Raw genomic sequence first — 115,343 nt, 5'->3', positions numbered from 1 at the left:
AAATATTTTGTGGTTGTAATGGTATTATTCTTAATTCAAATCTTATTAGGTGAATTAATGGCCCATTATTATGTAGAAAATGAATTCTTTGGCATTCCGCTTCAAAAATTATTCCCATTCAACATTGCGAAGACTTGGCACTTACAGCTGGTAATTTTCTGGGTCGCAACAACATGGCTTGCGACAGGTATTTATATTGTACCGAGGGTACTGGGCAAAGAGCCTAAACATCAAGGCAAATTAGTCGATATCTTATTCGTCGCATTATTAATTGTTGCTGGCGGCAGTATGATAGGTGAATGGGGCAATATTCTAGGCTGGATCAACGATAAATGGTGGCTGTTTGGTCACTTTGGCTGGGAATATATCGAACTTGGTAAATTCTGGCAAATCCTATTTATCGTAGGTATGGTACTGTGGATGTTTATATTAGCTAGAGGCTTTATCCCTGCGATTAAAGACGGAAGTGAACAGCATCGTAAACGTTTAATCTTACTATTGTTTATTGGCGCAATCGCAATTCCGATGTTCTATTTAGCATCACTATTTATTATGCCTAACTCACATGTCACTTTTGCTGATTACTGGCGTTGGTGGATAGTACACTTATGGGTGGAAGGTATTTTTGAAGCATTTGCGGTTATATTAATTGGTTTCTTGATGGTAGATATGAAATTAACCACAATACAATCTACAATCCGTGCATTGTACTTCCAAATCATTTTATTGCTTGGTACAGGTATTGTAGGAATGGGACATCATTATTACTGGCAAGGTGACCATTCAATTTGGTTAGCGTTAGGTTCAAGTTTCTCTGCTTTAGAAGTTGTACCGTTATGTTTATTAATCTGGGAAGCTTACACACATTATCGTGTTTACAAATTCAGCAAAATTGAATTCCCATACAAAGGTACATTTATCTTCTTAGCTTCTACAGGCTTATGGAATGCAATTGGTGCAGGTACATTAGGATTCTTGATTAATGCCCCGGCTATTAACTACTTTGAACATGGGACACAATGGACATCTGCACATGCACATGGTTCAATGGCTGGTGTGTATGGTATGTTTTCAATTGCGATTATGTTATATGTATTAAGAAGTATTACTAAAACTGAATTTTGGACGAAGAAAGTTGAAAAATGGATTTCTATTTCATGCTGGTTATTAAATATCGGCTTGGCAGGAATGGTCTTTGTGACATTACTTCCAGTAGGCTATATTCAATTGGCAGATGCAATAAAAAATGGATACTGGCATGCAAGATTGACAGAGTTTTATCATAATGACTCAGTATTTTGGTTGTTATGGGGCAGATTGCCTTGGGACTTAATCTTCACAGCTGGTGTCATTATTTTACTTGTGATCACTATTCGTGCGGTCATGCATCTTAAAAAGGTTAAAAATAATGAGTATCGAAACAAAAATTGATAGACAATAATTGGTCTTTATATAAGTGAAATGAAAAAAACAAGGACAGTACAGAGGATTTGCACTCTGCACTGTCCTTTCGTTAGCTATGAACTTGAATAAAGTTATTTTAATGTACCGATACGTACTTCATCAGGATGTTTTCCTTGTCTTAAATCTTTGTTTAAGGCATCGATTTTCTTCACGTCTTTCTTACGCAATTCGAAAGAAAGGGCTTCGAAGTTTTCCGCAATACGTGAAGGTGTTTGTGATTTTGGAATCACGATTCTATTGTGCATCAAATGCCAGTTTAAAATGATTTGTGCAGGTGTTTTCTCATACTTTTTGGCTAGTTTAGCGATAACCGGATCTTCAAATAAACCTCGGCCGCGCATTAAAGGCATCCAAGCTGTGACTTTAATGTCGTGTTTATCGCAGAAATCTTGCAAGTCTTGTTGATTTAAGTAAGGGTGGAATTCAACCTGATTAACTGCAGGTACGATTTCAGTGTTTTCCATCAGTTTTTCTAAATGATGTTGTTGGAAGTTGCACACACCGATAGCTTTGACACGGCCTTCTTTGTACAATTCTTCCATGGCTTTATAGGTTTCGATAAATAAACCATCTTCTTCGCATGGCCAGTGAATTAAGAACATATCTAAGTAATCTGTGCCAAGATTTTTTAGCGATTTTTCAAAGTATTCTTTTGTGCTGTCATAACCTTGATAGTCATTCCATAGTTTTGTTGTGATGAATAACTTTTCTCTAGGTACTTTGCCGCTTTTAAGTGCTGCACCTAATTCTTTTTCATTATGATAGAAATAAGCTGTATCAAAGGCACGATAACCAGCTTTTTCAGCTGCTTTTACAGCAGGCTTCATATGTTCTTCATCAATTTTGTAAACGCCTAAACCAAGTCGGGGAATCTTAATTTTGTTGTTTAACTTTGTGTTTTTCTTCAAGGGTAGTTCGCTCTCCTTCTACTTTGTCTTCACTGTTATTGTATCAAACAATAGTTTGGCAATACTATTAAAGAGAATCTAAAGTAGGATTAAATTGAATGACGTATAATATAATCCAATGAAAAAAGCAGTACCACTCAACTAATTGAGTGGTACTGCTTCAGCGTTAATGCTTATTTTCTTTTGTTCTTGTGAATTGCACCAAAGATGAATGATACAATCAAGATTAAAAGAATTGTACCGATTAATGCTGGGAAGATTGCTAGGCCGCCTAATGATGGACCCCAATCACCAAAGATTGCTGAACCTAACCAAGCACCTACGATACCTGCGATAATGTTTCCTAAAATTCCTCCAGGAATATCTTTACCTAAAATAGCGCCGGCTAACCAACCGATTAGGCCCCCGACGATTAACATTACTATTAATCCCATAATAATAGCCTCCTCATAAAATACTAACAATACTTTCTATTGTGTTTGTTAGTATTTACCACTATTACTGAAGAGATAATCATATTTAATCAAATTTCATACAAAAAGGTTTCGTCCATAATACAAATAATAATAAAATAGAATACACGATTAAGAAAATATACCAGAATGGTGTTAAAAGTGTAATTACTAAGAATGAAAGAATAATGAGCACTGTTCCGATTGTCAGAGACTTTGCGATATCATTCCAAAAGTGTTTGGGATGATGTTGTTGATCAGTATTATGAAAAACAGCTAAGAAAATCAAGGATGCGCCGAATAAAAAGAAGACAGGTGATAGATATGGAATCGACATATAATATGATTTCTCGCTGGTATTAAAGATGATAAGCATCGAAAGACTCATGATTGTAAAGACTACAAAGGCTATGAATTTTTGCGTTTCAAAGATAATCGGCTTTAATTTCCAATCTGTAAGTAAAGCGAGAAGTGTCCAAATTGAAATAAAAGCAACGATAGAATATGTAATAAAATCGTACTTTCCAATGATAATCATATTAGTAATACTATTCAATGTAACTGCGATTAAAATAGAACTTAAGCGCACTTGGTGAATAGAATTGAAAAACATATCAATAAAGATTGAAGCTAAAATCATCACTATGTTAATAACTATGTATATGAGCATAAGGTGTGTCTCCTGACTTCTATTATTCACTGGAATATTATATCAATTTCGGTAAATTTAAGCATTTGAAAACACTTTCGAATAAAAAAAGCTCGGGCAAGTTTGCCCGAGACTTAAACACCTTTCATATTGCTCCAAAGTAAAGTATGCAATTGCGGTAAAACATAGACTTGATTCATATCGCTGCTTTTCATCACTGTTTCAACGAGGTCTTCATAACGTTTAAGCAAACGTTGTGTATGATTTTCTACTTCATCATCTAAATAAGGATTGCCCACTTGTAAATAGAAAGGAATATCCGGATAGCGATGGTGCATAGCTTTCGCAAAATCATAATCCTTATCATCAAAGACAACGACTTTTAAATTGAGTGATTCTTTGACACATTGTTCTATGACTTCATCTAAAATCTGCAAGTTCGGCTTCATACCTGAACTTGGCGGTTTCGGACTAATTGTTAAATCGTTGATTTGGCGCATCCATGGCTGGAAGCGGCTGCCTTGTGTTTCGAGTGCGCTTTCTATACCTTTAGTTTCAAACAAATCTACCAAGTCCTGAATACCTTTGATTAAAGCAGGGTTGCCGCCTGAGATAGTGACATGGTTGAAACAATCGCCGCCGATTTCATATAAACGTTCATAAATTTCTTCTGCGGTCATCATTTGAATCTCATCTTTCATACTGCCGTCCCATGTAAAACTAGAATCACACCAGCTGCATCGGTAATCACAGCCTGCTGTGCGCACAAACATAGTTTTACGTCCGATGACACGGCCTTCACCTTGTATAGTAGGGCCGAAGATTTCTAATACAGGAATTTTAGCCATTGCGAAACGCCTTTGGTCGGTAGACTACGTAGCTTGAAGGTGTTTCTCTTAAATAGACTTGTGCGCATTTTGGCTGATTCGGCTGTTTTTCTAAAATTTGTTCTGTGATGTCGCAAATCGTTTGTGCTACGACTTCTGTAGATGGCATTTTGTCTTTGAATTGCGGTAAATCATTCAATAAATAATGATCGAATTGTTCATGAATTTCTTTCTTTAGAGCCGCAAAGTTGATTAAGAAACCGCTGTGATCAAGTTCATCTCCGACGATTGTCAGATTTACAAAGTATGTGTGACCATGCGTACGTACACATTTTCCTGCATCATCGCAAGGAATATAATGTGCAGCCGCAAAGTGGAAATCTTTATTAAGTTCGAATGCGTATGGATGGGCGACAGTTGGATAAATTTGCTGTAACAAATTATTTCACTCCTTTTTCTGCTAAATAAGCATCTAAACCGCGTTTGCGTAATTTACAAGCAGGGCATTCACCGCAGCCGTCTGCGATAACCCCGTTATAGCAAGTTAATGTTTCGTTTCTGACATAATCTAAAACGCCAAGTTGATCGCTTAAGGCCCAAGTTTCTTTCTTATCTAACCACATTAAAGGTGTATGGATAACAAAGTTTTTATCCATAGATAGGTTTAATGTGACGTTCATCGATTTGACAAAGTCGTCTCGGCAATCCGGATAGCCGGAGAAGTCTGTTTCGCAAACACCTGTTATGATGTGGCGTGCTTTAATTTGATAAGCCAGTGCACCTGCAAATGATAAGAATAATAGGTTGCGTGCCGGCACAAAAGTATTTGGAACACCATCATCTGTGTCTTCGATTTTCAGTTCATGTTGTGTAAGTGCATTAGGTGTCAGTTGAGATAATAAAGACATGTCTAAAACATGGTGTTTAAGGCCTTGTTCTTGTGCGATTTTCTTCGCTACTTCGATTTCAGTATCATGTCTTTGACCGTACTGAAATGTGACAAGTTCGACTTCATCAAATTTTTCTTTCGCGTAAAATAAACAAGTTGTACTGTCTTGTCCGCCGCTGAAGACGACTAATGCCTTTTTATCGTCAAGGGTATGGGGTGCCATAAGTCATTCTCTCCTTTAATTTATGGCCTAGCCAAATCAATAAAAAAACTCGGACGCTAAAGGGAGCAAGCAAATTGTGAGACAATATTGCTTTAGCTCTTTTAGGTCCGAGTTGACGTAGACAATTGATTAATCTATTGACTATCTCTATAAAAGATAGACGATTGGAAGTAAAAGTCTAGTTTTTTATAGAGGGTATCAGCTAGGAACCTCTGTGTTATTTATGTCGATAGATAGAATAATATATTTCTGCACTAAAATCAAGATGTGGTCATTGCTATTACAAAATCTGCCGACATCTTGTAAAATGGATAGTAAAAGAACGTTGAGTAAGGGGACAAGTTAAAAATGATCATAATGATAGATAACAAAGATTCATTTACATACAATTTGGTAGATTATTTGGCGACTGAAAGCAAAGAAGAGATTCAAGTCATTGATGTTGATGCAGTGGATATCGCATCCATGCGTGCCATGCAGCCCACAGCCATTGTTATATCCCCAGGACCTGGACGTCCGAGCGACTATCCGATTTTGCATCAAGTAGTAGAAAACTTCAGTACAACGACACCGATTTTAGGTGTTTGTTTAGGTTTTCAGCTTTTGATTGAACATTACGGCGGTGAGATTATTCATAATGATCGGCCGGTACACGGACATACGACAAAGATAACGCACAATGACAAAGGGATATTTCATGGACTGCCGAAACAATTTCATGTTATGCGCTATCATTCATTATGCGCAGATGCTGCGCGTATACCTGAATGTCTGGAGGTTACTGCACAAAATGATGCAGGTATCATTATGGCAGTAGCGCATCAAAACTATCTGGTATTTGGTGTGCAGTACCATCCGGAATCCATTTTAAGCGAATATGGACATGAACAGATCCGACTATTTTTACAACAGGCAGGTGAGTCACTTGTTAGCTCAATTTAACTTTCGTTATTACACTAATGAAACAGAGTACAAGCAATATCAATATGCGTTTGATCAGTTGAAAGAGAAGCGGATTGCTTATCGCTTAGAAGAGGTTAAAGATGTCATCGACTTTGCGGAACAAGCACAGCAAGCAGGCAACTTTGTAGGTGTTTACCTACCTTATGAAGCAGCACCTGCCTTCAATGCACAAATGGAAGTCCATACACCAAAGCAATCACCGTATGTATATGCGGCTGCTTATGTATTCGAAGCACCTGTTGATAGAGAACAGACAGTAAAAGCAGAACAGCCAGAACACCTGCAATTTCAATTTTATCTGCCTGAATCGACGATGATTGCACATATTCAACATGTTCAAGCTATGATTGTGGAAGGGAATACGTACCAAGTTAATTACACGACACGTATGTTTGATGATATCCGTATGCCTATAGCGGCTATGTATCGTTATCTTACAAGAAGCAGCCATGGAAATTATACGGCACTCATTGATACAGATGAATTAGAAGTGGCTTCAATTTCACCGGAATTGTTCTTTCAACACGGCAGCTTTAAGTCGATGCAAGATGTTGTCTTAAGCAAACCGATGAAAGGTACGATGCCGAGAGGCAAGGATGAAACAGAAGATCAATATTATTATCAGCAACTGAAACAATCGGAAAAGGACCAAGCCGAGAATGTGATGATTGTTGATCTGTTGCGCAATGATATTGCACGTATCGCTGAGCCGGGCAGTGTCAAAGTATATCAGCCGTTTCATATTGAAAAGTACCAAACGGTCTTTCAAATGACGAGCATGGTCACTGGGCAATTGCCAAGCAATACTTCCTTGCATCGTATATTTACAGCACTTTTCCCATGCGGTTCCATTACAGGAGCACCGAAACTAAATACCATGCGCTATATCAAAGCACTAGAAAGTACACCTAGACATGTGTATTGCGGTACTATCGGTTTAATGCTTCCTAAAGGGCCTTCGATTTTCAATGTGCCGATTCGTACGGTGCAGTATATCGGAGGCAAGGCTGTCTATGGTGTCGGTGCCGGTATTACGATTGATTCAGATCCAAAAGCAGAAGTGGCAGAATTCAAAGCGAAAACTAAAATATTGGAGCAGTGATTATGTATTTATTTGAGACGATGCGTTTAGAAGCAGGCAAAATACCAAGATATACTTATCATCAAGCACGTTTATTCAACTCAGCTGAACAATTAGATTATCCATTAACTAAAGAGACGTTCGAACGCTTTATTCAATCCATTCAACAAGCACATCCGACAGGAACACACCGTTTGAAAGTGATGTTAGAACCTTCAGGCACACTGACATATCAATGTGTCGCATTGCCGAATAAATCGCACTTTACAGCGAAAGCACAGCAGATAAACACCGACTATCCGAAGTGGCAATATATTAATAAAACTTCGCATAGGGAGCATGTAGAACATAATCACGAAACCGATGTGGTGTTGTATTATGATAATAAAGGCAAAGTGTTGGAATTTGATATCGGCAATGTATTGATTAAAGAAAATGAACATTATTATACACCATCCTTTGAAAATGATTTCTTGCGCGGGTGTATGCGCGCGCAATTATTAGATGAAGGCAAAGCAAAAGAAAAGGATTATGACATCTCTGAACTTAAGCGTAAGCTGGAAGCAGGGGAAGCGGAAATTTTTCTTGTAAATAGTTTGCGAGAGGTTGCCGAGATTGAGATAAATCTTTAGAATTAAGAATGATTAGAACATTATAAGTTTCAGAAGGGTATAAATTAAGGTGGCAGCATGATTTGGATAATCATAATATTGATAGTTGCTGTAACGATGATTGCTAAGCGCATGATGAAACATTACATTCAGCAGCACCAGCTGATAAAAGCCAAAGTTGTTGTAGGTGTAATGTTATTGATACAAATTGTACTCGTATATTATTTTATGAACATGTTGATAACGTATATTTTGAGGTTGTTAAATATATTCTATAATCAATGAAGACCAGAGGTGCATTATGAAAATATATAGTCAAGGTGACCAAGCCATCGTGGTTTCTGTGGAAAAAGAAGTCACACAACATACAACAGAAGATTTGTTAGCATTGCGTAAATACTTATTAGATCAAAATTATCCGTTTATTACTGAAATTGTGCCGACAGAATCGGATATGATGATTGTTTATAATGCGCGAGATATGATTAAGCATCACCATATCGTGTCTCCATTTCAATACATGACGGATTTGCTGCACTCTATTAAAATTGAAGTCAAACACGGGGATGCAGTGAATATGCCGACAGAATTACCAGTGTATTACGGCGGAGAATACGGGCCGGATTTAGCTGAACTCGCAGCGTATTTCAAAATGACTGAAGAAGAATTCATTCAATTGCATGCGCATAAAACGTATTTCGTTTCAATGATGGGCTATTCACCTGGTTTTCCATATTTAACAGGATTGAATGAACGTATTTATGTCAATCATACGGGCAGCGAACAAAAATTCATTCCTGCAGGATCCGTTATTTTAGAAGGTAAGAAATGCGGTGTAGTGACAACAGATACATATGGCGACTGGCTTGTGATCGGTTATACACCTGTGCGTTTATTCAACCCAGAGAAAGAAGACTTTACTTTATTGAAATTAGGAGATACGGTGCGTTTTAAACCGGCAGATCCTGAAAATGCAGCAGTAGGAGGCAATGAGCATGTCAATCATAATTGAAAATCCAGGGCTGTTTTCTAGTTTCCAAGATTTTGGACGCCAAGGTTATGAACATGATGGCGTGATTCCCGGCGGTGCCCTTGATTTCCTAGCACATGAAATCGCAAACCGTCTAGTCGCAAATGATAAAAATGAAGCGACATTAGAAATGACGACAAAAATGGCGCGTATCCGTTTTACAGAGCCTACATTAATTGCACTTTCCGGCGGCAATTTTAAAGCGTGGACACAAAATATGCGTATTTTGCCGAATAAATTGTATTTAGTCGAAAAAGGCGATGTATTGCAGTTTTCTGAATCTAACCGTACTTCACGCGTTTACTTAGCAATCGGCGGCGGTGTGGAATTAGAAGAGTGGCTCGGCTCAACTTCTACTGACTTTTTATCTAAAATCGGCGGCTATCAAGGACGTGCATTGCAGACAGGCGATGCAATTAATATGAAACGCAACTACACAAAACGCCATTTGAAGTTATTCGATAACTTGAAAGTCACACACAAGACAGACTGGGGTATTGACGGTTATGCGTTATCTTTCAACTACATGTCTGATATGTTCCATGTTGTCTTAAACAAAGGTGCAGAGGACTTTGACGAAGAGACACTTAACCGATTTACTTACGGAGAATACAAAGTAACCAGCAAAGCGAATCGTGCCGGTATGATTTTAGAAGGCGATCCGGTGAAAGCATTCTATGAAGATATGCCGCCGCATCAATCAGTTAAACGCGGTACGATTCAAGTGAAACGTGACGGTTCACCGATTATTTTATTAAATGACCATTATACATTAGGCAGTTATCCGCAGCTTGGAACGATTGCAAGCTATCATTTAACAAAACTTGCACAAAAGCCGCAAGGTGCACGTTTGAAATTCCAATATATTGATGTGTACACAGCTGAAAGCAACTTAATGAAATACAGCAGCTGGCTGCAACAGTTGTTCCATGGTATTGAGTACCGTATGCTGCAGGAAATGCAGAAATAATAATTGAAACATCTGACTGAATAATCCGAGAGAAGCGACATGCTTTTCTCGGATTTTTTGCTGCTTTAAAATAACACCAGCTACTAGGGCTGCGGACTGATTCAAAATTGAGGCAGCTGCTGTATAATTTTACTTTATCAACACTTATTCATTACGAAATTGATAAGGCTTAACACGCACTATGAACGGTTTTCAAATTGCCTTATTAATAAATTAACATAGAAAAAATAAAGTGTAATAAGTCATCTTTGCGTAAGATATTACTTGAAATGTAGTGTGAAATGTTCTATATTTAATTACTGTACTACGTGATTTTTGTTACAAGTATGTTACAAAAAGTAGTGTTTGTAAATTTTTAGTGAATATGAAATTGAAAAATGAAACGAAAAAAAGATGTAACGATTGAAAATATAGACTGATAAAGCAGTTTTAACTGCTTTGCTTTTTATTGATTGGCCATTGAGCAGGAAGCCTTTCTAAGAGATACGATATAAAACGGGGAATGGTGCTGTTTGATGATTGATTGAATACTAAAATAACAAATAACGGGGGAGACACACATGAGTCTGCAGAAAAAGAAAATAAGCATATTTGTCTTCTTCTTGCTTACCGTACTAACCGTAAGTTTGAAGACGTATTTTGCTTATTATGTTGATTTTTCTTTAGGAGTTAAGGGATTAGTCCAAAATTTGATTTTGTTAATGAATCCATACAGCTTACTCGCATTAATACTTAGCGTATTCTTGTTCTTTAAAGGTAAGAAAGCGTTCTGGTTTATGCTTATCGGCGGATTCTTATTAACTTTCTTGCTTTACGCGAACGTTGTTTACTTTAGATTCTTCTCAGACTTTTTAACATTCAGTACTTTAAATCAAGCGGGCAACGTTGAATCTATGGGCGGTGCAGTATCTGCGTCGTTCAAATGGTATGACTTCGTATATTTCATTGATACGATTGTTTACCTGTTTATCTTAATCTTTAAATCAAGCTGGTTAAATACACGTACTTTCAGCAAGAAGTTCGTACCAGTTGTAATGGCAGTTTCAGTTGCTTTATTCTTCTTGAACTTAGCATTTGCGGAAACTGACCGTCCTGAATTATTAACTCGTACATTCGACCATAAGTATCTAGTTAAATATCTTGGACCATACAACTTCACAGTTTATGATGGTGTGAAATCTATTCAAAACCATCAAGAAAAAGCAATGGCATCTGAAGATGATTTAACAAAAGTACTTAACTATACAAAACAAAGACAATCAGAAGTAAAACCTAATCCAGAATACTTTGGTGCAGGTAAAAAGAAAAATGTTATTAAAATCCATTTAGAAAGTTTCCAAACTTTCTTGATCAACAAAAAAGTCAATGGTAAAGAAGTAACGCCTTTCCTTAACAAATTGTCATCAGGACAAGAAGGCTACAGATATTATCCGAACTTCTTCCACCAAACTGGACAAGGTAAAACATCTGATGCGGAATTTACAATGGATAACAGCTTATACGGTTTACCGCAAGGTTCAGCTTATTCATTGAAAGGTTCTAACACGTATCAATCATTACCTGCCATTCTTGATCAAAAACGCGGTTATACAAGCAATGTAATGCATGGTGACTACAAAACTTTCTGGAACCGTGACCAAGTCTACAAACATTTCGGTATCGATAAATTCTACGATGCAACATATTATGACATGAGTCCGGAAAACATCGAAAACTTAGGATTGAAAGATAAACCGTTCTTCAAAGAATCAGCGGAATATCAATCTAAGATGAAGAAACCATTCTACTCACACTTGATTACATTGACAAACCATTACCCATTCACTTTATCTCCGGATGAAGCGGGAATTGAAAAACCAAACACTGGTGATTCAACAGTAGATGGTTATGTTCAAACTGCGAACTATATGGATAGTGCATTAGAAGAATATATTAATGAATTGAAGAAAAAAGGTCTTTATGATGACTCTGTGATCATCATTTATGGTGACCACTACGGTATTTCTGAAAACCATAATAAAGCAATGGAAAAACTTTTAGGCGAAGAAATTACACCAGCGAAATTCATGGACTTGAACCGTACTGGTTTATGGATGAAAGTTCCTGGTAAAGAAGGCGGCGTAGACAATACTTACGGCGGACAAATCGACGTAATGCCTACATTGCTTAACTTAGAAGGTATCAATACAGATAACTTCTTAATGCTGGGTACAGATTTATTATCTAAAAACCATAAAGAAGTTGTACCATTCAGAAACGGTGATTTCATCACTCCTGAATACAAATATGTAAATGGTAAAGCATACGATAATAAAACGAACCAACCATTGCCTAAAGAACCTGCAGACTTGCAGAAAAATAAACAACAAGTCGAAAAAGACTTGGAAATGAGCGACAGCGTTCTTAATGGTGATTTATTCAGATTCTATAAAAACCCAGACTTCAAAAAAATTGATCCATCTAAATATCAATATAAAGCAGGACCAAAAGGTTCTGAGAAAAAATAATCAATGATAAACAGGTCATTGAATTGAACGGGCAAATCCGAAAAGGGTTTGCCCGTTTTCTTTTTTGTATTCGAAAATCTTTACAAAAGCTTAATATTTAACTCGCTTAGAAGAACCTGTAAGAGTATCTTTTGAGCCTCAAAAGATGTATAATATATAGAACTGAAAATTGAGATGTGCAGAGGACTACCTCAATTGATATGAACGGATTGAACAAAGCGGAGGCATGACATGGAAGCATATAAAATTGAACATTTACATAAATCATACGCAGATAAGATTATTTTTGATGACTTGCACTTATCTGTCTCAGAGCATGAACGTATTGGACTCGTAGGTATTAATGGGACAGGGAAGAGTACATTGTTAAAAGTGATTGCAGGACTAGATGATGACTTTGAAGCAGAAGTCAATTGTCCGAATGCTTATCGCATACGCTATTCTTCGCAAAAACAAGACTTGAATCAAGACCATACAGTGCTTGAAGAAGTATTAAGTGCAGATACAGATGCTGTAAAGCTCATTAAAAATTACGAAACAGCTGTACAGCGCTACAGCGAAACACAAAGCGATAAAGACTTCCAGCAAATGATGAACGCACAAGAAGCAATGGATCAAGCTGAGGCATGGGATTACAGTGCTGAAGTGAAAACGATTCTATCTAAACTCGGCATTCATGATACATCTAAACCAGTAAGTGCGTTATCTGGCGGTCAGCAAAAGCGTGTGGTTTTAGCAAAAACTTTAATTGAACAACCGGATTTATTGCTTTTAGACGAACCGACCAACCATTTAGATTTTGATTCGATTAAATGGCTGATTAATTATGTGAAGCAATATCCGCACACTGTCTTGTTTGTGACGCACGATCGTTATTTCTTAAATGAAGTATCGACACGCATTGTGGAACTGGATAGAGGCAAATTAACTACCTATCCCGGCAATTATGAAGACTATATTGCGATGCGTGCAGAAAATGAACAAATCGAACAGCAGCAAAATCAAAAAGCACGTCAATTGTATAAACAAGAACTTGCATGGATGCGTGCGGGTGCTAAAGCCAGAACGACTAAGCAGCAAGCACGTATTAATCGTTTCGGCGACTTAGAAGCACAAGTGAAGAATCAAACAACAAGAGAAAGCGGACAATTGAATTTAGCGCATTCAAGATTAGGCAAGCAAGTCTTTGAATTAGATGATGTATCAAAACGTATCGGAGATAAGACGTTATTTGAGCATGTGACGCAAATTATTCAAAACGGCCAGCAAATCGGTATTGTAGGACCGAATGGTGCAGGTAAAACGACGTTATTGAATATATTAGCTGGGGAAGATACAGATTTTGACGGTGATTTGAAAATCGGATTAACTGTAAAAACAGCTTATTTCAAACAAACTGATGAGCGTTTAGACAGAGATATACGTGTCATTGATTTCTTGCGTGAAGAAAGCGAAGTCGCAAAAGAAAAAGACGGCACAACTGTTTCAGTCACACAGTTGTTAGAACGTTTCTTATTCCCAAGCGCAACACACGGCAAGAAAGTCTATAAATTATCCGGCGGAGAACAAAAGCGTTTGTATTTGCTGAGATTGTTGGTGCATCAACCGAATGTGCTGCTGCTTGATGAGCCGACCAATGACTTGGATACTGAAACATTAACAATCCTTGAAGACTATATTGCGACGTTCGGCGGTACAGTCATCACTGTCAGCCATGATCGCTACTTCTTAAATAAAGTGGCACAAGAATATTGGTATGTACATGATGGTAAAATCGAACGTGTTATCGGAAGCTTTGAGGATTATGAAAATTATAAACAAGAACAAGAAAAACAAAAGGAAACTGTGAAAACACAGCCGAAAGCACCGAAAGAAAGACAAAGAAAAGGGTTGTCTTATAAAGAAAAACGTGAATACGAAACTGTTATGGAGCGTATTGAACAAACAGAAACGCGTCTAGAGAAAATAGAACAAGAGATGATAGACGCAAGCGACGACTACGGTAAAATTCAAGAATTAAACACAGAGAAAGAAGCGCTAGAGACACAGTATGAAGCTGACATCACACGATGGAGCGAGCTTGAAGAATTAAAAGAACAATAAGGGGTCAAGATTATGGAAACGACATTATCGCATTATTTTGGATATAAAGATTTCCGTCCAGGGCAGAAGGAAATTATATCTAAAATTTTAGACAAACAAAATGTCCTGGGGGTTTTACCTACAGGCGGCGGTAAATCATTATGTTATCAAGTACCGGGACTCATTATGGGTGGCGTCACGGTAGTCATCAGTCCATTGATTTCATTGATGAAAGACCAAGTGGATCAGTTGAAAGCAATGGGTATTCGCGCTGCTTATCTGAACAGCAGCTTGTCTCAAAAGGAGCAGCGAGCAATTGAAGCAGAATTAAAACGCGGCGATATTCAGTTCTTGTATGTCGCGCCAGAGCGTTTTGACAATGGTCAATTTATGAAGCTGATGTTCGGATTAGATATTCATTTAATCGCTTTTGATGAAGCACACTGTATTTCTAAATGGGGGCACGATTTCAGACCGAGTTATCAGCAAGTGATTGATAAAGTTATGAGTCTGCCTCAAGACTTTGCGATTGCGGCATTGACAGCTACAGCAACTGTTGAAGTTCAAAAAGACATTATGGAACGTTTGCACATTGCTTTTTACAATCGTGTAAAAACAAGTGTTAAACGTCCGAACCTGGTCTTCAAAGTAAATTCAACGTATCAAAGACAGAAGTTCGTCTTAGAGTATGTGAAAGAACATGACCACCAAGCAGGCATTATTTATTGTTCGACGCGCAAACAAGTCGAAGAGCTGCAGCAAGTGTTTGAAGATCAGAAAATCAACAGTACGATTTATCATGCAGGTTTAACGAATAAAGAGCGTGAAGAAGCACAAAACGACTTTGTCTTCGACCGTACGAAAGTAGTCATTGCGACCAACGCATTCGGTATGGGAATCGATAAATCGAATGTCAGATATGTCATCCATTACAATATGCCGGGTGATTTAGAATCTTATTATCAAGAAGCTGGGCGTGCCGGACGTGACGGCTTAACAAGTGAATGTATTCTATTGTACAGCGATCGTGATATCAGCTTGCATCAATTCTTTATTTCATCTTCTAAAGGGGATGATGATTATAAAGAGAAAATGGGTGAAAAGCTGAATAAAATGATTCAATATACCAAGACAAAGAAATGTCTGGAAGCTACTTTAGTCCATTACTTTGAACCGAATGAGAAGCTTGAAGAATGCGGACGCTGCAGCAACTGCAGAAATGAAAACAAAACATACGATATGACGAATGAAGCGAAGAAAATCATCAGTTGTATTGTACGCATGAAGCAGCAAGAAACGTACGGCGTAATCATTCAAGTGTTAAGAGGGGAAACGTCAGACTATGTGAAGTACAACCAGTATGACAAACTTTCAACGTTCGGTATTATGAAAGAATATACTACATCAGAATGCAGTCATTTGATTGATGAATTACGCTTTAAAGGTTTCTTAAATGAAAATGATGAAGTTTTAACTTGTGATAAAAAGGTTAAGAAAGTATTAAATGAAGGATTAAAAATTTATACTGTACCATTTAAGAAAAAATCACGAGAAAAAGTAAATATTAATACGATTGAAGGCGTCGATCGCGCTTTATACGATGCACTTGTTCAAGTACGTCAACAATTAAGCGAGAAGCTGAATGTGGCACCAATCAGTATTTTTACAGACTTCACTTTGGAAGAGTTTGCGAAGCGCAAGCCAGAATCCAAACAAGAAATGATTGCGATAGATGGTGTCGGCAGTTATAAATTAAAACATTACTGTCCTCAATTTATTGAAACCATTCATAACTATAAAGCACAGGTATAGAGGAAATAAAAAATAACAGCAAGTATCACAATGATTAATGTGTAAGCTTGCTGTTTTTTTAAAATGAATAGAATGCAGGTGAATAAAGCATGATAGAATTTAAGAACGTTTCGAAGCAATACGGCAATAAGACAGTAGTCGATAATGTCAGCTTTAATGTTGAAGAAGGCGAATTCTTCGTGTTAATCGGACCATCAGGAAGCGGTAAGACAACAACTTTGAAAATGATTAACCGGTTGATTCCGCTCACGAAAGGATACATTTATTTTAAGGATAAGCCGATCAGTGACTTTCCAGTTTATGAAATGCGATGGGATATCGGCTATGTGCTTCAGCAAATTGCGCTGTTTCCGCATATGACGGTGAAAGAAAATATTGCACAAGTGCCTCAAATGAAAGGCTGGGACAAAACTAGAATCGACCAGCGCATTGATGAATTATTAGAAATGGTTAATTTAGATCCTGATACATATTGCGATCGCAAACCTGATGAGTTATCAGGCGGCCAACGTCAACGTGTCGGTGTTGTACGTGCACTGGCTGCAGATCCTCCAATGATATTAATGGATGAACCTTTCAGTGCATTAGATCCGATCAGCCGCACAAAATTGCAAGAAGATTTGATTGAATTGCAGTCAAAAATCAAGAAAACAATTGTGTTTGTGACACATGATATTAACGAAGCTATGAAATTAGCAGATCGTATCTGCTTGTTAAATGAGGGGCGTGTAGAACAAATCGATACACCGGATGGTTTCTTAGATCATCCGAAAAATGAGTTTGTCCGACACTTCATCAGCCAATATGATCAAGCCAACGCACCAAGACTGACACTTGAAACGATTTTACGCGCAACAAAACTGAAAGCGATTGATACTGCACAGGAATTGCCTGTCGTATCTGCAGATGCACCGCTCAATAAAGTATATGAGGATTTAGCACATGCGGATGGTGTTGCAGTTGAGCAGCAAGGACAGCTGCATCTATTAACACGAGAAGATGTCTTTAAGTTCTTAGCACAAAATAAGAGAGGTGACGTATCATGAGTACATTCTTCCAAACCCTCTCTGAACGTAAAGGTGAATTGCTGAGTACTATTTTAGAGCATATTCAGATTTCATTTATCGCTTTGCTGATTGCTTGTTTAATCGGGGTACCTTTAGGTATCTTGCTGACAAAGACCAAGCACTTCTCTGAAGTGATTATTAATATTGCTGCGGTGATGCAGACGATACCGTCACTGGCATTATTAGGTCTAATGATTCCGTTATTCGGAATTGGTACAGTTCCTGCTATCATTGCATTAGTTGTGTATGCATTACTTCCAATCCTGCGTAATACATACACTGGAATCAAGGAAGTAGATCCCTCATTAGTAGAAGCCGCAAAAGGGATTGGGATGAAACCTGGACGCCGCTTAACAAAAGTAGAGTTACCGATTGCTATGCCGATTATTATGGCAGGTATACGTACTGCAATGGTATTAATTATCGGTACTGCAACACTTGCTGCGTTAATCGGGGCAGGCGGTTTAGGTGATTTAATCTTATTAGGTATCGACCGTAATAACAGCTCTCTGATTTTATTAGGCGCTATTCCAGCTGCTATTTTAGCGATTATCTTTGATTTAGCATTGCGTTATATGCAGAAGCTGTCATATAAGAAATTGTTAATTACTTTAGGTGCCATTTTAATTGTTATCGTCTTAGTATTAGTAGTGCCGATGTTAGGCGCAAAAGGCGACAAAGTAACAATTGCCGGCAAATTAGGTTCAGAACCTTCTATCATTACGAATATGTATAAGATTTTAATTGAAGATGAAACAGATAATACAGTTGAAGTAAAAGACGGTATGGGTAAAACATCGTTCTTATACAACGCACTGAAATCAGATGATATTGACGGTTATTTAGAATTCACAGGTACAGTGTTAGGCGAATTAACGAAAGAGCCGTTGAAATCTAAAGAAGAAGCCAAAGTATACCAGCAAGCGAAACAAAGCTTAGAGAAAAAAGAAGGCATCACGATGTTGAAACCGATGAAATACAATAATACGTATGCATTGGCAGTCAAACGCGACTTTGCGAAAAAGCATGGTCTGAAAACGATAGGTGATTTAGAAAAAGTGCAAAATCAAATCAAACCAGGCTTTACATTAGAATTTAATGACCGTCCTGACGGCTTTAAAGCGGTCTCTAAGGCATATGGTCTGAAGTTTGATAATATCCGTACAATGGAACCTAAATTACGCTATCAAGCAGTTAAAAAAGGCGACATCAACTTAATCGATGCTTATTCAACAGATGCGGAATTGAGACAATACGATATGGTGGTATTAGAAGATGATAAACATGTCTTCCCGCCTTATCAAGGCGCACCAATCTTTAAAGAATCCTACCTCAAAGATCATCCTGAAATTAAAAAGCCGCTGAATAAATTAGCAGGCAAAATTTCAGATGAAGAAATGCAGGAAATGAACTATAAAGTAACAGTGAAAAACGAAGATCCGTATCAAGTCGCTAAAGAATATTTAGAAAAAGAACATTTGATTGAAAAATAATAATTAAAGTTTAAGTCTGAGCCTTTGTGCTCGGACTTTTTCTATTTTAAACCGTACAATTTCATGAACGCATGAACAACTATTGCCAACTCGCCTCTATTAGGTATATAATTGTCTGTAAATTTCAAATTTTTAAACAAACCAGTTAAAAGGGGACAGATATTTATGAAAGAACAAATCAATCAACTCTCAGCATATCAGCCAGGTCTCTCGCCAAGAGCTTTAAAAGAAGAATTCGGGTTAGATATCGAATTACATAAACTTGCATCTAATGAAAACTTATACGGACCTTCTCCAAAAGCAAAAGAAGCAATTCGCTCGCATGTCGATGAAGTGTTGTATTACCCGGAAACAGGTGCACCGACATTACGTAAAGATATCGCCAAAGCTTTAGGTATCAATGAAAATCGTATTTTATTCGGTGCCGGCTTAGATGAAGTCATCCTCATGATTTCACGTGCTGTGTTAACACCTGGAGATAAAATTGTTACAAGCCAAGGCACATTCGGGCAATACTATCATAATGCGATTGTAGAAGCGGCAGAAGTTGTGCAAGTACCGCTTAAAGACAATGGACAATTTGATTTAGATGGTATTTTAGCAGAAGTAGATGAAGATACAGCGTTAGTATGGATCTGCAACCCGAATAACCCGACAGGCAATTACGTGACACATGCGGAATTAGAAGCATTTCTTGAACAAGTACCAAGCAACGTACCTGTTTTAGTCGATGAAGCATACTTTGAATTTGTGACAGCAAAAGACTTCCCGGATACATTGAAATTGCAAGAACGCTTCCCGAATGCATTCTTAATGCGTACATTCTCTAAAGCTTACGGCTTAGCTGGTCTTAGAATCGGTTATATCATCGCAACAGAAGAAGCGATTAAAACGTATAATATTATCCGTCCACCGTTTAACGTAGGTCGTTTATCAGAATATGCGGCAGTTGCGGCTTTTGAAGATCAAGCGTACTTAAAAGAAATCCAGCAAAAAAATGCTGCTGAACGTAAGAAATTCTATGAAATTCCAGAAAGCAAGCATTTCTTTGAGAGTCAAACCAACTTTGTATTCATTAATACCAACCGACCTAAAGATTTATATGAAGCATTCTTGAGTGCAGGCTGTATTACACGCCCATTCCCGAACGGTGTACGTGTAACTATCGGCTTCCCAGAACAAAATGATGCCATGATCGAAGTCTTGAAAAATTTTGATTTTGAAAAATAAGCTGAATATGGACAAGCAGAGCGATGAACAGTCTCTGCTTGTTTTGTATTTACATAATCGGCAACCTTGCTTCACAACTAAATAAAATAAATATGCTATACTCGAAGAGAAGATAAGGAAAGGAAGTTGCTATAAGTATGAAGAGAGAATCAATAGCGATTGATATGGATGAAGTATTAGCGGATACAATCAAAGCTTTGATTGAGGAAGTGAATAAACGTACAGATTTAGGAATCAAAGAGGCATTATTAGATGGAAATAAATTACGCCACTTTATGCCGGAACACGAAGGTGTGCTTGATGAAGTTTTGAAACAACCGGGCTTCTTCAAAAACTTAGAAGTGATTAAAGATTCACAAGAAGTGGTTAAGAAACTAGCAGAGCATTATGATATCTACATTGCGACAGCAGCAATGGATGTACCGACTTCGTTCCATGATAAATATGAATGGTTAAGAGTACATTTTCCATTTTTAGATCCGCAGCAATTCGTCTTTTGCGGCAGAAAGAATATTGTTAAAGCAGATTATTTAATTGATGATAACCCAAGACAACTGGCACGTTTTACAGGAAAACCAGTGATGTATACAGCTCAGCACAATATTCATAACGAAGACTTCGATCGTGTGAATAACTGGAAAGAAGTCGAAGCATATTTCTTGGGAAATAAATAAGTGTAAGGCTGAGACCTGAAACCAATAAAAATATGATTCAAATAAGAAAAGAGGGGCAAGAACTTGTTGAGTTCTTGTCCCTCTGTTTTGGGTAATAAAGCGTTATTTTAGCGTATACCGCGCATACCTTTAACAATCTTAGGCACAAATGCTAATGTAACCAACCCGATAATTACTGCTAAACTTCCTAGGAATAAGAAATAATTTTGATAGCCTAACGGCTCGATTAATTTAACGAGCGTTCCGTTGATGGCTTGTGCTGTCGCATTTGCTAATAACCATAAACTCATCATTTGCGAGTTGAAGGCTTTAGGTGCCAATTTAACTGCGGCACTGTTGCCTGTAGGTGATAAACATAATTCACCGATAACGCAAAGGATGTAAGATAAAATAACCCAGTTCACGGATACACTGTTGCCGCCTGAAGTCATCATAACGACTGCTACCAGTATGTAAGAAACACCTGCTAACCATGCACCCCAAACGAATTTAGTCGCCAAGCTTGGTTGACGATCACCCAATTTCTTCCAAACATATGAAAGCACAGGTGCTAACAATACGATGAAGAGCGGGTTAATAGATTGGAAATATGTTTTACCGAAATCTGTTTTCCAACCGAATAAGTTCAATTTCATATCAGTACCGCTTAAAGCGTATAAGTTCAAGACGTTTGAACCTTGTTCTTGGATAGACCAGAAGATAACACCGATAATGAAGAGCGGAATGAATGAAATCACGCGTGAGCGTTCATCATCTGTAACTTCCTTGCTTCTAATCATGATTGTAAAGTATGCAATCGGCAATGCGATACCTAAAACCAATACAGTTGTGCTGACTAAGTTGAATGATAATGTACCTGTTAAGCCGGTAATGACTAATACAAGTGCAATCACTAACACAGCAATACCTGCGATTTTCGCATACTTTTTCTTTTCGCTGCTGTTTAATGGATTGGTTGGTTTAGAACCAACATCTCCTAAATTGCGTTTGTTGAAGAGTAAATAAATCACAAGCGCAAGAGACATACCGATTGCGGCGATTAAGAAGCCTTGATGGAACATATGTCCTTTAGAGAAAGCATTCAATACAAGCGGTGCAGCAAGGGCACCCATATTTACTGACATGTAGAAAATAACAAACCCTGAATCGATACGTTTATCATTTTCAGGATATAAACGACCTACGATGTTAGAGATATTCGGTTTCATAAGTCCTGAACCCACAATGATAAAGAACATTGAAATGAATAATCCTGTTTGAGCCAACGGCAGACTTAAAAAGACGTGACCGATAATAATTAATATGGCACCGTACATCGTTGCGCCGCGTGTCCCTGTAATTCTGTCAGCGACCCATCCGCCAAGTACACTTGTCATGAAGATCAGTGAACCATACACTGACATGACAGATTGTGCTGTTGTTTTGTCCATACCTAATCCGCCATCACTTACGGCGAAGAACATATAGAAGATTAAGAGTGCACGCATTCCGTAATAACTGAATCTCTCCCAAAACTCTACGAAGAATAGGACTCCTAATCCTTTTGGATGTCCGAAGAAACCTTTCTGTGGAATTTCTTGAACATGTTGATTATGCAAATTATTCTGCAAACTAACCCCGACCTTTCTTTCCTATAACGGGTTGATTATATTAGATTTTACTATTTACAATAGGGAGTTTCAATAATTTTCTAAAAATAAAAATATTATCAAAATTCAGATAAATATATGATTTAAAGTTGTGTTCATCAAGCATAATTTAATCACACGCATAATACGAGGGCGCAGAACAATTCAAAGAACATAAGGATAACCGCTTCCCAATATGTCTAAAAAGTGAACGACACAAAGAAAAAAGCCTGAAACCTAAATAAGATTTCAGACTTGATAATAGGATTAGTGAATCCCTTTCATTGCACGACGTACAAATGGAGAAATTGCGATAAGCAATACGCCGATAACTAAAGTTAATAATCCTGAATATAAGAAGTATTGACCTGAGTCCATCTTCGCATATACGACAACAAGCTGTGCGTTTAAACCTTGCGCTGTTGCGTTGCTCAGCATCCATAAACTCATCATTTGTGCTGTGAAAGCATAAGGTGCAAGTTTTGTTGTTGTTGCTAAGCCGACTGGTGAAATACATAACTCTCCGATTGTGATAAGCAAGAAGCTGAGTACTAACCAGATCGGGTGAATCAATTCACCTTGGCCTAAACCGCCGGCTAATGGTACGACCATGATTAAATATGAGATACCGCCGATAATTGCACCTAAAGCAAACTTAATAACTGTAGGCGGATTATGTTTGCCTAATTTCACCCATAATGTCGCAAATAAAGGTGCGAGTGCAACGATAAAGATCGGGTTTAATGATTGGAACCAGGCTGCCGGAATATCAAAATTCAATGCACCGCCTGTTAATTTAGCTAAACTCAGTTCAGTTTTCTTATCCGCAAAGTTGGCTAAGATTGTTGAACCTTGTTCTTGAATCATCCAGAATGCTACAGAAGTAATGTACAAAGGTACATAACTGCCGACACGCGACTTTTCTTCTGGTGTTACTTTCTTGCTTACAAGCATGTAAACAACGATGTAAATCGGTAATGCAATCCCGATGAATGTAACGAGTAAACTGAAGTTTTCGATTGATAATGCGTTAAATGATTTTAAGATGATCAAGTAAATCGCAAATGCAGCGATGATTGCACCTGCAATAATAGAGAATTTCTTCGTATCTGCTTTTGTCAGCGGATTATGTACAGATAATCCTGCTAAGTTTAAGTACTTTTTGCGTTTTGTCCAATAAACGACTAAACCGAAGAACATCCCGATAGCCGCTGTCGCAAATCCTGCGTGGAAACCAACACGTGTTTGCAAGAAACCTGTTAATAATGGTGAAATCAATGCACCTAAGTTGATACCCATGTAGAAAATGGTAAATGCAGCGTCGACACGGTTGTCGTTTTTGTTATAAAGCTCTCCGACTGTTGTAGAAATATTCGGTTTTAATAAACCTGTCCCGATAATCAGCAGCAGCAACGCAATCATAACGGCGGTTAAACTGCCCGGCAAACTTAAAATAATATGACCGAACATAATGAGTATTCCGCCGAAGAATACTGCGTGCTGTGTTCCGGTAATACGGTCAGCAATCCAGCCTCCGATAACCCCAGACATATAGATTAATGTCCCATATAATGCCACAATCTGCATGGCTACAGATTCATCTAATCCGAATCCGCCTTTAGCTACAGAGTAGTACAGATAGTACACTAAAATGGCTTTCATACCATAGTAACTGAATCTCTCCCAAAACTCAGTAAAGAACAAAGTGCTTAGTCCTTTAGGATGCCCAAAGAAACCTGTTCGTGGTGTACTTTCTATGACTTCTTCGCGTGTGTATTGTTTCTTATTCATAATCTTCCCCCTCGGTGTGACTTAAAAATAAGTTTAATCTATTCAATGTGCAGATACAAGAAAATTCTGAAAAATAAATCGTAAAATTACTAAATTATTTGAACAAAAAAGAACGAATCCGCTTCCATAAAAATAAAAAACAACCTGAAATTAATCAGGTTGCTGCTATTAAATCACGTATGAAATTATCTGTTATCAATTTTCTCAGGGTACAAGTCATGATTCATCATACGATACTCTGCCATTTCCTCATATTTAGTATCAGGACGGCCGTAATTCGTATAAGGATCGATAGAAATACCGCCGCGCGGCGTAAATTTGCCCCAAACTTCGATATAATGCGGATCCATCAAATCAATCAAGTCATTCATAATGATATTCATACAATCTTCATGGAAGTCACCATGATTTCTGAAGCTGAATAAATAAAGTTTGAGTGACTTAGACTCTACCATTTTGATATTTGGAATATATGAAATATAAATTGTCGCAAAATCCGGTTGTCCCGTAATAGGGCAAAGCGAAGTGAATTCAGGACAATTGAATTTAACGAAATAGTCGCGGCCTTGATGCTTGTTATCGAATGTTTCTAAGACATCAGGTCGGTAGTCGAAATCGTATTGGTTATTTTGATTGCCGAGCAATGTAATGTCTTGCAAATCTTCTTTTTTACGTCCTTGTTGTGACACGATTATTTTCCTCCTTTATGTTGCGGTTTCGGGTGATTTTTACTTTGTCTGCGTGCTTTTTCAAACATATAGTAGCTTGCACTGATAATGATTACATAGCCTAGTGTAGCATATAAGTCCGGCGATTCTCCGAAAATCACGATGCCCATCAATGCTGTGAAGATGATAGAAGCATACGTAAAGATTGAAATGTCTTTTGCTGGTGCGAAACTATAGGCTAGGGTGATACCGATTTGTCCGACAGCTGCTGATAAACCTGCGCCGACCAAGTAGATAATTTGAAGGCCTGACATGGGTTGATAAGTAAATAGGACAAATGGAATTAAAGCTACAATTGAGAAGAATGAAAAGTAAAAGACAATAGTATACGGTGCTTCTCTTGTGCTTAATGCGCGTACACACGTATAAGCTGAAGCAGCAAAGATACCTGAGAATAATCCGGCAACAGCTGGAATCATTTCAGATGAGAATTGCGGCTGTACGACAAACAACATGCCGACAATCGCAACCAGCATTGCGGTAATTTGATATTTGCGGACTTTCTCATGCAAGAAAATCAAACTGAGCAGAATCGTCCAAAACGGATTCAACTTCATCAATGTATCTGCGTCGCTTAAAAGCATATGGTCAATCGCGTAGATGTTGAGCAGCACACCGATTAAACCGAGTGTAGAACGTGAAATCAATAGGGGCTGACTGCTTAATTTGCCAAACATAGGTTGTTTATATTTATATAAGAAATACAACGGAATCAGCATGGCAACCAAGTTTCTTGCTAAAGACTTTTGGAAGACAGGCAAGTCGCCTGCAAGTCTGAAAAACAGCGACATGAAACTAAAGCCGATCGCTGAAACGAGTATGGCAATAATACCTTTTAATTTAGAATCCATACTTTCTCCTCTACTTTCCTCAAAACTTAACGTATATCATCTTAGCATATATCAAAATAAGTGCCTATATGCACTTGCAAAAGACATCAAGAATCGTTATACTTTAATCGAACATATGTTCCTGTTATAGATTGAGTTATGCATAACCGACTGAATATATGAATTAGTTGATTTTTATTAAAGTATTGCGTTAAGCCTTTCATGGTGGGATTGAGAGAAATCTTATGATGACAAGGTGTACACAAATTTTCTAAAAATCAAGGGCAAAATTACAATTATTTATTTTGAAAGGATTTTTAAGAAAAAATAAGAAGTCTAAGCATAGCGGTGACGCTACTTCTATCAATTTTGACAAATTTAAATAAATTTTAGAGGGGCTATTCTCTTTGAAATTATAATGTGTGTTCGGTATAATGAATCACATAATATAGTATTGAAGAACGAAACCCAACACTATATATTGTGGTTGAACCCAAAATAATGAAAATAATATTTCACTTCTTTTTGGCAATTTCACACATAACTTGAAAGAACAGAATACAGGTTAGGGGTTTAACCTGATATTCCTGCTCATTTAAGAAAAGGCATACAACCCTGTGATTGCAAGAGGATATGCAGTATACAGGTATAACAAGCAAAAGCTTTATTCCATCAATAAAGAGAAAGCCCACTAGTGTGAATAAAATCATCTCAACACAACATGTAGTGTTAAGGATCAATGCATTAACATATCGAAATCAAATTAAAACATGCAGCAGTCACAACATCTCCTTTAAGATACAGCAATACCAGCAAGGCAGCCTGGCATGTTTTTTAATTATGAGAAAGAAAGTGCATGACGCTATGTGACGAGTGAGCGCGTTCTTTATAAGAAAGCGGGTGATTCAATGAAGGTAGTATATTTTTCATTTACTGGTAACGTCAGACGATTTATAGGAAGAACTGAATTTGAGAATACTTTAGAAATTACAAATGACAACTGTGCAGAAGTGCGCGTTGATGAACCTTATATATTGGTCACTAGTACAATTGGTTTTGGAGAAGTGCCAGATGTAGTTAAAACATTTTTGAAAAATAACGGAAATATGATCAGAGGTGTTGTTGGAAGCGGTAATCGCAACTGGGGCCAAAACTTTGCGAAAGCCAGCGAAACCATTTCACGAGAATATTTCGTTCCGCTATTAATGAAGTTTGAAGTACAAGGTACAAAGAAAGATGTAGAAGAGTTTAATGATAAGGTGGGGCAATTATATGAAGACTATGAACGAAAAGCAGTACAATCATATTGAATTAAATAACGAGGTTACAAAGCGTAAAGAAGATGGTTTCTTCAACTTAGAAAAAGACCAAGAAGCTTTAGCGGTTTATTTAGAAGAAATCAAAGATCATACGATTTATTTCGATACAGAAATCGAACGTTTGCACTATCTTGTAGATAATGACTTTTATGTAGATGTATTCAAACAATACAGCGAAGCAGATTTAGAAGAAATTACTGAATATGCACGCAGTATTTCATTCGAATTTGCAAGCTATATGTCAGCAAGCAAATTCTTCAAAGACTATGCTTTGAAAACAAATGATAAAAAGCAATATCTTGAAGACTATTCGCAGCACGTTACAATTGTTGCACTTTATTTAGCGGATGGCGACAAAGCACAAGCTAAACAATTTATCTCATCAATGATTGAACAACGCTACCAACCTGCAACACCTACATTCTTAAACGCAGGACGTGCACGCCGCGGCGAATTAGTTTCATGTTTCTTATTAGAAGTAGATGACAGCTTGAACTCTATCAACTTTATTGATTCAACAGCAAAACAATTAAGTAAAATCGGCGGCGGTGTAGCGATCAACTTATCTAAACTTCGTGCACGCGGCGAAGCAATCAAAGGCATCAAAGGTGTCGCAAAAGGCGTATTGCCTGTTGCGAAATCACTTGAAGGCGGCTTCAGCTATGCAGACCAATTAGGTCAAAGACCAGGTGCAGGTGCGGTTTACCTTAATATCTTCCACTATGATGTTGAAGAGTTCTTAGATACTAAAAAAGTAAACGCAGACGAAGACATCCGTTTATCAACAATTTCAACAGGTTTAATTGTACCTGCTAAATTCTTCGAACTTGCTAAAGAAGGCAAAGACTTCTATATGTTTGCGCCGCACACTGTATATAACGAATACGGCGTAACATTAGATGATATCGATTTAGATAAATATTATGATGAAATGGTTGAGAACCCTAACATCTTAAAACGCAAAAAAGATGCGCGCGAAATGTTGAATACAATTGCGCAAACACAATTGCAATCAGGTTATCCTTATTTAATGTTTAAAGATAACGCAAACAAAGTACATGCCAATTCAAATATCGGCCAAATCAAAATGAGTAACTTATGTACTGAAATCTTCCAATTACAAGAAACTTCAATCATCAATGACTACGGTGTTGAAGATGAGATCAAACGCGATATTTCTTGTAACTTAGGTTCACTTAACATCGTGAACGTAATGGAATCAGGCAAATTCAGAGACTCTGTACACACAGGTATGGATGCATTGACAGTTGTCAGCGATGAAGCGGATATCCAAAACGCGCCAGGTGTACGTAAAGCAAACAGCGAATTGCATTCAGTCGGTTTAGGCGTAATGAACTTGCATGGTTATCTTGCGAAAAATCAAATCGGCTATGAATCAGAAGAAGCAAAAGACTTTGCGAACGTATTCTTCATGATGATGAACTATTACTCAATCGAACGTTCTATGCAAACAGCGAAAGAACGCGGCGAAGCTTATCAAGACTTTGATAAATCAGATTATGCGAGCGGTAAGTACTTTGATAAATATACAAAAGAAGATATCGTTCCTGAATATGAAAAAGTAAAAGCATTATTTGAAGGTTTGGAAATTCCGACTGCAGAAGATTGGAAAGCATTAGCAGAAGACGTTAAACAATATGGTTTATACCATGCTTACCGTCTAGCGATTGCACCGACACAAAGTATTTCATACGTTCAAAATGCGACAAGTTCAGTTATGCCGATTGTAGACCAAATCGAACGTCGTACGTACGGCAACTCTGAAACATTCTATCCAATGCCGTTCTTATCACCGCAAACAATGTGGTACTATAAATCAGCATTCAACACAGATCAAATGCGTTTGATTGATTTAGTAGCAACGATTCAACAACACGTTGACCAAGGTATCTCAACAATCCTTTACGTCAACTCAGAAATTTCTACACGTGAATTAGCACGTTTATATGTCTATGCACATCATAAAGGTCTAAAATCACTTTATTATACACGTAACAAATTATTAAGCGTAGAAGAATGTACAAGCTGCGCTATCTAATAGAGAAAGAAAGTGAGACAACCTGAATAGGTTGTCTCTACATAAGTTATACTGCGAAAATTAAACGGAAATTAAACGAGCTAAATTAAAAATCAAGAATGGGGAAATGCACTTTGATGATCGCTGTCAATTGGAACACGCAAGAAGACATGACGAATATGTTTTGGCGACAAAACATCTCCCAAATGTGGGTAGAAACGGAATTTAAAGTATCTAAAGATATTGCGAGCTGGAAAACTTTAACACCAGAAGAACAAGATACTTTCAAGAAGGCATTGGCCGGCTTAACAGGATTAGATACACACCAAGCTGACGATGGTATGCCTTTAGTCATGATGCACACTAAAGATTTACGTAAAAAAGCAGTTTACTCATTTATGGGGATGATGGAGCAAATCCACGCGAAAAGTTATTCTCATATCTTTACAACACTTTTACCATCTAGCGAAACAAACTATTTATTAGATAAATGGGTGTTGGAAGAACCGCACTTGAAATTCAAATCTGATAAAATCGTAGGCAACTATCATAAACTATGGACAAAAGATGCATCTGTTTATGATCAATATATGGCACGTGTGTCCAGTGTATTCTTAGAAACATTCTTATTCTACTCTGGATTCTATTATCCGCTTTTCCTTGCAGGTCAAGGACGCATGACAACATCTGGTGAAATTATCCGTAAAATTCTATTAGATGAATCGATTCACGGGGTATTCACAGGCTTAGATGCACAACATATGCGTAATGAACTCTCAGAAAACGAAAAGCAGCGTGCGGACCAAGAAATGTATAAATTATTAGATGAATTATACAAAAACGAAGTGTCTTATACACATTCGCTTTATGATCAAATCGGTTTAACAGATGACGTATTAAACTATGTACGTTACAACGGAAACAAAGCGTTATCTAACTTAGGTTTCGAACCTTACTTTGAAGAACGCGAGTTCAACCCGATTATTGAAAATGCCTTAGATACTTCTACGAAGAACCATGACTTCTTCTCAGTTAAAGGTGACGGCTATACATTAGCATTGAATGTAGAAGCGTTGCGTGACGAAGATTTCATTTTCGATGATGAAGAGTAATTGAATGACAAACACTGAATCTGACTGTTTTCACAGTTTAGGTTCAGTGTTTTTTTGTTTTCCTAAAATTAGAGATTTTCAACTAAGATAAGTGTTATTAGAAAAATGCGGAGATATTATACAACTTTTAATAGTATTTAGTCTAATTTTGAATAATAATTTTTATGAAAATGTACAAAAAGTATTGATTAAAATCAATAAACTGATACGATAGATTTAAGTGAAAACGATTATCGTTTACAGTTAGATTAGAGAAAGATAAAAGGAAGGATAGGGTTATAGAATGATTCAGCAACTTATGCGTTTTCCGGTTTTAGTCGTGCTCTTTTTAATTTTAACCGTCCTTTCATTGTTTGTTGGTGTGAGTCAGGTTTCAATTACTCAAATTTTTCATTTAACACAAGAGCAGCAAAATATCCTCGTTTCAAGTCGTATTCCTAGAACAGTCAGCATTGTGATTTCCGGCAGTTCATTAGCACTTGCAGGATTGATTATGCAACAGATGATGCAGAATAAATTTGTCAGTCCAACTACCGCAGGAACAATGGAATGGGCCAAGTTAGGTATTTTAATTGCGCTGATTTTCTTTCCTCAAGCGCACATATTAGTTAAATTATTATTCGCTATGGTACTTAGTATCGGCGGCACTTTCTTCTTTATGAAATTAATACAGATTATCCGCTTCAAAGATGTAATTTTTGTCCCGCTGCTCGGTATTATGATCGGCGGCATTATCTCAAGTTTAACGACCTTTATTGCCTTGCGCACCAATGCGCTTCAAAGTATCGGCAACTGGTTGAACGGAAACTTTGCGATTATTACAAGCGGCCGTTATGAAGTACTGTATCTCAGTATTCCATTGCTTATTGTTACATATATTTTCGCTAATTATTTCACGATAGCCGGCATGGGCAAAGATTTCAGCCATAACTTAGGTGTGAATTATGAAAGAGTTATGATGTTCGGCTTAACAATTACCGCAACGATGACAGCTTTAGTCGTCGTGACAGTCGGAACATTACCGTTTTTAGGTCTGATTGTTCCGAATATTGTTTCCATTTACAGAGGAGACCATTTAAAAAATGCATTACCGCACACTGCTGTATTAGGCGCAATATTCGTTTTGATTTCAGATATTATCGGACGTTTGATTGTCTATCCTTATGAAATCAATATCGGATTGACGATTGGTGTCTTTGGTACATGTATTTTCTTGATCATGTTATTTAAAGGGAGCCGCAACTATGAGTCTTAAACAAACGAAGCTTAAATTATTCATTTTATTTTCGGTAGTTGTGATTACAGGCGCTTTATACCTTGTTTTAGGTATCGATTTTGATATCTTTGCTTATCAGATTCAAAGTCGTATCAGAAAACTGATTTTAATGGTCTTAGTCGGTGCCGCAATCGGTACATCGGTAATTATCTTCCAAGCAATTACCGTCAACCGGTTATTGACACCTTCGATGATGGGGTTAGATGCGGTCTATATGTTTGTGAAAGTCGTCTTAGTTTTTATATTCGGCATTCAATCTATGGCAGTCACAAACTTGTATTTAAACTTTGCATTAACACTTGTCGCAATGATTATATTCGCACTGATTTTATTCCAAGGGGTCTTTAAATACGGCAACTTCTCTGTTTACTTTATTTTGTTGATAGGGGTAATTTTAGGTACCTTCTTCAGAAGTATTACAGGGTTTATCGAATTGGTGCTCAATCCAGAAGATTTCTTGGCAGTTCAAAGTTCAATGTTCGCAAACTTCAACGCTTCAAATGAAAAGTTAGTGCTGATCGGCGGCATTGTGTTGATTATTTTAATTGCGATTACGATCAAGATATTGCCTTATTTAGATGTATTGTTGCTTGGAAAAGCACAAGCAATGAACTTAGGTGTGAATTATACACGTGTAACAAGACTTTTAATGATTATGGTCGCTTTGCTGACGGCTATTGCGACAGCACTGGTAGGACCTATTACATTCTTAGGTCTGTTAACTGTGAATATTGCTCATGAAATTATGAAAACGTTTGAACATAAATATCTCTTGCCGGCGACTATCTTTTTAAGCTGGATCAGTTTATTTACAGCTGAATGGGTTGTAGAACATCTCTTTGAAGCTACAACAGAGGTCAGTATATTAATCAACCTGATCGGCGGCAGTTATTTTGTTTACTTACTCATTAAAAGGAGGAACGTGCGATGATACAAGTCCAAGATTTGAACAAGTCTATTCATGATAAAACGATTCTCAGCGATATTAATGTAGAAATTCGTAAAGGCCGTCTGACATCATTAATCGGTCCGAACGGGGCTGGCAAGAGTACTTTATTGTCAGCAATCAGCCGATTAATCGATGTGGACACTGGTAACATTCAGCTTGAAAATGAACAATTAGAAACCTTTACAAGCAATGAAATCGCAAGAAAGTTATCGGTACTGAAACAAACCAATCACACGGAATTGAATATTACTGTCGAACAGCTTGTCGCATTCGGCCGTTTCCCATATTCTAAAGGACGTTTAACGCCTGAAGATAAAGAAAAAATCAATCAAGCCTTAGATTTATTGCAGTTGCAAGAAATCAAAGACCGTAACCTTAAAACACTTTCTGGCGGACAACGTCAGCGTGCTTACATTGCGATGACAATTGCACAAGATACAGAATGTATTTTGCTGGATGAACCGCTGAACAACCTAGATATGAAATACTCAGTAGACATTATGAAGACACTGAGAACATTGACCAGAGATTACGGCAAAACAATTGTAATTGTCTTGCATGATATCAACTTCGCTTCTAGTTATTCCGATGATGTGGTCGCAATGAAAGACGGCCGTATTGTCAAAGCAGATGTCAGAGACGAAGTGATTCAACCAAGCACTTTAAGATATTTATACGATATGGATGTTCAAATTGAATGCATCCGAGGTCAGAGAATCTGTCTTTACTACGATTAATATTGATGCATTGAAAGGGGTGATGCCGATTTTTTTACGGCATTATGAGACGGGGGTCTAAAATATTCCAAAAGGAGAAAAACAGATGAAGAAATTAGGCTTATTTATTTTAGTTAGTGTTATGTTTTTATTAGCTGCTTGCGGTAACGGCAGTGATCAAAAAGAAAGTTCAGAAAAAGGAACTTCAGATAAAAAGACAGTAAAAATTGAAAATAGTTATAAATTAAACGGTAAAGATCCAAAAGGCAGCGATGCTAAACAAGTGAAAGACACTGTAGAAGTACCTGTTAATCCTAAAAACGCAGTTGTTTTAGATTACGGTGCATTAGATACATTAAAAGCATTAGGTGTAGCAGACAAAGTAAAAGCAACACCTAAAGGTGAAGACAACAGCACTTTACCAGATTTCTTAAAAGAATTTAAAGATGAAAAATACTTAAACACAGGTTCATTGAAAGAAGTCAACTTTGATAAAGTTGCACAAGCAAAACCAGAAGTAATCTTCATTTCAAACCGTACAGCGAACCAAAAGAATTTAGATGAATTCAAAAAAGCAGCACCTAAAGCAAAAGTAGTTTATGTCGGTGCAGATGATAAAGACTACATGAATTCAGTTAAGAAAAACGCTGAAAACTTAGGCAAAATCTACGACAAAGAAGATAAAGCAAAAGAATTGAACAAAAAATTAGATAAAAAAGTTGCGGACATGAAAGCTAAAACGAAAGACTTCGACAAATCAGTGATGTACTTATTAGTGAACGAAGGCGAATTATCAACATTCGGTCCTAAAGAACGATTCGGAAGTTTAGTTTACAATACATTAGGTTTCAAACCAGCAGATGAAAAAATTAAAGCAAGTGCACACGGTCAAAACGTAACAAACGAATATGTTAACGAAAAAAATCCAGGTGTAATTATTGCGATGGACCGCGGTCAAGCTATCGGCGGTAAATCTACTGCGAAACAAGTATTAAGCAATGACGTAATTAAAAACGTTAAAGCTATCAAAGATGACCAAGTATACGAAGTAGATCCTAAACTTTGGTACTTCGCATCAGGTTCTACAACTACAACAATGAAACAAATCGATGAATTAAAAGACATAGTTAAATAATTATCGTTAAACATGGGGGAAGACGATAAAAAAACGGGTGAGTCACGATGATAAGTTATCGTAACTCGCCCGTTTTGATTTTATATTTCAAAGTAATGCGGATAGTGTGCTTCGCAACGCGGATTAAATGGTGCGTTGCAATGAGGACAATGATTGGTTTTAGTATATTCTGCAATGGTAAGTTCATGTCCGCATACACCGCACAAAATCGCATGTGTATCATATTCTTCTTTGGACCATGGAATAGGTGCGTGGTCTTCTGATTCGTTATGGCAATGAATACAAGCATAGTACTTGCCGCAGCATTTGAATTTAATAGCGACTACGTCTAAAGGTGTGTGATAGTGTATACATCTTGTTTCGCTGTCTAAACCAATACCGTGTAATTGTTGTGAATGCGACATATCAATTGCCTGCCTTATTGCTGGTCTTCTGGATGGTCGCCGATGATACGTACTTCCGGATGCAATTCAACATCGAACTTTTCTTTAACCACTTGCTGAACATGGTGGATCAAGTCTTCGTAGTCCGTTGCTGTGCCGTTATCGACATTGACCATGAAACCTGCGTGTTTGGTAGAAACTTCGACACCGCCGATACGATGGCCTTGCAAGTCTGAATCTTGAATCAGTTTACCCGCAAAGTGGCCTGGAGGTCTTTGGAAGACACTGCCGCATGATGGATGTTCAAGCGGTTGTTTTGATTCACGGCGTTCAGTCAAGTCGTCCATGACAGCTTGAATATCCTCTTGATTGCCTGGTGCTAAGTTAAAGGCAGCTTCTAAGACTACTAAGTGCTGCTTTTGCACAATACTGCTGCGGTAGCCAAGTTCTAATTCATCACGTGTCAATTGGACTAAGTCGCCGCGTTCATTGACGCATACAGCGTAATCGATACAATCACGGACTTCTCCGCCATAAGCACCTGCATTCATGAATACAGCACCGCCGATAGAACCTGGGATGCCGCATGCAAATTCTAATCCAGTTAAAGATTTGTCGCGAGCGGTACGGGAGACATCAATAATCGCTGCACCGCTGCCTGCGATTATGACATTATCTTCAACTTTAATATAATCCATGGATAATAAGCTCAATACAATTCCGCGGATACCGCCTTCGCGGATAATAATGTTAGAGCCGTTGCCTAAGTATGTGACAGGGATGTTGTTGATTCTAGCAAGATGATTGATGGCTTGGACTTCTTTGAAATTAGTCGGACTGAGATAGAAATCAGCCTTTCCTCCTGTTTGCGTATAAGTATAGCGTTTTAATGGTTCATCAACTTTAATTTTTTCTTCTGGCAGAATTTTAGCTAATTCTGTAAGAATGTCATCTTTGTGCAACGATAGAACTCCCTTTCAATTGTTTTCATCTTCTTATTATAGCAATGAAACCTTTAGTTTGTGAAATGCTATAACCTTAATTTAAATGAAATTGACGTGACAATTTTTCAAACAATGCATCTTTAGCTTCTTCATATTCGCGAATGGTTGAGGCTTGTGTATGCAATGCTTGTTTTTCCTTTGAAAACTGCGCACTGAGTTCAGTGTCTTGGCTCAGTGCAGCATCCATTTCTTTATAATGGCGATATTGTTTTGATTCAATCTGCAAGATGTGCAGGCGTACAGTTTGTTTTAATTCAGTCATATCATTGAACTTTACCATCATGGCTTTTTTCTTGTAGCTGTGATGCACGCGATAAAAGCCGGCATAATTTAAACGCTTTTCATCTAATGCAGTAATATCATGCAGGTTGTTCACACCGACCAAAATATCTAAAATAGGTTCAGTCGGATAGTTGAAATGTGCAGTTCCTCCGATGTGCTGCACGGTTTGAACAGGTGTATTCAGCAAACCGAGCAAAAGTTCGCTTAACCTGTCGAATTGATCTTGATAAGAGAGTAATGCCTTTTTATCTTCTATTAAAGGCTGTGTTTTTGAATACATAATCAACCGTCCTTTGTAAAAGTCTCTAAAATATTATATTATGAATCTTGACTTACTCAAACACTTAACACGCAAATTATAAAGATAAACAGACAGGAGTGGACAAAAGTGAAAAGGTGGCTTCTCATAATAACGATTGCTTGTCTAACGCTGTCTCTTGCGGCATGCAGTAATAAAACGCAGTCAGATTTAAAACATTTTGAAAAAGCAAAGCATGAAGTAGATAAAGAAGAGCGTCAAGTTGAAAAAATTATGGATGACATGCGCTTGAATCGTTTGAATGAACTCAGCAGATCAGATTTAACAGATAGAAATAAAACAGACTTCAAACAATTGGAAAAGGATATGGATAAGAAGCTGATGCCTGCATTTGAATCTTATCAGAACGCCGCAGAACAATTGCCGGCTGAAACTAAAGATGTCAAAGCCTTGCGTAAAACTTACATAAGTGAGGTTAATGAACAAGAAAAAGATTTAAAAGCCATCCGCAGTTTTATACACCTTTGCAACGCCTCGATTAAAGCAAATGAAGATATCTTGAATTACACGAGGCTGTTTGAGAAGAACCGTGCGCAGTTAGAGAAGCAAGTCGAAACAGCACGCCAAGCAGGGGAGTTTGACAGTATCGATAAATTTATTCATAAGTTGAAGCATCATAATAAAGAGCTGCAGCAGATTGCGAAAAAATATTTAGATACAGATGATCCGGCTAATACGAAAACGGTGATTAAAGATAAAGTACAGCCTCTGATTAATCGACAAATCGAAGAGCTGAACCAAGCGAGTGTGTCAGAGCCGAATACTGCAAAAGCACATCAAACGGCTATTGAAATGTATTACAGTCTGCAAAACTATTATGAGACACGACAAAAGACAATCGATGTCAGCAATGGTTTAGAACGATATGATATGAATGAAACGCCTTTAACAGGGAAAGAATTAGATGAAGCGCATAAACCGTTTAAGCGCGAGTTGACGGACTTAAAAAACAAATTGCACAAGAATGATTGAAAAAAGCAAGGAAAATGTTAGTGTTTTGGTTAACATTGAAATATAAAGTGTGTATAATTAGACACATTGAAATAGCAATTAGAATGGGACTATCACGTGCAGTGATAAATATTTTTAGAGGTGAATAGAATGGCTACAAAGCTGACTTCAATTGACCAGTTTGAACAGGTAATTAACGACAACAAATATGTATTTATAATGAAACACAGCGACACTTGTCCAATTTCAGCAAATGCTTATGATCAATTCAATAAGTTTTTGTATGAACGCGATATTGATGGATATTACTTAATTGTACAAGAACAAAGAGACGTATCAGATTATATTGCTGAAAAAACTGGAGTGAAGCACGAATCGCCGCAAGCTTTCTACTTTGTAAATGGAGAAGTGAAGTGGCATGCGAGTCATGATGACATTAATGTGACCTCACTCGCACAAGCTGAAGAATAAGCTTGTTAGGGGAAAACATCAATAATAAAATATGAACGAAAACAGACTCCAAGCTTTGGAAGGCGGAAATGAAAGAAAATAAAACAGTTCCAACTTCCGATAGGCTTGGAGTTATTTTAATTTTAAGGGTTAGACGTAACAGTGGGCATTTTGAATAATGCCCTGTATAATATTAAAGTGAATGCAACAAACATTGGGAAACTTTATTTGAGGTGACAAAATGAGAGTATTAGTCGCAATGGATGAATTTAATGGAATCGTTTCGAGTTACGAAGCGAATCGCTACGTAGAAGAAGCAGTAGCAAGCCAAATCGAAGGTGCAGATATCGTGCAAGTGCCTTTGTTCAACGGCCGGCATGAATTGATGGATTCGGTCTTTTTATGGCAATCCGGAACAAAATACCGTGTGAATGTACATGATGCAGATATGGAACCGATTGAAGCGGTTTACGGCAAAACAGAGAGCGGCATGACGATTATTGAAGCGGATTTATTCTTGCAAGGCAAAAAGCCGATTGTTGATCGCTCAAGCTATGGTTTAGGTGAAGTGATTGCGGCTGCATTAGAAAATGATGCACAGCATGTTGTCATTTCCCTTGGCAACATTGCTAGCTTTGACGGCGGCGCAGGTATGCTGCAAGCTTTAGGCGCAAAATATTATAATGACGAAGGCGAACCGATTGATGCAAGCAAAGGTGTCAATGTTCTAAAATATATTCGCCGCGTCGATTTATCTGGGTTGAATCCACGCTTATCAAAAACACGCTTCCAGCTTGTATCGGACTTCTCAAGCAAAATGTACGGCAAAGCCAGTGAAATCATGCAAGTCTATCCATTATTAGGTATTTCACGCGAAGAAGCAGCGGCAGTGGATAATCTTGTATGGTACTTCAGCGAAATTTTGAAAAATGAAACACGCACCGTAACAAGCACAGTCGAACGCGGCGGTGCAGGCGGCGGTGTTGCGGCTGTTCTAGCAGCGCTATACAACGCAGAGGTGTTGACAAGCCATAATCTGGTGGATCAAATCACGCATTTAGAAAGTTTGATTGAACAAGCAGATTTAATTATGTTCGGTGAAGGCATCAATGAACAAGATCAGCTCTTAGAAACAACGACACTGCGTATTGCGGAACTTGCGACGAAATATCATAAGCCTTGCATTGCGATTAATGCGACAGCTGATAAATTCGATCGCTATGAAGCTTTAGGTGTCACAGGCATGTTCAATTTATTTATGAAAATGCCGAAAAATTATACGAGCTTTGAAGCGGGTCTGCAAATTCGTTTCTATGCGGTACAAGCACTTAAACTGTTGACGACATCTTTTGATAATGATGAGAAAAAAGCATAATTCAAGCAATAAAACGGCTGAATCCTTTTGATAGGGACTCAGCCGTTTTTTCATAGATAATTATTTATTATTTTGATGATGCTGCTACTTCTTCAGCAATTCCTAAAATCACTTGTACTGCTTTTTCCATAACATCGATAGATGCATACTCGAATGGACCATGGAAGTTATCGCAGCCTGTGAAGATATTAGGTGTCGGCAAGCCCATAAATGAAAGTTGAGAGCCGTCTGTTCCGCCGCGAATCGGTTCTGTATTCGGTTCGATACCTAATTGTTTGAAGACACGTTTTGGAATCTCGATAACTTCAGGTACTTCATTGATTTTTTCAGCCATATTATAGTATTGGTCATTAACTTCTAATTCTACCGGATCATTCGCATAGTCTTGATTGATAGTATCTTTAATTTCTTCAAGCAATGCTTTGCGTGCTTCGAATTGGTCGCGGTTATGATCACGGACGATATATTTTAATTGTGCTTTTTCAGTAGTACCGTTGAAGCTCATTAAGTGGAAGAAGCCTTCATAGCCTTCTGTTTGTTCTGGTACTTCATCTTGCGGCAATGCATGATCAAAGCGTTCGCCTAATTTAATTGCGTTAACCATAACATTTTTCGCTGAACCCGGATGTACATTGACACCGTGGCAAGTGATAGTTGCTTCAGCAGCATTGAAGCTTTCGAATTGAAGTTCGCCGTATTGGCTGCCGTCCATTGTGTAACCGAAGTCAGCCCCAAAGCGTTCAACATCAAATTTGTGCGGACCGCGTCCGATTTCTTCATCTGGTGTGAATGCGACTCGGATACGTCCATGTTTCACTTCCGGATGTTCTACTAAATAATTTAATGCGGTCATGATTTCCGCTACACCTGCTTTATCATCTGCGCCAAGCAATGATGTGCCATCTGTAATCATTAGCGTATGGCCTTCAACGGATTTCATAGCAGGGAAGACGTCTTGGTTCAATTCGCGATCTGTATCGCCTAGTTGAATAGGTTGGCCGTCATATTTTTCAATGATTTGCGGTTTGACATTAGTCGCATTGAAATCTGGCGACGTATCGATATGAGCTAAGAATCCGACAGTAGGTACTTCAGTTGCGATATTGCTTTCTAATGTCGCAAATAAATAACCATAGTCGTCGATATCTGTTTTAAGACCAAGTTCTTCTAATTCTTGTTTGAGTAAATTTAATAAGTCCCATTGTTTCTCAGTAGATGGTGTTGTTTCTGAGTCGGGATTAGATTGAGTATCAATCTCCGCATAACGTTTCAGTCTGTCGATTAATTGTTCTTTCACTTGATATGCACCTCTTATCCTCGATTATTCATATTAAATTGCTTCTTATATGATTTACCTTTCATTTTACCATAGTATATTCTAATTCGATTATAAATATGATAGCTGATTTCTGCACATAAGATACCGAATGCTATGGCACCTGAAATTAAAGTTACCTCTAAGAAGGTATTGACTGCGTGTGTATATTGGTTGGTAACTAAGAAACGTGTTGCTTCATACGCAGCACCCCCAGGTACAAGAGGAATAATACCAGGAACGATAAAGATAATAACCGGTTGGAAATAACGTTTAGCCATTGCGTGACTCATAATAGCCAAGATAAAGCTTCCAAGGAAAGAAGCAGCAACTTTTCCTAAATTCAAATCCATGGACACGATATAAATCGTCCAGCCCATTGCGCCTACATAACCACAAGCAGGTAACAACTTACGCGGCGCGTTGAAAAGTATCGAAAACAGAGTTGTAGAACTAAAACTGATAATGAAATGGAATAAATAATGTAAGATCAATTCTGTAACACGCCTTTCTTAAAAGAAGAGTAAGATGATTGCGACGCCGGCACCGATTGCAAATGCGGTTAATGCCGCTTCCATTCCGCGCGACATACCAGCAAGCAATTCGCCAGCCATTAAATCTCTGATAGCATTTGTAATTAAGACACCTGGCACTAAGACCATGACACCGGAAATGGTGATAATGTCTTGGTTGACCGATAAGCCGAGCTTGTGGCTGATGGCGGCAACACTGACGACTACGATAGCACTGATGAATTCTGAGAAGAATTTGATTTGGATAAAGCGTTGTACAAAATCAAAGGTTAAATAAGCACCAGCGCCAGCAATAATTGCGAAGATAAAGTCTTGCGCAACACCGCCGAACATGAATAAGAAAAATCCGCAGGCGATAGACACTGCTAAAAACTTCGTTAAATAAGAATATTGCAGCGAAGCATGCTCCAAATGAATCAATTCAGATTTTGCTTCGTCAATATTCAATTCGTGTTTCGCAATTTTACGTGAAATGTTATTGGCTAAAGCAATCTTTTCTAAATCCGTAGTTCTATCTCGGACTCGAATTAAACGCGTGTTCGTTCGATCGTTTAATGAGAAGATAATTGCTGTGTTAGATACAAAGCTGTTGGTATTATCTAACCCAAAGCTGTAAGCAATACGTGACATCGTATCTTCGACACGATATGTTTCCGCACCGCTTTCAAGTAAAATTTTTCCTGCCGTGAGCACAACATCGATAACTTTGTTCTCATCTATTATGGTAATTGCTTCTTCAGGCACCTTGTAGCTCTCCTTCTTGTTTGTATTGGTTGATACTTGAAAGTTTACAGGGAAGATTTGAATCTTGCAATAGAACGGCGGCGATTGCAATAGAATTGCAAAAAAAGAGACAAGAACATCGAATTTGTCCTTGTCTCTGAAGTATTCATCTGAAACAAAATATTATTTAACAATCGGGTTAAACATCACTTGGTTACGTCCCTCATTTTTTGCCATATGCAGCATATCATCTGCGTCTTTAAAGACTTTGCGCTGTGATTTATAGTCATCTTCTGTTAAATAGCCGATACCGATAGAAACAGAGAGTTTAATCACTTCTTTATTCGGCAAGTGGAAAGAAGATTGTTCTACACCTGCACGAATGCTTTCAGCGAGTTTCACACTTTGATCCAGTGAGTAGCCGAGCAAGACGACTGAAAACTCCTCGCCGCCGTTTCTGAATATCTTCATATTCGGCGGAACATAATTTATCAGCAATTGTGAAATCTGCTTTAATACTGCATCTCCAGAACGATGTGTAAAGGCATCATTCACATCTTTAAAGCCGTCAATATCAATTAATAACAGACCTAGGCTTGTGTGTTTGCTGTCAGCTTTGTCAGTCATTTTATTTAAGTGTCGGTCGAATTCTTTTACATTGCCGAGACCTGTTAAATAGTCGAAACGTTCTTCGCTTTCATACCGTTGAACTAATGTGAAGAAACGCCAAATATCGACAAAGATAATCGATGATGAAATCGTTAAAACAAATGATATCGGAATAAGATAAATAATTTCTTGCAATGTATAGAGACGTGTAATCACTGATACAATGCTGAGTATAATCAGACTGATAACGTTTAAAATCTGCAGCGAAACGATATCATTCTGCTTGATAAACGGTCCGATGAAACTTACAGCCAAAGCAATGATGATTAAGGCAATGTTGTAAGATAGCGGGTCGCCGTAAACAAACACGCCTATCACAAAGAGAATTGCGGCTGAGACCATTGTAAAGAATACATTTGTATAACGGCCTAAGAATAATAGCGGAACAAATGTTAAATAAAGTGAATAATTATGAACTGGAATAGGATATGCCGCAAGCAATAGCGCTACAACAGTCATAAGTATTGTGACGTAAGTTTGTGAAAACTTCATTTGTTTCGTTTCTGAATATTGCAACCTATGGAATAGGTAAATTCCTGCAACGGTAACAGAAATATTGTAAATGATAGCTTCAATCATTTCGATCGGCTCCTTTGTTTTACCACTTAGTTATTGTAAGTGAAAATATACATTTTGTCATCTCAAACATTGCTAAGAGTTGCCAGAATTTACTACAATTAATAATAATTCGTGTTAAAATAGATTATTAGTATTGTATACATATGAAAAACTGAAGGGAGGTTCCCTTGTCAAAAGACAGATAGCAGCGTGCTCATCTTATGTATAACATAATTTGAGGAGCATTTTGGCAATGGAAATAAGATGATAACACTTTTATTGATACTTATTTCAATGGTCGTCAGTGTAGTGTTGACACCGATTGTTATTAAAATATCCAAAAAACTGGATATTATGGATAAGCCGAACTATCGAAAAGTGCACACCAAACCTGTTTCTGTACTTGGCGGAACGGTGGTACTCTTTTCATTTGTGTTAGGCATTTGGATCGGCCATCCGATTGAACGCGAAATCATTCCGCTGCTGATCGGTATGATTATTATGTACATTGTCGGCTTGATTGATGATGTGCATGAATTAAAACCTTTATATAAGTTATTCGGTCAATGTTTAGCCGCGCTGGTAGTTGTGTATCATGGTGTAACGATTGATTTCATTCAGTTGCCCTTCGGTACGATTCAATTCGGAATTTTAAGTATTCCCTTTACTGTCTTTTGGATTATCGCTATTACGAATGCCATCAACTTAATAGATGGTTTAGACGGTTTAGCAGCAGGGGTGTCTACCATTGCCTTTATGACTATCGGGTTTATTGCGATACTGCAAGCGGATATCTTCATCATGATGATTTGTTCTGTCATGATAGGTTCGTTAATCGGATTCTTGTTTTATAATTTCCATCCGGCTAAGATCTTTTTAGGGGACAGCGGTTCCTTGCAGCTGGGCTTTATTATCAGCTTTGTTTCGCTGCTCGGGTTTAAGAATATTACATTCTTCTCATTATTCTTCCCTATGGTGATTTTAGCAGTACCTTTCATTGATACATTGTTTGCGATGATCAGACGTGCAAAGAAGGGACAGCGTATCATGCAGCCGGATAAATCACACTTGCATCATAAATTGCTGAAACTTGGTTATACACATCGTCAAACCGTTGTACTGATATATTCCATCGCAATTATGTTCAGTATTTCAAGTATTATTTTATACTTATCGCAACCATGGGGTGTTGTGATGATGTTGATTCTAATCTTGATTACGATTGAATTGATCGTTGAGTTTACTGGACTGATTGATGATAATTACAGACCATTGCTCGGACTCTTAGAAAGAAGAGCCAATCGAGGACATAAAAATAAATAACACTGAAATGAAACCGCCTAAGTTCTATGTCGATGATAGAGCTTGGGCGGTCTTTCATTTGAAATCATGTATTATTTTGTTTCGATATCAAAAGGCAAGCGTGTCACTGTGCCTTCATCTAATTCAAATTTGCCGGCAGTAATACGATTTAAAAAGGCGATAAAATCTTCATAGTCATCTTCTAATACATCGATCTTATAGCTGACTTTGTCAGTATAAATCGTATCTCTTAAGATGAAATCAGTAGATTGCAACTCGTATTCGAATTTTCCGGTTTGATCATAACTGATTGTTACTGTAGTAGGAAGTGCATTGCGCAATTCTACGCGTCCGCCTTCTTTGATAGCATCTCGGACTGCACCGCTGTAAGCTCTGATTAATCCGCCGGTACCAAGTTTAATACCGCCGAAATATCGTGTCACTACAGCAGCTGTATTATGTGTTTCTAATTTTTTTAAGATTTCAAGCATCGGTACACCTGCAGTCCCGCTCGGTTCGCCGTCATCATTTGCTTTTTGTGTCAGCATATTATCGCCGATGGTATAGGCTGAACAGTTATGTGTTGCATCACGGTGTTCTTTTTTGACCGCTTCGATGAATGCTTTCGCTTCTTCTTCGGTTGCTACCGGCTTGATATGAGCAATAAACCGTGATTTATTAATGACATTTTCAATCACGTATTCTTGCTTGATAGTAATAATATGATTCTCCATTGTATGACATCCTTTTATGCATTTCTTGAACGCAATTTGTTCTCAATCTTAACTCCTATTATACATGGCGAAACAGTTTTTTCTAAACGTAAGAATCGATTTTCTTTTCTAATGAAATAAGGTATGATTAAAAATGAGTATATTTGAGGAGGAAAACTATGAAGATTGCTGTAATGACGGATTCAACAACATCATTAACACAAGCTTTATTAGATAAATATGATATTTCAGTTGTGTCATTAAGTGTGACATTTGAAAACGGAGATAATTATACAGAGAGAGTCGATCTTGCGCCGAGTCAGTTGTATCAGCGTATGAAATCAGAGAAGAAAATTCCGACAACAAGTCAACCGGCAATCGGAGAAGTCGTCGAAGTCTATGAAAGACTAAAAGCAGAAGGCTATACAGATGTAATCGGCTTATACTTATCTGCAGGTATCAGCGGAACGTATCAATCAGCAACACAAGCCGGCGAAATGGTAGACGGCATTAATGTACATTCATTCGATTCTAAATTGTCGGGTATGATTTTAGGCGGTTATGTGATTCATGCGGCACAACGTGCTAAAGAAGGCCTTTCAGCTGAAGCCATCATGGATGAGTTATATGAAATAAGAGACCATACAGGTGCGATGATTGTAGTAGATGACTTGAAGAACCTGCAAAAGAGCGGACGTATTACAGGTGCGCAAGCCTTTATCGGTACGCTGCTTAAGATGAAACCTGTCTTGAAGTTCGATGATGGTTTAATTGTTCCGGTTGATAAAGTACGTACGAAAAAGCGTGCAATCCAACGTATCGAAGACGGCGTATTAGAACAAGTCAAAGACTATGATGAAGTGACTCTATATGTTGTTAATGGAGATTCAAAAGAAGATGGATTAAAGCTATATGAAAGTCTGAAAAAGCGTTGCCCAGACCACTATGTCATCAACTATTCAGATTTCAGTCCGGTCATTGCTTCGCATTTAGGTGTCGGCAGTGTGGCGTTAGGCTTTACGAATAAACGTCTTGAAGTCTTAGCAAATCGACCAGAGGATTATGTAGAAGAATAAAAATTAAATTAGCAATAACAATATTTCGGGCAAATGAAGTGCGCTATGAAGCGGCTTGATTTGTCCTTTTTTGTTTGAAGGAGGAATCATAATAATCAAATACTACGGCAAACTTGTCAGAAATACAGCCCATCTGACAGATGAAACAATCCTTTATCAAGGACCTGGTGTCTTAAAAGACAGCAAAGGCAAATGGTATTGCCGACAATGCGCAACACCGAATCAACACGATTATTATACGTATACATCTGCCTTTCATCAGCAGACCATTACTTACTGCAGAAGGTGCTTGCAGCTGGGTCGGATGGATACAGTGCAAATGATTGCTGTGACAGAAACTGCACATTATAAAAGTTCAGGGGAATACCATTTAGATTTCCAACTCTCGCAGCAGCAAGCGTATGCTTCTTCTCATATTATCAGAGCTATTCAAACACAAGAAATACTGCTGCTATATGCAGTGACAGGGGCAGGGAAGACAGAAATGATGTTTGAAGGCATTCGATATGCCAGACAAGAAGGACTGAATGTAGCAATTGTATCGCCAAGAGTCGATGTTGTCGTTGAAATCAGCAAGCGTATTATCGAAGCATTTTCTCATGAAGCAATTGATGTGTTATATCAAGGACAGTCACAAAAGTACTGCGGGCATTTTGTAGTTGCTACGGTCCATCAATTGTATCGATTCAAACAACATTTCGACGTCATTTTTATTGATGAAGTGGATGCTTTCCCGCTTGCGATGGATCCGCTGTTAATGCAGACGCTGATTCATGCTTCTGCATCTTGCTATAGTCATATTTATATGACTGCTACTCCCTCTAAACACTTGTTAAAGCAATTCAAAAAAGAAAATATTATTACTTTGCCGGCACGTTATCATAGAAAGCCGCTGCCTGTACCGAAGTTTCGCTATTTTAAATTCAAACCACAGCGTTTGCAGCCATATTTACTGAAACTGTTGCAAAAGCAGATTGAAAACAAACGCGTTACTTTAGTGTTCTTTAACCAAATCGAAGCAATGGAACAAGCTTTAGTGCATTATCAAAAGTATTTTGATGATTTAGCAGCGGTGCATAGTGAAGATGCACTGCGCTTTGAAAAAGTTGAAGCATTAAGAGCGGGTAAACACCGAATCATTTTTACAACGACTATTTTAGAACGCGGCTTTACTATGGCACATTTAGATGTCATTGTACTAGAGAGTCAAACCTTCCAAGCTGCAGCACTGGTTCAGATTGCAGGGCGTACGGGACGCAAATTGCAGGATACATCCGGTAATGTACTATTTCTGCATAATGGTGTGACTTTAGCGATGCTCAGTGCAAAACGCCAAATTCAGCGTATGAATCGCTTAGGATTTGAGAAAGGGTGGTTAGATGCCGAGATGTAAACAATGTCTTGTGCCATTTCATGAGCCGTTAACTGCCGCAAATTTTTATAAATCGCCTGAAGTATTATGCGAGCGCTGCAGACTCGAGTGGGAGGCTTGTCGTTTAACAACAGTACACCGCTGCAAACGTTGTTTGAAACCGTTAGCTGAAACAGAAACCGTATGTTTGGACTGTGCTTTTTTAGAACAAAAGTTTCAATTGATGCATCAGCTGTACTGTGATTATCGTTATACCGGCAAAGTACGCGATACGATCCACCAATACAAAATAGCAGGGGATACTGCTTTATGTGAAGTGATTGCGGATCGAATTCAGCTGCCGAAAGAAAATTACGACCTCATTATACCGATTCCGTCTCCGCTGCTCAGAGACCAAAATAGAACCTTCAATCCTGTGCAGCAAGTACTGGATGCAAAAGGTATCTGTTATCAGGCTGTGTTGCAGACGGACCTCAGACCGAAACAATCCAGCTTGAATAAGGTGATGCGTGCAAAAGCGGAGAATCCTTTTTATATCAAGAATGAAAGCGCAATCAAAAATCTTGAGAATAGTTCAATTTTACTCGTAGATGATATTTATACAACAGGGCTTACTGTTCATCATGCGATAGCAACGCTATTTGTCAGAAAAATTGGAAAAATAGATGTCTTTGCTTTCGCTAGGTAGTTGAAACATGTTATTATAATAGTGAGCATTACCAATCAAACATATATAGAGGTTAAAGGAGTCGATCACTATGATTAGATTTGAAATTCATGGAGACAACCTCACTATTACAGACGCAATCCGTAATTACATTGAGGACAAAGTTGGTAAACTAGAACGTTACTTTACAAATGTGCCGAACGTTGATGCACATGTAAAAGTAAAAACTTACGCAAATTCAAGCACTAAAATTGAAGTGACAATTCCGCTTAAAGACGTGACACTTCGTGCAGAAGAAAGAAACGATGATTTATATGCGGGAATTGATTTAATTACTAATAAATTAGAACGTCAAGTGCGTAAGTACAAAACACGCGTAAATCGTAAAAAACGCAAAGAGAATGAGAAAGAACCATTCCTAGCTATTCCAGAAACACCTCCGGAAGCAGCTGATCAAGATAAAGATGATGAAATCGAAATCATCCGTTCTAAACAATTCAGCTTGAAACCAATGGATTCTGAAGAAGCAGTATTGCAAATGGACTTATTAGGCCATGACTTCTTCATTTTCACAGACCGTGATACAGATGGTACAAGCATCGTTTACCGCAGAAAAGATGGTAAATACGGTTTAATCGAAACAGTTGAAAATTAAGATTCATATGTATAAGAAGGGGGCTTGCAGCTGTATCAGCTGCAAGTCTCTTTTTCTATTTCACGAAGATTAAGATTGTATTAATAGAATTGTATTTGATTGATTTAGGCAACTTAAACATGTCAGAATAAGAGAGATATGTGCGTTTTGTGCAGAAATAACGCATCGAGCAATAGATACTTATGCATAGGGTAAAAGAAAAAGACTTGAATCGTAATAGTCAAAACAAGGGACAGACGGCTATTATAATGAGTATTTAAGTGTAAATTTGACGATATAAATGGTAAGATGAATTGTTGTAAGCCAAACAGTTTTTATACCAAAGGAGCGAACAGAATGGGTTTTTTATCAAAAATTGTTGACGGCAATAAAAGAGAAATCAAACGCCTAGGTAAGCAAGCTGACAAAGTACTCGCTTTAGAAGAAGAAATGTCAATTCTTACTGACGAAGAAATGAGAAACAAAACAAGAGAATTCCAAGAGAGAGTTCAAGCTGAAGAAGATGTAAGAAAGCAAGATAAAATATTAGATGAAATCCTTCCTGAAGCCTTTGCTTTAGTAAGAGAAGGGGCTAAACGTGTATTCAATATGACACCTTACCGTGTTCAAGTCATGGGCGGTATTGCGATTCATAATGGCGATATTGCGGAAATGAGAACCGGTGAAGGTAAAACATTAACAGCTACGATGCCGACGTATTTAAACGCATTAGCCGGCCGCGGCGTACACGTTATTACAGTCAACGAATATCTATCAAGTGTACAAAGTGAAGAAATGGCTGAGTTGTATAACTTCTTAGGTTTATCAGTCGGATTAAACTTAAACAGTTTATCTACTGCTGAAAAACGCCAAGCCTATAAGGAAGACATTACGTACAGTACGAATAATGAATTAGGGTTCGACTATCTGCGCGACAACATGGTGAATTATGCGGAAGAACGTGTTATGCGTCCGCTGCACTTTGCCATCATTGATGAGGTCGACTCTATCTTGATCGACGAAGCGCGTACACCATTAATCATCTCAGGCGAAGCTGAAAAATCAACATCGCTTTATACGCAAGCCAACGTATTTGCGAAGATGTTGAAAGCTGAAGATGATTACAACTATGATGAGAAAACAAAATCTGTACAATTAACAGATCAAGGTGCAGATAAAGCTGAACGTATGTTTAAATTGGATAACTTATATGATTTAAACAACGTAGATATCATTACGCATATCAACACAGCTTTACGTGCCAACTACACATTGCAGCGCGATGTCGACTACATGGTAACAGACGGCGAAGTCTTAATCGTTGACCAATTTACAGGTCGTACAATGCCGGGCCGTCGTTTCTCTGAAGGTTTGCACCAAGCGATTGAAGCGAAAGAGGGCGTGCAAATCCAAAACGAATCTAAAACAATGGCATCGATTACGTTCCAAAACTTCTTCCGTATGTACAACAAGTTATCAGGTATGACAGGTACAGCGAAAACAGAGGAAGAAGAGTTCCGTAACATTTATAATATGACGGTGACGCAAATACCGACAAACCGTCCAGTTCAGCGTTTAGATAAACCTGACTTGATTTACATCAGTCAAAAAGGCAAATTCAATGCAGTTGTTGAAGATGTAGTGGAAAAACATAAAAAAGGCCAACCGATTCTATTAGGTACAGTTGCGGTTGAAACCAGTGAATATATTTCTAAACTATTGAAAAAACGCGGTGTACGCCATGATGTACTTAACGCGAAAAACCACGAACGCGAAGCAGAAATCGTATCGACTGCAGGTCAAAAAGGCGCAGTAACGATTGCGACAAACATGGCCGGACGCGGTACCGATATTAAATTAGGCGAAGGCGTAGAAGAATTAGGCGGCTTAGCAGTTATTGGTACAGAACGCCATGAATCACGCCGTATCGATGACCAATTGCGTGGTCGTTCCGGACGTCAAGGCGACAAAGGCGAAAGTCGTTTCTACCTATCATTGCAAGACGAATTAATGGTACGTTTCGGTTCTGAACGATTACAAAACATGATGGGCCGTTTAGGTATGGATGATTCAACACCGATTGAATCTAAAATGGTATCGCGTGCGGTTGAATCTGCGCAAAAACGTGTTGAAGGTAACAACTTCGATGCACGTAAACGTATTCTTGAATATGACGAAGTACTGCGTAAACAACGTGAAATCATTTACGGTGAAAGAAATAACATTATTGATAACGAATCAAGTTCAGAACTTGTGAAAACAATGATGCGTTCTACATTAGACCGTGCTATCGGCAACTATGTGAATGAAGATATCGATGAAATAGATTATGAACCATTCATCAACTATGTTGAAGATGTCTTCTTGCATGAAGGCGAATTGAATGAGTCGGAAATCAAAGGCAAAGACCGTGAAGATATCTTTAATACAGTATGGGCTAAAGTTGAACAAGCGTATGAAAATCAAAAAGCGAATATCCCTGAGCAATTCAATGAGTTCGAACGTATGATTTTATTACGTTCTATCGATAGCCGCTGGACAGACCATATCGATACAATGGATCAATTGCGTCAAGGTATTCACTTGCGTTCATATGGTCAGCAAAACCCATTGCGTGATTATCAAAACGAAGGACATCAGCTTTTCGATAACATGATGATGATGATTGAAGAAGATGTCAGCAAATATATCCTTAAGTCTGTAATCACAGTAGAAGATGATGTGGAACGTGATAAAGCAAAGGAGTATCAGGGGCAGCACGTCTCAGCTGAGGACGGCAAAGAAAAAGCTAAACCGAAGCCGATTGTAAAAGGCGACCAAGTAGGCCGAAATGATCCCTGCCCATGCGGAAGCGGCAAAAAATACAAAAACTGCTGCGGTAAATAATCAGCGTTGTTAAGAACCACTGCGAGATGCTTTGACAAGAAGCGCATGCTTTTTGTCATTGCCTGCTTTTGGTTCTTTTTCTCATTCATGACAAGAGATGAAATATGCTAAAATAATACCAGTATAAAATGAAATGAAAATAAGTGTACAGGAGAGAGATAAGATGGAGCTATCTGAAATTAAGCGCAACATAGTCAATTATGACGAAAAATTAGAACAACTTAGGGGGTCTCTTTGACTTAGAGGAAAAAGAGACAAACATCCAAGAATATGAAGAAATGATGACAGAACCGAATTTCTGGGATGATCAAAATAAAGCGCAAGAAATTATAGATAAAAACAATGCGTTGAAATCAGTGGTACAAGGTTACCGTGATTTAGAAGCAGAAATCGAAGATATGACAGCCACACATGAGCTGCTGCAAGAAGAATATGACGAAGACTTAAAAGCGGATCTGGAAGAAGAAACCAACAACTTCAAAGAAAAACTGGATCAATTCGAATTGCAGCTGTTATTAAACGGACCATATGATGTTAATAATGCGATTCTCGAATTGCATCCGGGTGCCGGCGGTACAGAGTCGCAAGACTGGGCAAGTATGTTATTGCGTATGTATCAGCGCTATGCAGAGAATAAAGGCTTTAAAGTAGAAATGGCGGATTATCTGCCAGGTGATGAAGCGGGCGTTAAGAGTGTTACTTTAGTGATTAAAGGACATAACGCTTATGGTTATTTAAAAGCTGAGAAAGGTGTACATCGTCTCGTACGTATTTCACCATTCGACTCTTCAGGCCGACGTCATACATCATTCGTTTCATGCGATGTGATTCCTGAATTCAGCAATAATGAAATTGAAATCGATATTAACCCGGATGATATTACAGTAGATACGTTCCGTGCATCAGGTGCCGGCGGTCAGCACATCAACAAAACAGAATCTGCAATCCGTATTACCCACCATCCTACAGGTATTGTCGTAAACAACCAAAACGAACGTTCTCAAATCAAGAACCGTGAAGCAGCAATGAAAATGCTGAAATCGAAATTGTATCAATTGAAATTAGAAGAACAAGAACGTGAAATGGCAGAAATCCGAGGCGAACAAAAAGATATCGGTTGGGGCAGCCAAATTCGTTCTTATGTCTTCCATCCGTATTCAATGGTTAAAGATCATCGTACAAATGAAGAAACAGGTAATGTGAATGCGGTGATGGATGGAGATATCGGTCCATTCATCGAAGCTTACTTGCGTACACAAATGGATAACCGCGAAGCTTAATCTCTATTCTTATGAAGGTCAGGACAGGAAATGTCTTGGCCTTTTCTTTTGCTGCAGCGAAAAAAGTATTTCGCATAAAAATAATTTTAGATGTTTAATGCATAGATTAATATTACTGTTATGTGACATGAAAAGTTATTAAATAACCTATCGAGCATTGAAATGCCTATGATTTGCTTTAATTGACAGAAAGTTTGTCCAATTTAGAGTTTAAACGATAGTATAACGATTATATTACAAAATTATAACAATGCCCCCAGGGCAGGAAAGTTGTGCTATATTGAATGCATTACAAATTGACAGCAAAGGATGAAATAATAAATGAAGAAAGCTTTATTACTATCAGCATCATCACTAACTTTACTAACATCATTAAATGGTGTTGCATCTGCAGAACAAACACACGTAGTTAAAGAAGATGCTAAGTTAAGCGAAGTTGCAGCTTTGTTTGCCACTACTACAGACGAGATTAAAAATTTAAACCAATTAAACCAAGATGAAGTTAAAAAAGATACTTCTCTAGTTTTACCTGACACAGACGTTGTAGAAGTCAAAGCTGGAGATACTTTAAAATCAATCGCAAAAGCACATAATATTACATTAGATACATTGTACAAATTAAACCCAGGTGTTTCTCACGTTATCTTACCTGGAGATATCTTAGCAGTTTCAGAAAAAGGCGCAGCACATTTAGAAGCATTATATACTGGTAAAGCTGTACCAACTGAAGCACAAGCATCACAATCTAAACGAGATACAGCAGCTCCAAAAGCAGCTGCAAACTACGATGCACCGGCAAATACAACAGCAGCACCTGTAAACTATACATCAGATGCAGCTTATAACAGCTACAATACAAACTATACAAGCTATGAAGCACCAGCTTACAACGCTACTGAAACATACAGTGCGCCAGCAGCTTCATACAGCGCTCCATCATACCAAACAAGTGCACCATCTTACTATTCAGGTGCTAACTTATACACTGCAGGACAATGTACTTATTACGCATTCAGTCGTGCAGGCGGCAACATCGGATCAACTTGGGGTAACGCAAATAACTGGGCGAACGCAGCAGCAGCGGCAGGACGTACAGTTAACAATACACCAGCAGCTGGTTCAATCATGCAATCTTCAGCAGGTGCTTACGGTCACGTAGCATACGTTGAAGGTGTTAACAGCGACGGTTCAGTTCGCGTATCTGAAATGAACTACGGTTACGGCCCAGGTGTTGTAACTTCACGTACAATTTCAGCAGGCCAAGCAGGCGGATATAACTACATCCACTAATCAATCATTGATATAGCGCACTGTTCTCTTTTGAGGACGGTGCTTTTTTTGTATCTTGTGCTATGAATAGATAAAATCGAAAAATTGCTTGAGAAAGGGTAATATTAATTTAAAGTCGCTGGTGAAAATGGTAAAGTTAAATCAACTTTTAGTATTCAGGTTGTTCTTATATGAAATGCGGATGAATAAGAAATTTCTTTGACAAAGCATCAATATATTTTGAATAGAAAATAAAAAGTGTTTGAATGAACTTGAATGATATGTTTTCAAAGTGCTTGCGCAATGCGAAGACATGCGCGTATAATATTCGATTAAATAGATAAGGGGTGAGCTCAACGTGGGTGTACATCAATATTTTAAAAGACTGTCTGATTTAGAAAAGCTGATACGCTTGCCTGGTAAGTTTAAGTATTTTGAGCATAATGTAGCAGCACATTCATTTAAAGTGACTAAAATTGCACAATATTTAGGTACAGTAGAAGAACAGCACGGCAATACGATTGATTGGAAGAGTTTATATGAAAAGGCTTTAAATCATGACTTTTCGGAAGTATTTACAGGAGATATCAAAACCCCGGTTAAATATGCGAGCAGTGATTTGAAAAAGTTATTTTCTCAAGTGGAAGAAGAAATGGTAGATAATTTTATCAGAGAAGAATTCCCAGAGGAATATCAAGATGTGTACAGAGAGCGTCTGCAAGAAGGCAAAGATGATTCATTAGAAGGTCAGATTTTAGCTGTCGCAGATAAAATAGATTTGCTTTATGAAACATTCGGAGAAATTCAAAAGCGTAATCCGGATTCGTTATTCTTCGAAATTTATGAAATGTCATTAGAAACAATTATGCAGTTTGATCATTTGGTCTCCGTACAAGACTTTATCGATAATGTGATACCAGAAATGCTGACAGAAAACTTTATTCCGCGTTCAGAATTGCGTGAGTTGACGATGTCAATTTTAAATAAAAGAGATGGGTGACTGACAAATGGTTCTCATTTGGTATCTTTGCGCCTCATTTTTCCCCTGTATCTTAGTGGTACTATTCAGTGTCGTTACTAAGAACAAATGGGTCGGTGCAATTGTAACGTTGATGTTAATCGGCGGTTCGATTTATAAAGGATTCTTTCACAGCGAGTGGATTATATTTATAGATGTCGTTTCATTGTTGGCAGGCTTTGTCATCGTGGATCAATTAAAACTGCATCAACATCATGAAGATGACCGTTAAATTGTAATACAGGTACTTGTCAAAGCAGAGACAAGTGCTTTTTTGTTTGGCAAAAAACTTCTGTTTTACGAACAGATGTTTGTATTTCTTTGACATGATTTGTTATAATACTAAGTGATGTAAATAGTTTGAAAACAAGTAATTAAGAGTATAAATAGAGTAAATAGATAGATTATATGAAAATTGAGAAGTTGCGAATTAACAAGCTTAATTGCAATCTCAACATGAAGTGAACGGTTGGGACAATGGTGGAATGTCTCAGCCTATTTATATTTTAGAGACGCTACAGTATGCATCGTATAAAAAGGAGGATACCTGATATATGGAACATCATCCATTTAAAGTGGTTTCAGAGTTTACACCTCAAGGAGACCAGCCTGCCGCAATTGAAAAGATTTCTAAAGGAATTAAGGAAGGCAAACATCATCAAACTTTGCTCGGTGCAACAGGGACAGGTAAAACTTTCACAATGAGCAACGTAATTCAACAAGCCGGCAAGCCTACATTAGTACTTGCCCACAACAAGACTTTAGCAGGTCAGTTATATAACGAATTCAAAGCATTTTTCCCAGAAAACAGAGTAGAATATTTTGTCAGTTTCTATGATTATTATCAACCAGAAGCTTATGTACCTTCTACGGATACATTTATCGAAAAAGATGCGACAATTAACGACGAAATCGACCAATTACGCCACTCAGCTACAAGTTCATTATTCGAGCGCGATGATGTGATTGTAGTTGCCAGTGTCAGCAGTATCTTCGGTTTAGGGGATCCGTCTGAATACAGCAGTTTGGTTGTCAACGTGCGTCGAGGCATGGAAATGGACCGCAGCCAATTCTTGCGCGGATTAGTTGATATCCAATATACACGTAACGATATCGACTTCAAACGCGGCACATTCAGAGTGCGCGGCGATGTGGTAGAAGTCTTCCCGGCGTCTCGTGATGAAATGTGTATTCGTGTCGAATTCTTCGGTGATGAAATCGATCGTATCAGCGAAGTGAACTATTTAACAGGAGAAGTACTGCGTGAAAGAGACCACTTCTCTATTTATCCGGCATCTCACTTCGTAACGCGTGACGAAAAATTAGAGTTAGCCATCCAACGTATTGAAAAGGAACTTGCAGACCGTCTGAAATATTTAAGAGAAAATAATAAATTGTTAGAAGCGCAAAGACTGGAACAACGTACCAACTATGATTTGGAAATGATGAGAGAGATGGGCTTTGTTTCAGGAATCGAGAACTATTCTGTGCATTTGAACTTAAGAGACTATGGTTCTACACCTTATACGTTGCTTGATTATTTCGGTGATGATTGGCTGATTATGATTGATGAATCACACGTGACTTTACCGCAAATCAGAGGGATGTATAACGGTGACAGAGCACGTAAACAAGTGCTGATCGATCACGGTTTCAGATTGCCGAGTGCTTTAGATAACAGACCTTTAACGTTTGAAGAGTTTGAAAAGAAAGCACATCAATTGGTTTACGTTTCAGCAACACCAGGCCCTTATGAATTAGAACACTCAGATGAAGTGGTTGAGCAGATTATTCGACCGACAGGATTGCTGGACCCTAAAATAGATGTCCGTCCGACGAAAAATCAAATTGATGATTTATTAAGCGAGATTCAAGATAGAATCGATAAAAATGAACGTGTACTCATTACAACATTAACGAAAAAAATGAGTGAAGATTTAACGACTTATATGAAAGAAGCAGGTATCAAGGTCAACTATCTGCATTCTGAAATCAAGACATTAGAACGTATCGAAATCATTCGCGACTTAAGAATGGGCACTTATGATGCGGTTGTCGGTATCAACTTATTAAGGGAAGGTATCGATATTCCGGAAGTATCGTTAGTGGTGATACTTGATGCAGATAAAGAAGGCTTCTTGCGTTCAGAGCGTTCGTTAGTTCAAACTATCGGCCGTGCAGCACGTAACGAGCATGGGCAAGTGATTATGTACGCAGACAAAATTACAGATTCTATGAAATATGCGATGGATGAAACAGAACGCCGTCGCAAGATTCAACAAGCGTATAACGAAGAACATGGTATTACACCGAAAACAATCAAGAAGAAAATTCATGATGTTATCAGTGCTACTGTGGAAACAGAAGAAGAAAACGAACAAGAACAAAAAGTGGTACCTAAGAAATTAACGAAAAAAGAACGTGAAAAAACGATTGAAAATGTAGAAAAAGAAATGAAACAAGCAGCAAAAGCATTAGACTTTGAAAGAGCAACAGAATTACGAGACATGTTGTTTGAACTCAAAGCAGAAAGATGAGGTGACGCGGGTGAGTAAGAAAGATCCATCAATTGTTGTAAAAGGTGCACGTGAGAATAACTTAAAGAATGTGAATGTGGAACTGCCGAAAAATAAATTGATTGTCATGACAGGCTTATCAGGTTCTGGTAAGTCTTCCTTAGCATTCGATACTATCTATGCGGAAGGGCAAAGACGTTATGTAGAATCCTTAAGTGCTTATGCACGTCAATTCTTAGGACAAATGGATAAGCCGGATGTAGATACGATTGAAGGTTTATCTCCAGCGATTTCAATCGACCAGAAGACAACAAGCAAAAACCCGAGATCGACTGTAGCGACAGTCACAGAGATTTATGACTATATTCGTTTGTTGTATGCACGTGTCGGCAAAGCATTTTGTCCGCATCACGGCATCGAAATCGAATCGCAAACTGTTCAGCAAATGGCAGACCGTATTTTAGAACTAGAAGAACGTACTAAAATCCAACTCATGGCACCGATTGTAAATCACCGCAAAGGTTCGCATGAAAAACTGCTTCAAGACATCAGTAAAAAAGGTTATGTGCGTGTCAGAGTAGATGGCGAAATCAGAGATATTAATGATGTGCCGGAATTAGACAAAAATAAAAATCACACAATTGAAGTTGTGGTGGATCGTCTTGTTGTTAAAGAAGGCATTGAAACACGTTTAGCAGACTCAATTGAGACGGCTTTAGAATTAGCAGAAGGCAATTTAACAGTAGATGTCATTGACGGCGAAGAAATGAAGTTCTCTGAAAATCATGCATGTCCGATTTGCGGATTCAGTATCGGAGAACTTGAACCGCGTATGTTCAGTTTCAACAGTCCGTTCGGAGCTTGTCCGACATGTGACGGGCTGGGCCAAAAGCTGAAAGTGGATATTGATTTAGTGATTCCAGATCCGAATAAGTCATTAAGCGAAGGTGCAATTGTGCCTTGGGAACCGAAAAGCTCTGACTTCTATCCTACATTGTTAAAACGTGTAGCTGAAGTATATAAAATCAATATGGATAAACCGTTCAAAAAACTGACAGAACGTCAAAAAGATATTATTTTATATGGCTCTAAAGGTAAAGAAATTACATTTACTTTCGGACAGAAAAACGGAACGACACGTACAAGAACGATGGAATTCGAAGGTGTGATTCCGAATATCGAACGCCGTTATCATGAATCGCCATCAGAATATGTACGCGAAATGATGCAGAAATATATGACAGAACTGCCATGTGAAACGTGCCACGGCAAACGTTTAAGCCAAGAAGCACTGTCTGTCTATGTACCCGGCTTGAATATCGGAGAAGTGGTTGAATACTCTATTAAAGAAGCACTCCATTTCTTTGAAAATATCGATTTATCCAGCCAAGACCGTAAAATCGCAGACTTGATCTTAAAAGAAATTATTTCAAGACTTTATTTCTTAAATAACGTAGGCTTGGATTATCTGACATTGAATCGTTCATCAGGTACGCTATCCGGCGGTGAAGCACAACGTATCCGTTTAGCTACACAAATCGGTTCGAGATTGTCTGGTGTATTGTATGTCTTGGATGAACCGTCTATCGGGCTCCATCAGAGAGACAATGACCGCTTAATCAATACATTGAAAGAGATGCGTGATTTAGGCAATACACTGATAGTTGTAGAACATGATGATGATACGATGAGAGAAGCGGATTATCTTGTCGATGTAGGACCGGGTGCAGGCGAACACGGCGGTGAAATTGTCGCAGCGGGCACACCTAAACAAGTGATGCGCAATTCTAAATCATTGACAGGCCAATACCTCAGCGGCAAAAAACGTATTGAAGTGCCTGAATACCGCAGACCGGTTACAGACCGCAAATTAAAAGTACACGGGGCGCAAAGCAACAACTTGAAAAATGTAGATGTGGACTTCCCGTTATCTACTATGACAGTTGTGACTGGTGTATCAGGTTCAGGTAAAAGTTCATTAGTAAATGAAGTACTGTATAAAACACTAGCGCAAAAAATCAACCGTGCCAAAGCAAGACCCGGCAAGGTAGATGAGATTGAAGGTATCGATCAATTAGATAAAGTCATTGATATCGACCAATCTCCAATCGGACGTACACCGCGTTCCAACCCTGCGACTTATACAGGTGTCTTTGATGATATCCGAGATGTCTTTGCGTCAACGAACGAAGCGAAAATCAGAGGGTACCAAAAAGGACGTTTCAGCTTCAACGTTAAAGGCGGACGCTGCGAAGCTTGTAAAGGCGACGGTATTATTAAAATCGAAATGCACTTCTTGCCGGATGTTTATGTTCCTTGCGAAGTTTGCGGCGGTAACCGCTACAACCGTGAAACATTAGAAGTCACTTACAAAGGTAAAAACATCGCAGAAGTATTGGATATGACTGCAGAAGAAGCGACACACTTCTTTGAAAATATCCCTAAAATCAAACGCAAACTGCAAACACTTGTTGATGTGGGATTAGGTTATGTGCGTTTAGGCCAACCTGCGACAACATTATCCGGCGGTGAAGCACAGCGTGTAAAATTGGCTTCAGAGCTGCATAAACGTTCTACAGGACGCTCGATTTATATTTTAGACGAACCGACAACAGGCTTGCATGTGGACGATATCAATCGTCTCTTGAAAGTATTGAATCGTATTGTAGATAACGGCGACACTGTTGTGATTATCGAACACAACTTAGATGTCATTAAAACTGCAGATTATCTGATAGATTTAGGACCTGAAGGCGGCGACGGCGGCGGTACGATTGTCGCAACAGGTACACCTGAAGAAATCGCAGCATCAAAAGATTCTTATACCGGAAAATATTTGAAAACAGTATTAGAACGAGATACTCCTCAAAATGTATAAACATGAAGTAAACGGTATTTTGCCTTAAATAGGGTAAAATACCGTTTTTTCACATATTTGAAGCGAAAAGCAGTGTTAAAATTTGATTTTTGAATCATCATGAGAAATGATAAAATAGGTAGGGAATTTAAGTAGTAATACCAATAACGTTTTCGCATTCTTTTTTGATATGATAGTAGTAAGCATAGAAAGAAGAATGACGATTGAGGTGAAAATATGTTAAGTGCTAGAGCTTTAGTAAACAGATTTAAATTGAATTTAGCAGCCGGAGAAGAAGGATTGGATCGACCAATCCATAATACAGATATTTCAAGACCAGGATTAGAAATGGCAGGATACTTTTCGCATTATGCATCAGATCGTATCCAGTTATTAGGAACAACAGAACTGTCATTTTATAATCTATTGCCTGATAAAGAAAGACATGGCAGATTACGCAAATTATGCCGCCCTGATACACCTGCAATTATTGTGACAAGAGGGATTGAGCCTCCAGAAGAGTTAGTCAATGCGGCGAAAGAACTCGGAACACCTTTACTTACATCTAAAGATGCGACAACAAGTTTAATGAGTCGATTAACTACATATTTAGAACATGAACTTGCTAAAACAACATCTTTGCATGGTGTATTAGTGGATGTGTATGGTGTCGGTGTTTTAATTACTGGTGATTCTGGTATCGGTAAAAGCGAAACTGCTTTAGAATTAGTTAAACGCGGCCACCGATTAGTTGCAGATGATAACGTGGAAATCCGCGAAATCACCAAAGATGAACTTATCGGCAAACCGCCGAAATTGATTGAGCATTTATTAGAAATCAGAGGACTCGGTATTATCAACGTGATGACACTGTTCGGTGCAGGGTCTATCTTGACCGAAAAGAAAATCGGTTTGAATATCAACTTAGAAAACTGGGATAAAGATAAGTTATATGACCGTGTCGGTTTGAATGAAGAAACCTTGCGTATTTTGGATACTGAAATCACTAAGAAAACCATTCCGGTACGACCAGGAAGAAATGTGGCAGTTATTATTGAAGTCGCAGCAATGAACTACCGTTTGAATATTATGGGTATTAATACTGCTGAAGAGTTTAACGAACGATTAAATGCTGAAATACTAAGAAAAAACGAACATAAAGAGGAGTAAGCAATTATGTTTTTTAACTTTGGTTATATTGATCCGGTGGCTTTTAATCTAGGTCCTATCTCCGTGCGCTGGTATGGGATTATCATTGCATTCGGAATTTTATTAGGATACTTTATTGCACAAGCAACCGCAAAAAGAGTGGGCCTGCATAAAGACGCATTGATTGATATCATCTTTTGGAGTGCGATTTTCGGGTTCATAGCGGCGAGAATCTACTTTGTGATTTTCCAATGGCCGTATTACGCAGCACATCCCGCTGAAATACCGATGATTTGGCATGGGGGTATTGCGATTCACGGCGGCTTGATCGGCGGCTTCATTACAGGGGTTATCGTATGTAAAATGAATAACCATAATCCATGGCAGATCGGCGATATCGTTGCGCCGAGTATTATCTTAGCGCAAGGTATCGGACGCTGGGGCAACTTTATGAACCATGAAGCACATGGCGGTCCAGTGTCGCAATCATTTTTAGAAAGCCTGCATATTCCAAGATTCATCATTGATAACATGTACATTGACGGCAAATATTACCAGCCTACATTTTTATATGAATCGATTTGGGATGTGATTGGTTTTGCGTTATTGCTGTTCTTGCGCAAACATTTGCGTATCGGAGAAACGTTCTTCTTATACTTAATCTGGTATTCTATCGGAAGATTCTTCGTGGAAGGCATGCGTACAGATAGTTTGATGTTAACGAGCAATATCAGAGTCGCACAAGTCATGTCGATTGTTTTGATTATTATCAGCGTAGTGATGATTATTTACCGCAGATATAAAAGCCGACAGCCGAAATTCAAAGATGCCGGAAATCTTTCATGGCCGAAATAAAGAGGGGATTCAATGAGGCGTTATCAAAAAATAGAAGATAAAGCGACACATATCAATCCATTATGGAGAATGTATCATTTCATTAAATTCACAAAGCTGTTTAAACAAACATTGTTCATTGAATTAGCACGGTTCATGCCATCGTTGAGATTAAAACGATGGATTTACCGTGCTTGTTTAGGCATGCAAGTCGGCAAACATACAGCTTTTGCGTATAAAGTGATGCCGGATGTGATTTATCCGCATTTAATTCGTATTGGAGATAATTGTGTGATAGGGTATAATACAACAATATTGACACACGAATTTTTAGTGACAGAATGGCGTGTAGGAAAAGTGATTATCGGCAACCACACATTAGTAGGTGCCAATGTGACAATTTTGCCTGGCGTAACAATCGGAGATTATGTGCGTATCGGTGCAGGTACAGTCGTAAACAAAGATGTGCCTGATGGTGCACTTGCCTACGGCAATCCGATGCAGATTAGAAAATAATGAGAAAGGAGGGGCAATCCATGGTACAAGAACCGCATAAAAACGTAATACCTATGACGCAAGATGCGTCTTTCTTCAAGAAGCTGGCTGACTCGAAATTAAAACACCGCGATTACCATAAAGCTGCAGAACATTATAGAAAAGTCCTTGAATTGTCACCTTCTGACTTTGAAGCTCTGAAAGACTATACAACAGCACTGACTGAAATGGGCCAAGGCAAACAAGTCATTGATCATTATTTTGATTTTATTGCGAAAGATGCACATACTGCGGATGCTTTCTACCAATTAAGCCAGCTGTTCATTCAATTAAATGACCCGAACAAAGCATTTTGTTTCGGTATCAATTACGTTATTATTTCAAATGATGAAGCGTATCGAAAAGAATTAGAAGAAATGTTTGAAGTCGTGTATGATGACTTGGACAAACTTGAACAAGAAAGCAAAGTCTTTGCGGTACAGCTCATCTTCCAACACCTTTTTGCGAGAGGCAGATTAGAAGATGCCCGCGACTACATTACGAACCAAGATATGGATGTGCAGACACATCACGGTACACGTAATTTATTAGCGATGATTTATTTATATCTCGGCAATTATGATTCTGCGAGAGAGATGCTGAAACAATTGCTGAAAGAAAATCAGACAGACGTGCATGCTTTATGCCACTATACATTGCTTTTATATAATACAAAGGATGAGGCTTATCCGACATATTTAGAGTCTTTATCAAAAGTCGTACCGATGAATGATGATGAAAGTTTTAAACTGGGTATTGTGCTGAGCTATTTGAAGAAGTATCAAGCTTCGCAAAAGCTGCTTTATCCGCTGTATCGAAAAGGAAAGTTTATTTCGCTGCAGCTGTTTCATGCGCTCAGCTATAATTTTTATTTCCTGGGAAATCAAGAACGAAGCCATGAGTTTTGGAAGAAACTGGAAGATATTACACAAGGCAATCCAGGTTATCCGCCGTGGCTGATGTCTGAAAAGAACGGTTACTTCAAAACGAATATCTTGCCATTGCTGATGAGTGAGGATAATCATGAAAGACTGTATGGTATTTTCTTATTAGATCAAGTAAATGAGAAAGAACTGCTCATTACAGAAGAAATCTGGTCTGTACTAGAAGGTATGGGAGAGTATGAAAAGCTCTATCTTACGTATTTGATTAAAGATTTGAAGTTGATAAAATTAGGCTTTATTCACCGAGGCATGTTAGCCTTGTATGAGAATGAAGAATTAAAGTTTTTAAAACCTTTATTTTTAAATTGGATCGATCGCGCTGAAGGAATTATCGAACATGGTTATGATTTAGACCATGTGGAAGGATATACTGCAGCGCTTGTGTATTTATACTTCAAATCTTTAGAGCGCCCTTATACCAAAAAGCAAGTGGCAGAATGGTTCGGGGTAACGCTTTATCGTTTGAATAAATCGATTAACATTCTTCTAGAAGTTTAAATAATGTGCAAGCGAAATTAGTATATTTTACAATTTGAGCATAAAAGTATATTTCAAGGACACAGTATAATATAATAACTGTTGATTAAAGACTAGGAGGCTATAAGAATGGCGAAACAACAAGCTGAATATGATGTTGTAATTATCGGCGCAGGTCCAGCAGGAATGACTGCAGCTGTATATGCTTCTCGTGCGAACTTAAAAACTGTAATGATTGAACGCGGTGTACCCGGCGGACAAATGGCGAATACAGAAGATGTAGAAAACTTCCCAGGATTCGAATCGATTTCTGGTCCGGATTTATCTACAAAAATGTTTGATCATGCGCAAAAATTCGGTGCAGTATATCAATATGGTGATATTAAATCCATCGAAGATAAAGGCGATATCAAAGAAGTCTTTTACGGCGATAAATCAGTAACAGCCTACGCAGTAATTATTGCGACAGGTGCAGAATATAAGAAAATCGGTGTGCCTGGCGAAGAAGAACTCGGCGGTCGCGGTGTAAGTTACTGTGCAGTTTGTGACGGCGCGTTCTTTAAAGGCAAAAACTTATTCGTAATCGGCGGCGGAGACTCTGCAGTCGAAGAAGGTACATTCTTGACTAAATTCGCAGACAGCGTAACAGTAGTTCACCGCAGAGACCAATTACGTGCACAAAAAATCTTGCAAGATCGTGCATTCAAAAACGAAAAAATGCACTTCATTTGGGATCACACATTAGCATCTATTAATGAAAAAGACGGCAAAGTCGGTTCAGTAACTTTACAATCTACTAAAGACGGTAAAGAAGAAACATTAGATGCGGATGGTGTATTCGTATATATCGGTATGAAACCTTTAACAGCACCTATCGTTGATTTAGGCATCACAAACGACGCAGGCTACATCGTGACAAACGATGAAATGGAAACTAAAGTGCCGGGTGTCTTTGCGGCAGGCGATGTGCGCGAAAAAGGTTTAAGACAAATCGTTACAGCAACTGGCGATGGAAGTATTGCGGCTCAAAATGCGCAATCTTATATTGAAGGCATTAAAGATAAATTAGAAGCTGAAACAGAAGAAGCATAAGTAAAACACAAACAAGGTTTGAGTAGTGCATGCAGCGTTTAGGTTGCATGCACATATTCAAACCTTTTTTCATAATATACGGTATTAATGTCCAACATAGAAATGAATATGATACTATTGTTATAATAAGGATATTATGAGCGAATTTAAATACAGGATGGTGTCGTCATGCAACATGAAGAAAATGAAGTCGTAAATAAGAGTGAATTATTAGTGGTTACGGGTATGTCAGGAGCGGGTAAGTCTGTAGTACTTCAAAGTTTAGAAGATTTAGGGTATTTTTGTGTAGACAATTTACCTCCGATTTTACTGCCGAAATTTGTTGAATTGATGGAACAAGGAACACCATCATTGCAAAAAGTCGCAATCGCAATTGATTTACGCGGACGCGAATTTTTCAAATCCTTAGTAAAAGAAGTAGATTTACTGCGCAGCAAGAATAAAATTATTGTTGACGTTATGTTTGTAGAAGCCAGCGAATCTAAATTGATTTCAAGATATAAAGAAACACGCCGTGCGCATCCATTAAGCGACAACGGTCAGAATTCATTGATTGACTCTATCAGAGAAGAACGTCAATCATTGTCTGAAATTCGCAGTTTCGCAAACTTTGTCATAGATACTACAGAATTAAAACCAAAAGAATTACGTGCAAAAATAAATAAACTCTTTAACAGAGATGATATCGAAACATTTAGTATCAGTGTTACAAGCTTCGGCTTTAAACATGGTATTCAACAAGATGCGGACTTAGTGTTTGATGTGCGCTTCTTACCGAATCCTTTCTATGTGAAATCACTGCGTCCATTGACAGGAAACGATGATCCAGTGTATCAATATGTGATGAAATGGCAAGAGACTGCTATTTTCTATGATAAATTATTAGACTTATTGAAATTTATGATTCCAGGTTATAAGAAAGAAGGTAAGACGCAGTTAGTTATCGCTATCGGTTGTACCGGAGGACAGCACCGTTCTGTAGCTTTAGCAAAAAGATTGGCTGAAGACTTGAACGACAGTTACGACTATAATGTTTACGTTCATCATAGAGATGCACATATCGAAAGTGGCGAGAAAAATGAAAAAGCTTAAAATCGTATTAATCGGGGGAGGCACAGGTTTATCTGTCCTTGCTCGTGGTTTAAAAGATTTTCCGATAGATATCACTGCAATCGTGACTGTTGCGGATGATGGCGGAAGTACAGGCAAAATCAGAAGTGAAATGGATATCCCGGCACCCGGCGATATCCGAAATGTTATCGCAGCATTAAGCGATACGGAACCGACGTTAAAGGAGCTGTTCCAATATCGTTTTAAAGAGAATCAAGTAGAAGGCCATTCTGTCGGCAATCTGCTGATCGCAGCGTTGACGAACATTATGGATGACTTTGGTCATGCAGTGAAAGAACTGAGTAAAATTTTAAATATCAAGGGCCGTGTGATTCCTTCAACCAATTCCAGTATTCGTTTGAATGCGGAAATGGATGATGGCGAAATTGTTTATGGCGAATCTAATATACCAAAACGCGAAAAACCGATTAAAAGGGTCTTTATCGAACCGGCAGATGTGCAGCCTATGGAAGAAGCGGTAGAAGCGTTAGAAGAGGCGGATTTAATAGTCTTAGGACCTGGTTCGCTTTATACTAGTGTGCTTTCAAACTTGTGTGTCCCAGGCATCGGTCAAGCGATTGTAGAAAGCTTGGCGCCTAAAGTCTATGTTTCTAATGTGATGACGCAGCATGGGGAAACAGATCATTTTGATGTGATGGATCATGTAAATGCTATTCACAGACATATGGATACCAAGTTTATTGATTACGTGATTTGCTGTATTAATCATGACTACAGCAAGGAAATTTTAGAGAACTATCGTAAAGAGCATGCTGAACCGGTAAAGTATCATAAAGAAGAGATAGAAGCGGCTGGTATTGTACCGTTAACGGCAGATGACCTTGTGCATATCTCAGATAAGAATCGAGTCCGTCATAATACGACACGTTTATCACGTATGATTTATGAACTTGCACTTGATTTAACAAGTACAATCCAATTTAATCCAAAACAAAGAAAAAAATAACGAAAGGAATGGCACGGCATGAGCTTTGCATCGGACATGAAAAATGAATTGACAAGAATAGATGTCGATGATAAAAATGCGCGCGCTGAATTAAGTGCATTGATACGGATGAATGGTGCGCTCAGTTTGTCGAACCAGCAATTTGTCATCAATGTGCAAACTGAAAATGCGACAACAGCCAGACGTATCTACTCTTTGATTAAGAAAGTATTTAATATTGAAGTAGAGATTCTTGTTAGAAAGAAAATGAAATTGAAGAAAAATAATATCTATATTTGCAGAACGAAAGTGAAATCACGCGAAATTCTGCATGAACTAGGTATTTTAAAAGATGGCGTATTTACGCATGCGATAGATTTGGACATGATACGTGATGATGAAATGAAACGCAGTTATTTAAGAGGTGCTTTTTTAGCAGGCGGCTCTGTTAATAATCCGGAAACGTCATCTTATCATTTAGAGATATTTTCGCTGTATGAGAGTCATTCAGAAGGCTTAACAGCGTTGATGAATGAGTATGAATTGAATGCAAAGCATCTTGAACGTAAAAAAGGCAATATCGTTTATTTGAAGGAAGCGGAAAAGATTTCTGATTTCCTAAGCTTAATCGGCGGTTATCAAGCGATGCTGAAGTTTGAAGATGTGCGTATTGTCAGAGATATGCGTAATTCAGTGAACCGTTTAGTGAATTGCGAAACAGCTAACTTGAACAAAACTGTCAGTGCCGCAATGAAACAAGTGGAAAGTATTCAACTGATTGATCAAGAAATCGGTATTGAGAATCTGCCTGACCGTTTAAGAGAAATTGCAAAGCTGCGTGTAGAGAATCAAGATGTATCTTTAAAAGAGTTAGGTGAAATGGTGTCGACAGGTACTATTTCAAAATCAGGTGTGAATCATCGTTTGCGTAAATTAAATGAACTCGCAGATAAAATCAGAAGCGGCGAACATATTGAAATGTAAACCATAAAAAGAAGACTGCACTTCCTTGAAAACAATCAGGAAAGTGCAGTCTTCTTTTGGTATTTTGTGGGTTTTATCTCTATTCTGTTACACTTTTCTTCGGAATCCAAAGGGCAATGAAGAAGCCGATAAAGTTAACCAGCGATAATAAGATAAACATCATTTTAAATGAATGCAAGTGACTCATCAGCTGCATAGAAAGTACCGGTGCAATCGCTGTACCGATAAATAACATGAAGGTATTGATAGATAAATAGAAACCTTTATCTTTCACTGTAAGCAAGCCGATTTGTGAAATCACAGAAGGAATGACAAATGCGATACCTGCAACAAAGATGACACTGAAGATAGTGATAATCAAGATATTGTGTGTCAGACCCATGAATATCATAGAGATGCCTGCTGTGAGCAAAGCGATTAAGATAATACGTTTAACACCTAAATGATCACTGAGACGTCCGGCAAATAATGCCAGCAGCATACCGATAAGTCCAAACAGTTTAACAGTAGAGATCGTTGTTAAGTCTGCATTAATCGGATTTGAAGTCAGATATTCATTTAAGAGTGTATACATAGAAACGAATGAAGTTAAGATTGTCAGTGATACGAAGAAGCATAATACAATGCCTTTATAGTCAAAGATATGACGCATATTTTTAAAGAACACCGAAAACTTCGTATCGGGCATGTGATAAGGGCTTTTAGGAATGGATTTATAAATCCATAAGATAAGCAAGAAATAGACGATTGTCAGAATAAAGTAAACCACACGCCAACTTGTATGCGCAGCAATAATATCACTCAAGTTTTGTCCTAAAACTCCTGAAAGCATGAAACTTGTACTGATAAAGCTGATTGCTGTAACACGCTTAGTAATCGGGAATACTTCTGTCACATACGTTAATGAGACTGGAGAGAAACTAGCGGCCGCAATACCTTGAATAACACGTACAATCAATAATAAAGCGAAACTGTGGATAAAGCCGATCGCTAATGTGGTCAATGTCAGCAAGGCTAAGCCGACGAGTATGACTTTTTTCTTTCCGAATTTATCTGCGATAATACCGTAAAACATACAGCTGACAGAATAGGAAACTGAAAAGACAACGCCGATTAAAGTTGTTGCACTTTCAGTCAGATGCAATTCTTCGCCCATAATCGGCATGAGCGGAATCGCAGAATACAAACTGCACATCACAGCAATACCTGAGATAAAGAAGACTGTGGTAATCAAGTTGTAATTAAATGATTGTTGTTTCAAGATAAACCTCCCTTTCTTTGAATAGATTAAATAGTTGATAGGGGTTTAATATATAAACAGACAAATAAAAAATGACATCATCATGCCATAAGAAATTTGTAAATCAATGAATCAAAATGTTTAAAACAGTGAAAAAAGGTCTGATTTCAGACAACCTTTGTTTTCACCTTTAAATTGCATTGTTAATTTTAACACATTTAATCGAGAATTAAATAGAAAGGGTTGATATTGAAATATTGTGACAATAGCAAGGTGCCAAAGCATAAAAAAGACCTTTCCCTAATGAAAAGGAAAGGCTTTAGAATATTATGATGCAGTTGTGCTTGATTGCGTCTGTTTCTTATTACGTATAAAGTCGATGATCATACCAATCAGTGTTAAAGCGATAAATGGGAATAACCAAGCAAGACCTAAATCAGATAAAGGTAATTTTTGGTAAACCGCATTTAAAGGTTTGATAAGTTTAAAGGTATTGAAAATTTCAAGTACTGAAATGATCAATGTTGAAATGGTTGGTAAGATATAAGCGACTTTCAAGTGTGTCGGAATAGCAATTGCGAAGAGTGAAATCAACACTAACACAATTGAAATCGGATAAATAAATGTTAGTAATGGTACTGCGATTTGTAATATCATATCCAGTCCAAGAATAGATATTAAGAAACCGACTAACGCAAATGAAACGACATATGTTTTATACGGAATTTTAGGGAACTTCTTCATACCGAAAGCGGCACTTGCGTTCACTAAACCAATACATGTTGTTAAACATGCTAAGATGACAATCATACCGAATAAGATGTTTCCGAACGCACCGAACAAGCGGACTGAATTGTATGTTAAGATGCTTGCGCCGTTTTCAAAGCCTGGCTTGCTCGTTGTAATTCCTAAGTAAGCTAATGAGAAGTAGATTACTGTTAACAATACAGCTGATATTAAGCCTGAAAGTATCACGTTCTTCACAATCTTCTTGCTGTCAGTTAAGCCTGCAAGTTTAAAACTTTGTACAATTACAACTGAGAATGCCAATGCGGCAACTAAGTCCATTGTGTAATAACCTTCTAAAATACCAGAAACGAATGGTGCTTTTTCATATTTCCCGTGCGGTTGTCCTACAGGACCTTCTGGATTAACAATCGCTCCGATACATAATGCCCCGATAATGATTAAAAGAGCGGGTGTTAAAATTTTACCTAAATTATCGACCATTTTAGTTGGATATAAGGCGATAAGTCCTACAACGATAAAGAAAACCAATGAGAATCCAACTAGTGTCCATGTATTATGGATAGGGATAATAGATTTCGCCCCGATTTCGTAAGCTACGTTTGCGGCACGTGGAATACCGTAAAGTGCTCCGATTGATAAATATATACATACAGCAAATATAAACCCGAATTTTGGATGGACACGGTTCCCGATAAATTCAACGCCTCCATCATAATAGGCAATGACAATCACTGTGATAAAAGGCATTAAAATACCTGTTATCGCAAAGCCTGTCATGCCAGTCCACATATTGCTTTGCGCGGTATAACCGAGCATAGGCGGGAAGATCAAGTTGCCTGCCCCAAAGAATAATGAGAAGAGCATTAAACCTGATACTAGTATTACTTTTTTCATATTAACCTCCTGGTGTTGCAAATCTTTCTCTATTTACAAAAATTTCTGACAATTTATGTAGATAAATTTCTATCAAACATATAAACTTTAACATATTTCCAAATATTAGAAAAGAGAATTTTTTTGAAAATTTAAAAGACATTAGGGTCAGTTAATAGGGAAACCAAAATAAATGGATAAAAACAAGGAGAAATAAGTACATCAGCCTGATAATTAACGCTGTATTTTCCAATAGACAGAAGAAAAGCCCTTAAACGAAGTGCTTAAAGGCTTAAAGTTACCCCCTCGAAGGGAATCGAACCCCTATTTCAAGAACCGGAATCTTACGTGTTATCCATTACACTACGAGGGGTAAATATTAGCATGCAATTAATAGTGTACCTTTATCGGTTAGAGTGGTCAATATAGTCAATTTAAGAAGTATGAGTTTTATTTTTGACCATTTTTGACTTTTGGGTTAAAATAAGGATAATTCATTAAAAGTACAAGGAGGAAATAGAATGAATTTAATTCCTACAGTAATTGAAACAACAAATCGCGGCGAACGTGCTTATGACATTTACTCAAGATTGTTGAAAGACCGTATTATTATGTTAGGTTCAGCAATTGATGATAACGTAGCAAACTCAATCGTATCACAATTGCTATTCTTACAAGCACAAGATGCTGAAAAAGATATTTATCTTTATATCAATTCACCAGGCGGCAGTGTAACAGCTGGTTTCGCTATTTATGATACAATTCAACACATTAAACCTGATGTACAAACAATCTGCATCGGTATGGCAGCATCAATGGGTTCATTCTTGCTTGCTGCAGGTGCGAAAGGCAAACGCTTTGCTTTACCGAACGCTGAAGTAATGATTCACCAACCACTTGGCGGTGCACAAGGTCAAGCAACTGAAATCGAAATTGCTGCTACACACATCTTAAAAACACGTGCTAAATTAAACAAAATCTTATCTGAACGTACAGGTCAATCTATCGAACAAATCGAAAAAGATACTGATCGCGATAACTTCTTAACAGCAGATGAAGCGAAAGAATACGGCTTAATCGACGAAGTTATGCAACCTGAAAAATAAGATATTCAAGCATAAAGAAAGTTCCGGCATTATTGCTCCGGAACTTTTTTTGTGTCTTTCTTATTTTGCTTTTGATACATAACGAAATTGTAGACTGCCCATCCTAATATAATGATGCCGCTAACCAGATAGAGACATGCAATATACAGAGAAGGGATGGCGCGTGTCATTGAGAAGCTGCCGATACAGATTAACAGTATCGCAGCAATCATAAGTAATATTCGTGTTACCATACTACTTTTATCCATTGATCCACCTTCATTCAAAAACAATCTTGCTTTTAGTTTGTTTAAGTGAGTGCTGCTTGTTAAATAAACGCTCACAATTCAAATCTATTATATCTCTTTTTACTCATGAACTAAACTATCTAAAGCTGATTTCAAGTTAGGGTAGGCGAATTGGAAACCATATGCGTCTAAGCGGTTAGGAATCGCTTTTTGTGTGTCTAATATAATAGTTGCTCTTTGGCCTAATACTAGACGTAATAATGCACTCGGTACCCATGTTTCGTGCGGTTTATGCATTGCACGTGCAAGGGTATAGCCGAATAAGTTTTGGCGTTCTGCGACAGGTGTTGTCATATTAAATACACCAGAAGCTTCGTCTTTATTGATTAAGAATAAAATGGCACGTGTTAAATCTGTGATGTGGATCCATGAATACCATTGGAAACCAGTGCCGAGTTTACCGCCTGCATAAAAACGATAAGGCAATTCCATCATCGGAAGCGCGCCGCCTTCATCTGACAGCACCATTCCGAAACGGCCGATAATAACACGTGTTTGATGCTGTTCGAATTTACGTGCAAAACGTTCCCATTGATAGGTAATATCTGATAGGAAATCATGCGGATCACACTGTGATAATTCAGTATAAGTGCGGTGAACATCAGGTCTGTAATAACCGACTGCACTGGCATTAAATAAAATTTCCGGGAATTTCCCTTTATGCTCAAACAGTTCATATAGTGCTTGTGTTGCTTGGATACGGCTTAACATTAAGGTTTGTTTATATTCGTCTGTCCATCTTTTGTTTAAAGTCGCACCTGCTAAATTGATTACGATGTCAATATGATCAGGGACTTTATCTTCCCAGCCTTCTTTGTTCCAGTTAATATAGGTGATTTTCTCATCTAAGTTCTGACGATCTTGACGTGTCAAAATCGTAATGTGGGAGTCTGTGTTGTGAATGGCATCAACTAAATGACTGCCTACCAAACCTGTACCGCCTGTAATTAGAAACTGCTTCATTACCTTTCACCTCATTAATAGTAATCATCATCAATTATAACAACGGATGTTCAGATTGTAGAAATTCTAAACATTCAATGATTATTCAATATTTAGTCATTAATATGTCAAGATAATCTAAATAATCTCGTTTAAATCACTTTTAGAAAAGTTATAATAGAAGTACCTTCGGAATTAATTAAACATCTCTTAATTAAAAATAGTATACCCCATAATATACATGCGAAGGTGAAATTTTGACTCCCTTTAGTTTTGGGCCTATGCGAGCAGCGTATAGGTCCATTATTTTTGTCTTCTTCCATTGATTGATGATGTTATTATAACAATCTTACTGTCATTAATCACTTGTATTGGATTGTAATGTTTCATCCCTTCAACTTGTGAATATTCTCAATATATATAATTTCAATTGTTTGCCAACTAAAATGATGTATCCCTTGTGTGAAAATGTTATGATAAATAAATGAATACAGCGAAGAAATAATAGTGAAGTTATCAAGAAACGGGTAATAGATATTATCGTGAGAAAACACACTTGTACTTATATGAGAAAAAGAAATGAGACTGAAAAGAGGAGAGCGCATGTCTAACAATAAAATGAGTAGACTCGCAAAGATAGTGAGTTCTATCATCGTCATAATATTATTGTTTGGTTTAGCGTTTGCTACATTTGCTTTTGTAGATAATAACAAAAAAAGCAGCGAACGCTATAGTCAGCAGCAAAAGAAAGAGAAACAAGAGAAAAAAGAACGTGCTGAGAAGAAAAAGAAAGAAGAAGAAAAGCAAAAGCGCGAACAAGAATTAGAAGAACAAAGACAACAAGAAATTGCGAATCAGCAAGCTGCAGAACAGCAGCGACAAAATGAAATCAATGCACAACGCGAGCAACAGCGCCAACAAGAACAAGCGCGTCAAAACGCTGCGGCACAAAAACAAGCTGAAAAACAACAAGACGACAAACAGAAAAAAGCTCAAGAAGCAGCACAAAAGCAAAGAGAACAAGCCAGCAAAGAAGCAGAAGAAAAACAAAAAGCACAGCAAGAAGCACAACAAAAACGACAAGAAGAGGCACAAAAACAAGCACAAAAGCAAGCACAAGAACAAGCTCAAAAACAAAGAGAAGAAGCTGCACAACAGAGAGAACGTGCACAAGAACAAGCAAAACAAGAACAAAGCCAACGCAGCAGTCAATCCTCTCAACAACCCAGGCCAGGGCAAGAACAGCAGTCAAAACCAGTAAACGAATCTCAAAGCTCACAGCCTAAACCATCTGCACCGCAGCAAAGTTCTCAATCTAATCAATCATCAAGTTCAAGTCAATCGAGCCAAAGCAGCTCAGATGATGATTAATACAATTTGTAAATAGTTAATGATAAGGCAGGAAGCTGATGTTTCCTGTCTTTTTTATGGTTGAAAATATTTGTAATGATTAATGAAAGACATGAAGCGGGTATGTGATATATATCAGAAAAAAAGCAACCAAGCTGTGACTTGATTGCTTAAATATTTAAAATAAGTTGATTTAAGACATAAGGCTGATGAGCCAAGTGATAATTAATGCGATGACAGCGACTGCTGGAAGGCATCCGCATCCAAATGGAGTGCAGCCGAAGGAGTAGTATTTTATCTTTCTGTCGTTTTCAAAGCGTGAACGCTGTTGTTCTTCTGGACTGCGGTTAAAATAGGAATCATCTTTGTATCTTGGATCATCAGGATCAATAACTTCTGGTTTATCATCGTTATTATGAGTCAATCAGATACCCTCCTTTGTTAACCTCATTATAATAGAGAAGCTTCAGAAAATATATTTAAAAGAAATGAGGTTTTCAGATGATTTTTCTTTGAAGAAAAGGGTATAATGTAGATAAGGTAGTAGTGTTGTTTGCAACAATATATTGAACAACTCACCTTAGTGAATCTTAAAGCTTGCTTTTTATATCAGATGATAGTATTATGACAATTGTAAGAGATGTTATTTTTTTGTCCCACCTGGGACTAAAAACGTCAAAGTGTGGTTGCATGCTGACCCTTAAAGAAAAAGAGGAGGAAATAGTAGTGGAAGACTTGCTTAAAGTCCAACAGAAATTGATTCCTGAGCTTGTCGAAAAAATGTACCGAAGATTTACTATACTCACTACTATCAAGATGCACCAGCCAGTCGGAAGAAGAAGTTTAAGCGAATTTATGAATTTGACTGAGCGTGTATTGAGATCAGAAACAAACACTTTGAAAAAGCAAGAGCTCATCAAAGTAAAACCGACAGGCATGGAATTAACTGCTGAAGGCGAAGCTTTGATCGAAGAGTTGGAATCTTATTTCGATATGTATTCTGATGGGTATCATTTGGCACAGTTGGTAAAAGAACGTTATCAAATCAAGAACGTTTTTGTTGTACCGGGTGATACAGATATGGATAGTGCTGTAAAGAAAGAAATGGGCAGTCAAGCAGGACAATTGTTAGAACGTACATTTTATAATGATGCTATCGTATCTATCACTGGCGGCTCTACAATGGCTGCTGTGAGCGAATCAATGCATATACTGCCGTTTAAAACTTTCTATGTCCCAGCAAGAGGGGGACTAGGAGAAAACGTAGTTTATCAGGCCAATACTATCGCAGCAAGTATGGCACAACAAACAGGCGGCGATTATACAACACTCTATGTTCCTGACAATGTCAGCGAATCCACATACGAGATGTTGCTGCAAGAGCCATCTGTTAGAAACACATTAGATTTAATCAAACAATCCAATATAACGGTTCACGGCATTGGTGATGCGCTGAAAATGGCAAACAGACGCCATTCGTCAAAAAGTGTGATTGAAAAGCTTCATCATCACAATGCAGCAGGAGAAGCGTTTGGATATTATTTCGATAATGAAGGCAATATCGTTCACAAAGTGAAAACGATAGGACTTCAAATGGAAGATTTAGTATCAAAAGAATATATTTTTGCTGTAGCGGGCGGTGCTTCAAAAGGAGATGCAATCAGAGCATATCTTTCTATCGCTCCTAAAAACACCATCTTAATTACAGATGAAGGTGCAGCAAGAAATATTGTTCAATCACAATGAATTTAGTTTAAAAAAGTGACTTCACTTTTTAACAATATCTTTTAAAGGAGGCCATAATAATGGCAGTAAAAGTAGCAATTAATGGTTTTGGTAGAATCGGTCGTTTAGCATTCAGAAGAATTCAAGATGTTGAAGGTATCGACGTAGTAGCAGTAAACGACTTAACAGACGATGAAATGTTAGCACACTTATTAAAATATGATACTATGCAAGGACGTTTCACTGAAGAAGTTGAAGTTGTAGATGGCGGATTCCGCGTGAATGGTAAAGAAGTTAAATCATTCGAACAACCAGATGCAAGCAAATTACCTTGGAAAGATTTAGGAATCGACGTAGTATTAGAATGTACTGGATTCTATACTAGCAAAGAAAAAGCACAAGCTCACATCGATGCAGGTGCTAAAAAAGTATTAATCTCTGCACCAGCAACTGGTGATCTTAAAACAATCGTTTACAACGTAAACAACCAAACTTTAGACAGCAATGACACAATCGTTTCAGGTGCTTCATGTACTACAAACTCACTTGCTCCAGTAGCAAAAGTTTTAAATGACAGCTTCGGTTTAGTAGAAGGTTTCATGACTACTATCCACGCTTACACTGGTGACCAAAATACTCAAGACGGTCCACACAGAAAAGGCGACAAACGTCGTGCACGTGCAGCAGCTCAAAACATCGTTCCAAACTCAACTGGTGCTGCTAAAGCAATCGGTAAAGTAATTCCTGAAATCGACGGAAAATTAGACGGTGGCGCTCAACGTGTTCCTGTAGCAACTGGTTCATTAACTGAATTAACTGTTGTATTAGACAAAGATGCTACAGTAGAAGACATCAACGCAGCTATGAAAGCAGCTTCAAACGAATCATTCGGTTACACTGAAGACGAAATCGTATCTTCTGACGTAGTTGGTATGACATTCGGTTCATTATTCGACGCAACTCAAACTCGTGTAATGACTGTATCTGGTCGTCAATTAGTTAAAGTTGCAGCTTGGTACGATAACGAAATGTCTTACACTGCACAATTAGTACGTACTTTAGAATACCTTATCAAAGACGTAAAATAATTGATCAACACTGATATGAAATAAGGTCTGAATTTAACAAGCGGTAATGTGTTGTTGAAATTCAATGACCAGCTTATGAGTAAGCGGGGAGGCACATACGCTTCTCCGCTTATTTTCATTAAGTACATGGTTATTAGAGTTAATATTTTCAGAAAGATGAAATTTTTCATTGGATTCTGTTAATATATCTGCAATATTTGTACCCATATGCTAACCTCAAATTACAGACATTTTATATATTCGTGCTTTTATCCAAAGGAGGAAGTTTTGATGGCAAAAAAACATGTATCTGATTTAGATTTAAAAGGTAAAGTCGTTTTAGAACGTGCAGATTTTAACGTACCTTTAAAAGATGGAGAAATTACTAACGATAACCGTATCGTTCAAGCATTACCAACTATTGAGTATATTCTTGAACAAGGCGGAAAATTAGTTTTATTCTCTCACTTAGGCAAAGTTAAAGAAGAAAGCGATAAAGAAAAATTAACACTTAAACCTGTAGCAGTTCGTTTAAGCGAAAAATTAGGCAAAGATGTTAAATTTGTTCCGCAAACACGCGGTAAAGAATTAGAAGACGCAATCGCTGCATTAAATGAAGGCGATGTGCTTTTAGTTGAAAATACACGTTTCGAAGATTTAGACGGTAAAAAAGAATCTAAAAACGATCCTGAATTAGGTAAATACTGGGCTTCATTAGGCGATGTATTCGTAAATGATGCATTCGGTACTGCTCACCGTTCACACGCTTCAAACGTAGGTATTGCTTCTAACTTAGAAAGTGCTGCTGGAGATTTGATGGAAAAAGAAATCAAATTTATCGGCGGTGTTGTCAACAACCCTGACAAACCAGTTGTTGCTATCTTAGGCGGAGCTAAAGTTTCAGATAAAATCGGTGTAATTGAAAACTTATTGAATGTTGCTGATAAAGTCTTAATCGGCGGCGGAATGGCTTACACATTCCTTAAAGCACAAGGTTACGAAATCGGTAAATCTTTATTAGAAGCAGACAAAGTCGACTTCGCTAAAGACTTATTAGAACGTGCCGGCGGTAAAATTGTATTACCAGTTGACGGTAAAGTAACAAAAGAATTCTCTAACGATTCTCCATACACTGTTGTAGGTATCGATGAAATTCCTGAAGATCAAGAAGCTTTAGATATCGGACCTAAAACTGTTGAGTTATTCAAAAAAGAATTAGAAGGTGCGCATACTGTAGTATGGAACGGACCTATGGGTGTATTCGAATTTGAAAACTACGCACAAGGTACAATCGGCGTATGTGAAGCAATTGCAGAATTAAAAGACGCTACAACTATTATCGGCGGCGGCGACTCAGCAGCTGCAGCAATGATGCTTGGATTCGAAAAAGACTTCACGCATATTTCTACTGGCGGCGGTGCATCATTAGAATATCTTGAGGGTAAAGAATTACCAGGTATTGCATCAATTAGCGATAAATAAGCTGTAACATATTAATATAATTTCAAGGAGCGTTTTATAATGAGAAAACCAATTATTGCAGGTAACTGGAAAATGAATAAAACAGTGCAAGAGGCTAAAGATTTCGTAAATGCTTTACCTCAGTTGCCTGATACAAGCAAAGTTGAAGCAGTGATTTGTGCACCTACAATTCAATTAGATGCCTTAACTACAGCTGTTAAAGACGGCAAAGCTGAAGGTTTGAAAATCGGTGCAGAAAACACTTATTTCGAAGATAGCGGTGCTTTCACAGGAGAAACTTCTCCAGTAGCATTAGCTGATTTAGGTGTTAAATATGTGATCATCGGTCACTCAGAACGCCGTGAATTATTCTTTGAAACTGACGAAGATGTAAATAAAAAAGCACACGCAGTATTCAACCATGGTATGACACCTATCATTTGTGTAGGTGAAACACTTGAACAACGTGAAGGCGGTAAAGCTGAATCAGTTGTTGCTGAACAAGTTAAAAAAGCAGTTGAAGGTTTATCAGATGATCAATTGAAACAAGTAGTGATTGCTTATGAACCAATCTGGGCAATCGGTACTGGTAAATCATCTACAGCGAAAGATGCAAACGAAATGAGTGCATTCATCCGCAAAACTGTAGCAGAACTTGCAAGCCAAGACGTAGCAGATGCAGTTCGCATCCAATACGGCGGCAGTGTTAAACCTAACAACATTGCAGAATATATGGCTGAATCAGATATCGACGGCGCTTTAGTCGGCGGTGCTTCATTAAAAGTTGAAGACTATGTAAAATTATTAGAAGGTGCTAAATAATATGGCGAAACAACCAACAGCATTAATCATCTTAGATGGTTTTGCAAATAGAGAAGATGTACATGGTAACGCAGTCAAACAAGCGTATAAACCAAACTTCGACCGTTATTATGAAAAATATCCTACAACTCAAATTGAAGCCAGCGGCTTAGAAGTAGGTCTTCCTGCTGGTCAAATGGGTAACTCAGAAGTAGGTCACATGAATATCGGTGCTGGACGTATTGTTTACCAAAGTTTAACACGCATTAACAAATCAATTGAAGACGGCGACTTCTTTGAAAATGAAGTGCTTAACGAAGCGATTGAACATGTTAAAGCGAACAATTCAGCATTGCACGTATTCGGATTGCTTTCAGACGGCGGTGTACACAGTCACTACACACACTTATTTGCAATCTTAGAATTAGCTAAAAAACAAGGACTTGATAAAGTCTATGTACATGGTTTCTTAGACGGCCGTGACGTGGATCAAAAATCTGCATTCAAATATGTCAAAGAAACTGAAGAAAAATTCAAAGAAATCGGCATTGGCCAATTCGCATCTATCTCAGGTCGTTATTATGCAATGGACCGTGATAAACGTTGGGAACGCGAACAAAAAGCGTACAATGCAATTCGTGACATCGATACACCTGAATATGCGACAGCAGAAGAAGGTATCGAAGCAAGTTACGAAGAAGGTTTAACTGACGAATTTATTATTCCATTCTCAATCAAAGAACAAAATGAAGGTGTTCAAGACGGAGATTCAGTTGTATTCTTCAACTTCCGTCCTGACAGAGCCGGACAACTTTCAGAGATCTTCACAAACAAAGATTTCAAAGGCTTTGAAGTTAACCAACCTAAAGATTTATTCTTTGCGACATTTACAAAATACAATGACCAAGTTGACGGTAAAGTTGTATTTGAAAAAGTTGATTTAAAACAAACTATCGGTGAAGTTGCAGAAGCAAACAATCTTAAACAATTAAGAATTGCTGAAACTGAAAAATACCCTCATGTTACTTACTTCATGAGCGGCGGACGCAACGAAGAGTTCGAAGGTGAACGTCGTATCCTTATCGATTCGCCTAAAGTTGCAACTTACGACTTAAAACCAGAAATGAGTGCATATGAAGTTAAAGATGCATTATTAGGGGAATTAGATAAAGGCGATTTAGATTTAATCATCTTGAACTTTGCGAACCCTGATATGGTAGGACACAGCGGTATGTTAGAACCTACTGTAAAAGCAATTGAAGCAGTAGATGAATGTTTAGGTGAAGTCGTTGATAAAATCTTGGATATGGGCGGCAATGCAATTATCACTGCTGACCACGGCAACTCTGACCAAGTTTTAACTGACGATGATCAACCAATGACAACACACACAACAAACCCGGTTCCTGTTATCGTAACTAAAGACGGCGTTGAATTACGCGAAACTGGTAAATTAGGCGACTTAGCACCGACATTACTTGATTTATTAGGTGTTAAACAACCTGAAGAAATGACTGGAGAGTCATTAATTAAACATTAATTGTTCACAATCAATATCGGATAATTAATTCATTTTTTAAGCAAGACAAGTTATAATATATATGAAAGCAATTATGAAAAGGAGATTATCAACATGCCAATTATTACAGATGTTTATGCTCGCGAAGTCTTAGATTCTCGCGGAAATCCAACAGTTGAAGTAGAAGTATTAACTGAAAGCGGTGCATTCGGTCGTGCGTTAGTACCATCAGGTGCATCTACAGGTGAATACGAAGCCGTAGAATTACGTGACGGTGACAAAAACCGTTACGGTGGTAAAGGTGTTACTAAAGCAGTTGAGAACGTAAACGAAATCATTGCTCCAGAGATTATTGAAGGCGAATTTTCAACATTAGATCAAGTATCTATCGACAAAATGATGATTCAATTAGACGGAACAGAAAACAAAGGTAAATTAGGTGCCAACGCTATTCTTGGTGTTTCTATCGCTGTTGCACGTGCTGCAGCTGACTTCTTAGGTCAACCGCTTTACAAATATTTAGGCGGATTCAATGGTAAACAATTACCAGTTCCTATGATGAACATCGTTAACGGTGGTTCTCACTCAGATGCGCCGATTGCATTCCAAGAATTCATGATTTTACCTGTTGGTGCTGACTCATTCAAAGAAGCATTACGCTGGGGTGCTGAAATCTTCCACAACTTAGCTAAACTTCTTAAAGGTCGCGGCTTAGAAACTGCAGTAGGTGATGAAGGTGGTTTCGCACCTAAATTCCACGGTACTGAAGATGCTGTAGACACTATCTTAGAAGCAATCAAAACTTCTGGTCTTGAACCAGGTAAAGACGTATTCTTAGGATTCGACTGTGCTTCATCTGAATTCTTTGAAGACGGTGTATATGACTACACTAAATTTGAAGGACCTGAAGGTGCAAAACGTACTTCTGCTGAACAAGTTGACTATATCGAAGAATTAGTTAACAAATACCCAATCATCACTATTGAAGACGGTATGGATGAAAATGACTGGGATGGTTGGAAACAACTTACAGATCGTTTAGGTAAAAAAGTTCAATTAGTAGGTGACGACTTATTCGTTACTAACACTAAAAAATTATCTGAAGGTATCGAAAAAGGTATCGGTAACTCAATCTTAATCAAAGTTAACCAAATCGGTACTTTAACTGAAACATTCGACGCTATCCAAATGGCTCAAAAAGCAAACTACACAGCAGTTATCTCTCACCGTTCTGGTGAAACTGAAGATACTACAATTGCTGACATCGCAGTTGCTACAAATGCTGGTCAAATAAAAACAGGTTCATTATCAAGAACTGACCGTATCGCTAAATACAATCAATTGTTACGTATTGAAGACGAACTTTACGAAACAGCTGAATTTGACGGCATCCATTCTTTCTACAACTTAGACAAATAATTTAAGACTTACTGAAATTGAGTTCACGCAAAATTTAATTCAGTAATTGAAATAGGAAACTGTTAAGGCTTAAGTGCTTTGGCAGTTTCTTTTTTTGTGACGCTAGGAATACTCCCACTTCTCTTTCATAACTGATATAATTAAAAACAATGAGAGTATTCTATATTTATTAAGGAGTTTGGTTTTATCGTGGATACTGAAAATACTAAAGCGATGCGTGCAAAAAAATCAGGGAAATTGATCGCATACGCTTCAATCTTTTTAGCGATGATGTATGCGACATATATTTTTGTGGTATTGGATAAAAGTGTCATTGTTGATTTATTAACTTCCCACCAAATTGAAGCTACGAAAAATGCGGTAGGCAACTTCTTGAACAGTTACCGCTTAACCGGCATTATGTATTTACTGGCTTACTTATGCGGGTTAATCGCAATTTGGAATCAGCACCCGTATTTATGGTGGTTCTTGTTTGCGGTCTATATTTCACAAACTTTCTTTACTGCTGTGAACGCTGGGCCGATTATGCAAAGTATTATTCATGTGAAGTCTTTATATATGACATTGCCGTTATGGATTACTTTGGCAGGTTCATTAATCTTGGCACTGTATATGCTGATTATATCTATCAAAAGAAAAAGTACGTTTAATCGTTGATTTTTTGGATCTGAATTTGATATACGCTGTCTTTTCGTGTTATAATTGTCAGGTATATTATGAATGGAGGACTAACGCATGCATGTTTTGTTAACAGTTTTATTAGTCATTGACTGTATCGCTTTAATTACAGTTGTGTTACTCCAAGAAAGCAAAAGCAATGGACTTTCAGGAGCAATCAGCGGCGGTGCTGAACAGCTCTTTGGTGGAAAACAGAAACAACGCGGTGTAGATTTATTCTTAAACCGTGTCACAATCGTATTATCTATTGTGTTTTTCGTGTTAATGCTCGCAATTACTTATCTTAATATGTAAATGTAAGGTCCGACAATGTAAAAGTCGGGCTTTTTTCATTATAATGGAATGTGAGTATGTATATTTAATGAGATGAAAGGGTTGAAAGACATGCAGATTAAATTGCCTGAACCGTTCTTCTTTGAAGAAGGGAATAGAGCAGTATTATTATTACATGGGTTTACTGGGAATTCATCAGATGTACGTCAGTTAGGACGTTTCTTGCAGAAGAAAGGTTATACATCTTATGCACCTCAGTATGAAGGCCATGCAGCACCACCGGAGGAAATTCTGCAATCCAGTCCGCATGTCTGGTTTAAAGATGCGTTAGACGGATATGATTTCTTAAAATCCAAAGGATATGATGAAATCGCAGTGGCTGGATTATCTTTAGGCGGCGACTTTGCCTTGAAATTAAGCTTAAACAGAGATGTAGAGGGTATTGTAACCATGTGTGCGCCTATGTTTATCAAGACAGAAGGCTCAATGTACGAAGGCGTATTAGAATATGCACGCAACTTTAAGAAATACCAAGGTAAAGATGAAGCGACAATCGATCGCGAAATGGATGCATTCCATCCGACTGACACTTTAAAAGAGCTTCAGCAAACAATTCAAGATGTGAGAGATCATGTTGATGAGGTAATGGACCCCTTATTGGTCATTCAAGCTGAACAAGATGATATGATTAACCCTGAATCTGCAAATGTAATTTATGATGAAGCGTCATCTGATGACAAATCAATTAAATGGTATGCAGAATCAGGTCACGTTATTACGATTGATAAAGAAAAAGAACAAGTTTTCGAAGATATTTATGCCTTCTTAGAAGGACTAGATTGGTCTGAATAAGATCATTAAAAATAAACTATTAAATAAGGAAGAAAGGAGGGGGCATAATGGATTTAAAACAATCTGTAGCAGAAATCATTAAACAACCTGATTATGAACCTATGTCAGTGTCAGATTTCCAAGATCGTTTAGGTTTAGATAATGCCGACTCATTCAGAGACTTAATAAAGGTGTTAGTTGAACTAGAACAATCCGGACTTGTGGAACGCACTAAAACAGACCGCTATAAAAGAAAGAGCAGTCAAAAGAAAATGAAAGACAACTTAGTCAAAGGGACTTTAAGCCAAAACAAAAAAGGTTTTGCCTTCTTAAGACCTGAAGACGAAGACATGGAAGATATCTTTATTCCTCCGACTAAAATCAACCGCGCCATGGATGGCGACACTGTTATTGTAGAAGTGCAGCCCTCACGCGGAGATTTCAAAGGAAAAGTCGAAGGGGAAGTAAAATCAATTGAAAAACATTCCGTTACACAAGTAGTCGGGACGTATACAGAAGGCCGTCATTTCGGTTTCGTAATCCCGGATGACAAACGTATTATGCAAGATATTTTCATTCCGAAAGGTCAAAGCTTAGGTGCTGTAGAAGGCCATAAAGTGTTAGTGCAGATTTCTAAATACGCACAAGGCAACGATAATCCTGAAGGCCATGTTTCTGCGATCTTAGGGCATAAAAATGACCCGGGTGTAGATATTCTTTCAATTATTTACCAACATGGCATTGAAATCGAATTCCCTGATGAAGTATTGAAAGAAGCAGAAGCGGTACCGGAAACTATCCAGCCGTCAGAATTAGAAGGCCGCAGAGACTTGCGTGATGAATTAACAATCACAATTGATGGCGCAGATGCGAAAGACTTAGATGATGCGATTGCGCTGAAAAAGCTTAAAAACGGCAATACGCAATTAACAGTAAGTATCGCAGATGTCAGCCATTATGTTAAAGAAGACTCAGCGTTAGACAAAGAAGCATATGACCGCGGTACAAGTGTTTATTTAGTAGACCGTGTTATTCCGATGATTCCGCATCGATTAAGCAATGGTATCTGTTCATTGAACCCGAATGTAGACCGCTTAACATTAAGTTGTCGTATGGAAATCAATCAAGACGGCAAAGTGGTAAAACATGAAATCTTCGACAGTGTGATTCAATCTGATCATCGTATGACTTATGATGAAGTAAATCAGATTATTACGGATAAAGATGAAGTGGTACGTTCAAAATATTCAGATGTGACACCGATGCTGGATATGGCGCAAGAATTAAGCAATACACTGATTCAAATGCGTAAACGCCGCGGTGAAATAGACTTTGACATTGATGAAGCACAAGTTATCGTTAATGACGAAGGTATTCCGGTAGAAGTGAGAATGCGTGAACGCGGCGAAGGTGAACGCTTAATCGAATCCTTTATGTTAGCTGCGAACGAAACAGTTGCGGAACACTTCAACAAAATGGAAGTACCGTTTATCTATCGTGTGCACGAACAGCCGAAATCAGATCGCTTAACACAATTCTTCGAATTCATTACGAACTTCGGAATTTTGGTAAGAGGTACAGGCGAAGATGTATCTCCAAGTACACTTCAAGAAATTCATGAAAAAGTGAAAGGTCTGCCTGAACAAACAGTAGTATCTACTATGATGTTACGCTCTATGCAGCAGGCACGCTATGAAGATACGAACTTAGGCCACTTCGGTTTATCAGCGGATTATTATACGCACTTTACGTCACCGATTCGTCGTTATCCTGACTTAGTTGTCCATCGACTCATCCGCAAATACTTGATAGAAGATTCAATGAGCGGTAAAGAACTAAGAAAATGGGAAGATAAACTTCCAGAAATCGCAGAACATACTTCTAATCGCGAACGTCGTGCAATTGAAGCTGAACGTGACACGGACGAACTGAAGAAAGCAGAATTTATGCTTCAACACATCGGTGATGAGTTTGAAGGTATCATCAGTTCTGTCGCAAACTTCGGTATGTTTGTAGAATTGCCGAATACTGTAGAAGGTATGGTGCATGTGTCTAATATGACAGATGACTATTACCAATTCGCAGAAGGTCAAATGGCTATGATCGGCGAACGCTCAGGCAATGTCTTCCGCATTGGCGACGCTGTTAAAATCAAAGTCGTTAATGTCGATGTGGAACAACGTATGATTGATTTCCAAATCTTAGGCATGCCGGAACCAAAACGCAAAAAATCAAGTGAACGTCCTGCACGCGGTACGACAATCCAAACAAAAACACGCGGTAAAAACCTTGGCGGAGATAAGAAAAAAGGCAAGAAGAAACAACGTAAAGGTAAAAACCAACGTAACCGCGATAAACAAAACAATACAAATCACAAACCGTTTTACAAAAGTAAAAAGGTAAAACAAAAAGCACGTAAAAAGAAATAATGTATGAGAAAGAGATTTAAGTACTGTGTACTTATTTCTCTTTATAATAATTTCAACAAGAGGTGAACACGATGTCGAAGAAGAAGAAAAAATCTCCTGGTACTTTAGCGGAGAACCGCAAAGCCAGACACGATTATAATATAGAGGATACGCTTGAAGCGGGCATTGTGTTAAGAGGTACAGAAATTAAATCCATTCGTCGCGGCAGTGCCAACTTAAAAGATAGTTTCGCACAAGTGAAAAATGGTGAAATTTACGTTCATAATATGCATATTGCGCCTTATGAAGAAGGCAACCGATTTAATCACGATCCATTGCGCCCAAGAAAACTGCTCTTGCACAAAAGAGAGATTCAAAAATTGGGAACACGTACACGTGAAATCGGCTATTCTATTATTCCATTAAAACTGTATCTCAAGCATGGACAATGCAAAGTCTTAATTGGTGTTGCGCGAGGTAAGAAAAAATACGATAAGCGTCAAGATCTTAAAGATAAAGCAGTAAAGCGCGATATCCAACGTGCAATGAAAGACCGTTATTAAGGGCAAGCAGGCACGTCCTGCTTCCCGCATCTTATTTAAGAATAATAAGAGAATGTAAACAATTTCGTTGCCTAGTTAAAGTTTATTTGATATGATAAAGAATGCTTTCGGATTCTTTACAATTAGAATCTGTTTATTAATATTAAGGGGGCGTTTTGGATTCGACAGGGGTCCCCAGAGCTTATTAAGCGTGTCGGAGGGTTGTCTTCGTTATCAACACACTCAGTTTATAATAACTGGCAAATCAAACAATAATTTAGCAGTAGCTGCCTAATCGCACTCTGCATCACCTAACAGCATCGCCTATGTGCTGTTAACGTGATTCAACTTTAGTAGGATACGCTAGGCACTGCTGTTCGAAGTCTGTCTAGAAGAGATTAAGCGAACTAGCATGGTGTTGGTTGTCTATTTCCTACCACCATGTGAAATTTGAATAATAGACTACACACGTAGAAAGATTTGTATCAGGATCCTTGGACGCGGGTTCAAATCCCGCCGCCTCCATACATATGCCTATAACCCGCGCGGTTATGGGCTTTTTTATTTGGATATTGCCACAAAAAGTGCGCAAATTTATTGATTTTTTATAAAGGTTTTTAATGACTGTGTTTGTATGAAAACAAAGAAAGAGGGCAGCTTTTGAGCTGCCCAAAATGAGATTATTTTAATTTGATTTTTTCTGTTTTAGTTCCAAAAACACCAGATTGAACTTGAAGTACTAAATCTTGTTTGTTTGCGACTTCTTTTGATACATCGAAAACAACTTTTCCATTTTTAGTGCTGTCTGGATTTATTTTATCTCCAAAGAAACCTAGATCATCAGGCGATACAGCTTGGTTGGCAGTCGTTGATGCTGCAGAATCAGCTTCATAAGTTTTGCCGTCCCCAACTAATTTGAAAAATGAGTTTGCAATATCTACTGCTTTATCTCCATTATTTTTAACAGTAACGTCTAAAATAATAAATGTTCCTTTTGCTTTGTTAGTCAGCACATTTCCCACTTGATCAGCAACTGCTTTATTTGTCACATTGAACTCTAGTTTATCGAGTTTAACAACTTCATTCATTTTGTGAGTGGCTTTAGTTTCTTTTTTAGTATCTTGTTTCTTTTCTGATTTTGATTCAGACTTTGTATTGCTAGTATTATCGTTTTGAGGAACGTTGTTATTTGTCATCATATTCACAGCACCCATTACTACTAAAACTGTAATCAGGATTTTAACCCACAACTTCCAGGATTTGAACTTCCACATTAAAAATAGACCTACTGGAAATACAAATAATAGCATTAAAATCGTAAACCAAGTTGATTTATACCATTCTTCCTTTTGTTTCATGTTGTAACCTCCAAGATGTTTTGATTATAATAAAGCGGATATACGCCTATTAACATAAAAAGAATATGTTTGTAAAAACTTTGTGAAAAGTATTTTTGTTTTGTAAATATTGTATAGTTATTTTGTGTAAGTGCCAATAGGAAATTCTTCATTTTCTAAATTTTATGGTCAATCAAAATGTAATTTTACATTATAGGTTGGTGTTTTTTTATTTGTAAGTGCTATTTGAGTCAAAAGGGTGTACAAATCGAAAAAATACGTGTAGTATTGAACTTAAGTAATTTTTGTTCGTGAAATTAATTTGAAGTTTTATTCGTATGAATTTGCTCCCATTGATTTTTATAAACAAGTTACAAATATTCGTGCAAAAGCACATGGAGGATTTTTATATGAATAACGGTACAGTTAAATGGTTTAACGCAGAAAAAGGTTTTGGATTTATCGAAAGAGAAAATGGCGACGACGTATTCGTACACTTCTCAGCAATCCAAGGCGATGGCTACAAAACATTAGAAGAAGGCCAACAAGTTGACTTCGACATCGTTGAAGGCGACCGCGGTGAACAAGCTGCTAACGTTGTAAAAATGTCATAATTTTTACTAAAGCTGAAATAAGCAGCACAACAATCTTTTAAAGGTTGTTGTGCTGCTTTTCTTTTTTCTTATTTTTATTGTTTATATTGATCGTATTTTCCTGCTTCGATATCTGCTTCTCGTCTTTGTATTTCATCATATATAGCTTTTTGTTCTTCTTTACTACCATCGTAATAGCCTTGTTCTATTGCAGCTTTAGTTTGGAGTTCTTGAGTAGATAAGCCGCCATGATATTTTTTACGTAGTGCATTGATGTATTCGTCTTTTGTTTGTGCAGCATTAATTTCAGCATTAACATCTTGTTCTGAAGTATTTGATTGAGTATTACCTTGTTGTTCGTAGATGGATTTTTCCGCACCGCTTTCAACACGTAATGAACTTTGGTAGGCAGCACTTGCTGGTCCTTCCATCACGTTGCCTTGTGGGATGACGCCATTTGCGACTGCAGAGTTATAGGCCTGTATTTTATCCATTTCGCTGTAATTACCATAAATAACACTTTCTAATGTAGCGCGGTCAGTTATATTGTTGAGACTGACTTGCTTTTGAGTATTGTTATTGTCTTGTTGTTGCTTATTATGAGGTGAGCTTTTAGAGGAATTATTTTCTGAAGTCTTTGATTTGTTCTGGCTGTCGTTTTCTTTTTGCTTAGCTTTTGAGTGCTCTTTTGACTTTTTAGTTGATTCACTTTGCGATTTCTTTTCGCTTTTATCTGAATCATTATCGCTATTGCAAGCTGAGAGCAATAATAAGCTTGTAGCGAGGATAAAGCATAATTTTTTCATAATCATTTTTCCTTTCTAAATAGGGTTACTTATAATATAACTGTAATTTATATTTTGTAAAACCCTATATCGTAAAAGAAAACAAGACCTGAAAAACAGGTCTTGTCAGACTGTCGACAAAGTCCTACGGACTTGTCGGCATTTTTTATTTTTCAATATTTTACATAACAACCTGTTTGCCCATTTCTTGTATAATAATAGTAATAAGATATTGAGGTGATAGTATGCTAAATAAATCTTCCAATAACAGAGAACAACTTGAAATGATTTCAATATCTCAGTTAGTTCCTGATGATCACTTGTTACGTAAAGTTGAAAAAGTCTTAGATCTTAACTTTGTTTATGATTTAGTGAAAGATAAATACTGCTTAGATAATGGCAGACCTTCTATAGACCCTGTAATTCTAGTAAAAATCCTTCTAATTCAAAAATTATTCGGTATTAAATCTATGAGACAAACTATAAAAGAAATTCACACTAATGTAGCGTACCGATGGTACTTAGGTTATGGATTCTTTGATAAAGTTCCTCATTTTGGTACTTTTAGCAAAAACTACACCCGCCGATTTTATGATAATAAGGTATTTGAAGAAATCTTCCAACACATCTTAGAAATTGCTTTTGAAAATAATCTTATTAATACCGAGCAAATTTTTATCGATTCAACTCATATTAAAGCCAATGCCAATAAAAATAAATACATTAAGAAAGTTGTTCAAATTGAAGCCAAAGCATACCAAAAAGAATTGGATGATGAAGTAAATCTTCTAAGAAAAGCCGATGGAAAAAAGCCTATAAAAAAGAAAAAGGAAGTGAAAACTAAATATATAAAAGAAAGTAAAACTGATCCAGAGTCTGGTTATTATGTGAAGAGCGAGAGAGAAAAGCAATTTGCCTATTCGCTACATGCATGTGTCGATAGACACGGCTTCATTTTAGATTCACATGTCACTCCAGGAAATGTCCATGATAGTACACAATTGAAACCTATGATAGAAAGAATGGAGAAATTAGGTTTAAAGGCGAGATATGTAGCAGTTGATTCTGGTTATAAGACTCCAGCTAACGCACACTATCTTATTGAAAAATTAATAATACCTGTGATGCCGTATACTCGACCAAAAGGAAAAGAAGGTTTCTTCAAAAATCGCGATTTCATCTACGATGAATATTATGATAGTTATATTTGTCCTAATGATGAGTTTTTAACTTACAAAAGAACTATGCCCACTGGACACAGACTATATATGTCAAGTTCTGACACATGTCGTGAATGCCCATTATTGAGTAAATGTACCGAAAATAAACAGTTTCAAAAACAAATCCAAAGGCATGTATGGCAAGATGATTTGGATATAGTTGAAGACTTAAGGTTTATGGATTCAATTAAAAAATATATAAAATGAGAAGCCAAACAATAGAAAGACGATTTGGTGATGCTAAAGAGCAACATGGTATGAGATGGACACGTTTTCGAGGTTTAGGAAAGGTGACAATGGATACGATGTTTACTTGTGCTGCGATGAATTTGAAAAAAGTAGCTACGTGGCTTACATAAGAGTCCGTGAGGACTTCTATTTTAAAGAATTTTATACATATTTTCGAAAAAATCATAAAAAAACAAACTACCGTTACACTTTTTATATGCTATAACGATAGTTTGTCTACAGTCTGACAAGACCTGAAAAACAGGTCTTGTGTATACAGATTATAAATAGATATTGCCTTTGGCATATTGATAAAAGCGTTTTTTACTAGGGATGAACAGTGCTAATACTGTTACAACACCTAATTTACCGCATATCATGACAATAATGATAATAGCTTTTGTCAGAGTATGATATTCAGTTGTAAAGTTCATGCTTAAACCAACTGTACCAAAAGCTGATACGACTTCAAAAATAACTTTAATGAATGGTGTTGTTTCGTTTAAACAGCTGACAATAAAAGTGACAGTCAACACAAATATTAAACTTACAGAAGTGACAGTAATTGCTTTTGCGATTGTTTTAGGTTTAATCGTTCTATTGAAGAGTGTTGTATGATCATCGTCGCGCAATGTGCTGTATACAAACATAAGCACAACAATAAATGTAGTGACTTTAATACCGCCTGCTGCACTAAAAGGTGCACCGCCGATGAACATTAAAATCATCATCATAATTGCGGTAGGGGTATGAATCAAACCTAAATCTACAGATTGGAAACCGGCTGTTCTCGTAGTGACAGATTGAAAGAAAGAAGTGCCGATTTTAGCCCATATATTAAAAGGTCTTAACGTATTGGTATACTCTAATAAGAAATAGCCTGCTGTACCAATGGCAATTAAAGCTAGCGTAGTAGTAACTGCGACTTTTGTATGCAGCTTTAATTTAGATAATCTTCTTGTACGTATCAAATCAGACATCACTAATGGTCCAAGACCACCCATAATGATTAGTATAGGAATGATAAGTGTAACAACCGGATCATCATTGAACTCAATCATGTTCTTTGAAAATAATGCAAATCCTGCGTTATTGAACGCTGAAACAGCGGTGAACATACTGATGAAGATACCTTTGCCAATACCGTATTTCGGTACAAACGATAATGCTAAAAGCAGCATGCCGATGAATTCTGTTGTGATACTATACAGCGTTAATTGGCGAATTAAACGTACCATACCGCCAGGTTCATCCACATTCCAAGTGACCATAATCAATTTGCGTTCGTGCATGGATATTCTGCGGTTAGCGATAATCAATGTGAGTGTTGTAATGGTGACAATACCTAATCCGCCGATTTGAATCAAAAACATAATAATGATGTCGCCAAGCCAATTAAACTGTGTTGTGATATCTACAGTGGATAGGCCGGTAACAGTAAACGCACTAGAAGCTACAAAGAAAGCATCTATAAATGAGGTGTATTGCTTACCTGTCGCCGGCAAATACAGCAATAACGCTCCAAATAGTGTAGTGCTAAGAAATAATAGTAAATAAACAGTTAAGGGCTTCTTTAAGAAATCCAAACGAACACCTTCTAAACTTGAATGTATTTTTATGTGTATTTCGAATACAACTGTTATTATACAATTATTTTTGGTAATTGCATCTATAAAATAACACTGTTCAAAAATAAATTTATGAGGGTATAGACAAGAATCTTCTGTTCGTGAAATTTAGCCAGATAGATAGGTATCATGTATAATTAAATTGAGAATCTTTAAGTTAAAGGAGCAGATTATGAAGAAAATACTTACACCTCTTATCATCATCGGAATCGTTATAGTCATCATTGGAGTGACTATGATTGCACCTTACAATAAACTTGTAGGAATGGATGAAGATACTGAAAACCAACTGTCTAACATTGATAACCAGCTTCAACGCCGTGTTGATTTAATTCCAAACTTGGTAAATACTGTTAAAGGTTATGCGAAGCATGAAGAAGATGTATTTAAACAAGTTTCAGATGCACGCAGTAAACTAGCTGGTGCCTCAACACCGAAAGAAAAAGCTGAAGCAAACGAAGAAGTGAATTCTTCATTAAGCAGACTCTTAGCAATCAGTGAAAATTATCCAGATTTAAAAGCAGACAAACAATTCACTGGATTGCGCGATGAACTAGCTGGAACTGAAAACAGAATTGCGGTTGCCAGAAATGATTACAATACATCAGTCAATAAATATAACCAAGCCATCAGACACTTCCCAACAACCATTGTTGCTAAAATATTCGGATTCGATAAGAAAGAGTACTTTAAAGCTGAGAAAGGTGCCGATAAAGCTCCTAAAGTAGATTTCGGCACTGATAAATCTCAATGATAAAACGCATTGCCAGCTTATTAGTTGTAATGTTCGTTGGGATATTGCTCGTTGCACAGAATGCAGGTGCTGCGTCATCAGATAAATTTCCTAAACTAGAACCACCGGTATTTGTTCAAGATCATGCAGATTTAATTTCTGCGCAAGATAAAGACGAAATTGTAAATAAAGGTCAAAAATTGCAAGATGGTACAGACTCGGACATTTTGGTTATGACGATGAAGTCCATCGGTCAAACACCAAAAGAAGACTATGCATATCAAGCTGGCCGCCACTATAAAGTAGGGGACCAAAAGCATAGTCGAGGTGTCGTCATTCTAGTCAATTTAGATAATGGTAATGAATATCAAAACAGAGGTATCCAAGTAGCTGTCGGAAGAGGCCTGGAAGGTGTCTTAAACGATGCTAAAGTAGGTGCTCTGATTGATGACAACTTCATGCCTTATGCGAAAAAAGCAGCACATGCTGATAGTAAGGAACAACAAAAAGCATATTACAGTCAAGGTATTACACAACTGTACAATGCTGTATGGAAAGAGATAGCTAAAGCTTATGGTTATGATGGTGAAAAGTTCACTGAGTCTTCACCAAAAGAACAAGATAACTCAGAAGGAGATGCTTATTTAAGTGTCTTCGGCATCTTTTTCCTTATTGTCGTGATACTTATTATAATTTTCACTAAAAATGGCGGCGGCGGACCTCCAAGAGGCGGCGGTCGCAGAAGACATGATTCAGATACTTGGTGGGTCGGATCTGGAGGCTTTGGCGGAGACTTCGGCGGCTCATCAGGCGGTGGAGGATTCAGCGGCGGCAGTTTCGGCGGAGGCGGCGGCTTCGGCGGCGGAGGTGCCGGACGCGGATTCTAATCTCATCGCTATACACTAAGCAGGACTTTTTACGGTCCTGCTTTTTTATTTTGCACGCTTTTAATTAAAAATATTTCACACATGATTCAATTGAGCTATTTAAATATTACAAAAGATTGAATTTAGTGAAAAAATAATGCATTAAACTTTATAATGTCTGCATAAAAGCCTTGCGTTTCTGTACCCCCTCCGCTAACGTAGAGAGTAAGAAGAATGAATCCTGCAAAAATATATCAAAGATAGAAAAGCAAGCGTGATTATTGGGTGGATGAAGTCTTCGGAAAATTATGATTATTTGATCGGACGAACTTAGAATGTGAAAAACACAGTGCTGAAATAGGTTGATTGTTTTAATAAGTAATCAATGAATTTTGCTAAAAACTATATTCAATATGAAAATTTATGTTATACTGACAAAAAACCTATTTAACTGATAAGAATAATTTTTCGTAGATAGCGAAGACTTATTGATACTAGTGTTTTCAATTTAGAATATCTTTAAGTGGGGTTGTTATATGAGCTTTTATAAATTTATTATCACATTTATGGAAGATGATACACCATTTGGGCAATTAGCAGAGTATATTATTAAAGATAATAATTTTCCAAAAGAAGAAACAAATACAGAACATATCTTCGAGTATGTTCATGAAAATTATTATGAACACCATCTGTTAGAATCAGCAAACAGAGCCCTTAGCGTGTATAAAAGCAATTAAAATAAGCAAGTGCAAACTCATCATTTTTGCACTTGCTTTTCTCTTATATAAAATTAAATCGTAAAAATTACGATTTATGGTTTACAAATCTAACATCATCATGTAATATAAAACGTAACCGTTACGATTTACGGTCACTTAATTACAACTTACTTTACTTAATCAATTCGGTACACGGGAATGTACCGAATTTTTTTATTTTATGCCTCTCATACAGCTTAATTAAGGCGTGCTTCTTTTTGAATTGGATAGATTAACCAATGCTCATCGATATATTTCTCTCCGTATTTGCGTGATGCAGTTTCAAAACCGATTTTAGAAAAACCATATTCGCTGTAAAATGTAAGGGCACTGATATTGTTTGATGCGACCGGTGCTAAAATCTTTTCGATTGCACGTTGTTCGCAAAAATCAGTAACAGTGTTCAATAATTTCTCATCGAGATGATCGATATCTTTAACATACATATTTTCTATGATTGCTTTATGCTGTGTTCCGACAATAATAGGGTGAAACAAAGTTAATGCACCCACAAGTTCTTTGTTGAAGAAGACGCCGAATAAATATTGGACTTTATTGCTTTTATCTACTAGTCGTTTGAAATAGTCCTTTGACAATGTATTTTCATCATAAATCGCCCATGTATAAATATTTTTAAAGTCACGCGTTGCTTCTTTGAATAGTTGGTAGACCTCATCTAAATCTTCTGGGCCTAGCAAGCGGAATTCTTTCATAAATAACACCTCTTTTGGTATATCTGGATTTCTTGTTTGTTTGTCTTAATCCCGTTATCACTGATAAGTTTAATTTAATATTATTATACGTATTTAATCAAAGCAATACTAAAATGATAGTTTTAACAAAAAAGTAAAAATATAAAAGGTGTTGCTTGCAATATTAAGCTACATTAATCTGTTTGAATGTTATTGTACGTCTAGGTAATTCTTGTGCTATTATATAAAATAATTATAATGCGTATACACAAGCGTGAGAAGGGACAGATGACATGGGGTGCATTGCATTTATCGTTATAGCGCTTATTATTTTAGTTATATTATCATTCATAGTCTTACTTTTAGTTTTGGACTAGTGTTAAACTATTAATAATATAAATGATTCAAAATAACAAGCAGCAATGTTAAATAAAGGGGTTGTTACAATGACACAGGTTGAAGTCGCGGCTACTATTGCGCCGAAATTTGAAGCAACAGAAGAATTACTGACACAATTGAAGGAAAATGCAGCAGCAATAGATATCATTGAATTAAGAATCGATCAGCGAGAAACGTTTGTTCAAGAGGCATTAGAAGCATTAACAGCTGCATTGCATGAAGCACATCAAACAGCCAAAATCCTAGTGACCTATCGTACAAGTTCACAAGGCGGAAAAGGGGAAAAATCCGAAACAGCTTATTATGAATTGGTTGAAGCATTAATCAAATTGTCTGGTATTGATATGATTGATATTGAATGGGAAGAACAAAACAAATTACGTATTGAGCAATTAGTAAAGAAAGCACAAGCATCTGATATAGAAGTAGTACTTTCTCAACATGACTTCAATCAAACACCTCCGTTAGAAAACTTGAAATTTACTTACTTTAAAATGAGTAAGACAGGGGCAGATTATATAAAACTTGCAGTAATGCCGAACGCTGCAGAGGATGTAACGCATTTATTAGATGCGTTGTATATTTCATCAGAGAGTGTCGGCGCTAAAGTGATTGGTATTTCTATGTCTCAATTAGGACTGGTTTCAAGAACAGCGCAAGGTGTCTTTGGCGGTACAGTGTCATATGGTGCGTTAGGTGAAGCGCAAGCACCAGGACAAATTCATGTCAGCAAATTAAAAGAATTGTTAACTTTATATGATATAAACAAATAATTTGAAATAATATGTAAACCAATCTATACTATAAATGATAATGATTATCAATAGGTAAAGGAGAGTTGGATTGTGGAATTAAGGGAAGCAATTTCTTCAAGACGCAGTGTGAAGATTTTTGACCATGATATGCATATAGATGATAAAGCGTTGTATGAAGCATTAAAACTCTCTACAGATGCACCTAATCATGGAATGAGGGAACCTTGGAGAATCATCCATGTGTCTAAAGACAGACTGCCTGATTTAAGCAGATCGGTTTCTCGTTATGCGTTTCGCAACGAACCAGAGAAACAGCAAAGTCACTACGATGCAGTGACTAAATTAGGCGGCTTACTCGTATTGATTGTAAAACGAGATCCAAGACAAAAAGAAAACCTAGAGAACCATTTAGCATTTGGTGCTTATGCACAAAACTTGATGCTGCTGCTGCATGAAGCAGGCATCGGTACGTGCTGGAAAACACCGCCATACATTTTCCAACCTAAAGTGAGAAAAGTATTAGGTGTAGAAGATGATGAAGATTTATTAGGTTTCTTATATCTTACAGACATGGAAACAAAAATCCCTCCAAAAAAACCGCGTCATACTGAAAACTTTATTTCAGAATATTAATGTATAGAAAAAGCCGGGCTGCAAATCAATGCAACCCGGCTTTATTTATACGTTAGACGTAAAATTATTAATTATTTGTTGAAAGTTTGGCTTAAGAAATCTTCAACTTGTTCTGGAGATTTAGCATTTGCTGAATGCAAGTGTGCAGTTTTTTCGCCATCTTTGAATACAAGCAAGCTAGGAATACCCATGACTTCGTAATCTTGTGCAACATCTTCTAATTCGTCGCGGTTTACTGTATACCATTTATAGTCGTTGTATTTTTCAACAATCGGGTCAATCCACATATCCATAGCACGGCAATCAGGGCACCAGCCAGCTTCGAATTTAATGATAACTGGTTCATTGCTTTGAATGATATTATCGAAATCTTGACGTGTTTTAATCGATTCCATTTAAATTTCTCTCCTTTTTTCTGATACTACTAACATTATTATAACCAATTTGTGCGTAAGATTAAAAAAATATACCTATAATTTAAAGCGTTCTTTATGAAAATTTGCTATATTAGAAATAATTAGTTAAAGGAGGTCAAAAGATGATTAGATTCTATCAGTACCACAACTGTACGACTTGTAAAAAAGCTGCAAAATTTTTAGATGAATATGGTGTAAGTTATGAACCGATTGATATTGTAGAACTAAACCCGAATAAAAGAGAGCTGCAAGACATTATTGATAAAACGGGTGTTGAGCTTGATAAGTTATTTAACAAACGCGGAGGCAAATACCGCGAACTTGGTCTGAAAGATAGATTAGACAGTTTGTCTGATGATGAAAAACTAGATTTATTGGCTTCTGACGGTATGTTAGTCAAACGTCCGCTTGCTGTGTCTGGCAATAAAATTACATTAGGTTTTAAAGAGCAAGAATACAAAGATACTTGGGTAAATTAAGTTAAAAGCCCAACAGCAACAACAGATTGCTAATTATTAAATTAACTCTAAAGATTAAAAAACTACAAGATGTCTATAAATAGTTGAATGAAAAGGTTTCATATGGCATCATTAAAGAGTATTCATTTATAAAATAGGAGGGGATTCGTGTGGCAGTGCCAGAGGAATTAAAATATTCAAAAGAACATGAATGGGTAAAAGTTGAGGACGACACAGTAACAATCGGTATTACTGAATACGCTCAAGGAGAACTTGGTGATATCGTATTCGTTGAATTACCAGAAGCTGACGATGATATCGAAGAGGGCGAATCTTTCGGAAGCGTTGAATCAGTTAAAACTGTTTCTGAATTATACGCTCCAGTTTCAGGAACTGTAGTCGAAGTTAACGAAGAATTAGAAGACAGCCCAGAATTTGTTAATGAATCACCATACGAAAAAGCATGGATGGTTAAAGTTAAATTAAATGACGAAAGCCAATTAGATGAATTATTATCAGCAGATCAATATAAAGAAATGATCGGTGAATAATTGACGATTCGTCGTAACTCCAAGATACTTTGTGTTTTGGAGTTATTTTTTTATTTAACGGGCTATAAGTAACTATGAAGGTAAAGTGCAAGTGCTTAACAGCAGAATTATTACATAAATTGAAAGGGCTTGTTTGTACATAAAACAAGTTGCGTGTAATTTAAAAGGCGCTTGCGTTACAATTGAGTTAGCAGCTCATAAAACAATATAATATTGGTAAGAACCTAAGCACTTACGTTTGCAAGTTATTATGCAATGATATCACGAGAGTATTGGAGTGTAGTGAATATGGCATTGTTAGATAAAGTAATCGTTGTTGAAGGTAAGACAGATAAGAAGCGTGTTCAAGAGGTCATTGATGAACCGGTACAGATTATTTGTACACATGGTACGATGGGAATCGATAAATTAGACGATATGATCGAAACATTGTATGAGCGTCCGGTTTATATTCTTGTTGATGCGGATAAGGAAGGCAGACGGATTCGTCAATGGTTTAAGCATTATCTTTCTGAGAGCGAGCATATTTTTGTAGATAAAACATATTGCGAGGTGGCTCGCTGTCCACGCCCATATCTTGCCAGAGTGCTTAGAAATTATGGATTTATGGTAAAAGGTGAAGCACCTGTGAAAGGATTAGTATATAGATGAGTTCTAAGCAGCATATTGCAGATATCACACAAAACTTCAATCAAGATAAACATTTGATATTCGGCTACACACCGATGTGCGGAACATGCAAAGTGTCTGAACGCATGCTGGATATTGCAAATGAAATTTTAGACTTGCCGATTGTTAAGGCAGATTTAAACTTCCATGCAGATTTCAGCGAACAATATCAAATTCAATCTGTTCCTGTTTTGATGGTGATGTCTAAAGATAAGGAACTAAAACGCATTTATGCATTTCAATCTGTTCCTTATTTATTAGAAAATTTAAAATAGTTATTGACGCCTACCGAGTGAAGTGGTAGGATTAATATCAATTAAATAGTTATCTCTTATCAAGAGAGGTGGAGGGATGTGCCCGTTGAAACCCGGCAACCGTCTTTTAAAGAAATGGTGCCAATTCACAAAAAGTTGAACTGCTTTTGAAGATGAGAGAAAGAAATTTTAAATTGCTTTCTCTTTTTTGCTTACAGCAGCGATAAGAGAAAGCATTTTTAATTTTGCAGGTAAAGTAAGGAAAGGGGAGAAACAAGTGATTCAACTGAAACAAATCGTCAAAAGGTATAAGACGAAACACCAAGATGTGCTGGCAGTTGATCATGTCGATTTAGATGTGGCAGAAGGTGTCATATACGGTGTCATCGGGTTTTCAGGTGCCGGTAAAAGTACACTTGTCAGAATTTTAAATTATTTAGAGGAACCTACATCAGGAGAAGTCATCATAGATGGAGATGAATTAGGACAACTCAGCAAGGCGCAGCTTAGACAGAAACGACAAAAGGTAAGTATGATATTCCAACATTTCAACTTGCTTTGGTCGCGAACTGTTGTAGATAACATTAAGTTTCCGTTGGAAATAGCCGGAGTAGATAAGAAGAAAGCTGAAAGCAGAGCACAAGAGCTTGTAGAACTTGTAGGACTTAAAGGGCGAGAAAATTCTTATCCTTCTGAACTATCTGGCGGTCAAAAACAAAGAGTGGGTATTGCACGTGCTTTAGCAAACGAACCGAAAGTATTGCTTTGCGATGAGGCAACAAGTGCACTCGACCCGCAAACAACTGATGAAATTTTAGAGTTATTACTGAAAATCAGAAAAGAAGAAGATTTAACAATTGTTATCATTACGCATGAAATGAATGTCATTCGTCAAATCTGCGATGAAGTTGCAGTAATGGAAAATGGTAAAGTGATTGAACGCGGCGATGTAAAAGAGGTCTTTGAAAATCCTCAGCATCCGGTAACTAAACGCTTCGTTAAAGAAGGCTTGAATGATGAATTCGATGAATCGATTCAAGAACTTATTCCAGAAGCAACAAATGGTTACATTGTCCGTTTGAACTTCTCAGGAGAAGAAACGACTGAACCGGTTGTATCATATATCACTCAAAAATATAATCTCGATGTGAACATCTTAGAAGCGAATATCCGTCATTCGAAAAGCGGACCGATCGGTTTCTTGATTGTACATATTGCAGACTTGAAAACTGAATTTTTTGATGATTTTAAAAACGAGCTTGAAAACCGCAATGTACATGTGGAGGTGATTCGAAATGGATAAGTCATTCAGCGATATTCTGCGCGAAATGGTAACCATGCCGAACGTCCAATGGGATCAAGTTTGGGTGGCTTCATACGAAACACTTTATATGACTGCTATTTCAACTGTTTTTGCATTCTTTATCGGCATTATTTTAGGTGTGCTGCTTTTCTTAACAGCTAAAAGCAAATCACCGGCAGCCAAAGTGTTTTATCAAATCGTATCATTCATTGTCAACTTGTTCCGTGCAATTCCGTTCATCATTTTAATCTTGTTATTGATTCCATTTACAAGTTTGATTTTAGGAACAATCAGCGGACCGACAGGGGCATTGCCGGCATTAGTCATTGGCGCGGCACCATTCTATGCACGTTTAGTTGAAATTGCGTTTAAAGAAATAGATAAAGGCGTTATTGAAGCTGCACGTTCAATGGGTGCAAATACTTGGACAATTATTCGAAAAGTATTAATTCCTGAATCACGTCCAGCACTTATCTCAGGTATTACAGTTACAGCTATCGCATTAGTAGGTTCAACTGCAGTAGCCGGAGTAATCGGTGCCGGCGGTTTAGGTAACTTAGCTTATTTAACAGGCTTTACAAGAAACCAAAATGACGTCATCTTGGTTTCAACTATCTTTATTTTGGTATTTGTGTTCATTATCCAATTTGTGGGTGACTGGGCTACAAATAAAATCGATAAACGTTAATTACATTAAGAGAGGGTCAATTCAATGAAAAAGATTATTACTATTTTAGCAGTTTTAGTATTAACTGTAGCTTTAGCAGCATGCGGCAATAAAGACAAATCAAGCGGAGGAGAATCTAAGACAATTAAAGTCGGAGCATCACCGGCACCTCACGCTGAACTTTTAGAACAAGCAAAACCAATCTTGAAAAAAGAAGGTTATGACTTAAAAATCAAAACAATCAACGACTATACTACACCTAACAAATTAGTAGACAGCGGTGAATTGGATGCAAACTTCTTCCAACACACACCTTACTTAAACACTGAAAAGAAAAGCAAGGGCTATAAATTAGTATCTGTAGGCAACGTTCACTTAGAACCAATGGCTGTGTATTCTAAAAAATACAAAAGCTTGAAAGAACTTCCTAAAGGCGCAACAGTTTACGTATCAAACAACCCAGCTGAAGAAGGCCGTTTCTTGAAATTCTTCGTTGACGAAGGTTTAATCAAATTGAAAAAAGGCGTTAAAATCCAAGACGCACACTTCAGCGACATTGTAGAAAACAAAAAAGATATCAAATTCAACAACAAACAATCAGCTGAGTACTTACCAAAAATCTATCAAAACCAAGATGTTGACGCAGCAATCATCAACTCTAACTTCGCGATCGAACAAAAATTAAGTCCTAAAAAAGACTCTATCGCACTTGAAAAACCAGAAAACAACCCATACGCAAACTTAGTAGCGGTTAAAGAAGGACATGAAAAAGATAAAAAAATCCAAGCTTTAATCAAAGCATTACAATCTAAAGAAATTAAAGATTTCATCAATAAAAAATACGATGGTGCAGTCATCCCTGCCGAGTAAACCATTGTCTATCACTCTCAAGCATAATGCTTGGGGGTGTTTTTTTATCGAGTTATTCATAGAGTGTTATCAAATAAAATCAATTAATAAATCGACATTTGATACTTAGTAAAGACTAATACATAAATTAAATTGGTTGAACAGTTAAAAAAACGTATTAGATAAGATAGACGTGGTATAATGGAAGTGGGAATTTAAGTGACTGTGACATAAGGAGAAATTATGAAAACAACAATTAAAATGAGTGATATGACATTAGGCAATATTAAAAACGTAAACTACGGTTCCTTTAATACAAACGCTGATTTTTCTAATATAAACAAATCTAACGTTGTGGGGTTTTATGGTCAAAATGGATCAGGAAAAACTGCGGTAGTTGATGCATTCAAAATTATCGAAAGTTTAATAGAAAATAGAGAGTTGTCTCAAATCGGAAAAAGGTTAGTAACATATGGTAAAGAGAATTTATGGTTGCAAGCTAAATTTATTGTCATATTAGAAAATCAAAAAAAGCTGTATCTTGAGTATTATGTCGAAATTTCAGAGAAAGATAGCGTCTATCATGTTGAATCTGAAAAATTAGTATATAAAGAAGATGAAAAAGGCAAGAGGTTCAAAACGCTAGTGCAAGCAGATTCCGACACAATATATGTCAGAAATCAAAATATTAAAACGATGAGAGACGAAATGAAGATTCAAGGGTTAGTTTCATTTCATTTGTCTAAAAAACAAAGGAAGTCGCTTATTTTTAATAGTGAAATGTTACCAATTTACAATGAAGTTTTTTCAAAAGAAGAAATGCAGATTTTTTACGCATTAAGTATTCATTTTGTTCAAGGCTTGCACATTATTGAAAATAGAAATTACGGGCTTTTAATGGCGAATATTTTAATCCCTTTTAATATCTTTCAAGATGAAGTTAAAGGGATAGTGCCATTGAGTCAAAGTGTCGATAATAAATCGGCTGCTATCCCTAAAAAGATTTTTGATTTATTGAAAAGAGAGGTTTTTCCAAATATAAATGTTGTCTTACCTTGTATCGTTCCAGGTTTGACGATAGAAATTAATGAAATTGCTGAAATTCATAAAGAAGATGGAACGAAAGGAATACAATTTGAATTGCTCTCTAATAGAAATGGTAATAGGCTACCTCTTAATACAGAATCTGAAGGTATAATCAAAATCATATCTATGCTAAGTGTTTTGTCAGCGTTATTTAAAGAGACTAATGTTTGCGTAGTTGTAGATGAATTAGATGCAGGAGTATTTGAATATTTGTTAGGAGAAGTCTTGAAAATTGTAGATGAGAGTGCAAAGGGACAATTGATTTTCACTTCGCATAATCTTAGAATTGTAGAATTATTACCCACTCATTCAATTTGGTTTACTACAACGAACTCTGAAAATAGGTATGTACAACTTAAACATACAAGTAAAACGTCCAATAACAGAGATGTGTATATAAGATCTTTACAAATTAAAAATCAACAAGAAGAACTGTATGATAAAACAGATAATTTTAAAATTAAAAGAGCATTTAAAAAACTAGCAAGAAAAGGAAGTCATCATGAAGAATAAAATTCTCAAAGCTCTGGTGGAAGGTGACACTGTGGTGAGTCTTTGATAACAGTTGGCAGATGATGAAAAGTTTTGAGATGAATGTTAGAAATACTAATATCAATTTATTAAATAGTTATGTCAGTTTTATATTGCAAAGGTAATCTATCACTCTCAAGCATTAATGCTTGAGGGTGTTTTTTAGTTGTAATAGGAAGTGAAAGCAGTGGGAATTGTCCTTCTAAATATGTGACAAAGATATGGGTAATGATAATAGAAGGAGAGAAAATGAGAATCAACGGCTTTAAAATTCGTGCAGCTTTTCACATTGAATTGCATTTTTAAAAGTGATTACTATTTAAGAATTCTTTTAATTTAGGTACTTAAAAGGTTTATTCTAGGGTTTAATTGCGTTATAATTTATAAATGTACGAATGTAGTGCTGTTTTGACTACAGATTAAAATTATTATAAACTAGTAATTGAAATACTATTTATGTTTACGGAGGGACTTTTAATGCCATCAACATTGGAGATTAAAGACTTACACGTGTCTATCGAGGATAAAGAAATTTTAAAAGGTGTTAACTTAACAATTAACACAGGAGAAATTCATGCAGTAATGGGACCTAACGGTACTGGTAAATCAACTTTATCAGCAGCAATCATGGGTCATCCAGCTTTCACAGTTACTAAAGGTGAAGTTTTACTTGACGGTGAAAACGTTTTAGAATTAGACGTTGACGAACGTGCAAAAGCAGGTTTATTCCTAGCTATGCAATATCCATCAGAAATCACTGGTGTTACAAACGCTGACTTCATGCGTTCAGCAATTAATGCTAAACGTGAAGAAGGTAAAGAAATCAACTTAATGCAATTCATTAAGAAATTAGATAAAGAGATGGAATTCCTAGATATGGATCCTAACATGGCTCAACGTTACCTTAACGAAGGGTTCTCAGGCGGCGAGAAAAAACGTAACGAAATTTTACAATTAATGATGTTGCAACCTAAATTCGCTATTCTTGACGAAATCGACTCAGGTTTAGACATTGATGCGTTGAAAGTTGTATCTAAAGGTATCAACGAAATGCGCGGAGATGACTTCGGTTCATTAATCATTACGCACTATCAACGTTTATTAAACTACATCACACCTGATTTCGTACACGTTATGTATAACGGTAAAATCGTTAAAACAGGCGATGCAGAATTAGCAAAACGTCTTGAAAATGAAGGTTATGAATGGGTTAAAGAAGAATTCAGCGAAGCGTAAGCTTATACGCAAAGATGAAACAACCGATTAAATGTTATAAGTATCGTTAGGAGGATATTAAGTTATGACGACTGAAACTTTGAACATTTCTGAAGCAGAACTTGTTGAGTATTCACAAGCCCAAAATGAACCTTCTTGGATGACAGAATTACGTAAAGAAGCGTTGAAACTTACTGAAACTTTGGAAATGCCGAAACCAGATAAAACTAAAATTACTAAATGGGATTTCGACTCATTTAAACAATTCGAAACAAAATCTGAAAAATACACTGACATCAGTGAAGTTCCAGAATCAATCGAAAAAATCATTGATGTTGATCAATCAGAAAATTTAATCATTCAACATAACAACTCACTTGCATTCTCACGTGTTTCAGAGCAAGCACAAAAAGACGGTGTAGTGATTGAAGGTTTAGCTGATGCATTAGTTAATTACGGCGACCTTGTTCAAAAATATCTTATGAAAGATGCAGTGAACGTTGACGAACATCGTTTAACAGCATTACACACAGCATTAATCAACGGTGGTGTATTTGTTTATGTTCCTAAGAATGTAGTTGTAGAACACCCAATCCAATATGTTGTGCTTCATGATGATGAGAACGCAAGTTTCTTCAATCATGTGATTATTGCGACTGAACAAAGCGCAGAAGTCACTTATGTTGAAAACTACTTGTCTGACGTAAGCGGCGAAGGCAACCAAGTAAACATTATTTCTGAAGTGATTGCGGGTGCTAACTCAAAAATCACTTATGGTGCAGTAGACTATTTAGATAAAGGGTTCACTGGCCATATCATTCGTCGCGGTATTACAGAAGCAGATGCTACAATCAATTGGGCACTTGGTTTAATGAACGAAGGCAACCAAATCATTGATAATACAACAAACTTGATCGGCGACCGTTCGACAAGTGAATTGAAATCAGTAGCAGTAGGTACAGGCGAACAAAAATCTAACGTAACATCTAAGATTGTTCAATACGGTAAAGAAACTGATGGTTACATTCTTAAACACGGTGTTGTTGAAGAACAAGCAACTATCATTTTTAACGGTATCGGATATATTAAACACGGCGGTTCAAAATCAGTTGCGAACCAAGAGTCACGTGTCTTAATGCTTTCTGATAAAGCACGCGGAGATGCCAACCCTATTCTATTAATCGATGAAGACGATGTAGAAGCAGGTCACGCAGCTTCAGTAGGCCGTGTGGATGATGAACAACTTTACTATTTAATGAGTCGCGGAATTTCTAAACATGAAGCGGAACGTTTAATCATTCATGGTTTCTTAGACCCTGTAGTAAGAGAATTACCAATTGAAGACGTTAAACGTCAATTACGTGAAGTTATCGAATTAAAAGTTGCAAAATAAAAAAAGTTAAGCTAGGCAGGAGAGGTTGAAAACAGGAGGAAGTCAACGCGGAATCAATCAACACGTTTGCTTTCCTCCTTCTCTTTCGACCACTTGAGCAACCAGATTTCAAATGATTCATTAAACCCTGTCTGCTTTTCGTTATTTTGTACGATAGTGATTATTAATGAAGAAAGGTCTGTGGATATAGTGGCCGAAACAACACTAAATGTTAATGAAGTTATAGAAGATTTTCCAATCTTAAAACAACAAGTCAATGGCAAACGCTTAGCTTATTTAGATACAACAGCGACAAGTCAAACACCGATTCAAGTAATCGAAGCAATTGACGATTATTATAAACGCTATAATTCTAATGTTCACCGCGGTGTGCATACACTCGGTTCATTAGCAACAGATGGTTATGAAGGTGCACGCGAAACAGTAAGACGTTTCATTAATGCACGTTATTTTGAAGAAATTATCTTTACAAGAGGTACAACAGCATCAATCAACTTAGTTGCACGCAGCTATGGGGATGCGAATATTTCAGAAGGCGATGAAATCGTTGTCACTGAAATGGAACACCACGCAAACATTGTACCTTGGCAAGAACTTGCACATCGTAAAGGTGCAACTTTAAAATTCATCCCAATGACTGAAACAGGAGAATTAAACATCGAAGATGTGAAAGCAACAATCAACGATAATACTAAAATCGTTGCGATTGCACACGTTTCTAACGTATTAGGTACAATCAACGATGTAAAAGAAATTGCCAAAGTTGCACACGAACATGGCGCAATTATCAGTGTTGACGGTGCACAAGCAGCTCCGCACATGAAAATTGATGTTCAAGACTTAGATGTTGATTTTTATAGTTTCAGCGGACACAAAATGCTTGGTCCGACAGGTATTGGTGTCTTATTTGGTAAACGCAGCTTGCTTAAAGACATGGAACCGATTGAATATGGCGGCGACATGATTGACTTCGTAGGAAAATACGAAGCAAGCTGGGCAGACTTGCCGACTAAATTTGAAGCAGGTACACCATTGATTGCACAAGCAATCGGTTTAGCAGAAGCTATTAAGTACCTTGAAAATTTAGGTTTTGATGCAATTCATGCACATGAGAAAGAACTGACTGAATATGCGTATGAACAAATGTCTGCGATTGAAGATTTAGAAATTTACGGACCGCCGAAAGACAGACGTGCAGGCGTAATCACTTTCAACTTGAAAGGTATTCACCCGCACGATACTGCGACAGCTTTAGATACTGAAGGCGTAGCCGTTCGTGCAGGACACCACTGTGCGCAGCCGTTAATGAAATGGTTGAATCAATCTTCAACAGCAAGAGCAAGTTTCTATATTTATAATACGAAAGAAGACATTGATCAATTAATTAGCGCTTTAAACCAAACGAAGGAGTTTTTCTCATATGAATTTTAATAATTTAGATCAACTATACAGATCTGTAATTATGGACCACTACAAAAATCCGAGAAATAAAGGTAAATTAGATAACGGCTCTTTAACTGTTGATATGAATAATCCAACATGCGGAGACCGCATCCACCTTACTTTCGATATTGTTGACGGTATTATTGAGGATGCTAAGTTTGATGGTGAAGGCTGTTCAATTTCAATGTCTAGTGCATCTATGATGACTGAAGCAGTTAAAGGTCATTCACTAAAAGAAGCATTAGAAATGAGCCAAGAGTTCTCTAAAATGATGCTTGGAGAAGATTACGAACTTACTGAAGATATGGGAGATATTGAAGCATTGCAAGGTGTTTCTCAATTCCCAGCACGTATTAAATGTGCAACACTTGCTTGGAAAGCTTTAGAAAAAGGAACTGTGGAACGCGAAGGCAAAGCAGATCCTGAATCTGAAGAAAATGCAAAGTAAGTGTAAATAACGGGTAAACGTATGATAACTGGCAAGGTGGTTTCTTACTTGTCAGTTCCATGATAGACTGATTAATACAAGTATTATCTCAGCGCAGGTAATACACTAGCATTTAATCACCAAGAAGCGCTATCTATTTTTGAAATAATGTCACGGGTCAATAAATCGTGTTGATTATATAAAAGGAGTGATTGAAATGGCTAAAAAAGCACCTGATGTTGGGGATTACAAATATGGTTTCCACGACGAAGATGTTTCCATTTTCAGATCAGAACGCGGATTAACAGAAAATATCGTTACTGAAATATCAAGAATGAAGGAAGAACCAGAATGGATGCTGGACTTCCGTCTTAAATCATTAAAATTATTCTATAAAATGCCGATGCCGCAATGGGGCGGCGACTTGTCAGAGTTAAACTTTGACGACATCACTTACTATGTTAAACCTTCTGAACATGCAGAACGTTCTTGGGATGAAGTACCAGAAGAAATCAAACGTACTTTCGACCGTTTAGGTATCCCAGAAGCAGAACAAAAATACCTTGCTGGTGTTTCTGCACAATATGAATCAGAAGTTGTTTACCAAAACATGGAAGCTGAATTAGAAGAGAAAGGTGTTATTTTCAAAGACACTGACTCTGCATTAAGAGAACACGAAGAATTATTCAAAGAATACTTTGCTTCAGTTGTTCCAGCTGCCGATAACAAATTCGCAGCACTTAACTCAGCAGTATGGTCAGGCGGATCATTCATTTATGTTCCTAAGAACATCAAATTAGATACACCGCTTCAAGCATACTTCCGTATCAACTCAGAAAACATGGGTCAATTCGAACGTACTTTAATCATCGCTGATGAAGGTGCATCAGTAAACTACGTTGAAGGTTGTACAGCTCCAGTTTATACAACTAACTCACTACACTCAGCTGTAGTAGAAATCATCGTACACAAAGATGCACATGTGCGTTACACTACAATTCAAAACTGGGCAAACAACGTTTATAACTTAGTTACTAAACGTACTTTAGTTCATGAGAATGGTAACATGGAATGGGTTGACGGCAACTTAGGTTCTAAATTGACTATGAAATACCCTAACTGTGTATTAGCAGGAGAAGGTGCCAAAGGCAGCACACTTTCTATCGCTTTAGCAGGTAAAGGACAAGTTCAAGATGCAGGTGCGAAAATGATTCACTTAGCACCAAACACATCTTCAACTATCGTTTCAAAATCAATTTCTAAAGATGGCGGTAAAGTTGTTTACCGCGGTATCGTTAAATTCGGACGCAAAGCAAAAGGTGCACGTGCGAACATCGAATGCGATACGTTAATCTTAGATAACAAATCAACTTCAGATACAATTCCTTATAATGAAATTATGAACGATGACATTTCATTAGAACACGAAGCGAAAGTTTCTAAAGTATCAGAAGAACAATTATTCTACTTGATGAGCCGCGGTATTTCAGAAGAAGAAGCAACTGAAATGATCGTAATGGGCTTCATCGAACCATTCACAAAAGAACTTCCAATGGAATATGCCGTTGAAATGAACCGTCTAATCAAATTCGAAATGGAAGGTTCTATCGGTTAATCGATATTCTATGAAATTAAAATATTGAAAACAAAGCACGAGCAATGCCTACCTGATATGGTAGAAGCATTGCTCGTGTTTTTTAATAACTTTTATCAAAGTATTATATAGGTAAGCATTAACAATTTACTGAATTACTCTTCAATTAACTTTTCCATAACTTTCTTGTATTTTTCAAATGTTTCTTCCTTGACGTCACCATTCATTTGTATCAAGTAATTTCCTTTTGCGTAAGTATGAGAATAAAATAATGCAGAGGCTTTACCTAATTCATCATAATATTTTTTGGTAGTTTTTAAATCACTATCATTTTTAAATTTGAATATTCGAGCGTGTCGATTGCCTTCAACTGTAAATATTTTTGCTTTTTCGGATGCCATAGGTGCAGGTCCAAAATCATCCTTAGTCATAGTTTTTAAATCGTGAGTACTAAGTTTTTCATTTTGGAATTCTTTAACAATATCGTCTAATGAAACTTCCTTTTTTCCACAAGCTGCTAATATAATGATAAATGATAAAAATAACACTAATAATTTTTTCATATAAAACTCCTCCGTTGACTATACTTAAATTTGTTGAAAGTTTTGGGGTGTATTTTCATGATATTCATTGGTTATCTTCGGCTGCTCTTTTTTCGGATTCAGTAACCATTTTTTGCCATTGAATTTGTCTTTGCTTCCAGCTTTCATAGTCTTCATTTTTGTCCACCCAATATGGCCCACCTACACCAGAGTTAGGGTTTTTCCATATTTCTTTGCTTCTTTCTAAGGCTGATTGATAGTCACCCTTGCCATATCCCATTTGGGATTCGTCATGTGACATATACATTTGTGTATTTTTATTAGCATTTTGAGAGGTGCTATGTTGGTTTTTGGTAGATGTTTCCACATTTGAAATCGATTGTTGAGAATTTTGAATTGGTTCTTGATTGTCTTGTTTTGGATTAGAACTGCTTTTATTCGGTTGTATAGTTTCAGTGGTTTTATCTGTTTGTTGAGAAGTGAATTTTTCTTTAGTAGTGTGAAATTTTTCTTGTGAATTAATTTTGAACGAAGTGTTTTTATTATTTTTGTCAGATGTTTTTGATTTTTCTTTGTGAATTGCTTCTTTTGAATGTTCTTGTTTCGAAACCTTCTCCTCTTTTTGATTGCATGCAGTAATAAATACTAAAGGGATTAAAAAAGTTAATATTAATTTTTTCATGCTGTTCCTCCTGGTGAATAGAATTACAGATGTATTATAAAAATTAGTTATTCATAACTTTATAATATCTTTGTTTATATTATATACTACTTCATCGAAGTGCACGATGTTTTTTAAAAACTTTTGCGAAGTTAAATGCTGATTTTATTTTTAACTACTTTGGACTCATAAAATGAAAGTGAACTGGGATGTAAATATTGTGCTTACTTTTGGGTCTCGTCTCGCAATATAATTATTTCTTGTAAATTGTCAGATTTTACTCCTACATTTCGTCTGAAAATTCGGTACAATAGGGATAAATACTTTCACTGTGCGAAAAAGTGTCAAGTGCATTCGGTTTACATCGTTAGCTGAAAGGGAAAATATTATAGATATAAACGCATTTTCTTGCAAGTGAAAACAGAGTTCTAAGGGAGCGTTGCCACCATGATTATAGCTATCATTATATTAATATTTGTTTCTTTCTTCTTTTCAGGCAGTGAAACTGCGTTAACTGCCGCAAATAAAGTTAAATTACAGACGGAAAGCCGTAAAGGTGATCTTAAATCTAAAAAATTATTAACATTACTCAATAGACCTAGAGATTTCATCACAACGATATTGATTGCGAACAACAGTGCCAATATCGTGTTGCCGACTTTAGTAACGATTTTAGCAGTTCAAAACGGCTGGAATGTCGGAATTGCGTCGTTAGTCATTACTGTTGTTGTAATCATTGTTTCAGAAGTCATTCCTAAATCCATCGCAGCTACATATCCAGATGTGATTTCTAAACTTGTTTATCCAGTCATTCATTTCTTTGTGGTGATTTTGACACCTATCACAAAAATATTGAACGGTTTAACAGGTTTAATCAACAAAATGCTTGCGAATGATAAATTTCAAAGTCATAGAATGTCGAAAGAAGAAATTCGTACGATGGTGACGATTGCTGGGGCACAAGGGGCTTTTAATGAAAGTGAGCGAGACAGACTTCAAAGTGTTTTGACTTTCGAACAACTGCGTGTAAAGGATGTAGATACTACACCGCGTGTCAATGTGACCGCATTTTCGCTCGATACACCTTATGATGAGGTATATGATATTATTATGACCCACCCCTATACACGTTATCCGGTGTATGATGAGGAAATTGATAACATTGTAGGTGTATTCCATTCTAAATATTTATTAGTATGGAGTCGACATCATGACAAATCATTAGAAGATTACATCTCAAAACCGCTGTTTGTGAACGAGCATAATAAAGCAGAATGGGTGATGCGCAAAATGATCGCATCACGTAAACATATTGCGATTGTGCTGGATGAGTATGGCGGAACGGATGCGATTATTACCATGGAAGACTTGATTGAACAGTTGCTTGGTATTGATATCGAAGACGAAATGGATCAACACGAACAAAATAAAGTCAATGAACGTTTAAGACAAAAACAAAAGCCTAAACCGAATCAACCAACTTTATAAGGAGTGTTTACCCTATGTGGTTTGAGACAAAAGCGAGTGCAATGCTTGGCATCAAGTATCCTATTATTCAAGCAGGTATGGCAGGCAATACAACGCCTGAACTTGTCGCGAGTGTAAGCGACAGCGGCGGATTAGGAACTATAGGTGCAGGTTATTTCAGTTTAGAACGATTAAGCGAAGAAATAGATAAAGTGAAACTTTTAACTGCCAAACCGTTTGCGGTGAATTTATTTGTGCCGAACAAGCAGAAACTGAAACCGGCACAAGTGGATTTAATGAATGCTTGGTTAAGTCCCTACCGCCGTGCATTGGATTTAGAACATCCTGTTGTCAATTTATCAGAGTCTCAACAGCTTGAACGCCAAATTGATATATTAATCGAAAAGAAAGTAGCTGTCGCAAGCTTTACTTTCGGCGTACCTGAAACCAGATTAATTCGTAAAATGCATGAACATGACATTATTGTGATGGGGACAGCAACTTCTGTTGAAGAAGCTCTGGCAAATGAAGCAGCCGGTGTTGATATTATCGTGACACAAGGCAGTGAAGCAGGCGGACATCGCGGTTCATTCTTAAAACAAGATGGTGAATACCCGATGATCGGCAGTATCTCGCTGATTCCTCAGGTTGCGGATGCGGTGAGCGTACCGGTTATCGCTGCAGGAGGCATTATGGATGGCAGAGGTGTGCTTGCCAGCTTAATTTTAGGTGCGTCTGGTGTACAAATGGGTACAGCGTTCCTTACATCACAAGAAAGCGGTGCAGACATCGCTTATAAGCAAGCTATCCTTAACAGCACAGAAACCTCTACAGTGCTGACAAATGCTTTCAGCGGTAAAATGGCACGAGGTATCCGAAATGATTTTGTAAATTATTTATCGCAATTTAACGGAGAAGTTCCGGAGTATCCTATCCAAAATCAATTGACTTCAGCGATTCGAAAAGCTTCTACCGCAAACCACGATGATTCAATGATGTCTTTATGGAGCGGCCAAACACCGCGATTAGCGACAAGCCGCTCTGCACAAGAGATCGTAACGTCTATTGTTAATCAAATTGAGGGTATGCGTTTGCGCTAACTGAATAGCATCAATATTAAAGTACTGTGCAGCACGCACAGTACTTATTTTAAGTGCGCTCGGCATGATTAGCAACTTGATGGTGAAAGTCCATTACAGGCTTGGCAGTAGGAACTGTTAGCGAAAGACAAGGGTGTCC

Annotated in this window: 108 protein-coding genes, 1 tRNA gene, 1 other RNA gene, 1 pseudogene and 1 riboswitch (1 of these 112 running past the window's edge); of the genes and pseudogenes, 79 read left to right on the top strand and 32 right to left on the bottom strand. The window is 37.4% G+C overall.

Annotated elements, in window-relative coordinates; all coding sequences use genetic code 11:
* A protein-coding gene (locus DVJ99_RS08215) for a nitric-oxide reductase large subunit (protein WP_114603845.1) crosses the window boundary here: on the top strand, positions 1-1,431 show its 3' portion. The gene continues 867 nt to the left of window position 1, outside the view; the window shows 1,431 of its 2,298 coding nt (coding positions 868-2,298); its start codon lies beyond the left edge, outside the window; it ends in the stop codon at positions 1,429-1,431.
* A 104-nt stretch (positions 1,432-1,535) separates the two neighbouring features.
* On the opposite strand, the gene DVJ99_RS08210 is transcribed toward DVJ99_RS08215, so the two are convergent.
* The 6 genes from DVJ99_RS08210 to queC all read right to left on the bottom strand — a co-directional run bounded on the left by DVJ99_RS08210 (position 1,536) and on the right by queC (position 5,412).
* Positions 1,536-2,372, bottom strand: coding sequence for an aldo/keto reductase (locus DVJ99_RS08210; protein ID WP_114603844.1), 837 nt, complete (start codon positions 2,370-2,372; stop codon positions 1,536-1,538).
* A gap of 173 nt (positions 2,373-2,545) precedes the next feature.
* Positions 2,546-2,806: a GlsB/YeaQ/YmgE family stress response membrane protein gene (locus tag DVJ99_RS08205; RefSeq protein WP_105993519.1), complete on the bottom strand. Its 261-nt coding sequence runs from the start codon at positions 2,804-2,806 to the stop codon at positions 2,546-2,548.
* 85 nt (positions 2,807-2,891) lie between these two features.
* Positions 2,892-3,494: a hypothetical protein gene (locus DVJ99_RS08200; RefSeq protein WP_114603843.1), complete on the bottom strand. Its 603-nt coding sequence runs from the start codon at positions 3,492-3,494 to the stop codon at positions 2,892-2,894.
* A 113-nt stretch (positions 3,495-3,607) separates the two neighbouring features.
* Positions 3,608-4,321 (bottom strand): 7-carboxy-7-deazaguanine synthase QueE, encoded by a 714-nt coding sequence (gene queE / locus DVJ99_RS08195; protein WP_114603842.1) that lies wholly within the window; start codon positions 4,319-4,321, stop codon positions 3,608-3,610.
* Complete coding sequence (queD, locus tag DVJ99_RS08190; RefSeq protein ID WP_105993522.1) at positions 4,314-4,739, bottom strand: 6-carboxytetrahydropterin synthase QueD; 426 nt, start codon at positions 4,737-4,739, stop codon at positions 4,314-4,316. Before queD ends, queE begins: the two co-directional genes overlap by 8 nt.
* A 1-nt stretch (position 4,740) precedes the next feature.
* On the bottom strand, positions 4,741-5,412 hold the full coding sequence (gene queC / locus DVJ99_RS08185; protein WP_114603841.1) for a 7-cyano-7-deazaguanine synthase QueC: 672 nt from the start codon (positions 5,410-5,412) through the stop codon (positions 4,741-4,743).
* Positions 5,413-5,760: 348 nt separating this feature from the next.
* Here queC and DVJ99_RS08180 point away from each other — a divergent pair, with 348 nt between their 5' ends.
* The 12 genes from DVJ99_RS08180 (at position 5,761) to DVJ99_RS08120 (ending at position 20,932) form a co-directional block, all read left to right on the top strand.
* A complete protein-coding gene (locus tag DVJ99_RS08180) occupies positions 5,761-6,354 on the top strand; it encodes an anthranilate synthase component II (protein WP_114603840.1) in 594 nt (197 codons plus the stop codon).
* A complete protein-coding gene (locus tag DVJ99_RS08175; RefSeq protein WP_162912157.1) occupies positions 6,338-7,477 on the top strand; it encodes a chorismate-binding protein in 1,140 nt (379 codons plus the stop codon). Before DVJ99_RS08180 ends, DVJ99_RS08175 begins: the two co-directional genes overlap by 17 nt.
* Before the next feature lie 2 nt (positions 7,478-7,479).
* Positions 7,480-8,088 carry an aminotransferase class IV gene (locus tag DVJ99_RS08170; protein WP_114603839.1) on the top strand — a complete coding sequence of 203 codons (609 nt, stop codon included), beginning with the start codon at positions 7,480-7,482 and terminating at the stop codon, positions 8,086-8,088.
* Between the two features lie 280 nt (positions 8,089-8,368).
* Positions 8,369-9,079: a 5-oxoprolinase subunit PxpB gene (pxpB, locus tag DVJ99_RS08160; RefSeq protein WP_114603837.1), complete on the top strand. Its 711-nt coding sequence runs from the start codon at positions 8,369-8,371 to the stop codon at positions 9,077-9,079.
* Positions 9,063-10,067, top strand: a complete 1,005-nt coding sequence (locus tag DVJ99_RS08155; RefSeq protein WP_105993529.1) for a 5-oxoprolinase subunit C family protein — start codon at positions 9,063-9,065, stop codon at positions 10,065-10,067. Before pxpB ends, DVJ99_RS08155 begins: the two co-directional genes overlap by 17 nt.
* A gap of 560 nt (positions 10,068-10,627) precedes the next feature.
* Positions 10,628-12,574 (top strand): polyglycerol-phosphate lipoteichoic acid synthase LtaS, encoded by a 1,947-nt coding sequence (ltaS, locus tag DVJ99_RS08150; protein ID WP_105993530.1) that lies wholly within the window; start codon positions 10,628-10,630, stop codon positions 12,572-12,574.
* A gap of 231 nt (positions 12,575-12,805) precedes the next feature.
* Entirely contained in the window at positions 12,806-14,677 is a 1,872-nt protein-coding gene (locus DVJ99_RS08145; protein ID WP_114603836.1) for an ABC-F family ATP-binding cassette domain-containing protein, read from the top strand.
* 9 nt (positions 14,678-14,686) lie between these two features.
* The gene (gene recQ / locus DVJ99_RS08140) at positions 14,687-16,468 is read left to right on the top strand and encodes a DNA helicase RecQ (protein WP_205527054.1); all 1,782 of its coding nucleotides are present in this window, start codon (positions 14,687-14,689) and stop codon (positions 16,466-16,468) included.
* 89 nt (positions 16,469-16,557) lie between these two features.
* Complete coding sequence (locus DVJ99_RS08135) at positions 16,558-17,514, top strand: ABC transporter ATP-binding protein (protein WP_114603834.1); 957 nt, start codon at positions 16,558-16,560, stop codon at positions 17,512-17,514.
* The gene (locus DVJ99_RS08130) at positions 17,511-19,028 is read left to right on the top strand and encodes an ABC transporter permease/substrate-binding protein (RefSeq protein ID WP_114603833.1); all 1,518 of its coding nucleotides are present in this window, start codon (positions 17,511-17,513) and stop codon (positions 19,026-19,028) included. The genes DVJ99_RS08135 and DVJ99_RS08130 overlap by 4 nt, the downstream gene beginning before the upstream one ends.
* A gap of 165 nt (positions 19,029-19,193) precedes the next feature.
* Positions 19,194-20,258 carry a histidinol-phosphate transaminase gene (gene hisC / locus DVJ99_RS08125; protein ID WP_114603832.1) on the top strand — a complete coding sequence of 355 codons (1,065 nt, stop codon included), beginning with the start codon at positions 19,194-19,196 and terminating at the stop codon, positions 20,256-20,258.
* Positions 20,259-20,395: 137 nt separating this feature from the next.
* Positions 20,396-20,932 (top strand): 5' nucleotidase, NT5C type, encoded by a 537-nt coding sequence (locus DVJ99_RS08120; RefSeq protein WP_105993536.1) that lies wholly within the window; start codon positions 20,396-20,398, stop codon positions 20,930-20,932.
* A gap of 107 nt (positions 20,933-21,039) precedes the next feature.
* Here DVJ99_RS08120 and DVJ99_RS08115 read toward each other — a convergent pair whose 3' ends face one another.
* From DVJ99_RS08115 to DVJ99_RS08100, 4 genes are all read right to left on the bottom strand, one after another.
* Positions 21,040-22,542: a peptide MFS transporter gene (locus DVJ99_RS08115; RefSeq protein WP_114603831.1), complete on the bottom strand. Its 1,503-nt coding sequence runs from the start codon at positions 22,540-22,542 to the stop codon at positions 21,040-21,042.
* A 285-nt stretch (positions 22,543-22,827) separates the two neighbouring features.
* Positions 22,828-24,351, bottom strand: a complete 1,524-nt coding sequence (locus DVJ99_RS08110; RefSeq protein WP_105993538.1) for a peptide MFS transporter — start codon at positions 24,349-24,351, stop codon at positions 22,828-22,830.
* 185 nt (positions 24,352-24,536) lie between these two features.
* Positions 24,537-25,040, bottom strand: a complete 504-nt coding sequence (gene queF / locus DVJ99_RS08105) for a preQ(1) synthase (protein ID WP_105993539.1) — start codon at positions 25,038-25,040, stop codon at positions 24,537-24,539.
* A 2-nt stretch (positions 25,041-25,042) separates the two neighbouring features.
* Positions 25,043-25,930, bottom strand: a complete 888-nt coding sequence (locus DVJ99_RS08100) for a DMT family transporter (protein ID WP_114603830.1) — start codon at positions 25,928-25,930, stop codon at positions 25,043-25,045.
* Between the two features lie 887 nt (positions 25,931-26,817).
* On the opposite strand from DVJ99_RS08100, the gene nrdI reads away from it, so the two are divergent.
* The 7 genes from nrdI (at position 26,818) to DVJ99_RS08065 (ending at position 34,454) form a co-directional block, all read left to right on the top strand.
* Positions 26,818-27,219, top strand: coding sequence for a class Ib ribonucleoside-diphosphate reductase assembly flavoprotein NrdI (gene nrdI / locus DVJ99_RS08095; RefSeq protein WP_105993541.1), 402 nt, complete (start codon positions 26,818-26,820; stop codon positions 27,217-27,219).
* Positions 27,182-29,287, top strand: coding sequence for a class 1b ribonucleoside-diphosphate reductase subunit alpha (nrdE, locus tag DVJ99_RS08090; protein WP_114603829.1), 2,106 nt, complete (start codon positions 27,182-27,184; stop codon positions 29,285-29,287). Before nrdI ends, nrdE begins: the two co-directional genes overlap by 38 nt.
* Before the next feature lie 116 nt (positions 29,288-29,403).
* Positions 29,404-30,378 carry a class 1b ribonucleoside-diphosphate reductase subunit beta gene (gene nrdF / locus DVJ99_RS08085; protein WP_114603828.1) on the top strand — a complete coding sequence of 325 codons (975 nt, stop codon included), beginning with the start codon at positions 29,404-29,406 and terminating at the stop codon, positions 30,376-30,378.
* A gap of 298 nt (positions 30,379-30,676) precedes the next feature.
* Entirely contained in the window at positions 30,677-31,633 is a 957-nt protein-coding gene (locus tag DVJ99_RS08080) for an ABC transporter permease (protein WP_205527053.1), read from the top strand.
* Positions 31,623-32,585, top strand: coding sequence for an iron chelate uptake ABC transporter family permease subunit (locus DVJ99_RS08075; protein ID WP_105993545.1), 963 nt, complete (start codon positions 31,623-31,625; stop codon positions 32,583-32,585). Before DVJ99_RS08080 ends, DVJ99_RS08075 begins: the two co-directional genes overlap by 11 nt.
* Positions 32,582-33,340, top strand: coding sequence for an iron ABC transporter ATP-binding protein (locus tag DVJ99_RS08070; RefSeq protein ID WP_114603827.1), 759 nt, complete (start codon positions 32,582-32,584; stop codon positions 33,338-33,340). The genes DVJ99_RS08075 and DVJ99_RS08070 overlap by 4 nt, the downstream gene beginning before the upstream one ends.
* An 85-nt stretch (positions 33,341-33,425) precedes the next feature.
* Positions 33,426-34,454 (top strand): ferrated catecholamine ABC transporter substrate-binding lipoprotein SstD, encoded by a 1,029-nt coding sequence (locus tag DVJ99_RS08065; RefSeq protein WP_114603826.1) that lies wholly within the window; start codon positions 33,426-33,428, stop codon positions 34,452-34,454.
* A gap of 80 nt (positions 34,455-34,534) precedes the next feature.
* Here DVJ99_RS08065 and DVJ99_RS08060 read toward each other — a convergent pair whose 3' ends face one another.
* The 3 genes from DVJ99_RS08060 to DVJ99_RS08050 all read right to left on the bottom strand — a co-directional run bounded on the left by DVJ99_RS08060 (position 34,535) and on the right by DVJ99_RS08050 (position 36,403).
* Positions 34,535-34,858 (bottom strand): CHY zinc finger protein, encoded by a 324-nt coding sequence (locus tag DVJ99_RS08060; RefSeq protein WP_114603825.1) that lies wholly within the window; start codon positions 34,856-34,858, stop codon positions 34,535-34,537.
* Positions 34,859-34,872: 14 nt separating this feature from the next.
* Positions 34,873-35,799: a UDP-N-acetylmuramate dehydrogenase gene (gene murB, locus DVJ99_RS08055; RefSeq protein WP_105993549.1), complete on the bottom strand. Its 927-nt coding sequence runs from the start codon at positions 35,797-35,799 to the stop codon at positions 34,873-34,875.
* A gap of 76 nt (positions 35,800-35,875) precedes the next feature.
* Positions 35,876-36,403: a GrpB family protein gene (locus tag DVJ99_RS08050; protein WP_114603824.1), complete on the bottom strand. Its 528-nt coding sequence runs from the start codon at positions 36,401-36,403 to the stop codon at positions 35,876-35,878.
* A gap of 108 nt (positions 36,404-36,511) precedes the next feature.
* Between DVJ99_RS08050 and DVJ99_RS08045 the strand changes: the two genes are divergently transcribed.
* From DVJ99_RS08045 to DVJ99_RS08035, 3 genes are all read left to right on the top strand, one after another.
* Positions 36,512-37,414: an EMYY motif lipoprotein gene (locus DVJ99_RS08045; RefSeq protein WP_114603823.1), complete on the top strand. Its 903-nt coding sequence runs from the start codon at positions 36,512-36,514 to the stop codon at positions 37,412-37,414.
* Positions 37,415-37,543: 129 nt separating this feature from the next.
* Positions 37,544-37,864, top strand: coding sequence for a bacillithiol system redox-active protein YtxJ (ytxJ, locus tag DVJ99_RS08040; protein WP_105993552.1), 321 nt, complete (start codon positions 37,544-37,546; stop codon positions 37,862-37,864).
* A gap of 220 nt (positions 37,865-38,084) precedes the next feature.
* The gene (locus DVJ99_RS08035; RefSeq protein ID WP_114603822.1) at positions 38,085-39,218 is read left to right on the top strand and encodes a glycerate kinase; all 1,134 of its coding nucleotides are present in this window, start codon (positions 38,085-38,087) and stop codon (positions 39,216-39,218) included.
* Positions 39,219-39,285: 67 nt separating this feature from the next.
* Here DVJ99_RS08035 and pepT read toward each other — a convergent pair whose 3' ends face one another.
* The 4 genes from pepT to gdpS all read right to left on the bottom strand — a co-directional run bounded on the left by pepT (position 39,286) and on the right by gdpS (position 43,037).
* Positions 39,286-40,515, bottom strand: coding sequence for a peptidase T (pepT, locus tag DVJ99_RS08030; protein WP_114603821.1), 1,230 nt, complete (start codon positions 40,513-40,515; stop codon positions 39,286-39,288).
* 14 nt (positions 40,516-40,529) lie between these two features.
* Positions 40,530-41,024 (bottom strand): threonine/serine exporter family protein, encoded by a 495-nt coding sequence (locus DVJ99_RS08025; protein ID WP_162912160.1) that lies wholly within the window; start codon positions 41,022-41,024, stop codon positions 40,530-40,532.
* A gap of 21 nt (positions 41,025-41,045) precedes the next feature.
* The gene (locus DVJ99_RS08020) at positions 41,046-41,810 is read right to left on the bottom strand and encodes a threonine/serine exporter family protein (RefSeq protein ID WP_105993556.1); all 765 of its coding nucleotides are present in this window, start codon (positions 41,808-41,810) and stop codon (positions 41,046-41,048) included.
* 162 nt (positions 41,811-41,972) lie between these two features.
* Complete coding sequence (gene gdpS, locus DVJ99_RS08015) at positions 41,973-43,037, bottom strand: GGDEF domain-containing protein GdpS (RefSeq protein WP_105993557.1); 1,065 nt, start codon at positions 43,035-43,037, stop codon at positions 41,973-41,975.
* Between the two features lie 243 nt (positions 43,038-43,280).
* On the opposite strand from gdpS, the gene DVJ99_RS08010 reads away from it, so the two are divergent.
* Positions 43,281-44,339, top strand: a complete 1,059-nt coding sequence (locus DVJ99_RS08010) for a glycosyltransferase family 4 protein (RefSeq protein ID WP_105993558.1) — start codon at positions 43,281-43,283, stop codon at positions 44,337-44,339.
* Between the two features lie 71 nt (positions 44,340-44,410).
* Here DVJ99_RS08010 and DVJ99_RS08005 read toward each other — a convergent pair whose 3' ends face one another.
* The gene (locus DVJ99_RS08005) at positions 44,411-45,052 is read right to left on the bottom strand and encodes a YigZ family protein (protein ID WP_105993559.1); all 642 of its coding nucleotides are present in this window, start codon (positions 45,050-45,052) and stop codon (positions 44,411-44,413) included.
* Between the two features lie 158 nt (positions 45,053-45,210).
* Between DVJ99_RS08005 and fakB1 the strand changes: the two genes are divergently transcribed.
* The 19 genes from fakB1 to whiA all read left to right on the top strand — a co-directional run bounded on the left by fakB1 (position 45,211) and on the right by whiA (position 68,676).
* Positions 45,211-46,107, top strand: coding sequence for a fatty acid kinase binding subunit FakB1 (gene fakB1, locus DVJ99_RS08000; protein ID WP_114603819.1), 897 nt, complete (start codon positions 45,211-45,213; stop codon positions 46,105-46,107).
* 70 nt (positions 46,108-46,177) lie between these two features.
* A complete protein-coding gene (locus tag DVJ99_RS07995) occupies positions 46,178-47,500 on the top strand; it encodes a DEAD/DEAH box helicase family protein (protein WP_240430826.1) in 1,323 nt (440 codons plus the stop codon).
* On the top strand, positions 47,487-48,167 hold the full coding sequence (locus DVJ99_RS07990; RefSeq protein WP_114603818.1) for a ComF family protein: 681 nt from the start codon (positions 47,487-47,489) through the stop codon (positions 48,165-48,167). The genes DVJ99_RS07995 and DVJ99_RS07990 overlap by 14 nt, the downstream gene beginning before the upstream one ends.
* Before the next feature lie 70 nt (positions 48,168-48,237).
* Positions 48,238-48,801: a ribosome hibernation-promoting factor, HPF/YfiA family gene (gene hpf / locus DVJ99_RS07985; RefSeq protein WP_114603817.1), complete on the top strand. Its 564-nt coding sequence runs from the start codon at positions 48,238-48,240 to the stop codon at positions 48,799-48,801.
* Positions 48,802-49,137: 336 nt separating this feature from the next.
* Positions 49,138-51,666: a preprotein translocase subunit SecA gene (secA, locus tag DVJ99_RS07980; protein WP_114603816.1), complete on the top strand. Its 2,529-nt coding sequence runs from the start codon at positions 49,138-49,140 to the stop codon at positions 51,664-51,666.
* Positions 51,667-51,829: 163 nt separating this feature from the next.
* Positions 51,830-52,946 (top strand): peptide chain release factor 2 gene (prfB, locus tag DVJ99_RS07975; RefSeq protein WP_114603815.1). Its coding sequence is split into 2 segments (ribosomal slippage): positions 51,830-51,901 and positions 51,903-52,946, totalling 1,116 coding nucleotides; the frame shifts between segments, so codons are not numbered across the junction.
* Between the two features lie 321 nt (positions 52,947-53,267).
* Entirely contained in the window at positions 53,268-54,236 is a 969-nt protein-coding gene (locus tag DVJ99_RS07970) for a COG3942 and LysM peptidoglycan-binding domain-containing protein (protein ID WP_114603814.1), read from the top strand.
* A gap of 337 nt (positions 54,237-54,573) precedes the next feature.
* Positions 54,574-55,215, top strand: coding sequence for a YfbR-like 5'-deoxynucleotidase (locus DVJ99_RS07965; RefSeq protein WP_114603813.1), 642 nt, complete (start codon positions 54,574-54,576; stop codon positions 55,213-55,215).
* Positions 55,216-55,222: 7 nt separating this feature from the next.
* Positions 55,223-55,465 (top strand): CsbA family protein, encoded by a 243-nt coding sequence (locus DVJ99_RS07960; protein WP_114603812.1) that lies wholly within the window; start codon positions 55,223-55,225, stop codon positions 55,463-55,465.
* 322 nt (positions 55,466-55,787) lie between these two features.
* A complete protein-coding gene (uvrB, locus tag DVJ99_RS07955) occupies positions 55,788-57,770 on the top strand; it encodes an excinuclease ABC subunit UvrB (RefSeq protein ID WP_105993568.1) in 1,983 nt (660 codons plus the stop codon).
* A gap of 10 nt (positions 57,771-57,780) precedes the next feature.
* A complete protein-coding gene (gene uvrA, locus DVJ99_RS07950) occupies positions 57,781-60,627 on the top strand; it encodes an excinuclease ABC subunit UvrA (protein WP_114603811.1) in 2,847 nt (948 codons plus the stop codon).
* Positions 60,628-60,843: 216 nt separating this feature from the next.
* The gene (gene hprK, locus DVJ99_RS07945; protein WP_105993570.1) at positions 60,844-61,776 is read left to right on the top strand and encodes an HPr(Ser) kinase/phosphatase; all 933 of its coding nucleotides are present in this window, start codon (positions 60,844-60,846) and stop codon (positions 61,774-61,776) included.
* 6 nt (positions 61,777-61,782) lie between these two features.
* A complete protein-coding gene (gene lgt, locus DVJ99_RS07940; RefSeq protein WP_114603810.1) occupies positions 61,783-62,610 on the top strand; it encodes a prolipoprotein diacylglyceryl transferase in 828 nt (275 codons plus the stop codon).
* Positions 62,611-62,622: 12 nt separating this feature from the next.
* Entirely contained in the window at positions 62,623-63,105 is a 483-nt protein-coding gene (locus DVJ99_RS07935) for an acyltransferase (RefSeq protein ID WP_114603809.1), read from the top strand.
* A 20-nt stretch (positions 63,106-63,125) separates the two neighbouring features.
* Positions 63,126-64,565 (top strand): tetratricopeptide repeat protein, encoded by a 1,440-nt coding sequence (locus DVJ99_RS07930; RefSeq protein ID WP_114603808.1) that lies wholly within the window; start codon positions 63,126-63,128, stop codon positions 64,563-64,565.
* Positions 64,566-64,673: 108 nt separating this feature from the next.
* Positions 64,674-65,636: a thioredoxin-disulfide reductase gene (gene trxB / locus DVJ99_RS07925; protein WP_114603807.1), complete on the top strand. Its 963-nt coding sequence runs from the start codon at positions 64,674-64,676 to the stop codon at positions 65,634-65,636.
* Positions 65,637-65,804: 168 nt separating this feature from the next.
* On the top strand, positions 65,805-66,728 hold the full coding sequence (gene rapZ / locus DVJ99_RS07920) for an RNase adapter RapZ (protein ID WP_105993575.1): 924 nt from the start codon (positions 65,805-65,807) through the stop codon (positions 66,726-66,728).
* Positions 66,715-67,713 (top strand): gluconeogenesis factor YvcK family protein, encoded by a 999-nt coding sequence (locus DVJ99_RS07915; RefSeq protein WP_105993576.1) that lies wholly within the window; start codon positions 66,715-66,717, stop codon positions 67,711-67,713. The genes rapZ and DVJ99_RS07915 overlap by 14 nt, the downstream gene beginning before the upstream one ends.
* A gap of 18 nt (positions 67,714-67,731) precedes the next feature.
* Positions 67,732-68,676 carry a DNA-binding protein WhiA gene (gene whiA, locus DVJ99_RS07910; RefSeq protein ID WP_105993577.1) on the top strand — a complete coding sequence of 315 codons (945 nt, stop codon included), beginning with the start codon at positions 67,732-67,734 and terminating at the stop codon, positions 68,674-68,676.
* Positions 68,677-68,755: 79 nt separating this feature from the next.
* Here the strand turns inward: whiA and DVJ99_RS07905 are convergent, their stop codons facing one another.
* The 3 genes from DVJ99_RS07905 to DVJ99_RS07895 all read right to left on the bottom strand — a co-directional run bounded on the left by DVJ99_RS07905 (position 68,756) and on the right by DVJ99_RS07895 (position 71,912).
* The gene (locus tag DVJ99_RS07905; RefSeq protein WP_114603806.1) at positions 68,756-69,937 is read right to left on the bottom strand and encodes an MFS transporter; all 1,182 of its coding nucleotides are present in this window, start codon (positions 69,935-69,937) and stop codon (positions 68,756-68,758) included.
* Between the two features lie 306 nt (positions 69,938-70,243).
* The gene (brnQ, locus tag DVJ99_RS07900; protein ID WP_114603805.1) at positions 70,244-71,560 is read right to left on the bottom strand and encodes a branched-chain amino acid transport system II carrier protein; all 1,317 of its coding nucleotides are present in this window, start codon (positions 71,558-71,560) and stop codon (positions 70,244-70,246) included.
* A gap of 280 nt (positions 71,561-71,840) precedes the next feature.
* Positions 71,841-71,912, bottom strand: a tRNA-Arg gene (locus DVJ99_RS07895).
* 148 nt (positions 71,913-72,060) lie between these two features.
* On the opposite strand from DVJ99_RS07895, the gene clpP reads away from it, so the two are divergent.
* Positions 72,061-72,645 carry an ATP-dependent Clp endopeptidase proteolytic subunit ClpP gene (clpP, locus tag DVJ99_RS07890; RefSeq protein WP_002481561.1) on the top strand — a complete coding sequence of 195 codons (585 nt, stop codon included), beginning with the start codon at positions 72,061-72,063 and terminating at the stop codon, positions 72,643-72,645.
* A 29-nt stretch (positions 72,646-72,674) separates the two neighbouring features.
* On the opposite strand, the gene DVJ99_RS07885 is transcribed toward clpP, so the two are convergent.
* Positions 72,675-72,893, bottom strand: a complete 219-nt coding sequence (locus tag DVJ99_RS07885; RefSeq protein WP_114603804.1) for a hypothetical protein — start codon at positions 72,891-72,893, stop codon at positions 72,675-72,677.
* A gap of 99 nt (positions 72,894-72,992) precedes the next feature.
* Entirely contained in the window at positions 72,993-73,895 is a 903-nt protein-coding gene (locus DVJ99_RS07880; protein WP_114603803.1) for a TIGR01777 family oxidoreductase, read from the bottom strand.
* 582 nt (positions 73,896-74,477) lie between these two features.
* On the opposite strand from DVJ99_RS07880, the gene DVJ99_RS07875 reads away from it, so the two are divergent.
* Positions 74,478-75,245: a hypothetical protein gene (locus DVJ99_RS07875; RefSeq protein ID WP_114603802.1), complete on the top strand. Its 768-nt coding sequence runs from the start codon at positions 74,478-74,480 to the stop codon at positions 75,243-75,245.
* 172 nt (positions 75,246-75,417) lie between these two features.
* Here DVJ99_RS07875 and DVJ99_RS07870 read toward each other — a convergent pair whose 3' ends face one another.
* Positions 75,418-75,648, bottom strand: a complete 231-nt coding sequence (locus DVJ99_RS07870) for a hypothetical protein (RefSeq protein ID WP_114603801.1) — start codon at positions 75,646-75,648, stop codon at positions 75,418-75,420.
* A 302-nt stretch (positions 75,649-75,950) separates the two neighbouring features.
* Here DVJ99_RS07870 and DVJ99_RS07865 point away from each other — a divergent pair, with 302 nt between their 5' ends.
* Both DVJ99_RS07865 and gap read left to right on the top strand, forming a co-directional pair.
* Positions 75,951-76,970 (top strand): sugar-binding transcriptional regulator, encoded by a 1,020-nt coding sequence (locus tag DVJ99_RS07865; RefSeq protein ID WP_114603800.1) that lies wholly within the window; start codon positions 75,951-75,953, stop codon positions 76,968-76,970.
* Positions 76,971-77,029: 59 nt separating this feature from the next.
* Entirely contained in the window at positions 77,030-78,037 is a 1,008-nt protein-coding gene (gene gap, locus DVJ99_RS07860; protein WP_105993584.1) for a type I glyceraldehyde-3-phosphate dehydrogenase, read from the top strand.
* Positions 78,038-78,070: 33 nt separating this feature from the next.
* Here the strand turns inward: gap and DVJ99_RS13115 are convergent, their stop codons facing one another.
* A complete protein-coding gene (locus DVJ99_RS13115; RefSeq protein WP_162912156.1) occupies positions 78,071-78,244 on the bottom strand; it encodes a hypothetical protein in 174 nt (57 codons plus the stop codon).
* Between the two features lie 63 nt (positions 78,245-78,307).
* Between DVJ99_RS13115 and DVJ99_RS13305 the strand changes: the two genes are divergently transcribed.
* The 10 genes from DVJ99_RS13305 (at position 78,308) to ssrA (ending at position 88,476) form a co-directional block, all read left to right on the top strand.
* Entirely contained in the window at positions 78,308-79,498 is a 1,191-nt protein-coding gene (locus DVJ99_RS13305; protein ID WP_105993585.1) for a phosphoglycerate kinase, read from the top strand.
* A 39-nt stretch (positions 79,499-79,537) separates the two neighbouring features.
* The gene (gene tpiA / locus DVJ99_RS13300) at positions 79,538-80,299 is read left to right on the top strand and encodes a triose-phosphate isomerase (RefSeq protein ID WP_114603799.1); all 762 of its coding nucleotides are present in this window, start codon (positions 79,538-79,540) and stop codon (positions 80,297-80,299) included.
* Between the two features lies 1 nt (position 80,300).
* Entirely contained in the window at positions 80,301-81,818 is a 1,518-nt protein-coding gene (gene gpmI / locus DVJ99_RS07845; protein WP_105993587.1) for a 2,3-bisphosphoglycerate-independent phosphoglycerate mutase, read from the top strand.
* Between the two features lie 93 nt (positions 81,819-81,911).
* Positions 81,912-83,216: a surface-displayed alpha-enolase gene (gene eno / locus DVJ99_RS07840; protein WP_114603798.1), complete on the top strand. Its 1,305-nt coding sequence runs from the start codon at positions 81,912-81,914 to the stop codon at positions 83,214-83,216.
* A gap of 189 nt (positions 83,217-83,405) precedes the next feature.
* The gene (locus DVJ99_RS07835) at positions 83,406-83,873 is read left to right on the top strand and encodes a hypothetical protein (RefSeq protein WP_240430825.1); all 468 of its coding nucleotides are present in this window, start codon (positions 83,406-83,408) and stop codon (positions 83,871-83,873) included.
* 78 nt (positions 83,874-83,951) lie between these two features.
* On the top strand, positions 83,952-84,188 hold the full coding sequence (secG, locus tag DVJ99_RS07830) for a preprotein translocase subunit SecG (protein WP_105993589.1): 237 nt from the start codon (positions 83,952-83,954) through the stop codon (positions 84,186-84,188).
* Positions 84,189-84,278: 90 nt separating this feature from the next.
* Positions 84,279-85,019 (top strand): alpha/beta hydrolase, encoded by a 741-nt coding sequence (locus tag DVJ99_RS07825; protein ID WP_105993590.1) that lies wholly within the window; start codon positions 84,279-84,281, stop codon positions 85,017-85,019.
* 47 nt (positions 85,020-85,066) lie between these two features.
* Complete coding sequence (rnr, locus tag DVJ99_RS07820; RefSeq protein WP_114603797.1) at positions 85,067-87,427, top strand: ribonuclease R; 2,361 nt, start codon at positions 85,067-85,069, stop codon at positions 87,425-87,427.
* Positions 87,428-87,498: 71 nt separating this feature from the next.
* On the top strand, positions 87,499-87,969 hold the full coding sequence (gene smpB, locus DVJ99_RS07815; protein WP_105993592.1) for an SsrA-binding protein SmpB: 471 nt from the start codon (positions 87,499-87,501) through the stop codon (positions 87,967-87,969).
* Positions 87,970-88,115: 146 nt separating this feature from the next.
* Positions 88,116-88,476: a transfer-messenger RNA gene (ssrA, locus tag DVJ99_RS07810) on the top strand.
* A 152-nt stretch (positions 88,477-88,628) separates the two neighbouring features.
* Here the strand turns inward: ssrA and DVJ99_RS13295 are convergent.
* The gene (locus DVJ99_RS13295) at positions 88,629-89,306 is read right to left on the bottom strand and encodes a DUF4352 domain-containing protein (RefSeq protein ID WP_240430824.1); all 678 of its coding nucleotides are present in this window, start codon (positions 89,304-89,306) and stop codon (positions 88,629-88,631) included.
* Positions 89,307-89,695: 389 nt separating this feature from the next.
* On the opposite strand from DVJ99_RS13295, the gene DVJ99_RS07800 reads away from it, so the two are divergent.
* On the top strand, positions 89,696-89,899 hold the full coding sequence (locus tag DVJ99_RS07800) for a cold-shock protein (protein ID WP_105993593.1): 204 nt from the start codon (positions 89,696-89,698) through the stop codon (positions 89,897-89,899).
* Positions 89,900-89,973: 74 nt separating this feature from the next.
* Here DVJ99_RS07800 and DVJ99_RS07795 read toward each other — a convergent pair whose 3' ends face one another.
* On the bottom strand, positions 89,974-90,684 hold the full coding sequence (locus tag DVJ99_RS07795) for a hypothetical protein (protein ID WP_114603796.1): 711 nt from the start codon (positions 90,682-90,684) through the stop codon (positions 89,974-89,976).
* Between the two features lie 224 nt (positions 90,685-90,908).
* Here DVJ99_RS07795 and DVJ99_RS07790 point away from each other — a divergent pair.
* A pseudogene (locus DVJ99_RS07790) lies at positions 90,909-92,242 on the top strand (IS1182 family transposase).
* A 150-nt stretch (positions 92,243-92,392) separates the two neighbouring features.
* Here DVJ99_RS07790 and DVJ99_RS07785 read toward each other — a convergent pair.
* On the bottom strand, positions 92,393-93,697 hold the full coding sequence (locus tag DVJ99_RS07785; RefSeq protein WP_114603795.1) for a TrkH family potassium uptake protein: 1,305 nt from the start codon (positions 93,695-93,697) through the stop codon (positions 92,393-92,395).
* A gap of 214 nt (positions 93,698-93,911) precedes the next feature.
* Between DVJ99_RS07785 and DVJ99_RS07780 the strand changes: the two genes are divergently transcribed.
* The 3 genes from DVJ99_RS07780 (at position 93,912) to DVJ99_RS07770 (ending at position 96,078) form a co-directional block, all read left to right on the top strand.
* Complete coding sequence (locus DVJ99_RS07780; protein WP_105993596.1) at positions 93,912-94,493, top strand: LemA family protein; 582 nt, start codon at positions 93,912-93,914, stop codon at positions 94,491-94,493.
* Positions 94,490-95,359 carry a TPM domain-containing protein gene (locus DVJ99_RS07775; protein WP_114603794.1) on the top strand — a complete coding sequence of 290 codons (870 nt, stop codon included), beginning with the start codon at positions 94,490-94,492 and terminating at the stop codon, positions 95,357-95,359. Before DVJ99_RS07780 ends, DVJ99_RS07775 begins: the two co-directional genes overlap by 4 nt.
* Before the next feature lie 515 nt (positions 95,360-95,874).
* Entirely contained in the window at positions 95,875-96,078 is a 204-nt protein-coding gene (locus DVJ99_RS07770; protein WP_114603793.1) for a YozE family protein, read from the top strand.
* Between the two features lie 218 nt (positions 96,079-96,296).
* On the opposite strand, the gene DVJ99_RS07765 is transcribed toward DVJ99_RS07770, so the two are convergent.
* Positions 96,297-96,812 (bottom strand): GNAT family N-acetyltransferase, encoded by a 516-nt coding sequence (locus DVJ99_RS07765; protein ID WP_114603792.1) that lies wholly within the window; start codon positions 96,810-96,812, stop codon positions 96,297-96,299.
* Positions 96,813-97,237: 425 nt separating this feature from the next.
* Here DVJ99_RS07765 and aroD point away from each other — a divergent pair, with 425 nt between their 5' ends.
* Both aroD and DVJ99_RS07755 read left to right on the top strand, forming a co-directional pair.
* Positions 97,238-97,963 carry a type I 3-dehydroquinate dehydratase gene (aroD, locus tag DVJ99_RS07760; RefSeq protein WP_114603791.1) on the top strand — a complete coding sequence of 242 codons (726 nt, stop codon included), beginning with the start codon at positions 97,238-97,240 and terminating at the stop codon, positions 97,961-97,963.
* Between the two features lie 72 nt (positions 97,964-98,035).
* Positions 98,036-98,578 carry a nitroreductase family protein gene (locus tag DVJ99_RS07755; protein ID WP_105993601.1) on the top strand — a complete coding sequence of 181 codons (543 nt, stop codon included), beginning with the start codon at positions 98,036-98,038 and terminating at the stop codon, positions 98,576-98,578.
* A 71-nt stretch (positions 98,579-98,649) separates the two neighbouring features.
* On the opposite strand, the gene DVJ99_RS07750 is transcribed toward DVJ99_RS07755, so the two are convergent.
* Positions 98,650-98,973 (bottom strand): thioredoxin family protein, encoded by a 324-nt coding sequence (locus DVJ99_RS07750; RefSeq protein WP_105993602.1) that lies wholly within the window; start codon positions 98,971-98,973, stop codon positions 98,650-98,652.
* A gap of 143 nt (positions 98,974-99,116) precedes the next feature.
* Here DVJ99_RS07750 and DVJ99_RS07745 point away from each other — a divergent pair, with 143 nt between their 5' ends.
* The 13 genes from DVJ99_RS07745 (at position 99,117) to sufB (ending at position 111,455) form a co-directional block, all read left to right on the top strand.
* The gene (locus DVJ99_RS07745; protein WP_105993603.1) at positions 99,117-99,473 is read left to right on the top strand and encodes an arsenate reductase family protein; all 357 of its coding nucleotides are present in this window, start codon (positions 99,117-99,119) and stop codon (positions 99,471-99,473) included.
* Between the two features lie 149 nt (positions 99,474-99,622).
* A complete protein-coding gene (gene gcvH, locus DVJ99_RS07740) occupies positions 99,623-100,003 on the top strand; it encodes a glycine cleavage system protein GcvH (RefSeq protein ID WP_105993604.1) in 381 nt (126 codons plus the stop codon).
* Between the two features lie 288 nt (positions 100,004-100,291).
* The gene (locus DVJ99_RS07735) at positions 100,292-100,654 is read left to right on the top strand and encodes a toprim domain-containing protein (RefSeq protein ID WP_105993605.1); all 363 of its coding nucleotides are present in this window, start codon (positions 100,292-100,294) and stop codon (positions 100,652-100,654) included.
* Entirely contained in the window at positions 100,651-100,947 is a 297-nt protein-coding gene (locus tag DVJ99_RS07730) for a thioredoxin family protein (protein WP_114603790.1), read from the top strand. Before DVJ99_RS07735 ends, DVJ99_RS07730 begins: the two co-directional genes overlap by 4 nt.
* 53 nt (positions 100,948-101,000) lie before the next feature.
* Positions 101,001-101,106: riboswitch (SAM riboswitch) on the top strand.
* A 97-nt stretch (positions 101,107-101,203) separates the two neighbouring features.
* Entirely contained in the window at positions 101,204-102,229 is a 1,026-nt protein-coding gene (locus DVJ99_RS07725; RefSeq protein ID WP_114603789.1) for a methionine ABC transporter ATP-binding protein, read from the top strand.
* Positions 102,222-102,917, top strand: a complete 696-nt coding sequence (locus DVJ99_RS07720; protein ID WP_105993608.1) for a methionine ABC transporter permease — start codon at positions 102,222-102,224, stop codon at positions 102,915-102,917. Before DVJ99_RS07725 ends, DVJ99_RS07720 begins: the two co-directional genes overlap by 8 nt.
* A 24-nt stretch (positions 102,918-102,941) precedes the next feature.
* Complete coding sequence (locus DVJ99_RS07715; protein WP_105993609.1) at positions 102,942-103,766, top strand: MetQ/NlpA family ABC transporter substrate-binding protein; 825 nt, start codon at positions 102,942-102,944, stop codon at positions 103,764-103,766.
* A gap of 222 nt (positions 103,767-103,988) precedes the next feature.
* Entirely contained in the window at positions 103,989-105,344 is a 1,356-nt protein-coding gene (locus DVJ99_RS07710) for an AAA family ATPase (protein WP_114603788.1), read from the top strand.
* A 495-nt stretch (positions 105,345-105,839) separates the two neighbouring features.
* Entirely contained in the window at positions 105,840-106,598 is a 759-nt protein-coding gene (gene sufC, locus DVJ99_RS07705; protein WP_105993612.1) for a Fe-S cluster assembly ATPase SufC, read from the top strand.
* Between the two features lie 64 nt (positions 106,599-106,662).
* Positions 106,663-107,970: a Fe-S cluster assembly protein SufD gene (sufD, locus tag DVJ99_RS07700; RefSeq protein ID WP_114603787.1), complete on the top strand. Its 1,308-nt coding sequence runs from the start codon at positions 106,663-106,665 to the stop codon at positions 107,968-107,970.
* A gap of 180 nt (positions 107,971-108,150) precedes the next feature.
* Entirely contained in the window at positions 108,151-109,401 is a 1,251-nt protein-coding gene (locus DVJ99_RS07695; protein ID WP_205527052.1) for a cysteine desulfurase, read from the top strand.
* Entirely contained in the window at positions 109,391-109,861 is a 471-nt protein-coding gene (sufU, locus tag DVJ99_RS07690) for a Fe-S cluster assembly sulfur transfer protein SufU (protein ID WP_105993614.1), read from the top strand. The genes DVJ99_RS07695 and sufU overlap by 11 nt, the downstream gene beginning before the upstream one ends.
* 196 nt (positions 109,862-110,057) lie before the next feature.
* Positions 110,058-111,455, top strand: a complete 1,398-nt coding sequence (gene sufB / locus DVJ99_RS07685) for a Fe-S cluster assembly protein SufB (RefSeq protein WP_114603786.1) — start codon at positions 110,058-110,060, stop codon at positions 111,453-111,455.
* A 134-nt stretch (positions 111,456-111,589) separates the two neighbouring features.
* On the opposite strand, the gene DVJ99_RS07680 is transcribed toward sufB, so the two are convergent.
* Both DVJ99_RS07680 and DVJ99_RS07675 read right to left on the bottom strand, forming a co-directional pair.
* Positions 111,590-111,997 (bottom strand): hypothetical protein, encoded by a 408-nt coding sequence (locus tag DVJ99_RS07680; RefSeq protein WP_114603785.1) that lies wholly within the window; start codon positions 111,995-111,997, stop codon positions 111,590-111,592.
* 64 nt (positions 111,998-112,061) lie between these two features.
* Positions 112,062-112,658: a hypothetical protein gene (locus tag DVJ99_RS07675; RefSeq protein ID WP_114603784.1), complete on the bottom strand. Its 597-nt coding sequence runs from the start codon at positions 112,656-112,658 to the stop codon at positions 112,062-112,064.
* 426 nt (positions 112,659-113,084) lie between these two features.
* On the opposite strand from DVJ99_RS07675, the gene DVJ99_RS07670 reads away from it, so the two are divergent.
* Together DVJ99_RS07670 and DVJ99_RS07665 are read left to right on the top strand one after the other, a co-directional pair.
* On the top strand, positions 113,085-114,125 hold the full coding sequence (locus DVJ99_RS07670; RefSeq protein WP_114603783.1) for a hemolysin family protein: 1,041 nt from the start codon (positions 113,085-113,087) through the stop codon (positions 114,123-114,125).
* Positions 114,126-114,139: 14 nt separating this feature from the next.
* Positions 114,140-115,204, top strand: a complete 1,065-nt coding sequence (locus tag DVJ99_RS07665; protein ID WP_114603782.1) for an NAD(P)H-dependent flavin oxidoreductase — start codon at positions 114,140-114,142, stop codon at positions 115,202-115,204.
* The last annotated feature ends 139 nt before the right edge of the window (positions 115,205-115,343 follow it).

It is taken from the genome of Staphylococcus sp. EZ-P03 (assembly GCF_003344575.1).
GTDB classification, from domain to species: domain Bacteria; phylum Bacillota; class Bacilli; order Staphylococcales; family Staphylococcaceae; genus Staphylococcus; species Staphylococcus simulans_B.
The sequence above is the reverse complement of the archived record's forward strand: the minus strand, read 5'-3'. Positions and strand labels throughout refer to the sequence as shown.

Bases quoted from the DNA above. Each gene is read 5' to 3' on its own strand.
- DVJ99_RS08205 (WP_105993519.1), bottom strand. From the start codon at position 2,806: ATGGGATTAATAGTAATGTTAATCGTCGGGGGCCTAATCGGTTGGTTA.
- DVJ99_RS08200 (WP_114603843.1), bottom strand. From the start codon at position 3,494: ATGCTCATATACATAGTTATTAACATAGTGATGATTTTAGCTTCAATC.
- queE (WP_114603842.1), bottom strand. From the start codon at position 4,321: ATGGCTAAAATTCCTGTATTAGAAATCTTCGGCCCTACTATACAAGGT.
- queC (WP_114603841.1), bottom strand. From the start codon at position 5,412: ATGGCACCCCATACCCTTGACGATAAAAAGGCATTAGTCGTCTTCAGC.
- DVJ99_RS08180 (WP_114603840.1), top strand. From the start codon at position 5,761: ATGATCATAATGATAGATAACAAAGATTCATTTACATACAATTTGGTA.
- DVJ99_RS08170 (WP_114603839.1), top strand. From the start codon at position 7,480: ATGTATTTATTTGAGACGATGCGTTTAGAAGCAGGCAAAATACCAAGA.
- pxpB (WP_114603837.1), top strand. From the start codon at position 8,369: ATGAAAATATATAGTCAAGGTGACCAAGCCATCGTGGTTTCTGTGGAA.
- DVJ99_RS08155 (WP_105993529.1), top strand. From the start codon at position 9,063: ATGTCAATCATAATTGAAAATCCAGGGCTGTTTTCTAGTTTCCAAGAT.
- ltaS (WP_105993530.1), top strand. From the start codon at position 10,628: ATGAGTCTGCAGAAAAAGAAAATAAGCATATTTGTCTTCTTCTTGCTT.
- DVJ99_RS08145 (WP_114603836.1), top strand. From the start codon at position 12,806: ATGGAAGCATATAAAATTGAACATTTACATAAATCATACGCAGATAAG.
- DVJ99_RS08135 (WP_114603834.1), top strand. From the start codon at position 16,558: ATGATAGAATTTAAGAACGTTTCGAAGCAATACGGCAATAAGACAGTA.
- DVJ99_RS08130 (WP_114603833.1), top strand. From the start codon at position 17,511: ATGAGTACATTCTTCCAAACCCTCTCTGAACGTAAAGGTGAATTGCTG.
- hisC (WP_114603832.1), top strand. From the start codon at position 19,194: ATGAAAGAACAAATCAATCAACTCTCAGCATATCAGCCAGGTCTCTCG.
- DVJ99_RS08120 (WP_105993536.1), top strand. From the start codon at position 20,396: ATGAAGAGAGAATCAATAGCGATTGATATGGATGAAGTATTAGCGGAT.
- DVJ99_RS08110 (WP_105993538.1), bottom strand. From the start codon at position 24,351: ATGAATAAGAAACAATACACACGCGAAGAAGTCATAGAAAGTACACCA.
- DVJ99_RS08100 (WP_114603830.1), bottom strand. From the start codon at position 25,930: ATGGATTCTAAATTAAAAGGTATTATTGCCATACTCGTTTCAGCGATC.
- nrdI (WP_105993541.1), top strand. From the start codon at position 26,818: ATGAAGGTAGTATATTTTTCATTTACTGGTAACGTCAGACGATTTATA.
- nrdE (WP_114603829.1), top strand. From the start codon at position 27,182: ATGAAGACTATGAACGAAAAGCAGTACAATCATATTGAATTAAATAAC.
- nrdF (WP_114603828.1), top strand. From the start codon at position 29,404: ATGATCGCTGTCAATTGGAACACGCAAGAAGACATGACGAATATGTTT.
- DVJ99_RS08080 (WP_205527053.1), top strand. From the start codon at position 30,677: ATGCGTTTTCCGGTTTTAGTCGTGCTCTTTTTAATTTTAACCGTCCTT.
- DVJ99_RS08075 (WP_105993545.1), top strand. From the start codon at position 31,623: ATGAGTCTTAAACAAACGAAGCTTAAATTATTCATTTTATTTTCGGTA.
- DVJ99_RS08070 (WP_114603827.1), top strand. From the start codon at position 32,582: ATGATACAAGTCCAAGATTTGAACAAGTCTATTCATGATAAAACGATT.
- DVJ99_RS08065 (WP_114603826.1), top strand. From the start codon at position 33,426: ATGAAGAAATTAGGCTTATTTATTTTAGTTAGTGTTATGTTTTTATTA.
- DVJ99_RS08060 (WP_114603825.1), bottom strand. From the start codon at position 34,858: ATGTCGCATTCACAACAATTACACGGTATTGGTTTAGACAGCGAAACA.
- DVJ99_RS08050 (WP_114603824.1), bottom strand. From the start codon at position 36,403: ATGTATTCAAAAACACAGCCTTTAATAGAAGATAAAAAGGCATTACTC.
- ytxJ (WP_105993552.1), top strand. From the start codon at position 37,544: ATGGCTACAAAGCTGACTTCAATTGACCAGTTTGAACAGGTAATTAAC.
- DVJ99_RS08035 (WP_114603822.1), top strand. From the start codon at position 38,085: ATGAGAGTATTAGTCGCAATGGATGAATTTAATGGAATCGTTTCGAGT.
- gdpS (WP_105993557.1), bottom strand. From the start codon at position 43,037: ATGATTGAAGCTATCATTTACAATATTTCTGTTACCGTTGCAGGAATT.
- DVJ99_RS08010 (WP_105993558.1), top strand. From the start codon at position 43,281: ATGATAACACTTTTATTGATACTTATTTCAATGGTCGTCAGTGTAGTG.
- DVJ99_RS08005 (WP_105993559.1), bottom strand. From the start codon at position 45,052: ATGGAGAATCATATTATTACTATCAAGCAAGAATACGTGATTGAAAAT.
- fakB1 (WP_114603819.1), top strand. From the start codon at position 45,211: ATGAAGATTGCTGTAATGACGGATTCAACAACATCATTAACACAAGCT.
- DVJ99_RS07990 (WP_114603818.1), top strand. From the start codon at position 47,487: ATGCCGAGATGTAAACAATGTCTTGTGCCATTTCATGAGCCGTTAACT.
- hpf (WP_114603817.1), top strand. From the start codon at position 48,238: ATGATTAGATTTGAAATTCATGGAGACAACCTCACTATTACAGACGCA.
- secA (WP_114603816.1), top strand. From the start codon at position 49,138: ATGGGTTTTTTATCAAAAATTGTTGACGGCAATAAAAGAGAAATCAAA.
- DVJ99_RS07970 (WP_114603814.1), top strand. From the start codon at position 53,268: ATGAAGAAAGCTTTATTACTATCAGCATCATCACTAACTTTACTAACA.
- DVJ99_RS07960 (WP_114603812.1), top strand. From the start codon at position 55,223: ATGGTTCTCATTTGGTATCTTTGCGCCTCATTTTTCCCCTGTATCTTA.
- uvrB (WP_105993568.1), top strand. From the start codon at position 55,788: ATGGAACATCATCCATTTAAAGTGGTTTCAGAGTTTACACCTCAAGGA.
- hprK (WP_105993570.1), top strand. From the start codon at position 60,844: ATGTTAAGTGCTAGAGCTTTAGTAAACAGATTTAAATTGAATTTAGCA.
- lgt (WP_114603810.1), top strand. From the start codon at position 61,783: ATGTTTTTTAACTTTGGTTATATTGATCCGGTGGCTTTTAATCTAGGT.
- DVJ99_RS07935 (WP_114603809.1), top strand. From the start codon at position 62,623: ATGAGGCGTTATCAAAAAATAGAAGATAAAGCGACACATATCAATCCA.
- DVJ99_RS07930 (WP_114603808.1), top strand. From the start codon at position 63,126: ATGGTACAAGAACCGCATAAAAACGTAATACCTATGACGCAAGATGCG.
- trxB (WP_114603807.1), top strand. From the start codon at position 64,674: ATGGCGAAACAACAAGCTGAATATGATGTTGTAATTATCGGCGCAGGT.
- rapZ (WP_105993575.1), top strand. From the start codon at position 65,805: ATGCAACATGAAGAAAATGAAGTCGTAAATAAGAGTGAATTATTAGTG.
- DVJ99_RS07915 (WP_105993576.1), top strand. From the start codon at position 66,715: ATGAAAAAGCTTAAAATCGTATTAATCGGGGGAGGCACAGGTTTATCT.
- whiA (WP_105993577.1), top strand. From the start codon at position 67,732: ATGAGCTTTGCATCGGACATGAAAAATGAATTGACAAGAATAGATGTC.
- brnQ (WP_114603805.1), bottom strand. From the start codon at position 71,560: ATGAAAAAAGTAATACTAGTATCAGGTTTAATGCTCTTCTCATTATTC.
- clpP (WP_002481561.1), top strand. From the start codon at position 72,061: ATGAATTTAATTCCTACAGTAATTGAAACAACAAATCGCGGCGAACGT.
- DVJ99_RS07885 (WP_114603804.1), bottom strand. From the start codon at position 72,893: ATGGATAAAAGTAGTATGGTAACACGAATATTACTTATGATTGCTGCG.
- DVJ99_RS07880 (WP_114603803.1), bottom strand. From the start codon at position 73,895: ATGAAGCAGTTTCTAATTACAGGCGGTACAGGTTTGGTAGGCAGTCAT.
- DVJ99_RS07875 (WP_114603802.1), top strand. From the start codon at position 74,478: ATGTCTAACAATAAAATGAGTAGACTCGCAAAGATAGTGAGTTCTATC.
- gap (WP_105993584.1), top strand. From the start codon at position 77,030: ATGGCAGTAAAAGTAGCAATTAATGGTTTTGGTAGAATCGGTCGTTTA.
- DVJ99_RS13115 (WP_162912156.1), bottom strand. From the start codon at position 78,244: ATGGGTACAAATATTGCAGATATATTAACAGAATCCAATGAAAAATTT.
- DVJ99_RS13305 (WP_105993585.1), top strand. From the start codon at position 78,308: ATGGCAAAAAAACATGTATCTGATTTAGATTTAAAAGGTAAAGTCGTT.
- tpiA (WP_114603799.1), top strand. From the start codon at position 79,538: ATGAGAAAACCAATTATTGCAGGTAACTGGAAAATGAATAAAACAGTG.
- gpmI (WP_105993587.1), top strand. From the start codon at position 80,301: ATGGCGAAACAACCAACAGCATTAATCATCTTAGATGGTTTTGCAAAT.
- eno (WP_114603798.1), top strand. From the start codon at position 81,912: ATGCCAATTATTACAGATGTTTATGCTCGCGAAGTCTTAGATTCTCGC.
- secG (WP_105993589.1), top strand. From the start codon at position 83,952: ATGCATGTTTTGTTAACAGTTTTATTAGTCATTGACTGTATCGCTTTA.
- DVJ99_RS07825 (WP_105993590.1), top strand. From the start codon at position 84,279: ATGCAGATTAAATTGCCTGAACCGTTCTTCTTTGAAGAAGGGAATAGA.
- rnr (WP_114603797.1), top strand. From the start codon at position 85,067: ATGGATTTAAAACAATCTGTAGCAGAAATCATTAAACAACCTGATTAT.
- smpB (WP_105993592.1), top strand. From the start codon at position 87,499: ATGTCGAAGAAGAAGAAAAAATCTCCTGGTACTTTAGCGGAGAACCGC.
- DVJ99_RS13295 (WP_240430824.1), bottom strand. From the start codon at position 89,306: ATGAAACAAAAGGAAGAATGGTATAAATCAACTTGGTTTACGATTTTA.
- DVJ99_RS07800 (WP_105993593.1), top strand. From the start codon at position 89,696: ATGAATAACGGTACAGTTAAATGGTTTAACGCAGAAAAAGGTTTTGGA.
- DVJ99_RS07795 (WP_114603796.1), bottom strand. From the start codon at position 90,684: ATGAAAAAATTATGCTTTATCCTCGCTACAAGCTTATTATTGCTCTCA.
- DVJ99_RS07780 (WP_105993596.1), top strand. From the start codon at position 93,912: ATGAAGAAAATACTTACACCTCTTATCATCATCGGAATCGTTATAGTC.
- DVJ99_RS07775 (WP_114603794.1), top strand. From the start codon at position 94,490: ATGATAAAACGCATTGCCAGCTTATTAGTTGTAATGTTCGTTGGGATA.
- DVJ99_RS07770 (WP_114603793.1), top strand. From the start codon at position 95,875: ATGAGCTTTTATAAATTTATTATCACATTTATGGAAGATGATACACCA.
- DVJ99_RS07765 (WP_114603792.1), bottom strand. From the start codon at position 96,812: ATGAAAGAATTCCGCTTGCTAGGCCCAGAAGATTTAGATGAGGTCTAC.
- aroD (WP_114603791.1), top strand. From the start codon at position 97,238: ATGACACAGGTTGAAGTCGCGGCTACTATTGCGCCGAAATTTGAAGCA.
- DVJ99_RS07750 (WP_105993602.1), bottom strand. From the start codon at position 98,973: ATGGAATCGATTAAAACACGTCAAGATTTCGATAATATCATTCAAAGC.
- DVJ99_RS07745 (WP_105993603.1), top strand. From the start codon at position 99,117: ATGATTAGATTCTATCAGTACCACAACTGTACGACTTGTAAAAAAGCT.
- DVJ99_RS07735 (WP_105993605.1), top strand. From the start codon at position 100,292: ATGGCATTGTTAGATAAAGTAATCGTTGTTGAAGGTAAGACAGATAAG.
- DVJ99_RS07730 (WP_114603790.1), top strand. From the start codon at position 100,651: ATGAGTTCTAAGCAGCATATTGCAGATATCACACAAAACTTCAATCAA.
- DVJ99_RS07720 (WP_105993608.1), top strand. From the start codon at position 102,222: ATGGATAAGTCATTCAGCGATATTCTGCGCGAAATGGTAACCATGCCG.
- DVJ99_RS07715 (WP_105993609.1), top strand. From the start codon at position 102,942: ATGAAAAAGATTATTACTATTTTAGCAGTTTTAGTATTAACTGTAGCT.
- DVJ99_RS07710 (WP_114603788.1), top strand. From the start codon at position 103,989: ATGAAAACAACAATTAAAATGAGTGATATGACATTAGGCAATATTAAA.
- sufC (WP_105993612.1), top strand. From the start codon at position 105,840: ATGCCATCAACATTGGAGATTAAAGACTTACACGTGTCTATCGAGGAT.
- sufD (WP_114603787.1), top strand. From the start codon at position 106,663: ATGACGACTGAAACTTTGAACATTTCTGAAGCAGAACTTGTTGAGTAT.
- sufU (WP_105993614.1), top strand. From the start codon at position 109,391: ATGAATTTTAATAATTTAGATCAACTATACAGATCTGTAATTATGGAC.
- sufB (WP_114603786.1), top strand. From the start codon at position 110,058: ATGGCTAAAAAAGCACCTGATGTTGGGGATTACAAATATGGTTTCCAC.
- DVJ99_RS07680 (WP_114603785.1), bottom strand. From the start codon at position 111,997: ATGAAAAAATTATTAGTGTTATTTTTATCATTTATCATTATATTAGCA.
- DVJ99_RS07675 (WP_114603784.1), bottom strand. From the start codon at position 112,658: ATGAAAAAATTAATATTAACTTTTTTAATCCCTTTAGTATTTATTACT.
- DVJ99_RS07670 (WP_114603783.1), top strand. From the start codon at position 113,085: ATGATTATAGCTATCATTATATTAATATTTGTTTCTTTCTTCTTTTCA.
- DVJ99_RS07665 (WP_114603782.1), top strand. From the start codon at position 114,140: ATGTGGTTTGAGACAAAAGCGAGTGCAATGCTTGGCATCAAGTATCCT.